Raw genomic sequence first — 112,715 nt, forward strand, 5'->3', positions numbered from 1 at the left:
GTTCATGCCCCAGGGCATCGGCAAACAGCGGCTTCACCTGTTCCGGATGGGCGTACACCATCAGATAATCCAGCGCTCGCTCGCCACCCGATTGCCCGTCGTGGACTTCTTCCGGGTTGAATAGAATCACGTTGCCCGGTGGGCTACGGTGATACTGGCCGCCGCTGAAAAAGTCCTGACGCCCGGCCAGCGTCACGCCAAAGGCATATTCCTCGTGGGCGTGGGGAGCGTAGCTAAAATCACCAATCGCCGCCTTGAGCACCGTCAGCGTCGGCACATGATGACTTTTGAAGAACTCAAACCGGCTGGCGTTGCTCATGCCTACCTCTCCTGATGAAACCCAACACCTCGAAACACAGCTTTAGCTTATGCCGGTAGCATTACGGATGCTTGTACATAATTGCTCATCGACTGTGCAATGATGGCCTAACGATAGCGAACACCACCAAGGGGGCGCCATGAAAAAGCTCTTTTCACTAATGATCGTGCTGGCGCTGGCCGGCTGCGCCGCCATGGAGCCGCATGCGGAGCGTGACGTCCAGCGCGACGCCGGTCTGGCCATCCAGGAAATCTACGAGCAGGCGCTGCCGACGCTGTCCGAGGACAAGCAGCGACACTTTGCCCAGCGGCTCTACCGTCTGACGGGTGAGCAGCGCTGGTGGGCCCTCAATCATGCCTACGGCGAGCGTCTACGGACACGACTCGAGGAGGACATAGTCGGCCTGACCAAGCCCGGGTACGCGGCTGCCAACAGCCGGGCGATCGTTGCCGACTACTCGCAGCGCACGGCCAAGCAGCGCGCCCGGCGCGCCATGCTGGGTAAATGGGGGGAGATCGCCTTCGCCCGAGGGCTGCTGTTCCGGCTGGTTCAGGCCGAGTACTACGGCATACTACCGGCCATTGAGGTCCACGAGCGGGCGCTGGGCTACCTGGCTGAGGTCGACTGGGCAGCCTTCCTGACCGACCCCGCGGTGATCGGGATATATGCCGCTCAGGTGGCCAACCAGGCGTACTTCCTGCACCAACTCGGCGTGATGGATCTGCGCCGGGAGGTGCAGGCGGCCTTCCGACGCCACTACCCGCCTGATCGAGTTGCCGGGCTCGACGCCGCCGAGTACCGTAACTGGCTATATGGCCTGACCCACTTCGTCATCGCTGACAGCCGCTACTACCAGCGGAAGGTGGATCCGGAGGTACACGCTTGGGTGCTAGAAGCGCTGGAGCGGGAGATGGCCGACATCCTGGCCCGGGCCACGGCCGACATCCAAGCCGAGGTGGCATTGGCCTTCCTGCTTGCCGACCGCGAGGAGCACCCGCTGGTGGGCCGGGTGCGTGAGGCGCTGGTGGCGGCGGTGGACCCAGCCAGCGGCATCATCCCCTCGTCCGCGGAGGGAGAGGGGCTGGCGGGTGGTGAGCACCGCAACGTTCTGGCAATCATGGTGTTGCGCTGGCCGGGCCGCCTGCATCCCGGCCCCGACCTCTCGGACGGGCTTGGCGGGCGCTCAGCCGAATTCACAGGCAGCCGCCATCCAAGTTCTGACAACTCGAGAAACGCGATGAAAAAGCTTTTATCACGTTAGTTGTGCTCGCGCTGGATTAAGCGGTGTAAGGGCACCCGGTGTTTTCAGACGAGGTAAGCGTCGAGTTCGACGGCCTCCAAGCGATGCGCCTGGACATCGGTTTGGGGCAGGATGATGATTAAAAAGCCAGGATCAAAAAGCACAACAAAACAAAGGAGCAGGGCATGAACCAGCATGAAAAGCTCAACTACGTCGAGCTCGCCGCCAAGGACTTGAACGCCACCAAAACCTTTTTCTCAGCGGTGTTTGGCTGGGAGTTCACCGACTACGGCCTGGAATACAGTGCGTTTTCCAACCAGGGCTTGGATGGCGGTTTCTACCAGGCGGACGCCTGCAGCCGTACCGACAACGGCGCCGCCTTGCTGGTGTTTTATAGTGCTCAGTTGGAAGAGACCTACACCAAGGTAGTGGGCAATGGCGGCGAGATCGTAAAGCCGATTTTTGAGTTTCCCGGCGGCTTCCGTTTTCACTTTACTGAACCCAGCGGCAACGAGTTTGCCGTGTGGTCAGAGGGGCGGGGCTAAGGCCAGTCGAGAGCCCCGATATTAGCGATATAAACTAGGCGATCTCAATTTCCTGCCACCCTCAAACAATAGGCATAGTACCACCATCAATCACGTACTCCGTGCCCGTAATAGTGGCTGCCTGCCAGAAACGCAATCAGGTTGGCCACTTCTGCAGGCTTCGAAGGGCGGCCAATCGGGATGTCGCCCAGCGAATTCATGATGATCTGCTTGCCATTAATGGATCTCCAATGACTGGATTTGCGACTCGGCAAGCTGGAAAGCGTGGTCAAGTTGAACCGGGCTGCCGGGGAAGTTGCCGGTCACGGTGGCGGTAACCACCATCGTGTTGCCTTGTTGGGAAACACTGACCGGCTCGACGCGATACTCAATCTTGTCGCGGGTGGCGCGCATCCAGGCTTGAATAGCGGGTCGCCCGCGGTGCGTCTCGCCTTCGTCGAACACACAGGCATCTTGAGTGAAGCAATCCGCAATGTGGGTGGCATCCGCACCGTTGCTGATGCTGAAGTAAGTAGTGATCGCGTCTGGCAGTGACAAACTCATGATGGTCATCTCTCGCAGGGGGTAATATGCGAGAATCTTCTGCCTAGACTGACGCGTTATCAAGAACGCACAAAAAGGTAAGTGGCTCACCCATGAGAAAGCTTTATACGCCCGCTACCGCCGCAAGCGATGTGGAAAATGTATTAAAAATGCTGGAAGGGCGCTGGAAGCTCATTATTCTCTTTCATCTCTTCGATGGAAAAGTGCAGCGCTACTCCGATTTAGGAAAACTCATCCCCGATATCTCCCAGAAAATGCTCGCCCAACAGCTGCGCCAGCTGGAAGCGGATGGCATCGTGGCGCGCAAAGTCTATCCCCAGGTGCCGCCGAAAGTGGAGTACCGCCTGACCGAATGGGGGCAAACGCTCTGCCCGGCGCTGGATGCCTTATTGAAATGGGCAGAGCAGAGGGATCACTTCAACAACCCTGACGAGCAGAACGAACAAAACGATGCCGCCACCCAATGAGAACCGCCTGATGCACTACCGCATCATGACCATCAACGACGATGACGCCGCCATTGCTCTGTAGAGCGAAAGTGAAGGCGTGCGGCTGCACGATGCCGAGTAACGCTCCAGTGAAGCTTGCGGGGGCGGGTCTCAATAGCACCTATTCTTAGCTGCCCATACGCCTTCCCTGGCTCTAAAGATGTCACTCGTTTTTCACTGACATATATGGCTGACGAAAGTGGAAACTGGCGGTTGCCGTGCAAGCGTCTCCGGGCAGATGACGCTCAGGTTCTTGGCCAGCCCGGCATCACTGACCGGGATAGCACACAAAGTGCCCGCTCGGATCTCCGCTTCGACGCAAGCCGCCAGCACCAGTGATACGCCCAGGCCTGCTTTGACAGCCTGTTTAACCGCTTCGGTACTGCCCAGTTGCATTGAAACCTTCGGGAACGGCCCTCTTTCGCCGAAGAAACTCGCCAGCAACCGGCCCGTACCTGTTCCGGGTTCACCGCCCAGCAGGCTCATTCCTGCGAGGGTTTTCCGGTCTATTTCATGCCATTCCGCACAGGGGTGATCGGGTGAAGTAATTAACACCACGGGCTCCTGTCGCCAATCCATTGCCTGGAAGCCAGATTTCGGGTGCCACCACTCCATCACCGCTATATCCAGCTCGCCGCTAGTCAGTTGTCTAGCAATGTTAGGATTGTTATCAATCACAAGATCCAGCTCAGGTACCGCCGGAATGTTCTTGAACGTGCTCACGTAGGGCTGGAGCATGTAAATACCGATGTTGGAACTTGCCCCTACGCGTAAACGCGTACCGCTAACGACTTCTCGAGCACGCTCGTCCAGTTGCAACATACTAAGCGCAAGCGGCATAAGCGCCAGGGCTGCTTTGGTGGGCTCGCAACCCGTTTTACTGCGGCGTATCAACAGGGCACCTAGCTGTTCTTCGAGCTTTTGAATGTGCTGTGAAAGCGTGGGTTGTGCGATACCGAGAGCTTGGGCGGCGGCCTGAAAACGTCGGTGCTGAACCAGTGTGGTAAAACTTTTCAGCCAGACCAAGTTCAGCATGGAGTTGTCTCAGTGATAGTGGGCGAATTAGCCGCATCCTGAGGGCATTCTCCTTGTAACGCTTGAAGAATGTTGTCGGCAGCACGCTGTTCAATCATCAGCCGCACATCCTGGACGGCAGAGCCAATGTGTGCCGTAAATAGCGTGTTGGGATGTGCTCGCAAGGTGGGGCAAATCTCTTGCGGGCGATCCTCTCGAGCCCAATCTTCCATTTCAAAAACATCCGCTGCGTAGCCGCCTAACTGCCCTGACTCCAATGCTTCCAAAACGGCAGCTTCCTGCACTACAGAACCCCGGCATGGGTTGATCAAAAAAGCGCCTGGTTGCATCAGGGCCAAGCGCGCAGTGTTCATGGTATGCAGGGTTTGTTTATTGAGCGGCAGGGCCAAAATGACAATGTCGGCTTGCCCGAGCAGCTCTTCAAGCGACTTGCGCGCCACGCCTAGCGCGGCCTCCTCAGCAGCGGGCAAGGCGTCTGGCTGAGAATACAGCAAGCTCGCGCCCCACCCCTGGAGCCGTGTTGCCACTGCCTGGCCGATGGGACCCATGCCGACGATACCCACGGTCGCGCCGGCAACCCCCAGCCCATAAAACGTGGGCTGCCATCCCTTGAACTGGCCGGAACGAACGTACTCATCGGCCGCTCGGACATGGCGGATTAGGCTAATGGTTAGCCCGATGGTTAGCTCAGCCGTTGGCACCGTCAGCAGATCCGGCACGAAGGTCAGCCAAACGCCATGACGCGTACAGGCCTCCACATCAAAATTATCGTATCCCTTCAGGGCGGCACCAATAACTTTCAGCTTGGGACAGCCCGCTAGAAATTCCTCGCTGACCTGGTCCGGCATAAACACCATCATGGCGTCTGCGGTTGCCGCGCGGGCCTTTACCTCGGCGGCGGTCAAGGTAGTGGCTGACTGGTTGGTGATCACTTCACAGTGTTGTTCCAGCCTTTCCAACACACTGTTGTGTACCCGGTGGGTAATGAAAACCCTTGGTTTCATTTGATTTCCTTACTTGAATTTCTTACGAAGATGGCCGCTAAGGCTATCCACCATCGTCACCATAACGAGTATGACAATCAGGATGGCGCTGACTTCCTGGTACTGCATGACGCGTAAAGAGCCCATTAGCTCGAAGCCGATCCCGCCAGCCCCCACCATGCCCATCACCGTAGAGGCGCGGAAATTGTATTCCCAGCGGTAGATAGAGACATCAGCAAACTGCGGAAGCACCTGCGGGAGCACCGCGTGCCAGTGAACCTGTAATCGCGTCGCGCCAGCGGCATTGGCGGCCTCCACAGGGGCTGGGTCGACATGCTCGATCGCTTCGGCAAAGAATTTACCTACCATGCCGATAGAGTGAAGGCCGAGCGCGAGCACGCCCGGCAAGGCGCCAAAACCCACGGCAGCAACGAAGATAATGCCCATAATCAACTCAGGCACCGAGCGCAGAGCGTTCAGCAGCGTGCGGGTTACGTGGAATACCATGGGGTGGGGCGAGGTGTTGCGAGCGGCCAAAAACGCCAGGGGCACGGAAGCGATGACCGCTATCGCCGTGCCGGCAATGCTCATGGCGAGGGTATCGACCAGCGGCGCTATCCAATCCATGGCGTTGGTGAAATCGGGCGGTAGTGACTCTCCCATTAGGGTGGCGATGGCCGGCACCCCGTTGGCCAGGGTGCGAAAATCCAGCAGGTCCACGTACCAACTCGCCAGGAGAACCACTGCCAGTACCAAACCCGCTTGGAAGAGCTTGCTCCGCCAACCGCGCGCGTGTTCAGCCAGCACGGTATCAGGAGAAAACGATGAAAGGGGCGGCGAATCTATTTTGGAATGATTCATCATGTCCCCTTACATCTTGGCGAAATCAAGATTGAGCAGACTACCCATTTCCCGGATTACATCGTAATCGGCATCAGTGATAGCGGCGAAGCCTTCGGCTTTTAGGTTGTCCAGAATTTCTTCATCATCGATGCTGATGAAGGCGTCCTGGATCTGCTGCTTGAGTGCTGGATCCAGGTTAGAACGCATCGCCCAAGGGTACTGAGGGTACTCCCCGCTGTGACCCAACACCCTAACCTGGTTGCGATCTATCAGGCCGCGGTCCATCACGTGCTCAAAGATCACTTCCGATAGCCCGCCTGCATCCGCATTACCATTGGCCACGTTCACCGCCACGGCATCATGGGTGCCAACGAAGTGGGCTTCATAGTCCTCGCCTGCTTCCAGCCCCGCCGATTCAAGCAGCACGGTTTTGGGAATCAGGTGGCTTGACGTGGAGGCACGGTCGCCATAGGCCATCTTCATACCTTCGATATCCGCATAGGACTCAATGCCGGAATCGACATTGGCAATGATGACGGAACGGTAGGTGGGCTTGCCATCTACAATCATGGCGGCAAAGGGTTCGATCTCGCTTTTGCTTCTTGCCATCACATAGGAGAGCGGGCCGAAGTAGGCGAGGTCGATGCGACCAAAGCGCATGGCTTCGATCATGGAGGAGTAATCCGTGGTGACGATCAGCTCAACTTCTTTTCCCAGGGTACTTTCAAGATACTCTTTTAATGGCTCGTTGCGTTTGATCAGTTCAGAGGCGTTTTCATCAGGAAGTAGCGCGACTTTTAACAGATCCGGGTTTGGATCAGGGTCTGCCGCCAAGGCCGGCATGGCGATTCCAAACATAAGACAGATGGCAAAGAAAAAGCTGAATAGCGGTTTCATTGGGCAATCTCCAGTTTTATCGGGGAGGGAGTGGTGGTTTGAGGGTTGGGTTCGGTGGTCTCAGCGGCGTCGGTCACAGCTCCGCGCGTGCCGTGGTAGATCTCGTTCAGGTGGCGTTGCTGTAACTGTGAGGGGGCCGCATCGAAAACGATTTGGGCATTCGCTAACCCGATAATGCGGTCAGCAAACCGCTGGGCATACTCCAGCTGGTGCAGTGAAATAATGGCGGTAATACCATCCTCACGGCATATATCTCGCAGTAGCGTTAGCACTCGCTCAGAGGTTGCCGGGTCAAGGCTGGCCACTGGCTCGTCCGCCAATATCATGGCGGGCTGCTGCGCCAAGGCACGCGCAATGCCCACCCGCTGTTGCTGCCCGCCGGAGAGTTGATCGACCCGGGTAAGCGCTTTCTCGGCCATGCCTACGCGGTCCAGGCAGTGCAGAGCAAGCGCCTGTTCCTGCCTGGGTAGCGGAAACAAACTGCGCCAGGTGCTGTGGTAAGCAAGCCGACCGGTCAGCACATTCTGGAGCGCCGTATGGCGTTCAATGAGCTGATGGTGCTGGAAAACCATGGCGGTTTTGCACCGATGGCGGCGTACCGTAGACCGGGTTTCGAGCGCACCTAGCTCGGCCGAGATCACTTTGCCAGTGCTGGGCCGCACCAAGTGGTTGAGAGAACGCAGTAACGTCGATTTACCCGCACCGGAAAGGCCGAGTAGTACCGTAAACTCCCCTTTGTGGAAATCGACGGTGGTGGGGCGGAGTGCGAGGACATTCCCAGGATATGTCACCCCCATTTTCTCGATGCGGAGCATTAAGTCAGAGGATTGAATAGGCTCCATTGGATCACCTTCTGCAATGTATAAGCTCACTTTATTGTGACTTACAATGCAACGGTAGCCCGCCTAAGTGACAAAGCTGTGTCGTTCAGGTGATAAGTTAATGACTATCCAAGGAGCGCAGGTAGCCAGTCAAACGGCTCAGATAACGCTTCTCTAGACCAATATCGTCACAAAACGAGGCCCACCAAGGCTGGGCGTACCGATCCGATATTCTGCTCTATTCGTTTGTTAATGGAGATAACCACAACGTTTAACCAAGCTGAGCCTCAATCGCGGCTTTATCAATGACCGACCAGACCTCCCTAATCTTGCCATCGCTAAACAGGTAGAACGCGTTTTCGCAAAACGTCACGTTTTTGCCATCCACCGCAAGGCCAAGGAAGCTACCTTTGGGTGTGACATCGAATCGCAACCTGCACGCGACATGGGGTGAATCAACGGCCAAAAGCTCAATGTTAAAGTGAAGATCCGGTATCTGCTCGTAATCGGCTTCCAGCATGGCGCGATAACCATCAAGCCCTAGGCGCCTGCCGTTGTGGTGGACATCGTCATGCACGAACTGGTCAAGGTTCGTCCAGTCTTGATTATTGAGGCAGGTGATGTAATCACGGTAGGTTGCTTCCAGGTCACGTTTGTTCATCCTGGTTCTCCTTTCTTGGGCAGGCGTGAAGGCATTCGCCAAGGGTATACAGGCTCAGTATCATAAGCAGCCTAAACCAAACCACAGAAGTCATCATTCATGTCGTGCCCACCTTGCCCCCATTGCCAATCCGAATTCGTCTATCAGGATCAAAGCCTGTTCATCTGCCCCGAATGCGCTCACGAATGGAACCCTTCTGAGGCTGAGGCAGAAGAGACCGTGACGGTAAAAGATGCCCACGGCACCCTGTTAGCGGAAGGCGACAAGGTAACGATGATCAAAGACCTCAAGGTCAAAGGCAGCTCATTGGTACTCAAGGTGGGCACCAAAGCGGTTATCAAGCGGCTCTTGGATAGCAAGAATCACCAACTGGACTGCAAGGTCGACGGCGTCGGCGACATGATGGTGACCGCCCACTTTGTGAAAAAAGCTTGAATAAGACCCCGGAATTCTTCGATTCACCACACGACGCAGTAAGCTGAGGCTCACCCACCATCACCACTTCACTCAGCGTTTAAGCGAAGCGTGTTTTCGGGTATCTCATTCTAGGGCAACAAAATCAGCTCTAAGGCCTTTGACAGCGGGTTGGAAAGTATTCAAAAGCGCTATTTCCTTTCGATTTATTTAGCTAAAGTAAGACTAAAGCTTATCTGCCGGAAGGCCTTCAATGACTGATTTGATAATCCTGAGAGATTTCCTGGCCCTTTGTGAAACCAAGAGTTTTAGCCGCACGGCTGAGCAGCGGTATGTTTCGGTGTCAGGCTTGAGTCGTCGTATTCAAGGTCTTGAAGAGTGGGCAGGCACCGCGCTGTTTGAGCGGCGGAAAGGTGAGCTAGTGCTGACGGAGGCAGGGCATAGCCTGCAAATGGTAGCTTCACAAGCGCTTAGCGCTTTTGATCGATTTCGGCTCTCCGTTGCTGATGATATTAACGATCAGAAAAGGCGGATACGATTTTGCTCACCACACATTATGGCTGCGATATTTTTTCCCCACTGGATGCCGCGCTTACAAGCGCAGTTCACACAGGCAACATTTAGCATTGATGCGAATACATTGCCGGAGTGCCTGGCCGCTCTGGATCAGGGAGAGGCCGACTATGTAACGGCACTATTCGATGGTGAACACCTTATTGCAAGGCGCTTGGGAATAGAGAGTGATAGTTACACTTCAATTGAGCTAGATACCGAGTCTCTCATCCCTGTTAGCGCGCCAAATGCTGCAGGTCAGCCACTGTTTAATTTACATGCTGCAGATGGCTCCCCACTCTCATTTTTGAATTATGCCCAAGAGTGCCATTTAGGCTGGTCGCTGAGTGCCATGCTTGTGAATCAAGGTTTGAATTTACAGCAACACCATGATGCAGGTCTTGCGGATAGTTTGCGTCATATGACGTTATCAAGATTGGGAGTTGCGTGGCTTCCCTATTCGCTAGTGCGGGAAGACCTTGGGGCTAAGCGGCTTGTTCGAGCAGGAGGTTCCGCTTTCGATGTGCCATTAAAAATTATCCTGCTGAGACGAACAGCGCCCCTAGCAGCAGAAGCCCAGCGGCTATGGGATGGGCTGCTGGAAATGAAGAATGTGAGAACCTTCTCTGACGTTGTTTGAACGGTATACCGATCTTGCGTTGCAACGTTGGCAACTTTTTCGTCTCTTTTATCCGGTAACGCAACCTAGCCAGAAAAGTCGCGGTGCTTGCTGATTTGGCAACAGGCATTGCGATATCGTCATGGTTTAACGCTACAAAATGGGTAATGCTAAGGAAAAGCTCAATGTTCTGAGAACCCCTATGACGATGCTACTGCCGATGACTTCTGCTCAAAACTACCGTTGGGTCATTCTGCTAATAGCCACCCTGGCTCAAGCAGCGGCATGCTTTTTCGTTCAAGGCATCGGCGCCATCAGCGTTTATATACAGGCAGATATGGCGCTCTCTGCATTTCAGATTGGGACGCTGGTCTCTGCTGCTCAACTGGTGCCTTTAGTTGGGCTGTTAGTTGCCGGGGAGTTGCTGGACAGGTTCAGTGAGCGTTTGGTGGTGGGAGTAGGCACCCTCGTTGTGGGCATTGCGCTTAGCGCTGCCGTGCTGGTGGAGAGTTACTGGGCCATGCTGCTATTTTTGGTCATCGTAGGGGCAGGCTACAGTACCGCTCAGCCTGGCGGTAGCAAATCGGTAGCCGCTTGGTTTGACAAATCCCAGCGTGGTTTTGCCATGGGGATTCGTCAGGCAGGTTTGCCGCTCGGCGGGGCGCTGGCGGCGATCATACTACCAACCGTTGCAATCACCTGGGGGTGGCGCGCCTCTTTTCTGGTGGGTGGGTTGATTGCGATCTTCGGGGCGTTGGTCTTTATGCTTTTTTACCGAGCCCCTGGTGGCGTAGTGCCGGTTGCAAGAGACTCTGAAGGTAGCGTAACAAAAGTCGTCTTATCGCGACTGGCGATGATTCGCGAACCGGCCATGAAACAGATCATGGCGTCCGGTATTAGTTTGATCTCGGTTCAGTACGGCATTTTGATTTTTACCGTGCTCTATCTGCATAGCCGTTTGCAGATGGAGGTACTGCAGGCGGCGACGTTGCTATTCGTAGCCCAAGGGGCCGGAGTTGCCGGGCGTATTTTTCTGGCGGCCTGGAGTGATCGCTGTCGCTCGCGCTATTTTCCAGTAATGGTGTGCATGGTGGCGGTGATAGTAGGGCTGCTGGTATTGGTTTGGCTGCCGCTACACTCAACGCTCATGCTGAGCGGTTTGATGGCCTGGTTGGGCTTTTTTGGTTTTGGTTGGTACGGCCCTTGGGTAGCTTATGTGGCTGAGTCTGCCCCTGCTGATAAAACCGGCTTTGTGCTGGGGCTGGCCATGGCGATTAACCAGCTGGCGATTGTATCGATACCACCACTCCTTGGGTGGCTGTTAGATATAAGTGGCAGCTTTATGCTCGGCTGGAGTCTGCTGATCGCCATGACGTTATTGGGGCTATTAATGACCATCCAGCGGCAAGGAGAAATTAATGAAAGCGATCGTGTTTGACGTATTTGGCACTATTGTTGATTGGCGCTCCAGTTTGATTCATCAGTTCAATGAGCTAGAGAAAGAGCTGGGGATTGAACTGCCTAGTGAAGTGCTGGCTGATCAATGGCGTCAGCTTTATGCGCCTTCCATGGACAGGGTACGCAGGGGGGAAATCCCATGGACGGTATTAGATGATCTGCATCGAGAAAGCTTAGTCAAACTACTCAATCAACATGGGATTGCGCTAGACGAAGCGACCATTGATCGCGTCAATTACTTTTGGCACCAATTAGAGCCCTGGCCCGATGTCCCACATGGCCTACAACGCCTGAAAGAGCACACCATCATCGCAACGTTGACCAACGGTAATCTCTCATTAATGGTCGATGTTGCCCGTCACGCCAAGTTACCGTGGGATATGATTTTTTGCGCCGAGTTATTCGAGCACTACAAGCCTGATTCGGAGGTTTATTTAGGCGCTTGCCGTCTGCTACGCCTACCGCCTGAAGAGGTAATGCTGTGTGCGGCGCATAATGCTGACCTGCGTGCTGCCCGTGAACTGGGAATGAAAACGGCGTTTATACCCCGGCGCACAGAGTATGGCCCCCAGCAGGATAAAGATTTAGAAGCAGAAGAAGCATGGGATTTTGTGGCTGAAGATCTCGTCGCGTTGAGCGAGCGGCTAATAGAGTGAGTCAACAATAAGTAGCGTAAGCGCAGGGCAGGGGTTAGTACCATTAAGGCCCTGCATCCACCACTGCATCACGAAACGTTTCAGCGAAGCTTGCCAGGGCGGGTGTCCAGGTTTCCGGTTCGGAGGCGGCAAATTTGGTATCGACCTTGGCGATGTATTTGCAGAAAATGGCATAAACCGCAACACTCTCGGTAATCCAGGGTATCCTCCAACAGCATTTTCTACGTACCTAACAAAGGTAGTCACCATGTCAGCTACGATGAGCAAAGACGACGCACACAAGCTAATTGAGCAACTTCCTGCGAATGCCACCTGGGAAGACCTTATGCATGAGATCTACATCCGAGAGACCATCGAAAAGGGCATGGCAGATAGCCAAGCGGGTAACATTACGAACGTGGCAGATATTCGCAAGAAATACGGCTTGCCTGAATGAATGTGTTCTGGACAGCAACAGCAGAAGCTCATTTGGAAGCGATTTATGCCTATATTGCGCAGGACTCAGAAGCTTATGCGTTGAGTACCGTTGATAAAATCACCCGAAGGTCACAACAGATCGGTGATTTCCCCGCTTCAGGACGCAAGGTGCCGGAGTACTATATCGCTCAAATAAGGGAAGTCTTGTGTGGCGCTTACCGCATTATTTACTACATCAAACCAGATAAAATTGACGTTCTCGCCGTTTTACACGCATCTATGAACCGACTGAAAAGCGAATAGGGCAACGCTATAGCGTAGTATCGGCGCCCACCTCACGACGCAGTCAGCTGAGGCTCATCCACCACCAACGCATCACGCAACGTGTCAGCGAAGCTTGCCAGGGCGGGTGTCCAGGACTCTGGTTCGGGGGCGACAAAATAGGTATCGACATTGGCGATGGACGTGGGCAGCTCCAGCGTATGAATACCGAACCGGTGCTGGTGGGCTTCAACCGTCCCTCTGGGCAGCACCGTGTAACCCATCCCGGCAGCAACGCAGCCAAGCATCGCGTCCAGTGAACCGAACTCAAAAATCCGGCCTGCATTGACGCCGTAGGAAGCCAGCAACAGCTCGATACGTTGGCGGTAGCTGCAACCTTGGCGAAATGCCAAAAAAGCGGACGTCAGCAGCGCTTGTGAAGAGGGCATCTTCGTCATCGGCGTTGAGCCGACTAAAATAAGCCGCTCGCTAAATGCTTTGAGCAAGTGATAGCGGCCATGCTCGAGTCGCCCGGCCACGAAGACACAATCCACCTGCCCATTAAGCAACAATTCGACCAGCTCAGCCGTGGGCCCGGTCTTTATCTGGATATCAACGTCAGGCTGCGCTGCGTGGTACGCCGCCAGTATCGGCGGAAGGCGCAACGCCGTCGTGGTCTCCATGGCGCCTATACGTAGCCGTCCACACGCCTTTTCCTGGCCTTTGAATAGCGATACCGCTTCATCGTGGGCCGTCAGTATGCGTTCGGCGTACTCCACCAGTGCCAAACCCGCACTCGTGGGACGAACGCGCCCCGCACGCTGAAGCAGTTGTACACCCAACTCCTCCTCAAGTTTCTTGATGTGAGCCGTCACATTGGATTGCACCGTGTGCAGCTGATTTGCCGCTGCCACGAAGCTGCCTGTTTCGGCCACTGCCATAAACAGTCGAAGCGATTTCAGTTGCATGGCCCACCTCTCCGTCGATACTCGTCAAACTAGGGCTATCTCAAAAAAAGATAGTAGCGATCATAACTAATCATTTCTAGTAAACACTCCTCCGCGCGTAGTCTTCCCTGTACAAACGAGCTGCCAATCCTGCTCGAGGCAGCACGAAAGGGGCACGACATGATTAACAGCAAAGACCTACCGGCCCTGATGACAGGGATAATGGCAACCTTGGCGGGGATTGGCATTGCGCGCTTCGCCTATACGCCGCTATTGCCCGCGATTATTCAAGAGGGGTGGTTCACCGCGAGCCAAGGCGCCTACCTTGGGGCCGCCAACCTGCTGGGGTATTTTATCGGCGCACTCGCCGCCCACTCGCTGAGTGAGCGCTTTTCTCCTCGCTTGGTGATGGCCGCAAGCTTCGCGGGTATCGCGCTTAGCTTTGTGCTCTGCGCCGGGGCGGGCGGTTTCCTCTGGTTCTTCTTCTGGCGGTTGGTGTCAGGTATTGCCGGGGCCATCTTAATGGTTGTCGGGCCTTCACTGGCGTTGGCGGCCACGCCACCTGAAAGGCGAACCCGTGTCGGCGCCATGGTATTTACCGGTATTGGCTTTGGAGCACTGCTTTCGGCCTTCATTGTGCCGTTGCTTCTTGGGTTAAGCCTGACAGTCACCTGGGGCACGCTGGGGCTACTGTGTATTGCCGCTGGCCTCTTGTGTGACTATTTTTTGCAACAACAGGGAATAGCGCACTTGACCTCACCAATAACGGCTAGCTCGGTGGGTAGTAGTTCCACAGGGTATGCGGGTGTAAAGGTCATTGTTCTGCTGGTGATTGGCGCTTACGCCCTGGATGCGATTGGCTTTGTGCCCCACACCGTGTTCTGGGTGGACTATCTTGCCAGGGAAAACGCCCTGGGCAATCAAGCGGCTTCATTGCAGTGGGGTATCTTCGGGTTGGGCGCCTTGTGTGGGCCGTTTATGGTAGGCGCACTGGCGCAGCGAGTGGGCTGGCAGGGGGGCTTGATGATCGCCTTTGCGGCGAAGGCCGCCGCTGTCTTGCTACCGGTGTTCTCGCTCGCACTGCTCAGCCAGTCGGTTTCCTCCTTCATGGTGGGGGCGATGATCCCCGGCATTGTTGCACTCACCTCTGGCCGCCTTGCTGAGTTGGTAGGGCCAACCGCCCACAAGAAGCTCTGGGGGCAAGCCACCGCTGCCTTTGCTGCCGCTCAGGCGGTGGCGGGCTATGCCATGTCCGCGCTTTATGGCGCCTGGGGCAGCTACGCGCCACTGTTTGCCATCAGCGGTCTTATCCTCTTCGCTGGCTTTTTGCTGGTGCTGCTTAGCCGTGGCGTACAGCAGAGGCACTCGTCTGGCCAACAATCTACACAGCAATCTTCAAAGCACTCTTCAAACCAAGGGAGGCAATAATGGAGCTCTACCTAAACGCAACCTCACCCTATGCGCGCCTGGTGCGCATCGTATTACTGGAAAAAGGCCTAACGGACACCGTGACGCTGAAGTGGTGCGACCCTTGGGCAGACGATGCCGATCTATTAAAAGCCAACCCCGCAGGGCGTATTCCGGCGTTGATAACGGAGAAGGGGATCTCGTTAAGCGAGTCACTGCTGATTGCCGTTTACCTGGATGGCGTTAGCCCCAACAAGCCGATGATTCCCACGGCTGGTTTAGGTGAGGTGCTGCACCTGGCCGGGTTGGGTCAAAACCTGATGGATGCCGCGTTCAATACCGTGATTGCCAGAAAGCATTACGGCAATGGAATTGATGATAGCGAGCTGGGGCAGAGGCGTTCGCGGGCCATTCAGCGGCTATTGAAGCAGCTGGAGGGTGAGCTTGGCGAAAAACAACAGACCTCAACTATCAATCTGGGTCACATCGCCACCGCAGTGGCGCTGGATTATCTAGCCTTCAGGCTGCCAGAGGTGAGCTGGAAGGAAGAGTATCCACAGTTACAGGAATGGCATGCTGGTGTGACAGCACGTGCAAGCTTTGAGCAAACTGCATTCAGTTAGTAGGGGGGATTAGCACCAGCCATTATCTAAATTGATACTCCCCGCGCTTATCACTCATATCAGGCTTGTATATTCAAAATAAGAATATTAAAAATATCTTTTATGCTTTTTAGTAAATTAAGGATGCACTAAAATGGTGCCCTTTTTGAGCCAGGCCGCTGGGCTCTTGCCGCAGTGTTAGGCCAAAGATAGGGATGTCACCATGAGTGAGCCAGCAAGTGATCAAGAGGGGGCGCACTTCAAGCGCAGTATGCAGACGCGCCATTTGGTGATGCTCTCCTTGGGGGGCGTGATTGGCACCGGGCTGTTTTTGAGTTCCGGTTATACCGTGCAGCAGGCCGGGCCTATTGGGGCAGTGCTGGCCTATCTGGTGGGTGGCATTGTTGCTTGGCTGGTGATGATGTGCCTGGGCGAGCTGGCGGTGCATATGCCGAATTCAGGCGCCTTCAGCGCGCATGCCAGCCGCTATATCGGCCCCGGCACCGGCTACATGGTGGCCTGGATGTACTGGCTCACCTGGACGGTGGCGCTAGGGTCAGAGTTCACCGCGGCGGCGGTCTTTATGGGGCGCTGGTTTCCCGATATCCCCGGCTGGTACTGGAGCGGCTTGTTTGCGGCGATTGTCTTTGGTGTGAATGCGTTTACCTCGCGCTTCTTCGCCGAGTCTGAGTTCTGGCTTTCACTGATCAAAGTGATCGCGGTGGTGGTGTTTGTGCTGGTGGGCGCCGTGGCGATTATTGGCTGGGTACCGCTGCATGATGCCACTGGCGCTGAGGTCGCCTCACCGGGACTATCGGCACTATGGGGAGAGGGCGCCATGCCGCCCAACCTGCTGGCCATTGGTACCGCCTTACTGGCAGTGATGTTTGCCTTTTCCGGTACCGAACTGATTGGGATTGCCGCTGGAGAAACGGTGGATCCGGCCCGCAATGTGCCCAAGGCGATCCGCGCGACCCTATGGCGATTAATCCTGTTTTTTGTCGGCACCATCGTCGTGATTGCGGCGCTGTTACCTCAAGACCAAGCCGGGCTCAGTCAAAGTCCCTTTGTGGCCGTATTCCAGCGCCTTGGCGTGCCGGGCGCAGCCGATATCATGAATTTTGTGATCATCACCGCGCTGCTTTCGGCGGCCAATTCCGGGCTTTATGCCTCGTCGCGCATGCTATGGACGCTCGCTGACCAAGGCACCTTGCCCAAGTCGCTTGGCCGCCTCAACAAGCGTGGCATTCCGATGAATGCCCTGCTACTCAGCATGGTCGGCGGCCTGGGCGCGCTGTTCTCCAGCGTTTATGCCCCTGAAACCGTCTACTTGGTGCTGGTCTCGATTTCCGGTTTGGCCGTGGTGGTGGTCTGGATGGCGATTGCGCTTAGCCAGTTTAACTTCCGGCGCCGCTACCTGCGTGAAGGCGGGCAACTGAAGGATCTGGTTTATCGCACCCCGTTCTACCCCTGGGTGCCGATTATTGCGTTTGCAGCCTGTCTGACCGCGTGCATTGGCATTGCTTTCGACCCGCATCAACGCGTGGCGCTCTATTTCGGTGTGCCTTTCATTGGCCTGTGCTACCTGGTGCACTTCGTGCGCCACCGTTCGGCCTCCCAACGTTCTGAACATTCGCCCAACGCCATTGAGGAAAAGACCGCATGAGTGAGTTAAATCCAATCAAAGCGCTGTTGGCCGACGTGCCCTTTATGGTTATCGACGGTGCCTTGGCCACCGAACTGGAAGCGCTCGGCTGCGACCTCAATGACGCCCTCTGGTCGGCGCGCTTGTTGGCGCAAGCCCCGGAGAAGATTCGTCAGGTGCATCAGGCCTACTTTGAAGCCGGGGCCGACTGTGCGATTACCGCCAGCTATCAAGCCACGGTGCCCGGTTTTATGCAGGCGGGGCTGACGGCAGAAGAGGCGCGGGCGTTAATTCAGTTATCGGTCACGCTGGCGCAGCAAGCGCGGGATGCGGTCTGGCAGCCGGGCCAAACCGACCGGCCCAAACCGCTGGTGGCCGCATCCGTCGGCCCTTATGGCGCGTATCTGGCGGATGGCAGTGAGTACCGGGGTGGCTATGACCTGGATCGCGCCGGGCTGGTTGAATTTCACCGCGAGCGTTTTGAACTCTTGCTGGCGGCGGGGGCTGATCTACTGGCCGCTGAAACCCTGCCTTCATTGGAGGAAGCGCTGGCGATCACCGATTTGCTGGCCGAGCACCCGGGCGCGCAGGCCTGGATCACTTTCTCGGCGAAGGATGGCCAACATATCAGCGATGGCACGCCGATCGAGCAGTGTGCGGCAGCCCTGGCCAACTGCCCAGGCGTGGCGGCGATTGGTGTGAACTGCACGGCCTTGGCCCACATTGAATCGCTGATTCAGGCGATCCGGCGTCAGTGCGATCTGCCTATATTGGTCTACCCCAACTCAGGGGAAGTGTACGACGCGGTAACCAAAACCTGGCACCCGGCCCAATGCGATCATACTGCTGCGGATATTTCCGGGCTGGCACAAGGGGTTGAGCAGTGGCTGGCAGCAGGCGCGTCAGGCATTGGCGGATGCTGCCGAACGACACCGGAGGATATTCAGGCGCTGGCTAAGTGGCGCCGGTCGCTCCAGATTGTTTAGGCCTTAATGCTGAGTCTCTGCCCATAACTTTTCTACCTCTTCGACGGGCATCTGTTCGATGTCCGCGATTGTCTGATCATCCATTTCTGTGCGAGCGAGCAGCTTCCGAGCCGCGTTGCGTTTGCTTTCCTGAGTACGTTGCCCACTTCACTGAAGCCTTTCTTGCTGTCCTTTCTTAAAACCCAAGCATTTATTACTCCAGCCAAAGACATTGGTAGGGGGTAGCAATGGCATCAACATGACCCAGGTCATGCTCGTAGCCTAAAGTTTGATGAGGAGAACATGGGATTCAACGAACTTTGCTGCTAGGCTCATTTTACTAGAGCTAAAAAAGCCGCAGGGAACAACCTAATGCCACATGCACCTCGCATCGAACTCCACCCCTTTAGCCAGCGCGTGCAGGTGCATGTTGATGGCAAACTGCTTGCTGACTCTACCCAAACTCTCGAACTCCGCGAAACCGGCTATCCGCCACGCCACTATTTCCCGCGCGAAGATGCGCGGATGGATTTGCTTACCACCTCAGAAACGACCACCCATTGCCCATTTAAAGGCGACATGGTGTATTGCTCGCTGGGCGAAAACCAAGACATTGCCTGGAGCTACGAGCAGCCGATTGAAGGGATGGAAACGCTAGCGGGTAGGGTGGCGTTTGGTGGGGAAGAGAACGAATTTTGGATATGCAGCCTAATGGAAATTAATTCTCCAAAAGAATCATGGGCTTGGAAGAATATGGCAGGCTGAATTTTCCGAAAAAAGTGCCAGCACGCTCATTCAATCATAGAACGCGCCGTCTAATACGCTGCTAGGGCAATGCGAGTAGAGCCAAAGGGAAAGTTATGGCAAACATAGGCTCAACGGAATTCTTCATAGACGTTCCCAGTTTGCCGCGTGATGAATTTGAGAGGTATTCAACGCAATTATTTGATGACTGGGAGAGTTACGTTGACGGTGTTTTAAAGCTGCCAGACTACTCTATCGCCCTGGAAACAGAAGAAGGGTCAGTCAAGGCTGTTGGCAGAGTTGCAGCTGCCCTTGGCATGTTATACATCGGTATTGGCCAATACGGGTCTTTCATCAGCGGCCTTGAGACGATAAATAGACAGGTACGTGATGTGGGGGATTACCTTTCGGATCGCGCAGCTGCTCCATTTGAGAAAAGTAGCAAAAAGCCAAGGGTTAAAAAGAGGGGAGAGTCGCTGGCACGGTTAAAGACTCTTTTCGCTAAAGTTCAACGTGGGGAAATGACCGTTGATCAAGCCATGAAAGAGGCTGAGTCCGTTTTTGGCGATGAACTCGAAGAAGCGCCAGAATTCGTAAACGCTCTTGAAGATTCATTAGCAAAGGCACCTTTGCTCCCCCGTCAAATTAAACTTCCTTTAGTTGACGCTTTAGGAAATGACTTAATTTCGGAGGGCAAAAAGCGAAGGGAATCATCACGTCCATCCCAACCACCCCAGCCAACTCCAGTTCCGGAACACTACCGAGTGGAGTTGTGGAGAGAGAGTAAAAAGTCGAAACGGAATGTAAGAGTGTCGAAATGGTAGTGGGGGCCGAATCCCTAACAAGGACATCAAATTCGTTCCGGCTTGCGGCCATCACCGGACGTCCCTGTTGGGTCGCCGTTTATTGCTGGCGTTATGCGAAAAAAACTGGGAGAGCGTGTGGAGCTATATACTGTTGATCGTTTGGGCACCTTGGCAGAGGGGAGCACCTGCCAATTACAGCATTACAATGACGTGAGCCCAGAAGTGTTAGCAGAGCACTCCAATTCGCTGTTTCCCGATGGGCTCTCTCGCCATGGTGAAATGTACTTTCTAAGAGCGGAGTCCCAAGTCCAAGCGATAAATCCAATGCTCGAGCTTTTTTTTGAGCAGGTGCGTAGAGCGTCATTCCCTGATAAACCTTCGAGAATGCAGAGTATGTTCGCGGTTGACTGTTTATCTAGTGTCCGAGATTTTAAAATCAGGTTTAAAGCGCTTGAACTGCCAGTCTATAAAGTGAAAGCTGAAACGGTTTTTAGGGCTGACATGGGGCTTCTATATGGCGGGAATTCAGCCTTAGTAACTTCGTGGTTTGCTTCGCAGTATTGGAAGGGCGAAGCTGGGCCTGAGCAACCCTTTTGGGAATGGGTGCTGAAGTGCCCAGTAGAGATTGGTGAGAGGATCGCATAACCACGGGCTGCCGAACCACTTTTCCGGCGCGTTGCGCCTCCAAATCGGCCGCTGAGCACAGGCGTTAAATCCCATTTAACCCACTAAACCTCCCTAGTCACCGCATCATTCCAATATCCCTCGTTTGGCCTTGATCAGAGTGAGTCATTCGCGGGCGCGGGTGATGCCGGTGTAGACCAACTCGCGGGAAAAGGAGGATGGGGTTGGGTGTAGGTGGTAGCAGCAGGGAGGTGTGCAGAAACTCTGAGCCCTGGGGTTTGTGTATCGTCATCGCGAATATGGTTTCTACCGCGTGCAGACGAGAAGGTAGCACCCAGTTGATGTGTTTTTCCGGGTCGCTGGTCGGGTATGCACCGCGTAGTAATGATTTATCCGGGATGCACGGAACCGGCATTGTGAGAGTAATGCCGATATTGCCAACTGAACAACTAGGCTGACAGAGGGGAATTACCCTCTGTCTGAGGTTCCAGATTAACGATATTCACTAACCTTTTGAGATTTCATTGCCGACGAAAGCGTAAGGAAGTCCGCCAGTTGCTGGGTGGCACGCTTCTGTGACGCCTGAACCATCAAGAGTTCCACCATCGGCAGCTCCGGAAATCCCTCCCGCTTGCCTAGAATAATGTGGTCTTCAGCAAGCGCACTGGCGGGAAGCACACCGATGCCGAGACCTGCTGATACAGCGGCACGAATATTGTCATAAGAGGCGCTAGTATAGGCACTGTAGCCGTACTTCTGGTGCTGATCCAATGCAGCGAGCGCCGCGCTTCGGTAGCAACAGCCGTCAGGAAAGATAACAAGTGGTATATCAGACATACGGTCAAAATCATGCCGTTGCGTGGACACCCAGTGGAGAGGCTCTCGCCGCAGCAGATGACACTGCCAGCGCGGGTCGCTTGGCGTGAAGTCTCCCACACACTTAAAGATGGCGAGATCAAGGCCGCTGTTATCGAGTTGGAGGAGCAGTTGCGAGGAAAGCGCAGAGACAACTTCCAGGCGCAGATTGCGGTTTAGCTCGGCGCACCGAGAAATAGCGCCATGTAGATCCACCACCTTGAAATCATCGGGAACGCCAATCAGCAAGCGTCCGGAAATTTCCGGTTGTTGCATGGCACTCACCGCCTCAGACGTACGGGCAAGTATCTCATTGACGGCGGGAAGAAACCGCTCTCCGTCTGCCGTCAAGCCAAGGATATGACCTTGGCGACGCTCAAGTAACTTACAGCCGAGTATTTCCTCCAGCCGCTTCAGACTTTGCGTGACCGCAGACTGGCTGCGGTACAACTGAAGACCTGCCTGCTGAAAACCATTGCCTTCGGCCAACAGTACGAAAGCGCGCAGGTGTTCCAGCGTGACTCGCCTATCGCCCAAGGGGGAAGGTTGGCAATCAAACACGCTTCATCTCCGCATTGAACATTAATTCATCTAATTATGACCGGTTAATAATTAATTTCCACTACATGTAACTCCCATGCACCATCAGTTTCATGGTGATGGTGCAAAAGCAGGATGGCGCTTTTAAGGGGACTGCATGAATAATTTCGTATTAACTGGTTTGGTGGTCATTTTCAGTATCGTTTGGAGTTCGGCATTTATAGCCGGTGCCATTGCACTGACTGATTTCGACCCCTTTACGCTGCTCACCATCCGGTTTTTATTGAGTGCGTTACTGATGCTGCCCATTTGCCTTAGCTGCGGAGGCTTCCGGTTATCAACTCATGGGGATCGCATCGCTATCAGGCGCGGATTGCTGCTTGGCGTGCTTAACAACGCCCTTTACCTGGGGCTGAGCTTTGCCGCATTGCAGACGGTTCGCCCCCAGGTCGTTATTGTTATTGTTAGCTGCGCACCGCTGGCCACCAGTTTGCTATCAGCATGGTGGGGCGTAGAACCACTTTCCCCAATGAAGTTACTCGGCGCGGCGCTGGGGTTAGTGGGAGTGGTAGTCATTTCTGGCGTTGCTAGCGGAATGCAGGTTGATGTTTGGGGAGTGCTTATGGCAATCGGCGGCATGCTTGCCTTTGCCAGTGGAACCGTGTTCTTCCGCGGCCAAGGCGCAGGCCTTCCCGTCTTGCAGGCCAATTTCTGGCAATCCATTGCTGGTGCTATCGCTCTTCTACCCATGGCAATGGTGTTCGGGCAGCCGCTTGCCGTGCCTTCAACCGCTACGATGATAGCGATGACACATCTGGTACTTGTCGTCACCATCGGTGGAATGAGCCTCTGGCTTGTGCTGATCCGCATCAGCGGCGCCTCGACGGCATCAAGCTATCACCTTCTTAATCCGTTCTTCGGCGTACTACTCGCTTATCTAATACTAGGGGAGCCGTTGCGCATGGCGGATTTCATTGGTGCAGCGCTGATTGTAATTGGCCTGCTCCTTACCACCCAGGCAAGCGGGAGGGTAAGACAGAGTTAACTATCAACGTCGAATCTTGCATAGAACTCCATTACGCCAGCCAAAGGCAGAGGAAGGGGGGACGTGTGAAATAGATGGGGGATAAGTATGACCCAGGCCATACGGTGTGCTGAAACTCTGAGCTTTGAGATTTGTGTATAGTCATCGCGAACACGGTTTCTCTCGCGTGCAGGCGGGAAGGCAGCACCCAGTGAATGGGGTTTTCTGCGTCACTGATCGGAAAGGCGACTCGTAAAAGTGATCTTCCAGGCGCTCCTGCTGAAGAGCGGGTGAAGGTGATGCCAATATCGTGCAAGGCGTGGTATATCTAGCACCCTCGGAATGCGCAGAAAGCGGCTGGATATTCCGTACCGCGAGTAGTTTCATGCCTCAGGGCGGTGGAACCCGCATCCGCGTGATCTGTGTGAAGTATGTGTCTCCTCCGCGGATGAGATTGCAGAGAGCTGGCCGCTGATGCTGATCCAAGGTTTGAAGCCTCGCTCATGAACAGAGTTTAGTGGTATTTTCAGGTCAAAAGCAGTATTGGTAGTTGCTAGTCAAAACAGGTGCGAGGATCAAATTTTTCTTTTATCTTATCTATATCAATGGATCCAAGTTTTATTTTTATTATTCTATCACTGTTGAAACCAAGTAAGTCTGTAATGGGATGGCCATCGTTATTATAACCGTTGATGTTACTCAAAAAATTAACGTTGCTCTTCTCCTTGTCAAGGCCTCTGTGTCTAAATACACTATGCTCCGAATAGAATGTAAGTCCGATAAGAGTCAAGTCCGTATTGTTATTGTGTTTTGAAACATACTCGAAATTAATCAAAGCTTGCTTGTCAACTAAAAATGCGCTGGAGAGGCTGGATTGAAGTTTATAGCAGCTTCGATTCAAGATCTCTGACATAGCGTGTCCTGCTAAAGTTTCAGACCATAGGTTCTGTAATTTGTTATTTGTATATCGTTTGTAATTGAAATCAATATTCTCAGTTGGTAATTCTAGTTTTTCTAAGAAATTAAGATGCTGGTATAAAGGATCGCAATAACCATAGTGTTTAGGCACAATGGATGCTGATAACTTACCTTTACTATCATTTAAATTATCAGTCAATGGTAGCCAAAGAGTGCATCCTTCATCAAATGCTCTTTGTTTTAAATATAAATCCTCATGAAAGCTCCAGTCTGATTTTGTGTTGTTTTTTAGTGTTAGAACCTTTGTGCCAACAAAGATTAAATTTTTGGAGTAAGTTAAATTAATTGCGTTTATAAATTTGTGAGAGAATAATAACTTTTGCACTTCTTTGCTGATGAGTATTTTTTCATTCAATGAATTTATCTTCTCATAATCTAAATTTTGTCCTTTTGTGTTTTCAAGTAATTCTATCATTAGGTCATTTCCTAAAATCCCATCAAGGAATATTACACCGGAGTTGTTGAAATGTTTTAATGAAAGCGTCTCGGTGCTAGATTTTTTTGTTAACATGGTTCCACCTTAAATGGCTTGTAACGTTTGGCTACAAGCCATTTTTTTGAGATTTATTTGATCCAAATTCGCATTAAGTGGCGTGATGGATCCATGAAGTCATCGCGATAATGTAAGACTTCATAGTTATTGATAAAAACTGCAGCATCTTCTTCCAAGCGCATTTTGAGCATATTGTCTGGGTTGTCTACGATATGCATAAGAGCATCTATAGCTTTTAAGAGCTCATTGTTTTGGCGACCATACTTAAGTTCATGCCCTTTATGAATAGAATCAAGCCTAAATCTTACTGGTACATCATCACCAAAAATAAATGCATCAATGCACTCATTTTCTTTATGATGAGTAAACGAGCTTGGGACTCTAAAAGTTGCGGGTATGCCAGTCAGAGTTTTAACAATCCAAGCGTGCTCTGGATCACGAATAAGTTTTTGACGTAATGCTGCTGCATTGCAAAAGCGATTTACGCCTCCACCGCATTCAGCAGGTTTAATACAGTGAAGAGCAAAATTTCTTACTGGCTTTTCATAGAATGCAGTATCTGTATGATAGTCTGCCTCTCCTTTGCCTTCTGAAAAGGTTTGGTAAGACGCTTTTTTTTCTTTACGATCCATTATATCCCAAACAACTTGACCTGTTGATTTGTCAGCTGCTAAAGGAAGGCCCAATGCAAGTGATATTGCAGCAAATCCTATGCATTGATCAGTATATGAAAATTGCTTTAATCCCATTTTCTTGATATGCATAAGATGATACTTGGAATGTGTAGCCTGACAAAAAATGGCTTCTATTAGTCTAAGAACAGGATTTTCATTTAATAGCTCTTGTCTAAACTGTTCGGTCAAAAGCTGTTCTGTAATAATTAGCTGTTGAGAGCAGTTAGCATAGTTGTACTCAGTAGCTAGCTTTCTGAAGCTACTTATGATGGCTTCCCATTCTATAAAGCTAAGATCATCAAGGTTAACGATGTTTAGCCTTTTTTCCTGATGAATGCTGAGTAGTTTTTGATATTTATCATTCGATATATTTAACATTTTGCCTAGCCTCCTTACGGCTATCTATAACTAAAAAAATAACGATCACCAAAATTACTGTTTGAAAAATGGCTACGAAAATGAGTGCTCCTAACCAACCCCAATGGTTGTAAGAAAAAGCTGAAAAAAATGCTCCTATAGTTCCTCCTCCGTAATAAAAGAAAAGATATATGCCGCTGGCAAAATTAGCTGGAACTTCCTGCGCTCTACTCACCATCTCAGTCGTCATAATCTGCATGCTATATGTGCTTATGGAAAAGCCTATTACGCCAATAATTATGAAGTTGAAATTACTTCCCATTAATGATAGTGAAGCCCATAACAGAGATATAAACGTAACATAGAAAAACTTTTCTCTTTTTAAACAAAATAACTTTGGTATTAATAGTGTTACAACAATTGCCGGTAAAGATGCTAAGTATATCAAGCCAATTTTGCTTGATGACTTGTTATATGGAAATTCAGCAAGCGAAAGGCCTAAGACAGTGAATATTGAGCTTTGAGATAGAAGTAGGCCAAAGCCTAAGACATATGCTATTAATAAGCGTTTTTCTAAAAATGCTACCTTCAAATAACTAATGTAGGGTGCTTTTTCCTGTTCTTTTTCAATCGATTTTATGTTAGCGCTTTGTGCTCTCTGTGCTATGAAGTAACATGCTAGTAAAAGAAATCCGGAACAAGATATAAATCCAATCTGCCAGCCTAGTAAGTCGATAGAGATAGCAGGGTAAAATCGGCTTAAAGTGCTACCAAATATCGTTCCTGCAACATAGTAGCCGACACATTTTTTTCGACTGTTTATGTCTTCAATTTTACTTAGTATTTGTATTCCTGAAGTTAAAATGCATGGCAAGGTTATACCTTGTAAGAATCGTACGATAAACAACAATTCTAATCCCTTGCTTATAGCTATAATAATATTTAGCAATGCTAGAGTTAACACTCCGGCTATGATTGCATGCTGGGGGAGTATTTTTCTTGTTATTTTGCTAGCGAAGGGCGCCGTTATCATCATGCCTAAAAGGGTAGCCATGTTTAGCCATCCAGCCTCAGTTAGACCTGCGCCGTATCTAATAGACAGCCAAGGATAGATCGCTTGCAATTGGTATAAATTAAAGAATGTGCTTGTAGATACTAAAAGTATTAAAAGGCGCATAAATTTACTCTCTTGTTGCTTCTTTTTCTAATATATATGGGCTATAATTTTATTGGAATGTCTTTTTTCCTATCACGGTGAGACTTTTTTGTTATGTTTGAAATTAAACAGCTGCGCTATTTCGTCGCTGTAGCTGAAGAGCTTAATTTCCGTCGTGCAGCTGAACGCTTGCACATAACCCAGCCACCACTAAGCCAAACAATTAAAAATTTGGAGGAAGAACTAAACGTTAAACTTTTTATACGAAATACACATAGTGTTCAGCTAACTCGAGCTGGAGAAGTTTTCTTTCAGGAGGCTCTTAATTTGCTAGCTGCAGCTCATCAAAGCTTAAGCCTTGTTCGCCAAGCCGATGCTGGCGAAGTTGGGGCTCTTAACATTGGTTACTCAGCTAGTGCTATTTTCTCTTCGGTACTTACCTCTGCACTAGCGGTATTACTTGAGAGGCGACCCCTTCTCGAACTTCAATTGCACGATGGAAATTCACTTGACCACCTTTCGTCATTGCGCTCAGGACAACTGGATGCAGCTATTTTAAGATCTGACATAGCGAATGAGTCTGCTAGAGGATTGCGTTTACATTTTTTAGGTGAGGAGCCCCTGTATGTGCTGATTAATCCTAGTCATGCATTAGCTAAAGCTGAGCATCTTTTCTTGAGTGATCTCAGTGACGAACGCTTGCTATTACAACCCACAGGAAAGCGTACATTCCTTCGGCACCAAGTCGAATATTTGTCAGAACGTGCAGGGCTGTCATTAGTAAATACGCTAGAAGTACCTGATATTTCAAGCATGCTATGCTTTGTTACGGCAGGTTTAGGCATAGCTGTGTTACCTAAAAGCGTGGCTAGTATTCCACATGGGCTAGTATCAATTCCTTTGGCAGATATAGGATCATCACGCCCTCTAACTCTTGTCAGTGCTTCTGAAACGCCTGTTGTGCTTGAGCTAGAAAAATTGGTTAACGAGAGAGTTAAAAGTTAGAATTATTAGCCGTGACTAAGTCGCTACGAAAAAGTATTTGATCAGCTTTAAAAGAAGCATGAGCGTGCTTTGCTATCACTTACCTCAGTCAAATAAAGCGTTCAGGACGATGCTGTAACTTCCCTCAGGCCTAGTTGAATCTAGATTCTTTATAGAGTTGGCATAGTGAAGCAGCTTGTAAGCCTTTGTATGGAAGTGCTAAAAAATGAGTACGATTGAAGCCTTTTTCAATGATTATATCTGGGAAAAAACTGCTGATATGTTCTGAAGTAGCCTAGCCTGCTTTCTTCTGCGGCCAAGGCCTTCCCATCTTACAGGCCAATTTCTGGCAATCCATCGCTGGCGCTGTCGCGCTTCTCCCTATTGCAATGGCGTTCGGGCAGCCGCTTACCGTGCCCTCTATCGCTACCTTGATAGCGATTACACATCTGGTACTTGTCGTCACCATCGGCGGAATGAGTCTCTGGCTAGTGCTGATTCGCATCAGCGGCGCCTCGGCGGCATCAAGCTATCACCTTCTTAATCCGTTTTTCGGTGTACTACTTGCTTACCTAATACTTGGGGAGCCATTGCGCATGGCGGATTTCATAGCGGCGGGGCTGATTGTAACCGGCTTAATTCTTACTACTCAGGCAAGGGCGAGAGCACGGCAGCGTTAGGGCAGTCGTAGTGAGTTAGAGAGCAGTGGCAAAAACATGATACAGGTCATGGCCGTAGCCTAAAGTGTGATGAGGAGAGCATGGGATTCAACGGACTTAGCTGCTAGGCTCATTTTACTAGAGCTATAAAAGCCGCAGGGAACAACCTAATGCCACAGGCACCTCGCATCGAGTTTCACCCCGTTAGCCAACGTGTGCAGGTGCATGTGGGTGGCAAGTTGCTTGCCGACTCCAGCCAAGCCTTCGAACTCCGCGAAACTGGCTACTCACCACGCCACTACTTCCCACGCGAAGACGTGCGGATGGATTTGCTTACCACCTCAGAAACGACGACCCACTGCCCGTTTAAAGGCGACACTGTGTATTTCTCGCTGGGCGCCCATAAAGATATTGCCTGGAGCTACGAGCATCCGATTGAAGGGATGATAGAAGTGATAGCGGGTAGGGTGGCGTTTGGTGAGGAAGAGAGCGAATGAGGCCTTTCGACCGAAAGCGGCCATTTGCAGAGATCGCACATTCACGGAGCCTTTTAGCTCACAAAGAGCATTCTCTGGTAGGGCCTGTGATATGCGTGCTCATATTTTTGGGCAAAAACCTTGTAAATATTGGTAAAACAATGGTTTATGAGAAGGCGCTGTATGTTTGTACGCAACTTTGAAAAGATGACGATAAAGTTAATGTACAATGCGCCTTTTCCTGGCAAAGTGTATCGCTCAGGCGAGAATTTTTTTAATGCTGAGAACATTAGAGCTAAATAGTTAGAGATTTGGTTGCCAGAAAAACGAGCATGTGCACTAATAAACTGTTAGGCAAAAATTATGTCAGAACTCCCGTTGTTCAAGGATGTATCTAAAAAAGAGGCTCAACACCCGGTCTATCAGATGATTCGAGATGGGGGCTATGAGGCCGAGCGAAAGGTCTTGCTTGAATGGTCGGATGGTTTCGAAGATCGAGACGGAAAGTTCTGTCACGAGTTCCAGACAAGCTTTGAGCCTTGTCTGTGGGAGCTGTATCTCCATGCTTTTCTGAGAGAACTCGGAGCTAACATTGATTTTAGCTATTCAGCACCAGATTTCGTAGTCGACGTAGAAGAGCCTTTTTGCATAGAGGCTACCATCTCGGCACCTCCAATGGGTGGACAGCCAGCGCATGGGTATTCAATGGATTCCTTGCCAAGTGACTTTAATCGATTTAACCAGGACGCAACCATAAGGCTATGCAATAGCTTCACTTCGAAAGTTAAAAGACTGAGGGAAAGGTACTCAAAGTTAAGTCAATGCGAAAACAAGCCGTTCGTTCTAGCTATCGCGTCATTTGATAGACCGTTCTCTCATATGTCTGCATTTCGGCCCATTATTAGCGCATTGTACGGTCTATATCATGACGAAGAACAAACGATAGCTTCAGGCTTGAATGAGATGGTCAGTTATAATGTAAGCGGCGTATTAAAAAATGAGAGCGCGACTATAGATCTAGGCTACTTTTGTTCTCCAGATTATTCTGACGTTAGTGCCGTAATTTTCAGTAGCCTTGCGACCTGGGGAAAAGTAAGGGCATTAGCCGATAACCCTTCTGCAAAGACCGTATATACGACCTATCACCCAAACCCTGGTTCACTTCATCCAATTATAATGCAGTCCCCAAAATCTGAGTATTTTGAGCACCTTTTGGACGGTTTATGCGTGTTACACAATCCGTTTGCTAAGCACCCGTTAAAGCCAAGTACGCTAAGTCATGAGAGGCTGGCACAAGGATTTGTGAAGGATGACGGAGAGCTAGGCTTTATCGCACCGGATGATTTTTTGCTCATGCGTTCGCTTATGTCAGTCAAAGAGGCAGAGAATGGCGGAAGTTAGAATGCCTAATAAAAAGCTGTTTTCGGACGCACCTACGCTGGCGCTTCGGTGCGCCGCAAAGCCAAAGCGTTAGTATTTTGAGTACGAGCTGAAAAATGGATGATAATCAAAAAAAAGAACTATTCAGCAAAGCCTTTGTGAAAGCATTGGCCGCTCAATCCGGTCTCAGAAGCGCTGAGCCTGATGTAGATGATGACAGTATTGACGTCATCATACGAGGTCGAGGTTATCGCACAGGTATTCGAAACCCACAGATCGATGTTCAACTAAAGTGTACGGCCAACAATGATGGAGATGATGATTTTTTTAAATTCAGACTTCCTTTGAAAAATTACAATGATTTGAGGGGAGACAATATTCTTTGCCCCAGATTTTTATTTGTCCTGGTGGTTCCGGAAAATTGTGAAGAGTGGTTAATACACCAGCCAACGTCTAGCATAATAAAACATTGTTGTTATTGGCACTCATTGCAAAGAATGCCTACTGTAACTAACAACTCAAAAGTAACACTGAATATACCAAGGTCACAAAGGCTTACCTCTCACAGTATTCTGAGTTTGATCGATATAGCTAATGCGAGGCAGGTCGCATGACATTCTTCGATATTAATTCGATTGTCAAAGATATCAATCCAACTCGTCTTGAGGCGTATCTGCTCTCAACCGGATGGATAGAGGCATGCTCCATCAGTGATAAAGCGAAAGTCTGGCACAGGCCAGAAGAAAAGTATTTTGATCTAGAAATTTTACAACCAATCAATCAAGACCTTAAAGATTATTCTCAAAGATTGTACGAGGCGATTCACTTTTTATCTGAATATGAGAATAGGACGGCTTCAAAAATCATTAATGATGTTGGTAACTTTGATTCTGATATAGTAAAAATTCGAGTTATAAGTCCTGATGTTGATGGTGGAGTTATACCAATTGATGATGGTGTTCTCTTATTTGAAAAAGCAAAAGAATTATTGGTTTCATCTACTTTGTCAACCTTTAAGAAAAAACGATTTTTTTCGGGCAGTTGGCCTGCGGCAGTAAGGGAGTTTATTGACACATTGCGGTTTGGCCAAACTGAGCGCGGTAGTTACATAGTCAACGTAATTGCACCTATCAGTCATTTTTCAGAAAAAGAAATCCCTGAAGCTGATTGTTCAATTACTAGGTCAATAAGCAATAATTTGGCGAGAAGCTTACAAGCTACAAGGGTTGCGGTTGAGAATTATGAGAAGACAAAAGATCTGATCTCATTTGAAAGTGCGGTGTCCAGCGGCGTGAGTGCAAATCTATGCGATGCAATAATTGGCATGAGTGGAACTTCAAATTCTAGGGACATAGAAATATCTATTGAGTTTGCAGCATCAGAAATGGACTCTCAAGGCATTCTTAGAAGCCATAGATTCGCCTCAAGTCACATCCCTATATTGAGCACCGCGTCAGACTATTATAAAGGTAATTTTGTTATTCAAAACTATGAGGCCCGTGGTTTAGTTATTAGGATGGATCATGAGCCTACCGAAGACTATGGAGTCATAAGAGTGAGCTCAATCGTCAACGGAGCTGCTAAAAATATATCCGTTCAGTTGAGCCTTGACGATTATTGGGAAGCTGTAAAGGCACATAAACCTGGATACCCAGTTGCATGTCAAGGAGACCTTCATGTTACTCCTAGGTCAGCATTTTTAGTTGACCCAAGAAAATTTAGAGTTATTAATAATGAGGACTTATTTGACGAACAATCCTAACAATCGCAGGCATCGCGACGGCTTTTCAGCTTCGGCTTTGCCTCCACTTCAAAATAGCGCGTGCTGCAGGCGTTATATAAAATCTATCTAAATTAACTTCTTGGCCTGGTAACGACGGCCCTATATCGACCGTCGTTTGTCTATATCAGACTTCTGTCTGTTCTGTCATTTCCAAAGCATTATCTACTTCAATCCCAAAATATCTGACGGTGCTTTCCAGCCTCATATGGTCCAGGGGCAGTTGCACCGCCCTTAAGTTTTTCGTGCGACGATATATCAACGAAGCTTTTGTACGACGCATCGTGTGCGTGCCATAAATTGACGCATCTAGGCCTATTTCGGTAACCCAGGCTTTCATAATACGGGCATATTGGCGCGTTGATAGATGCTATGCGCTATTGATTCGGCTGGGAAAAAAGAAGTCCTCGCGGAGCTGAGCAAGCTGTATCCAGTTGAGAATAGCGATGTGAGTTGCTCGGTTATTTCGAACTGGACAGGTCGATGCGTTTTTTGCTGCATCGCGATGGCTCGTGGGGATATGCACGCACCATGGGCTATATCCCGGACTCGTAAATTGACAAGGTCGCAGCCCCGTAATTTGCTATCAATGACTAAATTGAAGAGGGCAAGGTTTCTCGTCTTTTTGGCAAGCTGTAGGCGCACACGTATGGCCCAGATATCTCGAAGGCGCAGAGGCGCCTTCTGCCCAACCAACTTGCCTTTATTCCAAGGTGTAAATGAGATTTCAGTCGGAACGTTCATGGCATGATCCTCTAACAGGTGGAGGTCAAAGAATGGCTCAATTCACGCTCGTCATGTGCTAAGGTTAATTCATGGTCAGGGCTCGACTCTGAGCGTTCATTCTTGGAAATGCAGTAGGAGCGCGAATTTTGGCTATACGGCCTAATGGAAATTAATAGACCAAAGAATCACAGGCTTGGGAGAATCTGGCAGGCTGCATTTGCCGGGAAAAAGTGCCAGCGCGTTCATTCAATCATAATATAGGCAGTCTAATACCTGTTAGGTGTAAGGTGTATTATGCATATACCGAGTGAAAGAGTGAGTGATGAGATGCGCTCGGAACAAGCATCTCTTTGGATAGTGCCAGCTAATGAAGGGAAGGAAATTGCAGTACTAATCAAGGCGCCTACTCCTTCACTGAAAGCAATAATTTCAGGATGCAAGATAGAGATTCTTATAGGTCTGAAGGAAACAATATTATGCAGTGGTGTCCGTATATATGACGCACCTGGTTCTCCTCTATTAGTTTCCGGTGTTCAAAGATATAGAGAAGAACATATTGCTCTATCGCGATTATTAACTGAGAAAAGCTCCCCCATTTTCTTATTTAATGAAATGGATATTTGCATTGGGTGGTCAAGCCTTTTGATTGACTCAAAAGCGGCTAAAAATTTCGAATCACTAATTCTTGATGCAAATAGGTTGTATACAGGCCCATTTGATTCAAAAGCATCACATATATTGGATTGCTTCTGCTTCACTTTCGACAAAACCGTATCTTATGAAAATACTTCTGATATCCCTGTAGCATCTATGGAGCCAGAGGTAGAGGAATGGCACTCAACAGATAATCTTTTCATTGGCCTTAAGGAATCGCAGTCAATTCAATTGAACGACAAAGATGAGGGCGAGATATTTGAACGTGCAATTTGGGCAAGTCTGGAATCTGTATTTCCATTCACACTATACAAATCTCCAATCGTCGAAATCGGGGAAAGTCAGCGAGAACTGACTGATGTGCTAGCTTTCCATGAATATGGTAGCTTTCTTATTGAAGCCAAAGATTTGTCAATTTTGGATTCAGGTTTTAATAGAACGATAGAAAGAAGGGTGAAAGGTGTCCAGAAACAAGCAAGGAAGGCAATAAAGCAGCTTGTAGGATCATCAAAAGCCCTGAAGCGAGGAGAAAGAATCTTTGATGCTCAAGGTAAAGAGATAAAGCCTGAAAGGATGAACCCCGTACACTGTATTGTTCTTGTCACAGAACTTGGCCACAGTGGTGACTGGAGCGATGTTGAAAAAGATCTGATTAAGGCTGTTAAAGAAACAAATAATTTTTTCCATGTCTTCGATTTACGAGAGTTTATAATGATCCTCAAAGGAAGTTTTGGCAGGCCTGAGTTAGTTGATTACAATCTGATTGAGCGGTTTAAAGTTTTTCTTTCCAAACGTAGCGTCCACATTAGAAGTCAACATGCACCTAACAAATAAATCCAGGTGACGCCTACAGCGCACCTGATTTAGGCGTTATATCAGCTTTGCCTGAATGACAGCTCCTGGCCGAAAGCAGGCACCACCAACGGTAATGTCGGTTTTGATTACAACCTCCCGAACCCACTCACCCTCATAACCTCTCCCGTCACCGCCTCACTAATATCCCGTGTTTGGCTTCGATCAGAGTGAGCCAATCGCGGGCGCGGGTGATGTCATTACGTTCAAATGGCGCAACTCTTGGGCCGAAACTCCGAGCTGTTGGTGGTAAACCCTGCGGCGCGCATTTCCTTGCTGGCCATGGAGGAAGTCATCACACTCAGCGAATCGATACTGATTGCCGTTTATCTGGAACAGCCTATGATGCCCGCAGCTTGGGAGAAGTGGCACATTTGGCGGAGTTACGCCACAACCTGATCAATTTTTGATTATGTGATTTGTTTTTCTATTTATTTTGAGGGATTGGTTCGCCAGCCATTAACCGATTTCTACGTTTATTATCAATACTAAGAAGTTGATCATATATTTCAATAATTTTAGGACATGTAGCCAGTTCAATAACACAAATTGCTGTCGCGACGATAGCTCCATGCATTATTGCTTGATTTTCCCAGTTAAAAGCTTGAGAAATTAATCTAAATTCGTTTTGGCGTTTTTCATCCTTTGTATGATGAGACTTGTCAAAATGTACGCCGCCTAGCTTATTGGCGACGTAATCTATAATTCTTTCTCTTTTGATAGGAATATCTTTAAGGAATCCCATTTTTAAATGTTTCCAATTATCGATTGTGACATGTTTTCTGGTTATATGGCAGATTTGTGAAAACTGTGTGCCGTTGGCTAATGTTACGCCTGAATGATCTGAGTTCCTGTCTCTAGGTACCCAAACATCGAACCTATACTTCAAGGAGTCGGGAGCAAGATCTTCAGTAGAGAGAAAGAACTCTTCTTTAGTATCTATTGAAAATTTTTTCTGAAATTCTTCTAAAACAATAAATGATAGTAAAAAATGAGCTAAATGGCCGTGTTTCTCAGGTTTGTTCTGAGAATAAAATAGCATTGCAAAATCCCCTTCAAAGGAATTTATGATGAATTCGATATTATGTTTTTCAATAAAAGAAACTAGAAGGGGGGGTGCTGCACTATCGAAGATCAATGCTCTAAGCGATGCTGCGGCTAAAAGTAGTTGACCTGAGTCTATTTGAAGGGGCTGCTTGCCGACGAGCTCTTCACCAGAAAATGTGTATGCAGTTTTAAGAATAACGCCTAAATGGGTTCTAAGTGCTAATGCCTCTCCCCAGTCTTCTTGGCTTATATAAACTATTTCATTATCTTTGTTGTAATTATTCATAATTTCAAAAAAATCCTTGGTAATTTATTTCAGCTAAACTTATTAAATGATGAATTAGCTGTTGATGCCTTTTACCCCACTAACCCTCATAACCTCCCTAGTAACCGCATCATTCAATATCCCGCGTTTAGCTTCGATCAGCGTGAGCCAGTCGCGGGCACGGGTGATGCCGGTGTAGACCAACTCGCGGGTAAGAATCGGGTTGGGCGTTTGCGGTAGCAGTAGGGCGGTGTGCTGGAACTCCGAGCCTTGGGATTTGTGTACCGTCATCGCGAACACGGTTTCTACCGCGTGCAGGCGGGAAGGCAGTACCCAGTGGATGGGGTTTTCTGCGTCACTGGTCGGAAAGGCGACGCGCAGTAATGATTTACCCGGCGTGCGAGGATCAGGCACGGCGAGAGAGATGCCGATATCGCCGTTCATCAGTTTCAGGCCGTAGTCGTTTTGGGTGACTAGCACCGGGCGGCCTTCAAACCAGCCTTTCTCTAACGTGTGGTCGTTGCCGAACAGCAGCTTTTCGCGGCGCAATGTTTTGGCGATGCGCAGGTTTAAGCCTTCTACTCCCCAGGGGCCTTTGCGTAGTGCACACAGTAGCTGAAAGCGGCTGTAGGCGCTCAGCACTTGCTTCGCCCAGGCATCGTAAGCTTCCCCGTTCTCTTCAAACGCTAGCGATGTATCAGGCCGTTCACCCGCCAGGGTATTCAGGTAGTGCTGGTAGCCGGTGGGCGGTGCCATTGGCTCGCCCTTGAAATTGGTGCGGCCTTCGCCTGCGTTGGGAAAACGTTGCGGGCTGCCGGTGATCACCAGGCGCTCTAGGGCGCTATCTTCGTTTTGTGCGTCAGGCTTTAACACCAGGTGGTGCAGGTCGGCGTAGCCGTTATTCAGGACGCCATGCACGGCTTTGTGTTTATTCCGTTCCCGCAATGCCTCACTTAGCGGCTGGTTAATCGCCTGGGCGAGCTGGCCGATGCCGCTTGTTTCAGTAAAGCGGTGGCTTACCCGTAGCATGGTAATGGCTTGATCAAGCGGCTGGCCGTCCGGGTCGATTAATACCTCCGGTAGCGGGTGGTCGGTGAGTTCGGCTAGCCACTGCGCCGTGGCCGGGGTGTAGTGGGCGGCGTCGGCACGGCGGCATAGGTCACCCAGCACGGCACCTGCTTCTATGGATGCCAGCTGGTCTTTATCCCCCAGCAGCACCAGCTTGGCGCTGGCGGGCAGGGCGCTGAGCAGCGCCGTCATCATTTCGATATCTACCATCGAGGCTTCATCTACCACTAGCACATCCAGCGCCAGTGGGTTGGCGGCGTTGTGGCGGAAGTGGCGGGTGTCGGCTCTGGCACCTAAAAGCCTGTGAAGTGTGGTGACCTCAGTTGGTATGGCTGCTTGTAGTTGGTCAGTGCTTGAATCTTCGCGAGCTGAAGCTCCCTCCCACAAGGCGGCAAGCTTCTCTGTGGGTAGCAGTTCCACCTGCCCGGCGATGGATTCATTCAGCCGTGCGGCGGCTTTGCCGGTGGGGGCGGCCAGGCGAATGCGTAGCGGGTGGGCGTTGGGCTGGGCCAGTTGTAGGGTTTGCAGCAGGGCTAGCAGGCGCACGACTGTGGTGGTTTTGCCGGTGCCGGGGCCGCCGGTGATGATTGCGAACGGGCTTAGGGCGGCGAGGGCGCAGGCGGTTTTTTGCCAGTCTATGCTGTTGCTGGCGGGGAATAGGGTATCTAGGGCATCTTTGAATATTTGGGGGTGACTATCGTCACCCTTCGCGAGCTGAAGCTCCCTCCCACAAACATCTGCATGTTCTGGAGTGGCTTCATTACTGCCGCTTTGAAGCGACCTTCCACCAGTTTTATCCAGTTCTGCGGTGGCTAATCGGGCGGCGATTTCCTGGTGCAGGGTTTGCTCGAACTGCCAGTAGCGGCGCAGGTAGAGTTTGCTGGTGTTGCCGCTGTGGCTCACTACCAGGGGTGTATTACCGGGGCCGTTGCTGATCAGTGTGGGGTGGTTGAGCGCGGCCTGCCATTCACTCAGCGTTAGCGTGGCCAGCACATGGCTGGGTAGCGGCGGCGGGTCGTTCAGGTCGTCGCCTTCTGGGGGCAGCGAAAGCGCAAAATCTGGGGCTTCCAGCGTGGCGGCTAAATCCAGGCACACATGGCCACGGCCAAGCTGGTGGCTGGCAAGCGCCGCGCCCAGCAGTAGCAGCGGCGGGGCGTTCTGGGTTTCGCGGTCGAGAAAGCGTACCAGCGCCAGATCCAGATCCCGCAGCCAGCCACGGGAAACCCAGCGCTCACACAGTAGAAATAGCGCGGCGGTATCGCTTAGCGCGGGGTGCGGCTGGGCGGCTGATTCTGTCGGTGGTGCTGCCGATGCGGGTGAATCAGGTGCCGCGGGCGGAGCGTCATCGGCGAACAGGTCAAGGTTCATGGAGCCCCCGCTCTTGGAGGCTAAGTCACGCTTACTCATACTACCGCTTCCTGGTTTGTTACTGCGGTGTCTGCCGCTGTGCCTGTAAAGAGTGCATCCAGCGCTTCGATCAGCGCAACCGGCGCTGGCACGGCGTGTACGCCGCGGGCGGTGGTGCGGCTGCCACGCAGAAATACCGTCATCGAGCCGCCCAGGTGCTGGTGCGGGTCGTAGTCGGGCAGGCGCGCTTTCAGCAGCCGGTGGAGGGCGAGCATATACAGCGCTGCTTGCAGGTCGTAGCGTTTTTCGAGCATGGCATCACGCAAGGCGTCAGCGGTGTAGGCGCTGTCGTCGCTACCCAGATAGTTGGATTTCCAGTCGAGCACGTAGAAGCGGCCTTCATGCTCAAAGGCGAGGTCGATAAAGCCCTTGAGCATACCGTTGAGGGTGTCGGCATCCAATACGGGGCGTGATACCCCTGGCAGTAAGTGGTCACTGACCAGCTCATCCAGCTTGCGCGTTTGTACCTGGTGCGCGGCAAACCAGAACTCCAATTCCACTTGATAGCTTTCGAGTTCACATAGCGCCACCTGGCTGCCTTCGCTGGGCTGTGACGGCGCCAGTGATAGAGAGTGAGGCAGGGGAAGCGGTGTGGCGAGCAGTTCTTCAAGCCAGCCCGCCAGGGTGTCGTGCCATGCCTGCCAGCCGCGCAGCTGCACGCGCCGCCGCAGCATATCTTCCCGGGCGGCGGGGTCTTCCAAAGCGCTGTTAAAGCCTAGCTGGCCCGCCCACTCTAAAAGCCCGTGCAGAAAGGTGCCGGGGCCGGGGCCACGCGGAAATCTATGCAAATGAAAAGCTTCGGTGTTGATGGCGTTGTCGTGGGGCTCGTCCAACACTTCCAGGGTGGTGGCCTCCTGGGGCGTGGTGGGTTCTGGCGTGGGCGTTGGCTGCGCCGCGCCTGGCATCGTTTCAGAGACAGCCCCTGAGGTACGCAGCGCTGAGTAACTGGCGATCCACCACTGTTCTCGGGCGGGGCGTAACGGGGTGCGGGCGTGGCCCAGTGCCTGCTGTTCCGGCGCCGGGGTGAAGCGCAGCGCGGTGGGTTCCGGGGCGGCACTTAGCTCGATATCGCTGCCTCCTACTAGTTCGCCAAGCGCGTGGGTAAACGCGCTGGGGGCGATGGCTTTGCCGCCGTTGATCAGGTGGCCGATGGCGCTGTTCTCGCTGCCTTTTAGCGGTGCCAGCCCCAGCCAGGTGGCGTGGCGGGCGCGGGTGAGCGCCACGTAGAGCTTACGCAGGTCTTCGCCGAGGCGTTCGCGGTCGGCGGTGGCCAGCGTGGCTTCATCGGCGCTCAGGCTGAGTTGCAGCGTGCCGTCGCCATCGTGCCAGCGCAGCGGCAGGTCGGTGTCGCTGACCGGGCGGTGGTTGGCGATAAACGGCAGGAACACCAGCGGGTACTCCAGCCCCTTGGATTTGTGAATGGTCACTACCTTGACCAGATCGGCATCGCTCTCCAGGCGTAGCTTGTGGCTGTCGCCGTGGCTATCCGGGTCGGCAATAGCTTCCGCCAGAAAGCGAATCAGCGCGTGTTCACCATCCAGTTCCTGGCTGGCATGCTGCAGCATTTCACCCAGGTGGAGCAGGTCGGTTAGCAAACGCTCACCCTCGGCAAACTCGCCCAACAGCCGTGCGGCGATATCAAAATCGACCATCAAGCGGCGCACCAGCGGCAGCACGCCCTGGCGCTGCCACAGGCGATGGTAGTCGCTGAACTGCTCGACCCGCGCTTCCCAGGCCAGCTCGCTCTGGTTGAGGTGGTCGAGTTCTTCAAGGCTCAGCCCAAGTACTGATGTTGCCAGGGCGGCGCGCAGTTTGGCTTCCGCCTGTCGGGAGTTGGCCTGGGGCTCGGCGCAGGCGCGCAGCCAAATGGCGAGCTGCGGGGCAATAGGGGAGCTGAATACCTTGTCGTGATCGGAAAGGTAGACGCTCTTGATGCCGCGGCTGGCCAGCGCCAGTCGAATCGCTCGCGCTTCCTGTAGGCCGTTGACCAGCACCGCCATGTCCGAGGGGGCCAGCGGAGTGAGTGATTGCTCTCCTTTATCGTCATCGCCATCAGAGACCTTCGCAAAGCCCGCCTGTTGTTGACGGCCTGCTTCCAGTAGCGCGGCCATGTGCGAGGCGCAGCGCTCGGCCATCTCGGTTTGGTAGGCGGTTTTGGAGAGCGGCTCTTCGCTTTCCAGTGGCCACAGGGTCATCGCTGCTAGCGGTTGGCCGTTGAGTACCAGCGTCTCCTTGGTGCCTTTGGCGTTGACGGGGTTGAACGGCAGCGGGTTGTCGCCGCCATCGGCACGGAACAGAAAGGCGCCGGCATCATGCTGGTCGGCGTAGCTGAAGCAGTGGTTGACCGCTGCCACCATGGCACGGCTGGAACGGAAATTGGTGCCCAGCGTGACGTGGCGTCCATCGGTGTCGTGCCGGGCCTGTAAGTAGGTGAAGATATCCGCACCGCGGAAGGCGTAGATCGCCTGTTTGGGGTCGCCGATCAGCAGGATGGCGCTGTCGCGGCGGGGCGTTGCGACGTCATACACGGCGTTGAAGATGCGGTACTGGATCGGGTCGGTATCCTGGAACTCGTCGATCAGGGCCACGGGGAACTGGCGCTGGATCTGCGTGGCCAGGGCCTCTTTGTTGGGGCCTTTCAGGGCGCGATCCAGATGGGTGAGCAGGTCGTTGGGGCCCATCTCGGCGCGGCGTTCCTGTTCGCGCTCCAGCCGGGCACGGCACCACTGTACGGCGTGAATCAGCAGGTCGTTGCGCGGCTCGGGCAGGGCATCCAGCGCTTTCGGAAGCTGTGCCAGCGCTTCCCAGGCTTGCGGGCAGGGTGGTGCGCCCTCTTTCCAGATATCCGCCATACCGTCGGGGGTCATGCGTTTCCAGGCCGCGTCGGTGAGCGCCGGGCGGTCTGCGTCCGTTTCGCACCACTCGCGCAGTGCGCCTAGCCAGTTGGCGCGGCTTTTGGCGTTGAAGCTCTGGCCCTTGAAGGCTTTGCGCGTGGCGGCCTCTTCCAGGGCGGGCACCAGTTCGTCCAGCCAGGCGGCCCAGGGGGCTTTGAGTTCGTTGAGCTGGGCGGCGCGTTCGGCCTGGGTGGCGGCCAGGGTCTTGCTGGGTTCGGGCTTTGCGCCGCCAAGCGCTTCGCTTTCGGGCAGTAGCCTTTGCAGCGGGGCGTGCAGGTCGTCCGGTGATTTCCAGTAGCGGGTGACAATGCCGAGGGCGTCGCTGTCCAGCGGGTAGTAGAAGCTGCGCCAGTAGTCGCGCACCACTTCCTGTTCCAGTTCGCGCTGGTCGTTTTCCAGGTTGAGGGAGAACAGGCTGCCGCTGTCGAAGGCGTGTTCGCGCAGCATGCGGTAGCACCAGCTGTGGATGGTGGAAACCGCGGCTTCGTCCATCCATTCGGCGGCCAGCGCCAGGCGCCGGGAGCAGGCGGGCCAGGTGGCAGGGGCGTATTGGTCGCGGAGTTGGAGGAGTAGTGGATCTGCCCCTCCTTCTACGTCCTCAGCTCGAAACACTTCTGCTGCTTCTACCAACCGGTTGCGGATGCGTTCGCGTAGCTCTTGGGTGGCGGCGTTGGTGAAGGTGACGACCAGAATTTCCGGCGGCGTGAGCGGGCGGATAAATGCTGTGTCGTCATCAACGCTGTGGCCACCGAGCACCAACCGCACGTAGAGCAGGGCGATGGTGAAGGTTTTACCGGTGCCCGCGCTTGCCTCTATCAGTCGGCTGCCGTGGAGCGGGAGGCTCAGGGGGTCAAGAGATGTGATAGAAGGCATGGCGGTATCCCGAGCAGTATTCACTGGTCAGCACGGCAGGGCGCTGTAGGACGAGGCTTGTCCAATGCTTATTTGAACACGAGAAGGTAGCTGGGTAGAAGTCGGGCTTTTCTGGAAGTCGTTACTATCTCTGTTTCAGGCTGCCTGTATTCAATCAAGAAATACACATCATTGTTTACAGTTATTGAATAGGTTCTGGTTCTTAATTTAGAAAGTGCATTTTAACCAGTGTGCTTGAGCAGAGATATAAAGCTGGCGTGGCTTAGTCATTGAGACCGCCGTCTTTTATATATTTTATTTGTCGTTATAAAGGCGGCGTAATGGGGCGTTCCCGTAAGCTATTGATGATTGCCTCGGCTGCTTTAGTCAATATACGTCCCCTGCGAACACAGAGGATCGTCGTCGCAGAGGGGAGCTCGTTTTCTGCGATATCGACAATGGCCATGGTTTGGTGCTTTTCTTCATGGCTCACCGCGTAGTCGGGTAATATGGTGAGGTTACCGGTCTGCATGACGTGCACCTTGATCAACTCGATGTGGTCGAGTTCGAAGCCAATCCTGGCGGTAAGACCCAGCCTTAACAGGGAGGTATCAAGCGCTCGCCGAGTATGAAACGTTGGATCGAGCATTGTAAGTTCGTAAGAGGTTAAGTCTTTCAGGTTCAACGTACTATGCTTGGCCAATGGGTGTTGGTGAGGCATGGCCGCCTTGAATTGGGTCGTGAATTTTTCAACGATACCGATATCAGGATAGAAGTCATCTTGCATGGTAATTCCGAAATCCACCTGATCATTTTCAAGGGCCTGGTAGACGGCCTCTGCCCCTGAAATACGCCCTTTGAATTCGACGAGTGGATGGGCTTTTTGAAACTCTGCAATGGCAGGGAACAGCCAGGCCCTGGCAACGCCTTCGATAGTGGCATACCTCACAGTGCCTGCCGTCAATCCGTGTATATCGGCTATTTTGGCTCTTGCCAGCTCCATTTCACGCATGGTGCGCTGCATGTGGAGTGCCAGAACCCTGCCTTCTTCCGTAAGCAGCATCCCATCCGCGCAGCGATCGAACAGCGTTGTCTGGAAGCTGTGCTCAAGGTTCTGGATTTGGCGACTAATGGCCGAAGCGCTGACATGAAGGGAGAGTGACGCCTGGCGTATCGACCCCGTTTCCGCGACGGTCAAAAAGTACTTGAACATTGAAATTTGCATGTTGGTTCCCTGTTTTTTTAGTTAAAACAATAATGTAGATAGGTGTTCACTTTTCGGCAACGAGTCGTGCTAACAATAGCGTTTTTCTCATACTCTGACGCTCCCTATCCTCTACCTTACTGCAATGCAGTACTTGGGTATCTCTTGATAGCGACAATCGTGAGCTCAGTAAGCTATGTGAAGGCTTGTATAAATATGTGTCTGTAAACAGGTCTGTAAATATAGCTTAAGGAAATTCGAGACGCTTGCTCAACACGGTTTGTTATAAAACTAACAAGTAAAGCTAAAAAGAGATGTTGGCTTTGGCTCTACGCTTAAAGGTGACTTAAATGTTGACAGGAATGAATCGGAAGTTGTTCTGGTTAGTGCTTATATTGGCACTTATCGGAAGCTGGCTTCCCTACTTTAATATTCTCAATGAACTGGTGTGGGTAGGCCCACTATCTCTTCCTCTGGCCTGGGTATTGACTTGTAATATAGTGCTGACACTTTGTGCCATTGCACTTTATCCACTCTACTTCAAGCCACTCTCTGAACGTATTGATGCATTTGAACGTAAGGAGGGCGGGCATGAATAGCACCGCTGTCACTATCATCATACTGATCGCGTTCATCGCTATCTTTGTCGTGATATCGCTGCGTGCCCGGCAGCATAATGCGTCGACCATTGACGATTACGTCGTGGGTGGGCGATCCATGAATACCGCGCTGCTGCTGATGTCCATGGGGGCGACTTACTTTTCTACCTGGACGCTGCTGGGTTCATTCGGTGTCTATTATCGGGAAGGAATCTGGTTCGCGGGTTTTACCACCTGGGCGATCATTCAGGGCAGCGTGTTTATTTGGCTGTTTGGCACGCGCATTTGGTATATCGGTAAACGCTTTAACTTCATTACTCCTGGGCAAATGGTAGAGCACTACTACTCGAGCCCCACGCTTCGTTTGCTGTTTTCCATTGTCGGTATCATCGCTTTGGTTCCGGTGATGCTGATTCAGGTAACGGGCAGTGCCCGTGCCCTGGAAAGCCTGACCGGCGGTGCTATCCCCTATGCCGTTGGGGTTATCGTGACCTCGGTGGTGGTCGGCTTTATCGTGCTCTGGGCGGGTTTCAGGGGCACCGCATGGGCGGATGCCTTTATGGGGACATTCTTTGCCACGGTACTGGTGTTTACGGCGGTCTTCATCATCGGTAAAGCGGGCGGCTGGTCGTTCCTGCAGAACGTGGCCGAAGTCGAGCCACAGCTATTGACGAATAAAGGCAATCCGGTGGCCATGCTGGAGTTATGGGTCGGGCTGAGTTTTGGCGCCTGGGCATTACCCCATATGTGGCAGAAGTTCTACTCGGCGCATTCAGCGAAAGTGCTGGGCAAGGTGGCCATGTTCACCCCTTTCTGGAACTCCTGGATGATGGCCTGCATTCCGCTGGTGATAGGCCTTTCTGCCAACATTCCTGGGCTGGTGCCAGGGGCGGCAGACAATAGCGATGCGATTCTGCCCCTGATCTTTGCTGAATATGCCCCCATTCTCGGCTCCTTTGTGGTCGCTGGTATCCTTGCCGCTGCCATTTCTACCATCAACAGCCAATTGCTCTCTTCGGCAAGCCTGGTGGCTGAGGATGTATGGCGCAGGTTCTTCGATAAAGAGATGAGTGAAAAGCGTTTGCGGCTGGTCAATAAGGTGGTCATTGGGCTGATCACCAGCATTGTTCTGGTGCTTGCCCTTAGCCCTTCCGGGGCTGGCTACTTGGTGCCCGTCGCTTCCCTGGGCTTCAGCCTTGGCTTGCAGCTGGTACCCACCGCGCTGGGGATGCTCTATTTCCGCTGGATTACTCCCGCTGGGGCGTTAACCGGGATGGTGGCGGGCGTCATCACACTGTTCGTGAGTGCTGCTACCGATTTCACGCTGTTCTTTGGCCCGGGTATCAGCGCGATCATCGTCAATGCCCTGTTGGTGGCCGTTGTTAGTCGCTTTACCCAGGCTGCGCCAGTGAATGGCGACAATGACTACCATGCGCTGTTCGCTCAGCTCTATGGCAAGCAACCTACGCAAAAGGTAACTGCTCATGCAATCAACTAAAAAAGTCGCCGTCGTTCAGGCGGGATCCCATCCCTTTGACCCTATGTTGACCGCTGAAAAGGGGGCAAGGTTAATCAGTGAAGCTGCCGCCAAAAAGGCAACGGTGGTGGTTTTTCCAGAAGCTTTTTTGGGGGGCTACCCTAAGGGTGCAAGCTTCGGTAGTCCGGTAGGCAAACGAACCGAGGAGGGACGTGATGAGTTTCTGCGCTACTACCGAAGTGCCATCGACCTTGATGGGCCGGAGCTGACCCTGATTACCGATGCAGCTCAGGCACATAACGTCTTCGTGGTCATGGGGGTGATTGAGCGTACGGCCTATACCCTCTATTGCACGGTACTGTATATAGATCCTGAGCAGGGCTTGGTGGGCAAACATCGCAAACTGATGCCTACTGGCGGTGAGCGTATCATCTGGGGGTTCGGCGATGGCTCGACGCTGCCGGTTTTCAAGACCGGTGCAGGTACGGTGGGTGCGGTAATTTGCTGGGAAAACTATATGCCCATGATGCGCTCGGCCATGTATGGCAAGGGGGTCGATGTTTACTGTGCCCCAACCGCCGATGACCGTGATACGTGGCTGGCCAGCATGCAGCATATCGCTCTTGAAGGACGTTGCTACGTGTTGAGCGCCTGCCAGTATCTGACTAGGGGCGATTTTCCCGACGATTATGACTGCCTGCTGGCACCGGCGAGTGAGCCGGAAACGATACTGATGCGAGGCGCGAGCATGATCGTAAGCCCCATGGGGGAAGTTCTCGCTGGCCCTCTGTTTAACGAGGAGGGCATCCTCTATGCCGAGGTCTCCCAGGACGTCATCGTACGCAGCAAGCTCGATTTCGACCCGGTCGGACACTATGCCCGCCCGGATGTATTCAGCCTGCATGTGGATACAGAAGCGAAGTCGCCGGTAAGAAGTGACTGATCACGTTTAAGCTTGCTGTGAAATCAACTCATCCGATGGCTGTTTCATGCTCCACTGGATCAGCCATCGTTGAGATGGAGTATTGCCATGACTTTTCATATCGACTACCCCCGAGTGGTACCCGAGCGGCGGCCACCCGGTCATGAGCCGGCGGCCCCCCGCTATACATTGCGCTGGACACGGCCGGTCAATCGACTCTGCTGTGTTTATTTTGGCATTCAGGGGCGCGAGCTTGCCTGGGATGACCAGGCGGCGTTTTTCAGCCGTATCAGAGACTCCTTTGTTATCGACTCCGCGCCGGAAGCCCACGAAACGCTGCGCTTTACCGATGAAGCGGGCTACGCCAATGCGGTGCTGGTCGCTTACTGGACCGATCCTTCGGTCTATATGGAGTGGTTGCGGGATGCTGCGTTTATCCAGTGGCTGGCACAGCCACAGCGCACTGACGATACGTTCGGCTATTGGCGGGAGACCATCCACGTCCACTATGACCGTCATGAAACGATCTACTCAGAAGGTAATTATCGAATAGGGTTGGGGCGTTGTCCTGACACCAAGGCGGTTCCCATGACTACCAACGGCTATTTTGGCGCTGCCCGTGACCGCTTTCCGGTCTCTGCGGTGGATACACTCTCGAGCACCTTTAAGGTGAAGATGCCTGCTCCGGGTAGCAAAACGACACTTGGGCGACGTTTGTTTGCTCAAGTGCCTCATAACCTGACCTCGATTCGATCCGGTCAGTATTGGGGGGAGGCGAAGCAGGAGCAGTTTGACGACTACGAGGAGTCATTACGCCCCAAATTGATGGAAGGTATGCAGTACTTGCTCGACCATAAGGAGGAAACGGGCACGCTCTGCTTGAGGGTCATGTCAAACCTTGATGATAATGGTGACGAGCGTTACGAAACCTCGGTACATGCTTACTTTGCTTCTTTGGAGGAGATGGAAAGCTGGGCCAGTTCACATCCTACCCATAAAGCCATTTATGACCATGCCATCGCGAAGAATAGGGAATATGGCAAAAAGCGTGAAGTGGTGACCTGGCATGAAGTCTTCCTGTTAACCGAAGGCATGCCATTTGAGTATATTAATTGCCACCCTGAAACCGGTGTATTGCCGTTTTGCACGCTGTATGAGCGTTGTTAATATATGGTTAGTCGCTAAGAACGTCCTGACTCATGCCGCTTCCCCACTTTAACCAAGCGGGCGCGCTTCGGCTAAGACTCTCGCTTGGGTGGGGCTTGGCTCATCAGTCGATACATAGGTGACAATTTCCACCGGCAGTTTGAGGTATTCTTCGAGTATTTGTTTGAGTTCAGCACAAGGCTGTGGCGGTATCGCTGTCTGGGAGATCAACAGTAGATCAACGCCGCCGCCTCGCTTTGAATCATCTAGCCTTGAACCAAACACATGAGTTTCCACCGAATCACCAATAAACTCGCTCACACCAGAAAGAATGATTGCGCGATGTGTTTGGGTAATACGCATGAAGTCAGCTCCTTAACTGTATGACAGCCCCGCCACCTGATAATCTTATCGCCGAGCCACTTTAGGTGCATTTTAGTTTACGCTACCGGCGGCTTCGGTTCACTCTAACGATGGGATCTCATGCTGACATCGCTGCTGGATAATGACTTCTATAAGATCACGATGCAGAACGCCGTGATCAAACGCTTTCCTTATGCCCATGCGCGCTACGCCTTTATCAATCGTGGCGAGCATGCTTTTCCTGAAGGCTTTGGCGCCGAACTTCGCCGCGAAGTCGATAAGATGGCATCGCTGCGATTGAGCGATGGCGAGAAGCGCTATCTCGAAATCACGTGCCCTTATCTCGACCCGACGTATCTCGATTTCCTTGCCGGGTTTCATTACAACCCCAGCGAAGTGATCGTCGAGCAGCAGGGCAGTGAACTTTCGGTGATCATTGAAGGGCCCTGGTACCGCACTATTCTGTGGGAAGTGCCGCTGATGGCGTTGATCAGCGAGCTCTGGTATCGGCTGCGTGGCGTAACGATCACACCTGACGCCGATGCGAAGATTGAGCAGCGTGCCAAGGAGAAGATCGAACTCTATCGCCGCTTGGGGCTGAAAATTGCTGAGTTTGGCACCCGGCGGCGCTTCTCTTCTGACGTTCACGACCGGGTGGTCGGCGCGCTTAGCCACCACGGCGGCGAGGCGTTTAGTGGTACCAGCAATGTGCTGATGGCCATGCGCCACGGCGTCAAGCCGATCGGCACCCACGCCCACGAGTGGTTTATGTTCCACGGTGCCCGCTTCGGTTTCAAAATGGCCAATAGCTTGGCTTTGGAGCATTGGGTGGATGTGTACCGGGGGGATCTGGGGATCGCCTTAACAGATACCTTTACCTCTAAGGCGTTTTACGACAGCTTCGATAAGAAGTTCGCCAAACTGTTCGATGGCGTTCGTCATGATAGCGGCGACCCTATCGAGTTTGCCTCCCAGACCATAGAGCACTACGAGCGCCTGGGCATCAACCCGCTGAGCAAGACGATTATCTTCTCCGACGCGCTAACACCGGAGAAGGTCGAGCGGATACATACCTTCTGCAAAGGTCGCATCGGCATGGCGTTTGGTATTGGCACCAACTTCACTAATGATGTCGGTGTTGAGCCGATGAACATGGTGATCAAGATGGTCGAGGCGCGCCCGGAAGGGCAGGGCTGGCTGCCGGTGATCAAGCTTTCCGACGTGGCGGAAAAGAACACCGGCGACCCGGAGATGATCTCGCTGGCGAAGCGGATTTTGTCGCTGAATGGGAAGAATTCTTAGGTTCTAATCTGTTCGAAACGTGGAAACTGCTTGTGGCTGATACCTCCAAACCACCCCATAATCCCCATGATCGGTTCTTTCGTAGCGCGATGGAAAACCACGCCGTCGCGCAGGGGTTCATGCAACATTATTTACCCAAGAAAATTAGCGCCGCACTGGATTTAGGCAGTCTTAAGCTGGAGCATGATAGCCACCTCGATTCAGCCCTGCGAGAAACCGTCTCCGACCTGGTGTACCGTTGTCAATTAGCGGGGCAACCGGCGTATCTAGCTGTATTGGTCGAACATCAGTCAAGCCCCGACCCGCACATGCCCGTGCGTATCGGGCATTATCTGTTTGGGATGCTGACCAAGCAGTTGAAGCAGCGCCCCAAGGAACCCCTGGCACCGGTTCATGCACTGGTGTTCTACCACGGCCGTCAAACACCCTACCCCTACTCAATGGATCTTGCTGACTGCTTTGAAGATCCGCTGGGGCTAATGGAGACGCTGTTCCAGGGGCCAATACCATTAGTGGATGTAAATCAGCTTGATGACGAAGCGCTAAACAACAGCAGTGGATAGGCTTGGTTGCTCGGGTACTAAAGCACATTCGCGAACCGCACATCGATCCTTACCTGATGGAATGGCTGCGTGACTGCGCGAGCTTTGACGAGCACAGTCGCCAGCAGTTGGATTTCATCGCTACCTTGCTAAACTATGTGGTAGGAACAGGCAACGTGATTGACCTTGATCAGTTGATTGAAGAGAGCCATCGCTTGCCCCAGCCTATAGGAGATACCTTTATGACCATTGCCACCCAGTTGGAAGCGCGAGGTGAAGCCAAAGGCAAAATCGAGGGTAAAATCGAAACCGCTCGGAACCTCCTGCAAGAGGGGGCTGACCCCCAGTTTGTAGCCAAGGTGACGGGGTTGCCTATTGATGATGTTAAGCGCCTTCAGAACCACGCTGAATAAGGTAGGCTCTAATTTTTCACTGATCGGTGCAGTGGCGCGTAGAGCGCTTCGGTCAGCGTGGCGAAGCTGTGGCCAAGGGCACGCTCGTTGAATAGCTTTTCGAAGCTCGGCCATTGGTGGGCAAGGTAGGCGCTTTGGGCGACTTCGCCGGTTTGAAAGCGGCCGCCTTCGTAGGCGGTTTCGGCGGCGGCGTAGGCGTCGCTCTCCCTTGCGCTATCGGCTTCCAATTCAGGCGTGCCTTGTTTGGCCAGCCAGGCGAAAGCGGCTTGCGGAGCTAGCGGTAGCGGGGCCTGCATGCCATCGCACCAGGCACTTAGCAGGTTTTGTAGCTGGTAGCGGGCATTCTCGGCTTCTAACGGTTCCAAGCGCACATGGCCTGCTTTTGAGAGTAGCTGGGTGGTCATCGGGTGTTTGGCATTGCCCGCTAAGTGAGCGACCCAAGGGCGTAGCAGGTGCTGCCAGCGATATTGACCGCGGCCACGCCCCTGGCTGATTAAACTACTGCTGAGCAGTAGCAAGTGGCAGCGGTTGCCCGCTTCATCCTGGCGCAGCTCTCCCAGCCCATCTTCCAGCGTTACCTGTCCCTCAGCGCTTTCAACAACATGCACCGCCTGGGGCACCGCCACTACTTGAGGCCACTCTTGCAACGCTTCTTCGTAAGCGCCAAACAGGGCATCCATTGGTTCTGCCAACGCTTCGCGCATCCTCTCGCCAAAGGCACCCACGGCTAGCACGCCCTGGCCTTTAAAGCGTTCCAGTGCTGCGTGCAGTGCTTCCACTCGCGGCTGGCCGTTATCCACGGCGTGGCGCTGGGCGGCGATTAGCTGATCCTGCAACTGCCAGTTCTGTAGCCCGTCCAGGGTGAAGGGTTCAACGTCCAGCTGGGTAAGCTCCTCCTGCTCGAAGTAGACCCCCAGGCGAGTGTTGAAAAACGCCTTGGCGGGTTCGCGTAGAAAGCTGCCTAGCTGGTTCAGGGTTAACGTGCTCTGCTGCTCGTTGTCCGCCTTAAGCTCTGGTGACTTTGAGTCTTGGATGCTTGCGCCACTGGGGGTGTGTAGGGCGTGCCATTCGTGAGCATACGTAAACAGCCGTGCTTGGGCAGGGGAATCGCTGATTTGTTCGGTAAAATAGCGGCGGCTGAACGGCTGCAGCGGGTGTTCGGTGGTTAACGCTTCCAGCAGCGGCTCGCCGTTTTGCGTGTGCCAGCCCGCTTCCAGGTGGTCGCGCAACTGGCCGACCAACACCGAGGGCGGCATGGGGTTGTTGTCGATCTGGCTGCGGCCTACCCAGCTAATATAGAGCTGTTGGCGGGCAGAGAGCAGCGCTTCCAGAAACAGGTAGCGGTCATCTTCCCGCCGCGAGCGGTCGCCGGGGCGGTAGTCGCTGCCCATCAGGTCAAAATCCAGCGGCGGCTGGGAGCGTGGGTATTCGCCGTCGTTCATACCCAATAAACACACCCGCTTAAACGGGATGGCGCGCATAGGCATCAGCGTGGCGAAGTTGACCGCGCCCGCCAGGAAGCGCTGGGAAAGACTATGCTCGTCGATTTGCCCCAACCAGTGTTCACGCACCATGGAGAGCGGCAGCGGGTCAAAAAGTTCGGCCTCTTCGGTGCTGTCCAACAGCTGCTGTAGCGCGGTCTCCAACTTGGTGAGCATGACGCTTTCCTGGGCGTCATCGGTGAGGAAGTAGGTTTCTAGCAGTTCGCGTAGCCGGGCCACCCAGCTGGCGGCGTCGGTGGGCTGGCAGAAGGTTTCCCAGGTGTTTTCCAGCTTTTCCAACAGATTTGCCAGCGGGCCTGCCAGGGAAGCTTCCAGCCCGCCAATATCGTCGAATGGCTCGATACCTTGCCACGCCTCTGCACTGCCCACCGTATACCCCAGTAGCAGTCGGCGTAGGCCAAAGGCCCAGGTGTTCTGGGTTAGCCCTTCGGGTAGATCCAGCCGGGTGCGCTGTTCGGCATTGAGCCCCCAGCGGATGCCTGCACCCTCGATCCAGCGGCTGAGGGTGGGCAGGTCGTGTTCATCGATGCCAAAGCGTGCGCGCAGCGCGGGCACTTCCAGCAAATCGAGCAGATCGCTTACCGAGAGGCGCAGCTCCGGTAAGCGCAGCAGTTTTTCCAGCGCAATCATCATCGGCAGGCGGTGGCGGCTGGCCTGATCCGAAAGGGTATACGGAATGTAGCGCGGGTCGTCGGGTCTAGCGTTCGCGTTATAGCTACCGAAAGCGGAGCGGTACTGGCCGAACACGGCTTCAATATGCGGCGCGTAGCGGTCAATATCCGGCACCATGACGATGATATCCCGCGGGCGCAAATCCGGGGCGGCGCTGAAGGCCGCCAGCAGCTGGTCGTGGAGGATCTCCACTTCCCGCTGGGGGCCGTGGGCAATATGAAACACGATGGAGTCGTCGCTGGCCGGGTCTAGCGCGGGCCAGTGGGTTTGGGTTTCCGCTACCGGGCGCAGCTCGCGGATATCGTCCTGTAGCTGGCTGAGCAAGCAGTTGCGCTCTTCGCCGCTGAACGGCTCGAACATATCAATACGCAGTGCCTGCTGCTCGAATAGGGTTTGGTAGTTGCCCGCGTCGTCGTGTTCGTCTAGCAGGCGCAGGTAGTCGCGCCCCTGTTTACCCCAGGCGGCCAGCAGCGGTTGGGCGTGCAGGTGCAGGGCGTCGTCGGCATCGCCGGTGCCCAGCACATCCAGGGCGTCGGGCATGCCTGCCTTGCGTCGCTGGCGGTAGCGGCTGGCGCGGAGCAGGTCTTTGTGCTCGATGATATCCGCCCAGTAGTACTGGCAGGGGTTGTGCACGCAGAGCACGATCTGGCAGCAGCGCGACAGCGCCGCCAGGGCTTCTAACGTCTGTTGCGGCAGCGATGAGATGCCGAAAATAATCAATCGCCGGGGCAGGCCGGGTGGGCACTCTTGGCCTTCAAGCTGAACGGCGGCTTCCAGAAAGCGGCTGTGCACCTGGGCGCGGCTGCTGTTAAGGCCCGCCTCGCCTAGATTATTAGCCACATCGTCGCGCAGTGCGCGCCATAGCTCTGGCTGCCACAGCTGGTGTGCTTCCAGCGGGCGGGCTTCGCCCCGGGCGGTGATGAGTACATCGTTGCCCTTGGCCCAGGCGTCCAGCCAGTCGGCGCGATACACCTGGTACTGATCGAACAGATCCGCCAGCCGCTCGGCCAGTTGGTAGTGCTTGCGCTGGTCGCGATCCACTTCTAAAAAGCGTGCCAGCGGCGCAAAAGCTTCCTGCTCGGCAAGGCTGGGCAGCAGGCGCAATAAGCGCCATATCAACCGCGATTTATCAAACGGCGAGGTTTCGGGCACTGCGTGCTCGTCGTGCGTTAAGTGAGTCAGCACCGTGCGATAGGCCTGCCATAGAAAACGCGCAGGCAGCGTGACGTTCAGTGCTGCGGCTATGCCCGCACCGCCTTGGGCCGGGTCTGCCGCCAGCGCCAGTTTTAGCCACTGCCCAATGCCGTTGCTCTGCACCAGAATGGTCTCGTTCTCCAGCGGCGAGAGCGGGTGTCGGCGCATCCACTCCACCGCCAAGCCGCGCAAATCTTCCAGGCGATTGGCATGTACCACCATAAAGCCCGGCGTTAGCGGTGTTTGCGAGAGCAGCGAGTTTGCAGACATGCACGATTCCTTAATGGATGGTTCCTTCACGGCAGGGGCGGAGCGGCTAAGTGTATGGTGCCATAAGTTTAGTTCTGAAGCTTGAAACCCTAGCGTCCTGTTTGAGAACTGCTATGATGGAAATATGATGCATATAAGTTGGATATTAGCTGTATGAGCGTAGCAGGAGGTTGCCCATGGCAATTGACACTGTAAAAGAATCCCTTAATGAGTCATCCGGGTATTTGGTTCCTGATTCATTCGAGCGGTTTTTAGCTGATTTGAAGGGAGCTGCTCGTAAAGATCGCCACCCATTGATTAACCCGAAGTTGTTTGCCAGTGCATTGAGCATTGATATCCAAACGCTGGCCAACCAAGCACATGTTCATCGTACGACGATATCCCGTGCTCAGGGAGCGGAAAAACTTCAACGTTATCTTCGTGATGCACTTCGTGTGCTCGGCGCAGCGGCGGATATTAATGGTGACTTTCATGACGCTCTGTTTTGGTTTCGCAACGAGCCGCTTAGCGCATTTGACTATAAAACACCCGAGCAACTCGTAAGTGAAGGGCGCGCAGAAGACTTGTTGCGCTATGTTCAGGCGCTACAAGCAGGTGTAGTGGGATGATAGTGCTGCCGGAGCTGAAAACTCAGGCATACCGTGTACATGTTCCGCGCTGGGCATTTTCGCCTACTAGTGGGGCCGGAGCGAGAGAGCATGGAGGAAGGCTAAACCGAGTTGGTGTAGATGCATTATACCTGTCGCTTGAGGAGCAAACGGCGTTAGCGGAGTACAAGCAGCTTTCTGCATTAATGCCACCTGGACTGATTGTTAGCTATACGGTCAGCGTGACGACTATTGTCGATTTTCGATCAGGTTATAACTCGAAATGGGATAGCCTTTGGCAAGAGCTTAACTGTGACTGGCGTAAGTATTGGTTTAATCAGCGCATTGAGCCGCCTAGCTGGATATTAGGCGATATGGCGTTGGAGCAGGGGGCCAAGGGGATACTTTTTCCTTCGTTGGCAAGAGACTCAGGCACCAACCTCGTTCTCTATACCGAAACGTTAACAGAAAACGATATGCTCGAGGTTTATGATCCCAAAGGTGATTTGCCGCACAACGCGCGCTCTTGGCAGTAATTGTTTTTATTTTGATCTTCTTTTAAGACAGAGGTCATGTTGTAGAGCTAGGTATCATAAGTTAATCGTTTTCCGCGATGCTCGCTAGGCCGTCCTAGCTGCCCGCTTCTGGCCGCGATAGCGGTTTAATAGATAGGCGCAACCCCAAGGAGTTGGCTACTTTGCTAATGGTCGAAAAAGCCGGGTTTCCTTCCCCCGATAGGGCTTTGTAAAGCCCTTCTCGGCTCATTCCAACGTCTTTGGCGAGTTGGCTCATGTTGCGAGCACGAGCGATATCACCAAGTGCGGCGGCAAGAAGGGCTGTATCATTTTCCTCCATCACTGCATCAAGATAGGCCGCAATATCCTCCTCAGTTTGAAGGTAATCAGCAGTATCGTAGTGACTGAAAGTGACATTAGGAACGGTCATGGTGTTACTCCTTCCATTGCGCGGCAATGGCTTTGGCTAGTTCGATATCGTGGGATTGGGTGGCTTTATCACCACCGCACAGCAGAACCACGATTACTGGCCCTTTGGTAATATAATAGGCGCGGTAGCCTGGCCCATAAGGAATTCGCAGTTCAGAAACGCCTTTACCGACCGGCTTCACATCTCCAGGGTTGCCCAGACTCAAACGTCGGATGCGGGCTTCAACCTTGGCGCGGGCACGGATATCGCGAAGCTCGCGTAGCCATCTATCGAAGACATCGGTTTTAATCAACTCGATCATGGTGATAACTATAGTTGGCAGTTCTGAGAGTGTCAACTTTGGTTGACGTCTAATCAAAAGCAAAGAAACGATGGGGGGAACGCTATGGTGTCAGAAGTTAATCATCTTGCGGGATGCGATATATATCGCCAAGCTATGCGGATACCGTGAACAACGCTAAGAGAGATTTCTAATGTCTGATTCATCGCAAAACTCCCGCCGTCACTCTTCCCAAGTAGTCGATGGCCCAGGCAAAGCCGCTAGCCGTGCTATGCTGCGCGCCGTGGGCTTTACGGATGCCGATTTCAAGAAGCCTCAGGTGGGTATTGCCTCTACCTGGAGCATGGTCACGCCCTGCAATAGTCATATTAACGAGCTGGCTGAGTTTGCCCGTGATGGTGCCGATGCAGGCGGTGGTAAAGGTGTTATTTTCAATACCATCACCATTTCCGATGGTATTGCCAACGGCACCGAAGGGATGAAGTATTCACTGGTGTCGCGGGAGGTGATCGCCGACTCCATCGAAACCGTCGCCGGTTGTGAAGGCTTTGATGGCCTCGTGGCCATTGGCGGCTGTGATAAGAATATGCCCGGTTGCCTGATGGGGCTGGCGCGTTTGAATCGCCCCAGCGTGTTCGTCTATGGCGGCACCATTATGCCTGGCAAGGGGCATACCGATATTGTTTCGGTCTTCGAGGCCATGGGGGCGCACTCCCGTGGTGATATCGACCTGATCGAGCTTAAGAACATCGAAGAAACGGCGATCCCTGGCCCTGGCTCCTGTGGCGGCATGTACACCGCCAACACCATGGCGTCGGCGATTGAAGCCTTGGGCATGAGCCTGCCGGGTAGCTCGGCGCAAAATGCCATCTCCCAAGAGAAGCGTGACGACTGCAAAGCGGCGGGCGAGGCGGTGCTGGCGCTGCTGGCGGACGATATCAAACCCTCCGATATTATGACCCGCGAGGCGTTTGAGAACGCGATTACCGTGGTGATTGCCCTGGGCGGCTCCACCAACGCGGTACTGCACCTTATCGCCATGGCGCGCACCATAGGCGTTGAATTGTCGCTGTCCGATTTCACTGAAATAGGTAAGCGCGTACCGGTGCTCGCTGACCTGCGCCCCAGCGGCCACTACATGATGAGTGAGCTGGTGGCGATTGGCGGTATTCAGCCGCTGATGAGAATGCTGTTGGATGCGGGCTTGCTCAACGGCAACTGCTTGACCGTCACCGGCAAAACGTTGGAAGAGAACCTTGCTGAGGTTGAGCCTTACCCTGCTGAGCCGCCGATTATTGCATCGCTGGGAAATCCGATTAAAACGGAAAGCCATCTGCGCATGCTCTACGGCAACTTGGCACCGGAAGGCGCGGTAGCGAAGATTACCGGGAAGGAGGGCACTCGCTTCTCTGGTTCAGCGCGGGTATTTGGCTCGGAAGAAGAGGCCCAGGCGCGTATTAACGATGGCACCGTCGTTGCCGGCGATGTGGTGGTGATTCGCTATGAAGGGCCGAAAGGTGGCCCCGGCATGCGTGAAATGCTCACACCGACCTCGGCGATTATGGGCCGTGGTTTGGGTAACGACGTGGCGCTAATTACCGATGGGCGCTTCTCCGGTGGCAGCCACGGTTTTGTGGTCGGCCATGTGTCACCAGAAGCTTTTGACGGCGGCCCGTTGGCGCTGGTGAAAGATGGCGATACCATCACCATCGATGCTGAAGCGGATACCATCGACGTTGATCTCTCCGATGAAGAGCTGATGCGCCGCCGCGCCGCCTGGCAGCAGCCAGAACCCCGCTATACACGCGGTGTGCTGGCTAAGTATGCGCGTTTGGTTAGCTCGGCCAGCACCGGCGCGGTGACCGACCAGGAGTAATCCGTGTTGTCGTTATGAGCGTATCCTCATGAGCACGCTGTCATAAAGAATTAAAGCGTAAGGCTTAGTATAAAAGCCTTGCGCTTTTTTATTGGAATAACAGGTGGCCGAAATGGTGGAGCAAACGCAGGCACGTGGGCGCATAGGTGAGGTGTTTTGGGTATTTTTAGCACTCGGCTTAACGTCCTTTGGCGGCCCGGTAGCGCACCTGGGGTATTTTCGCACGGCCTTTGTGGAACGGCGCCAGTGGCTCTCTGAGCAGGCCTACGCTGATCTAGTGGCGCTGTGTCAGTTCTTACCGGGGCCCGCTAGCAGCCAGGTGGGCTTTGCTCTTGGCCTATTGCGCGCGGGGCCTTGGGGGGCTGCCATGGCGTGGCTGGCGTTTACACTGCCCTCGGCGATTATCCTGGTGCTATTTGCGTTTGGCGCGGCGGTGCTGGATGGCCCTATTGGCAGTGGCATTATCCATGGCTTAAAAGTGGTGGCGGTGGCGATTGTTGCCCACGCGGTGTGGGGCATGGCGCGTAATCTCTGCCCGGATAAAACCCGCACGGGAATCGCGCTTGCGGCGGTATTGACGGTGGTGCTGGTCAGTGGCCCACTGGGTCAGGTGTCGGCGATTGTGTTGGGGGGCTTAGCCGGGCTAACACTGTGTCGCGATAGCGCTGTCGCTACGGCAAGTGAGTCGCTGCATTTTCCGGTGACGCGTAAGGCAGGCATGGTGGCGCTGGGGGTATTCGCAGGGCTGTTGATTCTGCTGCCGTTATTGGCGGGGATGGCGGTTTGGCTGGATATCGCCGATGCGTTTTACCGTTCAGGCGCATTAGTGTTTGGTGGCGGGCACGTAGTGCTTCCGCTGTTGGAAGCGGAAGTGGTGCAGTCGGGTTGGCTTACGTCGGATGAGTTTTTGGCTGGTTACGGTGCCGCCCAGGCGGTACCGGGGCCGCTGTTTACGTTTGCGGCTTACTTAGGCGCGCTGCTGCCCGGTATCAATGGTTTAGTCGGTGCTTTGCTGGCGCTGCTGGCAATCTTTATCCCCGGCTTTTTGCTGTTAGTGGGCGTGCTGCCGTTTTGGAATCAATTTTGTCAGTGGGGCAGTGCCCAGGCGCTAATGCGCGGTGCCAATGCGGCGGTGGTAGGCATTTTAGGCGCGGCGCTTTATCAGCCGGTGTGGACGAGTGCGATCATTGGTGCAGAAGAGTTTTCGCTGGCGCTTACCGGTTTCTTGCTATTAACCGTATGGAAGCTGCCCGCTTGGGTCGTGGTGGTGGTTGTAGCGTTTGGGGGGATTGCGATTGCGCCATGAGCCGTCATTACGAACGAAGTGAAGTAATCTCGGGATTGGTGTAAGTGTGAAAAAAACTTTCTTGGCAGACCGCCGGGAGGCGGCCTGCGTGGAGTGGAGAAGTGGGAACAGCAGAAAAAGTGTCTGCTATGGCGCCTCCAGCTCTAAGGTGCGACGTAGGGCGTGAAGTTCATCCACTCCCAGATGCTCAAGCCTTCCGGCGAGCAGGTCGCTGATTTTCTGAACGGGAAGTCCTGCCCGGCGGGCAATTTCTCGGCTTCCTAGGTCTGATACGGCGATCAGACGCGTGATAATACGCATTAATCGCGTACGTTTTTCAAGTTCCCTGACGTCGAGGTCAGGGCTGCTTCGCGGAGGATCAAGCTGTTCCGCAGTGGCAGTTGCGCGTGCCGTGCTCATGTGGCTCCATCAGTCTGAAATGACAAACACACAATGCCGCCAACCGGTGCGCATTTCAATGCCTATTTTGATGAAAATTTCACGACCTCGGCAACGCCCGCAAACGGGCTAGCTCTGGTAGACTATTCGCCTTCCTATTTTGATGTGTGCCTGACCCGGCGCACGCTGTTTTTTAATTTAGTTTCGCTTTTTATAGGCCGTTGGGCCGAGGAGTTTTGCATGTCGTCGAACAGCGCACCCAAGGTGGGCGTGATCATGGGATCCAAGTCCGACTGGCCAGTCATGGAGCACGCTGTTTCCATGCTGGAGCGTTTGGGCGTGGCTTATGAAACTCGCGTGGTGTCAGCACACCGTACACCTGACCTGCTGTTTGACTATGCCAAGAGCGCTGCCGAGCGCGGTTTGCAGGTAATTGTGGCAGGCGCGGGCGGTGCTGCTCACTTGCCAGGTATGGTGGCCTCGCAAACGCCACTACCGGTACTGGGTGTGCCGGTGGAGTCGAAAGCGCTAAAAGGTTTGGATTCGCTGCTCTCCATTGCGCAGATGCCCGGCGGCATCGCAGTGGGCACCCTGGCGATTGGTAAAGCGGGCGCGACTAACGCTGGTTTGTTAGCAGCGCAGATCGTTGGCCTGCAAGATGCGACCGTACGCAGCGCGGTTGAAGCGTTTCGCGCCGAGCAGACTCAGAAAGTTCTCGACAACCCTGACCCGCGCCCCGAGCCGGAAGCGGAATAAGGAGTCTGGCTATGAACTCTGGTATTGCAAAAAACATTGGCGTACTGGGTGCAGGTCAATTAGGCCGCATGTTGGCGCTAGCGGGTTATCCGCTGGGTAATCGTTTCACTTTTTTAGATACTACGGGTAATCCCAGTGCTGGAATTGGCGATGTAATTGTCGATCCTAATAACCAGCACCTGGCTGAGTTTTTGGCCAAGGTTGATGTAGTGACCTACGAGTTCGAACACCTGCCCGTTCAACTGTTGCGCGAAATTGAGCAGCACAAGCCGGTTTATCCCAGCAGTCGTGCCATTGAAGTGTGCCAGAACCGGGTCGAAGAGAAGACACTGTTTGATCGTCTAGGCATTCCGACCCCTGCTTACCGGGTAGTGCAGAGCGCCGAGCAGCTTGAAGCCGCCGCCCGTGAGTTGGGTTGCCCGGTGGTGGCAAAATCGGTCACTGAAGGCTACGACGGTAAAGGCCAGGCCGTCTTGAAACAGCCTGAGCAGGCTGGCGAGGCGTGGAGCGCAATTGGCCATTCGCAGTTGGTCGTTGAGGCCTTCGTCGACTTCGTGCGTGAAGTCTCGATGATTGCCGTGCGCGGTCGTGATGGTGAGGTGGTGTTCTACCCCATGGCCGAGAACCAGCATGTGGATGGCATCCTGCGCTACTCCGTGGCGCCGCTGCCGGATCTGGACGCCAGCGTTCAGCAAACCGCTGATGGCTATATTCGTGCGTTGTTGGATGAGCTGGATTACGTGGGCGTGCTGGCGCTAGAGCTGTTTCAAACCCGCGATGGCAGCCTGCTCGCCAACGAAATGGCGCCCCGGGTGCATAACTCCGGCCACTGGACGATGGATGGCGCGGTGACCAGCCAGTTCGAAAACCACCTGCGCGCGATACAGGGCTTGCCCTTAGGCGATACCCAGGCGATTGCCCCCACCTGCATGATTAACGTGATTGGCCGTGAAGGCGATAACGCGGCGATTCTAGCGCTTGCTAATACGCACCTGCATCGCTACGACAAAGCTGAGCGCGCTGGTCGTAAGCTCGCCCACGTCAATATTCTCGCGCCCAACCATGCCGAACTGTTGGAAAAAGTTAACGCCTGTAGTGCGTTACTGCCGGAGGCGCCGCCGCCACAGCTAAGCTTTACCATCAAACAGTAGTTTCTACAGCCGCCTGCTTAGCTCAGGCGGCTTTTTTCTACCAATGTTGTCCAATCATGCAACTTTTATCGCTAAAAGTGACTAAATGCGCTAAAAAGGAGCCACAACAAAAAATCAGCTAATTATGCTGATCTTAATAGCGACTTTTAGGCGGATAGTTAGTATGCCTCACTCTTCAACTACTGGGTCTGCCCCTGGGCTGCGCAGTGGTTTCCATCGCGACCACCATGTCACTGTAAAGCGCCTGCATAGCGAAAAAGTACGTCTGCTGTACGACAACCTTTGGCAACCGGTGCTAAGCAGTGTGTTGGCAGGCATGCTGCTAGTCGCAGCCATGTGGCCAGTGGTCGCAAGCTGGGTACTGCTTACCTGGCTCGCAGTATTGACCTTTGTTTCGTTCGCTCGCCTTGCCTTGGCCTACTATTTTCGCCGCTTACCGGCACAGCAACAGCAGCGCCGCCGCTGGCTATACCGGTTTAGCGCCGGGGCAGTTTTAGCTGGCTGTGTCTGGGGAGTCGGCGGGGTCGTTCTGTTTACTGGCGAAAATCACGGTCAGGTGGCTGCGCTTTCGATTGTATTGGCGGGCATTGCTGCCGGTGGTGTCACAACGCTTTCGGCCGTTTGGTGGGTGGCACTCGGTTTTGTGCTGCCGATTTTGCTTCCCCTGCTAGTGCAGTTTTTACTATTAGGTTCACCGCTGGCAGTTTTAATTGGTGCCATGCTTAGCCTGTTTCTTGGCCTGATTGTTACCACTAGTCGACGTTTAAGCAGAATTATTCACGATAACATTGCCCTGCGGGTGAATATGTCGGCCCGGGAGGCGCAGTTGCAAGAGAGCGAAAATCGCTACCGCTCTATCTTTCAACGCTCGCCGTTGGGAGTGCTGCATTTTGATAGCCAGGGTTTCATCACTGATTGTAATAGTAAGCTGTTGGAGATACTGGACGTTAACCGCGCTCAGTTGCTCGGCTATAAGATGCTATCCAGCTCGGCGAATCCAGAGGTTGCCAAGGCCGTGCGCAATGCCCTCGCTAAAGGAACTGGCTATTATGAGGGAACTTACTATTTGCCCAAAGCGAGCGCAGGCACCCCGCTACGGGCATTCTTCAACGGTGTGCATAGTGCCAGTAATGAGATGGTCGGCGGCGTAGCCATTATTGAAGATTTCACCGAGCGTAAGCGTGCTGAGGCGATCATTTACCGTCAGGCTTTTTATGACTCTCTCACCGATCTACCCAATCGGCGGCTGTTTATCGAGCGTTTGGCAACTCTTTGCGATGAGAAACAAACAGAGCCTCAGAGCGGGTTACTGATGTTTTTGGATATGGATCGCTTTAAGTTGATTAATGACACTTTGGGACATGCAGCGGGCGATAATCTACTAGTGCAAGTGGCTCGCCGCCTTGAAAGCTGCTTGAACGGGGAGGATATGGCTGCTCGTCTCAGCGGGGATGAGTTTGTGCTAATGGCCCTGCTTGGCGAGGGGGCAGATGAGACCCTGGAGGCGCGTGCTGAGACTTATATGCTTAAGGTTCAGCAGGCTCTCTCTCAGCCTTACCGACTGGCAAGTAACGATACCAACGTAACGCCCAGCATAGGCTATACCTGCTTCACAACCGTCGCTTGCGATTACGAAGAAGTACTTAAACAAGCGGATATTGCGATGTATCGTGCAAAAACAGAAGGCCGGGCGCAGCTTTGCCGCTACCAGCCCTGGATGCGCGATAAAATGCAGTGATCCGAACGCTTAAGCCAATTGACCGATTAGCAGCACCCATAAAGCGATTAACGCAAAGTGGCCGGGGTACCACGCTAACCATAAACGTCGCGGCATCACTAAGTAGACGGGGGGGATTCGTTGCGCTGCACCTGCAGCAAGTACCAGCACGATGAGGCACGTACCTACAGTAAACGATTTGGCCATGTCAGAGGCATTCATTTGCCCGGCAATCCAGAGTGCTGGAAATGCCGCTAGGCCTGCCCATAGGCGCGCTTGGAAATGGCTCTCAGTTTGGCTCAAGGCGTGCATCGCGAACATTAATAGCGGAATCAGCAGCAGCCCGTTGTGCCCGTACTCCACCCAAAAACCGAGCAGATACCACACGGTCACACCTACCGCTGCACCGGCTAACAACCAGGGCAAACCTAACGTTTGCTGCTGGTAGTGCTGCCAGCCTTGGCGCACTAGCGCACCTAAGGTTAAACCACTGGCCAGGGTAAAGCAGACGTTGAGGATAAATGCGTCTGATGCGCGTGGCATCATCATGTAGGGGAGTTGGGCAACCAAGCCGATAATTAGAATTCGGCGCGAGTAGCGCAGTGGGTTGCGGGTATTAAACAGGCCGTGCCAGGCCACCATGGCGGCAAACAGCGGGAAGGCGATACGGCCAATGGAAGACCCGGCCCAGCTTAGATCCCAATCGCCGGGCAGCACATAGCGAGTGAGGTGATCCACGGTCATGGTGATCAGGGCCAGCCACTGCCCCCAGCCGGTCCAGTGAGAAGAGAGGCGAGGTAGCGTGCCTGCATGTGGGCTAGTCGGGTGAGCCATAAAACCTCCGTGTTGAACATGCGCGATGATACAGAGACAGAGGTAGCTTTACCTAGTTCACTGAATTTTCAGCGTTAGGTAGAAACGCATCACCCCGGCGGTTGCCGGGGTGATGGACACTAGGGCCTGTTGACGTTTCATCGCGAACCGCTTTGCGGGGCAACCCGAAGGGCTGGGCCCGTTTTTATCCGCGGCGGCGTTAGTCGTCGTTCATTTGGAACCACCAAACTTCTCTCCTCCTGCCTTGCCGCGAATAAAAACGGGCTCCAGCGCGGCCGCGAGTGAAACGTCAACAGGCCCTAGGGCTTGCTGTGATGCTTACTCTTGCCCACCGAAATAACGGTTGTAGATCTCGTCGTAAGTGCCGTCTTCTTTCACTTCAGCCAGGGCTTCGTTGAACTGCTCAGCGAGTGCTTCGTCGCGTTGACGGAACGCGATACCAAAGCCATCACCAAAATACTCTTTAGGTTCGGTGAGCATCTCGCCGACAACAACGTAGTTGCCTTCTTCGCTATCCAGTAACGTGGACTTACCGACCGGGTAATCGAGGAACAAGATGTCCAAACGCTCGGACTCCATGTCCAGCACCATGTCATCGGCGGTAGAATAGCGGTTGATGTCGGCGACATCGCCATACATGTCGGTGACGTAATTGTCCTGCAGAGTGCCGCGCTGAACGCCGATGGTCATGCCGGCGAGCGACTCTTCATTGGTTGCATCAAGGTCGGTGCCTTCAGGAGCAAACCAGGCGGACGGTGGGGTGATGTAGGGGTCAGAGAACAGCACTTGCTCGCGACGGTCATCATTGATCGTCATGGAGGACATAATAGCGTCGTATTTACGTGCCATGAGACCCGGGATAATGCCGTCCCAGCCCTGTACAACCCATTCACATTCAACACCGATACGCTCACAGAGGGCGTTGCCCAGGTCGATATCAAAGCCGGTCAGCTCGCCATCCGGCGTGCGATATTCCATCGGCTCGTAAGGCACATCAACCCCGATACGTAGTTGGTCTTCTTGCGCCTGGGCGGCGCTTGCTGCAACGGCTAAGCCTAGCAGTGAGACAGACAGCAGTTTTTTCATTATGTATCTCCTTGGAAGCAGAGTTCATCTAAGCAACCACTGCCTAATGATGGCGTTGCCTATAGGGCGTTGACCACGTTAGTCACAGGTTGCGTTGTGATGATCATTGATAACTTATCCTAACTCGGCGTTGACGAAAAGCGCTTGATGATTCGTAAACCAACGTTTGTTTCACACTAGGAGTTCTGTGGCTGTAGATGTGCGAGCAGCTTTTTCTCTAGATAACGAAAGAGATACAGGATGGTGAAGGTTAAACACAGGTATATCGCTGCCACAAACAAGAATGCGTCAAAAGGTGCATAAAAACGCGCATAGACAAAGCGCGCCGCGCCGGTCAGATCCATAATCGTCACTACGCTGGCAATAGCGCTGGCATGTAGCATGAAAATGACTTCGTTGCCGTAGGCCGGCAGTGCGCGACGAAAAGCGCTGGGGATAATAATGCGCCGCATGGTCTGCTGAGGTGACATGCCATAGGCACGAGCCGCTTCAATTTCACCTTTCGAGGTAGACTTAATCGCGCCGCGAAAAATCTCGGTCGTATAGGCGGCGGTGTTGAGGGTAAATGCAATGAGTGCGGGGACGAACGGTTCTTCAAGTATCACCCATAGCCAACTTTCTTGGATTCCGTCCACGAACACCACGCCGTAATAAATCAGGTAGAGTTGGATGAGTAGCGGTGTGCCACGAAAAACATAGGTGTAAGCAAAAATAGGCCACTTAATCCAGGCGTGTTTTGAACCACGCCCAATGGCAAGGGGTACCGCAGCGATTAAGCCAATGACCAGCGATAAAAAGACCAGTTGCACCGTGGTGGTCAACCCATCGCCATAGTAGGAAAGCGTTTGCAGCGTGAAAATACTGTTCTCGGCAAGCTGATTTTCGAGCCATGTCATGAAAGCGGTCATTAGTCTGCCTCCCCATAGCCAATGTTGTAGCGTTTTTGCAGACGAGCAAAGATCCATTCCGAAACGCTGGCGATGAGCAGATAGATAAGCGCGACAATAATCATGAAAGTGAAAGGTTCGCGCGTCGCTTTAGAGGCTTCTGAGGCGACACGCACCATATCAGAAAGCCCGATTACCGAGACCAGTGCTGTGGTTTTGAGCAATACCATCCAGTTGTTGGAAAGGCCAGGCAGTGCATGGCGCATCATCTGCGGAAAACGGACGCGACGAAAAACCAGCCCATCGCTCATGCCATAGGCTTTACCTGCTTCGATTTGCCCATTATCGACCGCCATAAAAGCGCCGCGAAAGGTTTCTCCCATATAGGCCCCGAAGATTAGCCCAATGGTGACAACGCCCGCGACGAAGGCATTAATATTGATAAAAATATCGATATCGAACGAGTAGTAAATCCAGTCGGTGATCATGTTGACGCCAATTTGGCCGCCGAAAAAAAACAGCATCATCAACACGAGGTCGGGCACACCGCGAATAAGTGTGGTGTAAAGCGTGGCAAGACGATGAGCTAACCAGTTGCGCGACATCTTCGCGCTGGCGGTCAGGAGCCCTAAAATAATCGCTAAAATCAGCGACAACACCGCTAATTGGATGGTGACGCCAGCCCCTTCGATCAGCCGGGGGCCATACCCTTGTAAATCAATCATGGTCAGCCTCGCGGATCAGTAATTAGGTGCCAGGAATTGCTGCAGGCGCGGTGATTGCGGGTTGCCTAACACTTGATCGGGCGGGCCAGCCTCTTCCACCAGGCCCTGGTGAAGGTAAATCACTTGGCTAGAGACATCACGGGCAAACCCCATCTCGTGAGTCACCACGACCATGGTGCGCCCCTCTTCAGCGAGGTCGTGCATGACTTTCAATACGTCACCGACCAATTCCGGGTCAAGGGCGGAGGTGGGTTCGTCAAACAGCATCACTTCTGGATCCATTGCCAGCGCGCGGGCAATCGCACCGCGTTGCTGCTGGCCGCCGGACATTTGAGCGGGGTAGGCATTGGCGCGGGCGGTTAAGCCAACCCGATCGAGCAGTGCATGGGCGTGCTCCAAGGCCTCTTTTTTAGGTTTTTTTAGCACATGAATCGGCGCTTCGATGATGTTTTCCAATAGCGTCATATGTGCCCACAGGTTGAAGCTCTGGAACACCATGGAGAGCTTGGCACGCATTTGTACCACCTGCTTCCAATCTTCAGGTTCGCGGCCGTGCTTCGTGGTCTTAAAGCGAATGGGTTCGCCATGGACAATGAGGTCGCCATCGTCGGGCTGTTCAAGCAAGTTCATGCAGCGCAAAAAAGTACTTTTACCCGATCCAGAGGCACCAATCAGGGTAATCACATCGCCCTTTTGGGCTTGTAATGAAAGACCTTTCAGAACTTCCGTATCGCCAAAGCGTTTTTTAATATTACGCACTTCAAGGGGAGTAGGCGTAGCGGCCATATCATTGGCTCCAGTACAGAGTTGCCGCAGCAACAAGTGGGTTTGTTTGATGCGGCTGGCGCGAAAAAGGGGCGATTCTATCAGGCTGGGCGCATTATGCGCGCTTTCCTTCTAACATTATGCACTCGACGATAGTCGTATCGACGTCGAGGGTCCCGTTGTCGCCTCACCATTGTTATTGTCTTGGCTAAAGTAGATCCTGCTTGGGGGGTTAAACGATAGGCGCCACCAACAGCGCGGCACGGGCGCCCACCTCTACTTGTGCGTTAGGAAACACCACATGAAGGGGCGTATCGCCTACCCGAAACTCACCCGACTTACCGTCTTGGGCCAGCAGAGTGCCGGGCTCAAAGCGGCTGAAGTTGGCTGTGTCCTCGGCAAAACAGAGTGTAAAGTCCTGCGAGTGACGCATTAATTCGTGTTGAACCTGGAAAAACTGCATTTGCGTGGCGGGCTGATTGGGTGGCGTATGTCCTTCACTAAGCGCGGTGAGTAGTGTACGCATCGGTTGTAATGATGCCATATCGTTTTGGCCAAAAGGCGCTACCCGCCCTAGCTCAAAGGTAAATGCCTGAGCGGCGTGATAGTGCTTGCTGTAGTGGGAGAATGTCCAGCTGTGCTGATGTTGGTGTAGCACCGCCTGCATACTCGCCGCTGCCAGCCAGCCCCACTGCTCAGCATCGGTGGAGGATTCGGCAAAAGGCTCCACTACAAAACGGGGGTAGCGGCTATCCCGAATTGCGGTATGTAGGTCGTAGTGCAGTTTGGGGCGCCCGGCATGGCGGGCATAAAAACTATCCACCGCGGCCATTAATTGCCTGGCGCGATCTGGCTCCTCGCCCTTGGCGGCTAGTTCGCGGCTAAACAGCCGGTTTAAATTGGTGGTAAGGAAACGCTGCTGCGCCTTAAGCGCGGGCAGGTTGCCTAAAATCACCAGCACAGGAGCGCCGAGCGATATGCTGCCCGCTTCTACGCCGCTTAACCATTCACCCACCAGTTCAACCGGTGCGGTTTCATTGCCATGGATCGCCGCTGAAAAAATGCACGTGTAGGCGCTTTGGCTTACCGTGTTAGGGGTGAGCTCCAAAATACCAGGCGCATGCAAATGATAAGTGCCACTGGCGAAGACGCCTTGGCTGGCGGTGGGGAGTTGCCCATCAAGCGACCAGTCGAGCCATTGGCCTAGCATTGTCGCTCCTCAGTTAACTGTTTTGAGTATCGTTGTCAGTATAAAAGCGAGCCTAGGTTTACCACGCTGGGCGTATGTCACAAGCCCGCAGGTCGTTCGCGTGTAAAAGCCTAGCGTATTCGTGAAAAAGCGTCTTCATGAAACACGCGGAAGCTGAAAAGTGGCTTTATTTAATCGCTAACGGCAAAAAACGCCCATGGGGTGCATGAGCGTTTTTCAATTTGTTCATCACGTTACGCTGAACGCTGGCGCTGCATTTCTTCCTGGTACTCGCTAGCAAGCGATGTCTTTTGTTTATCTTGCAGGCCACGGCCCGCCAGCTGGAAAACCTCTTGCTCTTCTTCATCCAGGTGGTGAGTGACTAAATCCTGGAGCTGTTTGGCGTGGGTCAACCAGTGGGTTGCACTGTAGTCAGTTTCATCAAGCAGTTCTAAAAGCTCATCAATTTCATGATGTTCGGCAACGCTATGGCGGGCTTTTTCCTGAGTCAGGTCGATTGACATCATTGGGATATAGAGCGCCCGCTCTTCGGCAGCGGCGTGATAATGTAGCTCTTCCCGTACCTGCTGATACAGTTTATCTCGCTCATCGCTGTCTCCATGTGTTTCAACTAAGCGGGCGAGCAGGTCGCGCTGAATATCGTGATCCTTGCGCAGGGCTTCAAAAATCGTCATTCCAGACTCCTTGGATACGTTTGATGTAGGCAAGTCAAAAGCTAGTGGTGGTTGGCGTAAAGTGCAAGATGGCGTTCGTCGATGAAATCGACGCCCACGGACGAAAACATTCGCTTTTTTCTATGCTTGAGTGCGCTATGTTGTGTTTACTACTTATTAGGCGACGCCCACTTTAGGCGACGCCCACTTTAGGCGACGCTCACTGCACTACTCATAACTGCACTATTCATAAGTGAAGGAGATAGTAATGACAAAGGTACTGGTGCTTTATTATTCCATGTATGGTCATATCGATACGCTGGCTCAAGCCGTGGCAGAAGGCGCAAAGGGTGTGAGCGGCGTTGAGGTGACGGTGAAACGCGTTCCTGAAACCATGCCTGAAGAGGCGTTCAAGAATGCAGGCGGTAAGCAGGATTACGACACGCCGGAAGCGACGCCTCAAGAGCTTGCCGATTACGATGCGATCATTTTCGGTACGCCCACCCGCTTTGGGAATATGGCCGGTCAAATGCGTACCTTCCTGGATCAGACCGGTGGCCTGTGGGCGAACGGTGCTCTTCGTGGCAAAGTCGCTAGCGTGTTCACTTCTACCGGTACTGGCGGCGGTGATGAGATGACCATCACCTCTACTTGGACCACGCTGGCCCACCACGGCATGATCATCGTGCCGATTGGTTACGGTCTCGAAGAGCAATTTGATATTTCCAAAGTCAGCGGCGGTACGCCTTACGGCGCCGCAACCATTGCTGGTGGTGATGGCTCACGCCAACCTGACGAGCGTGAGCTGAAAATCGCCCGTTTCCAGGGCGAGTTGGTCGCGAAAACGGCGGCTAAACTGGCCAGTTAATTAGTTCACTAGCCAAGACATATACGAGTCAGCCATGTAAAAGCCTCGCTGGATATATCCGGCGAGGCTTTTTTGGGCTGGGATATTGGCTGGGATTATAGTCTTACTACGCTCCACGTGCCGCCGTGTAAATTGTGTAGACGGATTGGCTGGCCGTCATAAATAGTCGATTGCGGCTCTTGCACGCAAAACACACGTTCGAGCAGACTTCAGGTAGCAATACTCGGCCCAGCAAGGTGCCTTCCGGTGAGAAAACCACTACTCCGTCGATACCTTCACCACCATTGGCACTTGACCAGATATTGCCATCCACGTCGCAGGTCATGCCGTCGAAAATCGTGTCTTCGCTGGTCACGATAACTTGCCGGTTACTGACACTGCGACCATCTTCACCCAGCGACCAGCGAATAATTCGCGCGGGTTCGTCGAAATGGGTGGGGGCACTGTCACTGGCGTAGAACCCTTCGCCATCCGGCGTTAATACAATACCGTTTGGCTTATAAATATCGTCGGTCAGCATGATGGGCTCATCCAGGCTGTCATCGACGTAATAGATGGCCGTTTCTAGCTCCAGGTCTCGTTTTTTGCCCTCGTAGTCGAAGTGAGCACCATAGCCTGGATCAGTGAAGATCACTCCACCCGAGGGCAGTGCCACCACGTCATTAGGGGCATTGAGCGGTTTGCCCTGATAGCGCTCTGCGAGCACCGTTGTGCTGCCGTCCCACTCGTAGCGTAAAACGCGTGAGGGATAGTGCTCGCAAGCAATTAGCCGCCCCTGATGATCGAAGGTATTACCGTTAGAGTGGCCGACATTGTCTCTCAATACGCTGACTTGACCAGTGGATTCGTCCCAGCGCATCTGCTTGGCACGAGGTATGTCGCTGAAAACAACATAACGACCTACGGCGTTCCATGCTGGCCCCTCTGTCCACAGACCTCCACTCCAGTGGCGTTCTAGAGGACTGTTAAAAATCATGTAATCACTAAAGCGGGAATCTTCGACTTTCCAGGCATCGATTGGGTATCGTTCCGGGGTGGAACCTTGTGAGCTCTGCAAAGCAAAAAGCTGGGGCGATGTGCCAACAGCGGCCAGGGCGGCCGATGCCGAAAGGAACTGACGGCGTCCAAGTTTCATAGCATTGTCCTGATGGTTGTTTGTTGATGTTGTTATGAGCGAAGTGAAACTGATGTTTCTTCCACCCTCAGGACAAATGTAGAACATAAGCGATTAAAAAACATACATTGGCTGCCCGGTTGGATTCAACCAGACAGCCAATCTTTATGCCATATGTGTGTCAGTGCGAAATAGCGTTGGCAATCGCCTTGCCTAGGCTTGCAGTGGTGCCTTCTCCACCCACATCGCGGGTAAGTACGGTGGCATCCCCTTCGCTCAATACTTCCTCAATGGCCGTGACTATTGCGTCACCGGCTTCTTTGTAACCGAGGTGCTCCAGCATCATGGCGCCTGACCAAATTTGACCGATAGGGTTGGCAATACCCTTACCGGCGATATCCGGCGCGCTGCCGTGTACTGGCTCGAACAAGCTCGGAAAGTTGCCTTCTGGGTTGATGTTGGCTGAAGGGGCAATGCCTATCGTGCCGGTGCAGGCGGGGCCGAGATCAGAAAGAATATCGCCAAACAGATTGCTGCCCACGACGACATCAAACCAATCCGGGTGGAGAACGAAGTTGGCGGTAAGAATATCGATATGAAATTTATCCACCGCGATTTCAGGGTAGCCCTTCGCCATTTCGACCACACGTTCATCCCAATACGGCATAGTGATTGAGATGCCGTTGGACTTGGTCGCGGAGGTGAGCTTTTTACGCGGGCGAGTTTGGGCCAGTTCAAAGGCGTATTTCAATACGCGGTCTACGCCGGTGCGGGTCATGACCGTGTCTTGAATGACCACTTCACGGTCGGTGCCTTCAAACATTTTGCCACCAACGCTTGAGTACTCGCCTTCAGTGTTCTCACGCACCACGTAAAAGTCGATATCCCCGGGTTTACGGCCTGCTAGCGGGCTTTTAATGCCGGGCATGAGCTTGCAGGGGCGCAGGTTGATGTACTGATCAAAGCGGCGCCGGAATTGCAGCAGTGAGCCCCACAGGGAAATATGGTCGGGGACTTTGTCGGGCCAGCCCACCGCGCCATAAAACAGCGCATCGAAGCCTTTTAACTGCTCAAACCAATCATCCGGCAGCATTTTGCCGTGTTCCAGGTAGTAGTCGCAGCTGCCAAACTCAAAGGTGGTGAACTCAAGATCAAGATTAAAGCGCTTGGCGGTCGCTTCAAGGGCGCGGATGCCTTCAGGCATGACTTCGGTGCCGATGCCGTCACCGGCGATAATGGCAATACGGTGGGTCATAGTGGTTCCTTACCTTGTTAGTTACTTTTTATGCTTGTGAGTCGTGAGTCGTGAGTCGTGAGTCGTGAGTCATGAATAGTAAATAGAGTGTAGCGGCTATTTTGGTGGAGATAATCAGGCTACCATTCAAGTTATTGTTGCGTGAAAGTGCAGAATGACTGAGGAGCGATATGGCGCACCTGGATGATTTGGCGTTTTTTCAGCACTTGGCGCGGGCGGGAAGCCTGACGGGGACTGCTCGCGAGCTGGGGCTATCGCTCTCGGCGGTAAGCAAGCGGCTAAAACAATTGGAGGCGCGCCTGGGGGTAGAGCTAGCTGCTCGCACTACGCGGCGGTTGACGCTGACCGCAGAGGGTGAGCGCTACTTGGCCCGTGGCGCGCTGATTTTAGATGAGTTGGATGAGCTGGAAAATTCACTGGGTGAGGGAGTCGATCAGGCGCTTAGCGGACGTTTGCGGGTAAATGCCACTTTTGGCTTTGGGCGCCGCCATATTGCGCCGCTGCTGTCACGCTTTTGTGCCGATCACCCCGAGGTAGAAGGGTGGTTGGAGTTAACCAATTTTCCGCTCAATTTGAGCGATCACGGCTTTGATATTGGTATTCGCGTGGGCGAGCCACCGGAGTCGCGCTTGGTCGCTCGGCGTATTCTGGCCAATCGGCGGGTGCTCTGCGCGTCGCCTGCTTACATTGCCCAGGCGCCGTCTTTGCAAGTACCGGCAGATTTACAGCAGCACGCTTGTTTGGTGATTCGCGAGAACGACAGTGATTTCCCCCTCTGGCGCTTTGAACAAGTCGCTCAGTCTGCCAAAGGACTGCCTGGGCAGACACAGTCGATAAAGGTCAGCGGTCGATTAGCCAGCAACGATGGAGAGGTCATTACCCGCCTGGCCTTGGACGGCCACGGTGTCATGCTGCGCTCCTGGTGGGACGTTAACGAGCACCTTGCCAATGGCGCATTGGTAGCGCTGTTGCCAGGCTGGAAGGGGGTGCGGGCAGATTTTTATGCGGTGTTTGAACAACGTCGCCATGTGCCCGCCCGGCTGCGCGCTTTTATTGACTATGTTCAGCGAGAGATAGCGGGGCGAGTGCCGAGATTGCCGGAAGGGAACTAATCAGAAGCTACTTATCGGCTAGGGCAAGCCTCGCCTTGGATAACATCAATCAGCTCTTCAGTAGGGAACTCCAGCTCGGCTGCTCGCTGACGCAGGCGTCCTTCTGTCGCGCTATCTATTTCCGCTGTACGTGAAAGTATCCACAGGTAGTCGCGGTTAGGGCCTGCCACCAACGCCCATTGGTACTCCTCATCCAGCTCAAGGACGTTATAGCCGCCGTAAAAGGGGCCAAAGAAGCTTACCTTTAAGCGCCCAACGCTTTCATCGTCAATAAAGTAGGCGCGGCCTTCAGCCTCATCCCACTCTTGCTCTTCAAGGTTGTAACCACGGTTGATTACTCGAACACCGCCATCATCGCGCAGGCTGTAAGTAGCGGTCACGCAATCAAGACCGCGTTCAAAGGAGTGATCCAGGCGGGCAATTTCGAACCACTGGCCCAGGTAGCGGTCTAGCTCAAAGTCTGTTACTGGCTGCGTGCCATCCGGAATGCCAGTGCAGCCGGTGAGTAGGGTCATACTAACGATGCTGCTTCCTAGCAGGGTTTTCATTAACGCGCTCCTTGGCGATGATTCGAGGGTGATCGACTATGGTTAGTGCTATCTGTTGCTATTTTGCCATACAGCAGGAGAAGGCGGTGATGGAGTGTTTTCGTTTACATAACAAATAAAGGAGTGTGTATGTGGTGCCAACAAGAGATTCATTTGCCCGAAATGGCGCGCGGCTTTCATTTGATTACGGATGATGTGGCCCGCGCACTGCCTTGTTTAAGTGACTGCCAGGCTGGCATGCTGCATTTACAGCTGATGCACACTTCTGCCTCGTTAACGCTCAATGAGAACACTGATCCGGATGTGCGCCACGATTTAGATGCTTTTCTGCGTCGACTGGTGCCCGAAGATTTACCCTATTTCCACCACACTCTGGAAGGGCCTGATGATATGCCCGCCCATGTAGCCGCCAGCCTGCTGGGTACACAGCTAACGCTGGCGGTGCGCGATGGACGCCTGGCCTTAGGTACCTGGCAGGGCATATGGCTGGGAGAACACCGCAATCAGGCTGGGCCACGTCGATTACTGGCCACCCTAAACGGGTGTGAAGCGCGCTAGCTTGGCGCGCCACCTCGACTCAGCGTTGCTGTATAGTGGTTAATAACCTCATATTATCTTTGAAAAAGCGCTTTTAAATGCCACGACGCTCCTTTCTTCGCCTTTCCCGACAGCGCTGGTTGCGGCTGTTCTTTTTTCTTAATCTTGCTCTGGTGGCTGGGCTAATTGCTCACCAAATTTGGTTGTATGTAGCAGAACCCAAATTTGAGTCGGTGCATACCCTTGAAGTGGCGAATATTCGCGAGGTGTTGAAGGAGCGAACCGACTATCGCTTTGCGGTGGTGGGCAATATCAATAACTCGGTGAGCGTGTTTCAAAAGGAGATTGTGCCGCTCATCAATCAGAGCGGCATCGATTTCCTGATTTCCGCTGGGAATGCCGTCAATAGTGGGCAGCAGGAGAGCTACCAGGCGATTTATCAGAGTCTGGAGCAGCTCAATGTCCCTTACTTACTCACCTACGGTGAAAATGAAGATAGCGATTTCGGTAGCTATCTGTTTTACGAATATTTTGGGCCGCACTTTTACTCGTTTGTAGCGGGCAATAGCCACTTTATCTTTCTTGACGGTACCGGCAAGTCCTCTACCTCCTGGCAGCTTGATTGGTTGGAGCGTGAGCTTACGGCCTCAGAAACACAGCATCGGTTTCTATTTGTTGGTTTGCCGCTGCACAACGTAGTGAGCGACGCGCCGCTGTTTGAAGCGGACAATTATCTCAATGATTCTCGCTTAGCCGATGGCATTATGGCGCTGGCAGAGGAGCATGACGTTGACACCGTATTTTCCGCCAACTTAACGCTCTTTTCCCAGCAGACGATTAATGGCGTGGATTACGTGACCACCGGAGGCGCGGGAGGCATCCTCATCGATGCCGATAGTAGCTTTCACCACTACGTCATCGTCAATGTAGAGGGTGAGAATGTCGCTATTGCGCCGGTGCGATTAAATGTGGATAGCCCTGGCTGGTGGCGGATGGTGAGTAGTGTGGCTTCCACGGTGTATGCGTTTTTCTACGTTAGCTATACGCGGTTTTTGCTGATTGTGGGTATGTTGACGCTGCTCGCACTGCGCTTATATCGGCTAATTTTCGAAGATCGCGACTACTATCCTGATTTTGATATCGACCCAACGCCTTTCCTGGGTAAAACTCTGCGCGTAGCGATGATCTCTAATAACTACTTTCCTTTTGTATCGGGGGTATCGGTCTCGGTGGATCGCCTGCGCAATGGCTTATGTGATCTAGGCCACACCATCCAACTGTTAGTGCCGCGCTACCGAGAAACGTGGCAGGACGACAGCTCAATAAAACGCATCCCCACGCTAATGGCATTTGGGCAGAAGGGCGAGTTCCGGTTAACCAATCCGTTCAGTGCGCGTTTTCGTCGTTGCCTGCGTGGGTTTAAGCCGGATGTTATTCATGTTCATCATCCCTTTTGGCTCGGTTCCATGGGCCTGTTTATGGGGCGTCGGCTCAAGGTGCCAGTGATCTACACCTATCACACCCGCCTGGAGCACTATGCCCACTTCGTGCCGTTGCCCGGTGCGCTGTTCCGTAATTTGATTTCCCATACCCTGATCAAGCGCTTCTCTAATCGCTGCCAAGGAGTGATTGTGCCGACTTACTCCGCCGAGGAGTATCTGCGCATGATTGGAGTGAAGACTCCCTCGCTGGTGCAGCCCACAGGCATAGATGTGGCACGCTTTTCTCACGTTGAGGAGAGTGAGTTGGAAGCGCTGCGCGAGCAATTAACTATCGACCCTGCAAGTAAAATATTGATCAGCGTCTCGCGGATTAGTAAGGAGAAAAACATTGGCTTTATGCTGGAAGCCCTCGCCGAGCTTCAGTCACAGGGGCATGATGATCTTCATCTGCTACTGATTGGTGATGGGCCAGACCGGGAGGCGATTCAAAACCAAATCGATACTTTGAAACTGACCTCGCAGGTCACCCTGGTAGGTGCGGTGCCGCCGGAGCGCATGGCGCTTTATTACCATCTAGGCGATATATTTGTGTTTGCTTCGACCTCAGAAACCCAGGGTATGGTGATTCTTGAAGCAATGTCGGCGGGGTTGCCCGTCGTGGCGGTGCGCTCCAGCGGTATCGATGATGTGGTGCGGCAAGGGGTCAATGGGTTCAAAACACCGCAAAATCGTCAGGCCTGGGGGCAAAGGGTGGTTGAGTTAAAAGATAACGCTGAGCGACGCCGGGAGTTGGGTAAGCAGGCCAGCCACTTTGCTGAGGAGTTTGATATTGCCAACTTTGCCTCAGCGGTGGCGGGCTTTTACGCCGAAGTGCTGGCCAAATATCACTCGCCTTCGCGGTGAGGCTGTTTTTTTGCCGCTTGGCGGCGGTTAGCATAGCGTTTAAGGCCTATTAACAAGCTAACGCCAGCCGCTAGCCCGACAGCCGCTAAGATGATTTCTTTGGTCGAGGCAGCGGTGAACAGTGCGCCTAGCTGGCTGCCCAATAAGATCACCGCTGCCAGCCCCGGTACGATGCCCAGGGTGGAGCCGATCATATAGTCGCGAAACTTAAGGTGAAAAGCGCCCGCCAGCATATTGGTGAGCGTGAACGGGGCGAGTGGCAGCAGGTTAATCACCGTCATGGTGCGAATGCCGCGCTTGGATAAGTAACCCGATAGGCCACGCAGATGACGCCCGCCATAACGCATAAGCGCCTCACGGCCTAACCAGTGGCCTACCCAGTAAGACACAATCGAGGAGGTCAATGTGCCTAGCGTGGCGTACACCAGCCCCCATATCGGGCCAAACAGTAAGCCAGTCACCACCACCAGTAGGCTAAGTGGAAACATCACCAGCAAGGCACTGGCATAAGTGGCCATTACCGCAGCAAACATCCAGGGCGCGGTACGCCACTGGCGAATGTAAGCGATAAACTCGCTAAGGCGCGCCTGGGTGAGTAGGTCGTAGCGCTGCAGTACCTGCCACATGACGCCCAGCAGCACGACGATTACCAGCAGGCCTACGCCCTTACCCAATGTCCGCGACATGCCCACTCCCATCGGCTAAAAAAGCGCTAGCATACGCTAGCCGTCCAATGGGATGAAGGCGCTTTTCCATTAAGTGCAGTTGTTAATCAGCGGTTTATTAGTTGTTGAGCTGGGCTTCAATGACCGGCCAAGCGGGGTCGCCGTCAGTGGTGGTGACGTCTGCCAACATTGCTTCAATGCGTTCTGGGTGGTCGTTGATCCACTGTTCGGCGACGTCGGCAAGGTCTTGCTCTTCCTGGCCAAACGCCTGGATCATCCAGCTCTGCTCTTCAGCCGAAAAGGTAAACTGCTCAAAGAACGTCACTACGTTGGGGGTGGCTTCAGCGTAGTCACTGCGCAGCAGCGTCAACACATCGCTTTCACCGTTGTTCTCACCGAACAGGTCTTCAGGATCTTCCAGGTAGCGCATGGGCAGCTCAAGGTTCATCCAGTGGGGCGTCCAGCCTACCCAGACAATCGGTTCCTCACGGGAGATGGCGTCACGTGCAGCGGAAAGCATGCCCACTTCACTGGTATCGACTACCTGCCAGTCACCTAGACCCCAGGTGTCGTTGTCAATGGCGTTGTGAAGAATCTCACTGGCAGCAGAGCCTGCGCCGAAGCCATAGATTTCACCCTCGAACTGCTCGCGATTTTCGTCTAGATCAGCAAAGCTCTGAATGCCACTCTCATACAGATATTCCGGCACCGCCAGGGTCATTTGCGCACCATCGACGTTATTCGCCACGTCAATCAGTACACCCGACTCCTTGCGGGGATTGAACATCTCACGCTGGGCGGGCAGCCAAGCCCCTAGAAAGGCGTCGATATCGCCGCTTTCGATACCCTGGTAAATCACCTGTAGGCCGATTTCCTGGGTGCTGGTTTCGTAGCCGAGTGGGTTTAATAGCTGTTCGGCGATAGCCGTTTTTACTGTAATGCCGGGCCAGGCGGGCACACCGAAATCGAGGGTTTGGTCGTCGGCGTGAGCCGCCGAGGCAAATAGCGCGGTAGTGGCGAGGGCAATGCCTGAGGCGAGAGGCTTGAGGTGTGTCATAGGATCTCCTTGCTAGGTTTTTGTCTGATAGGTGTTGTTGTTAAACAGTGATTATTGAATACCGCTAAACGTTACGGGCCAGCACGCGGAGGCGTGAAGCCAGCATGTCGCGGTCTAAATAGGTGCCCTGTAAATGGCGTGCGCCGCTGTTGGGATCGAACTCGCGCCGTCCGTGGAGTACGCGACGATTATCAAAAGCGACCATTTGACCAGGGCGAAGGGTGAACTCTAGCTGGTGCGCTTCGCTGTGGAACAGCTTCCACAATAGAGCGTAGGCGCTGTACCAGGCGTCCATCTGCTCTACTGGTAGGTGAAGGGCATCGCGAATCCAGTTATTCAGGCGCATCTCAACCAGATTGCCTGCGCTATCCAGAGTGATCACCGGTGCCCGCATTGAAATATCGTGGGTTTCATCCTGAAAGCGAAAATCAATCGGTGTTTCGCTAAGAATCGTCAGCGCTTCTGGAGACTCCTGGCGCAGAGCTTCTACGACCCGAGCGCCATCAGCAAATAACGATTCGCCGCCGCTGGCACCGTTTTGCAGGCAGTAGAGCAACTGAATGTCTGGCGGTTGGCGCCAGTTGGGTAAATCGATATGCAATGGCAACCCTACCGCGGTATAAGCCGCGTTGTTGGGATTGGGTTTGGAGCGCACATCAAAGCGGGCGCCAAAGTTGGTGGCGCGCAGGGGGCCAATACGTTCAGCTAAGCGGCTTACTTCCTCTTCTACCAATGGGCCGTCGGTAATCAGTGCCAGCCCGTCGCGTAGCATGGCGGTTAGCCAGGCTTTCTCGCCTAGAGGGGTTAAAAAATCGCTATGGCTGATGTGCTCGGGAGTGAAGTTATCGACCCAAGGCTTAGCGTTGGGTACCGCAGAAGTCAGCTCGGCTTCCGGGCGGCGCTGGTAAAGCCAGCCGCTATGAAAGGCACTGACATGACCATCTTGCCATTGCAGGTGTAAGTGCCCATCTAGCAGAGCAACGCTGGGTGGCTCAGTGATGGGTTCAAGCGGCAGGTAGAGCCTTTCCCGGGTCTGCGGATGCCGGCAGGCCGGGCAGGCGCAGTGGTCGCGCAGCCAGAGCAGGGGCAGAGTGGTTTTTTGACCATCTAGCCACTCAAGGGCAATGCCATTGTGGGCAAGCGTCGCTTGAGTGAGTACCGGGCCCGCTTGATAAGGACTTAATTCGCCCATCTCAGGGGTGTTTGCATGGGGGGGCGTTAAGGTGGTCTCTGCTGTGCTGTTCATTAAAACTCCGATTCGCTCCCTCTGTGGCATTACGTAGGGGTGTGCGTTTGTGCCAACCAGGATGCGGAGTAGCCGCAGCAGTGACAAACGATTAATCTGACCCCTAAGACATCATTTAATTTATAGGTCTCTTTTTCATGAGCCAATTACCGCCATTGTTATGGCTACAAGCCTTTGAATCTGCGGCGCGTACCTTAAGCTTTACCGCTGCAGGCAATGAGCTTGGGGTTACCCAAGCGGCCATCAGCCAGCGCGTCAGGCTGCTGGAAGACCGGGTGGGGCAAAAGCTCTTTGTTCGTCATGCACGCAGCTTAACGCTTACCCCCGCTGGGCAGGCGTGGCTGCCGAGCATTCACGATGCGTTTGTGCGTATTAGTGAGGGCACCCTGGAGGTCTTTGGCAGCACCTCTGAGCAGCCAGTGACGCTGCGTGCCACGCCGGTTATTCAGCAGTCGTGGCTGGCGCCGCGTTTAATTGCCTTCCACCGGGCTCATCCCCAGGTGTCGATTCGTGTAGTAAGTGCTATCTGGCCCGATGACTTTGGCCCCGAAGGGGCGGATATCGAGATTCGCTATGGCAAAGGGGAGTGGACGGGCGTTGAAATGCAGCCGCTAGGCGAAGAGCAACTGCTGCCCGTTTGCTCGCAGGCGTTAGCGAACACGCTTACTGCGCCGAGCGATCTGGCTGGGCATACGCTGCTGCACGCTGTCGGTTTTGGCGTGGGGTGGCCGGGGTGGCTGCAGGAAGCGGGGGTTGCTCACCTGGAAGCGCAGTGCTGGTCGCTCACTTGCGATAACCAGGTGATGACACTGGCGCTTGCTAGCCAGGGCGGTGGCGTTGCGTTAACTCACCGACGCTTAATGGAGCAGCGTAGCGATTTGGTGGCGCCTTTTGAGCTCAGTGTGCCCAGCGATGAGCGCTTCTGGTTGGTTCGCCCTAGCCGGCGCCACGTTAGCGACGAATCCGAGCTGGTATGGCGGGGGCTTTGCGATTCAATGTGATAAGTGGTTATTGCTGTTTTAAAGTCTTTTCACCAATTTCCTTGCCATTTTGGTGCAGCCGTGAAAAATGATGCGCTTTCATTGTTTAAAAAGGCGTGATCTTCATGGACTTTACTCTCCCTCCGTTGCTGACATCGCTGGTGGATCGCGGCAACGGCTTGCTCTGGGGCAGCGTGCTGATTTATCTGCTGATTGGCGCGGGTCTCTATTTTACTGTGATGACACGCGGTATTCAGCTGCGCTATTTCGGCCATATGTTTAAGCTGCTGGGCAGCTCCCGACAATCAAACGGCGGTATCTCTTCGTTTCAAGCGCTCTCAACCAGTCTGGCGGCCCGAGTCGGTACCGGTAACCTGGCGGGTGTCGCGGTGGCTATTTATTTTGGTGGCCCTGGGGCCATTTTCTGGATGTGGATGACCGCAATGGTTGGGATGGCGACCAGTTTTGTGGAGTCCACCCTGGCTCAGGCGTACAAAACAGACCACGGCGACAACACCTTCCGCGGCGGCCCTGCGCGTTATATTGAGCGTGGTTTGGGCTTGCGCTGGCTGGCTGTGCTGTTCTCTATCTGTTTGATCATTGCCTTTGGGTTAGCGTTCAACAGCGTTCAGGCCAACTCTATCGCCCAGGCCATGGAACAGGCGTTCGCCATTCCCACCTGGGCCATGGGGTTAGTTTTGATGGCTGTTGTGGCGCCGATCATCTTCGGCGGTTTGAAGTCGATTGCCAAGGTGGCTGAACTGGTGGTTCCGCTCATGGCGCTGCTCTACTTAATTCTGGCGCTGGTGGTAGTCGGGTTGAATATCAGTGACTTGCCCGCAGCGATCATGACCATTGTGCGCAGTGCATTTGGCTTTGAGCAGGCGGCCGGTGGGGCAGTAGGCTACGCGGTATCCCAGGCGATTATGAACGGCATTCAGCGCGGGCTGTTTTCCAATGAAGCGGGGATGGGCTCAGCGCCCAATGCCGCGGCCACGGCCTCTACGCGGCCAGATCATCCTGCTGCCCAGGGCTTTATTCAGATGCTCGGGGTGTTTCTGGATACCCTAGTGATCTGTACGGCCACGGCGGCCATCATCATTATGGCGGGGCCGGAGCTGATGGCGGGCGATGAGAACAACGGCATTCAGTTGACCCAAATGGCGCTTTCCAGCCATGTGGGCGATTGGGGCGGTATGTTTATCGCGGTGGCGATTCTGCTGTTTGCGTTTACCTCGGTGATTGCCAACTACTCCTACGGCGAGTCCAACATTGAGTATCTGGCCGGGCGCCGCGCCCCGGTTGCCGTGTTTATTTACCGCTTAGCGGTGCTGGCGATGATTATGATTGGCTCGGTGGCAAGCCTGGGGGCGATTTGGAACTTCGCCGACCTCTCTATGGGTATGATGGCTATTATTAACCTGGTCGCTATTCTGCTTCTCTCGCCAGTAGCTTTCGCACTCTTCCGCGACTACGAAGCGCAGTTGAAAGCGGGCAAAGAGCCTGTGTTTGATCCCAGCCTTTTTCCCAAGCTGGTTAATAAAGTCGATCCCAAGGCCTGGCCCAAGAAGTAATCAAGCTTAAGTAAACGAGCTATAGCCATTTAAACCACTAGCTGCGCCCCGCCTCGCATTTTGCGTCGCGGGGCTTTTTATTGGCCGTCACATGATTCGATTTAATCGAATACAAGTCGTAAAACGTTGCGCTTTTGCTTCTTGGAAAGCGCCGTAGAATAGCTTCCAATCCTTCCCTGTACATTTTGGAGCTTTCAATGACGACTCGTGCCCTGGTAATTACCTCTTCGATTCTGGCTGAAAACGGCCAATCCATTGCGTTGGCTAATCGCTTTATTGAGCAGGCGAGCACCCGCAACGATGTAAACGTTACTCAGCGTGACGTGGTGAAAACCTCGCTCCCTCACCTGGATATTAGCGAACTGGGGGCTTGGCAGGTGGCGGCCGCAGAGCGTACCGCTGAGCAGCAGGCGTTAGCCGCGCGCTCGGACGAACTGCTGGCTGAGCTACGCGCCAATGATGTGCTGGTCATTGCGGTACCGATGTATAACCTGGGTATTCCTTCACAGCTGAAGGCGTGGTTTGACCGTGTTCTGCGTGCCGGTGAAACGTTCCGCTATACCGAAAACGGCCCGCAAGGGTTGGTAGAAGGCAAGCGAGCGATTATTCTGGCCGCGCGGGGTGGTCAGTACGCGGGTACGGAATTTGACAGCCAAACACCACACCTGAAAGCCATGCTGGGGCTGATGGGAATTAAAGAGGTTGACGTGGTCTATGCTGAAGGGCTGAATTTGGGTGAGCAGCAGCGCGAAGCTGCAATAAAAGAAGCTTTCCAAGCGATCGATCAACTGGTTGAGGGGCTTTAAGCACATTCAGAAGCGCCCTCAAGAAATAAAAGGATAGTCACATGGCTCGGCCGGAATTACTCGAACAGATTTACACTATTGTCGATCAAATTCCGCCGGGCCGGGTGACGACCTATGGCCGCATTGCCGCCATGACCGAAGGTGCTACCCCACGCATGGTAGGTTCGGCAATGCGCCACCTGCCGGATGGCCACCAGTTGCCTTGGCATCGCGTGATCGCATCGTCTTTGAAGCTTGCCGATCACGGCGGCGCCGAACGCCAGCACCGCAAATTACGCGATGAGGGGGTGTTGTTCGATGCCAAAGGACGAGTGCCCGCGCACCTTGTTTGGCCTGATTAACCGTTTAAGGCACTTTTAGAAACGATAATGTCGCCCAACTTGGGCGGCATTATCGTATTTACGAATGCTTTTGATGAATGCGTATCTGTGACGGGCGTTGGTGATGCGCTTTACACCTCACTCCTCACATTTAACGCCTCACTTTTCCCCACATTTAACCCCTCAATCCTCCAGATTGGCACCTGATTTCCACGACCAGTCGCGCCAGCGTAGGTCAAACAGATCCTTGCGGCGGTCTTTAAGGTTGGTCACCGAACCTTCGGCACGTACTACCGTTAGGCGAGTGAGGTCCAAGTCCGAGAAGAAGATCATCTCGGTATTGGGAGTAGTTTCCGCCAGTACCGCATCGTGGGGGAACGCGAAGTCAGACGGCGAGAACACCGCTGATTGGGCGTACTGGATATCCAAGTTTTCAATCGAAGGCAGGTTGCCGACGCTGCCGCAGAGCACCACGTAGCACTCATTTTCGATCGCCCGCGCTTGACTGCAATGGCGCACGCGCAGGTAACCGTTTTTGGTGTCGGTCCAGAAGGGCACAAACAGAATGTCCATATCCTGGTCGGCCAGCAGTCGGCCCAGTTCCGGAAACTCCACGTCGTAGCAGATCAGTATGCCCACGCGGCCAGCGTCGGTATCGAACACCTGTAGCTCATCGCCGCCCTCGATCACCCAGTCGCGACGCTCTTGAGGTGTAATATGCAGCTTGGCCTGGCGCTCAACGGTGCCGTCACGGTGGAAGAGGTAGGCGATATTGTAGAGTCGGTCATCGTCACCTACTTCAATCATCGAGCCGCCGACAATATTGATATTGTAGGAGACCGCCATACGTGACAGTTCAGACTTAAAACGCTCGGTGAAGCCGGCCAAAAAGCGAATCGCGCCCATTTGATCCTGCTGGGCGGCGCGGTCTTGGAGGCCCATCAACGGCGCGTTGAACAACTCTGGGAAAACGGCAAAGTCACTTTGATAGTCGGAGAGCGCGTCTACGAAGTACTCGATCTGCTGAAGCGCGGCTTCCACCGATGAAAACTCACGCATCTGCCACTGCACCGCACCCACCCGTACTTGGGTCGGTTTGTTGTCGAGCACACTGGCAGCGGGCTCAAACAAAATGTTGTTCCACTCCAATAGGGTGGCGTAACCGCGCGACTGCTCATCTTCAGGCAGGTATTTGCGCAGTAGGCGCTTTACCTGAAAATCGTTGGCCTGCTGGAAAGACAGAATCGGGTCGTAGATCTCTTTGCGCGAGACTTTATCAATGTATTGGGCAGGCGTGAGTTCATCGGCGTGCTGGTGATACTCAGGAATACGCCCACCGGCTAAAATCGCCCGTAGGTTCATTGAGCGACATAGCTCTTTACGCGCTTCATAAAGGCGGCGGCCCAGGCGATAACCGCGGTAATCTGGGTGAATCAGCACATCCAGCCCGTACATGGCGTCGCCATTCTCGTCATTGAGGATGATCTCGCGATGGCCAATCAGGTCATCGTACTTATGCGGGTTGGAAAATTCGTCGTAATCCACCTGAACGGTGAGTGCTACGCCCACCAGAAGGCCATCGTCTTCAATCGCGATTTGGCCGTCGGGGAATTCCTGAATTAATTTGTCAATGGTGCGCTTTGGCCATGCTCCGCCGATATCGTGATAGACGGCGTCCATCAATGCCTTGAGCTGATCGTAGTCATCGCTCATTAGGTTGCGCAGATTAAGATGCAGTTCTTCCAGGGACATATCAGGGCTTCCCAGCGTTAGAAATCGACGGCCATTCTAGCATTATCGGGCGCTGCTCGGCTTATCCGAGGTTAAACCACGTGCTAACGGGCGTGTCAGCGTTTGCGCCATAATGACACCCGCCAGTATCAGCAGCCCACCGGTAAAGTGGAACCCTGCCACTTGTTCACCCAAGAAGGCCATCGCAATCAGTGCGCTAAACAGTGGCATTAGGTTGATGAAAATACTCGATTGATTGGCACCGATCTGGCGAACCGCGCGCATCCACAAAAAGGTGGTGATGATCGAGGCAGGAATGCCCGCGTAGACAATCAGGCCGATATTCTGACTATCAATAGGTGTCATTGGCCCCATCAAATAAGGCGGTAACAAGAACAGCACCGCAAAACAGACCTGGGCGTAAAGCATGACCCAGGGCGGTAAATTCATCGACCAGCGTTTGAGCATCACCCCATATAGCGCGTAGCAAGTGGCTGCTACCACCATCAGCGCATCACCAAGGGCAACCTCTAGCTGTAGCAGCGAGAGCGGATTACCACGCCCTAGCAGAACGGTAACCCCCACGAAGGCCAGCACGCCGCCCACAATGCCGCCCAGGGTCGGCGGCTCGCGAAGAATCAGCGCGCTCAGCAGTACCGTTAACAACGGCACCATGGCGGCGAGAATCCCCATGTTGGTAGCGGTCGTCGTTTCTGCCGCCACATAGGCCAGCCCTTGCCATAGGCCCATGCCGAGTAGTCCAAGCAGCGCTAGCTTAGGCCACTGGCGGCGAATTTCGTCGCGGTGGCGTAACGCTGCAGGGAGTACAAACGGGGTCATCACCGCAAGGGCAAGCAGCCAGCGTAAAAAAGCGATACTGCTTGGCGCGATGGCGCCTACGCTAAGCTGATTAATGGTCATATTGCCCGACCAGATAAGCACGGTGGCGAGTGGCGGCAAAAAATACATCAAGGGCATAGCAACGGTTCCTTATCGTTAGCCGGGTAATGTGACGCGAATTTGCACACTGGGCAAGGGGGAGAACGGCAAACCTGGCAATATTCAGATAGGTAAAGGTCTGTACGTTGCGGCGAGTATGTCATACGCTTGTTTGAATGCGTTTTAACACTGTTACTAATAATACCAAGGAGTACCGTGATGACCCGTGCGCCCGCCTATCCGCACCTTTTCCGCCCGCTGACCATTGGCCATTTGACGCTGCCCAACCGCGTTTTGATGGGCTCTATGCATACCAATTTGGAAGAGGCGCCCAATGGCTTTGAACGCTTAGCGGCATTTTATGCCGAGCGTGCGCGGGAGGGGGTTAGCCTGATCGTCACCGGCGGTATTGCCCCTAATGCGGAAGGCGCCGTATTCCAGGGCGCCCACGCGCTCGTTGATGAGGCGCAGTTGCCAGAACACCGCCAGGTGGCAGACGCGGTGCATGCTGAGGGCGGTCATCTGTGCATGCAGATTCTTCATGCCGGGCGCTACGCCTACTCGCCGGATTTGGTAGCACCTTCGGCTATCCAGGCGCCGATCAATCCCTTTATGCCTAGAGCACTTTCTAGCGATGAGGTTGAGCAACAAATTGCTGACTACGTTCGCTGCGCAAGCTTAGCCAAACAGGCGGGCTACGATGGCGTTGAGATCATGGGGTCAGAAGGTTATCTGATCAATCAGTTTATCTGTCAGCGTACCAACCAGCGTGACGATGAGTGGGGCGGGGCGTTTGAAAACCGGATGCATTTTGCCGTTGAGATCGTGCGCCGTGTTCGCGAAGCGGTGGGTGAACGATTTGTGATTATCTTCCGCCTCTCGATGATTGATTTGGTCGAAGAGGGCAGCACCTGGGAAGAGGTCGTCACGCTGGGCCAGGCGATCGAAGCCGCCGGGGCGAACGTGATCAACACCGGTATCGGTTGGCACGAAGCGCGGGTGCCCACCATTGTGACCAGCGTGCCCCGCGCTGCCTTTACCGAGGTGACCCGGCGGATCAAATCAGCACTATCGATTCCGTTGATTACCACCAACCGTATCAATATGCCTGAGGTAGCCGAGCGCGTACTGGCGGCGGGCCACGCGGATATGGTCTCCATGGCGCGGCCTTTCCTGGCAGATCCCGCCTGGATACGCAAAGCCGAAGAGGGCTTGGCTGAAGAGATCAATACCTGTATCGCCTGTAACCAGGCCTGCCTGGATCACACCTTTGCCGGAAAGCTGACCTCCTGTTTGGTCAACCCCCGTGCCTGTCATGAAACCGAACTGGTGATAGAGCCCGCGCAAACCCCTAAACGCGTCGCCGTGGTGGGCGGTGGGCCCGCGGGTCTGGCAACGGCCGTGACAGCCGCTAGCCGCGGACACAGCGTGGTGCTGTTCGAACAGCGCAGTGAGCTAGGCGGGCAGTTTAACTACGCGCGTAAGATCCCCGGCAAAGAGGAGTTTAATGAAACCCTGCGCTACTACCGGGTGATGCTGGAGAAATATGCGGTAGAAGTACGTCTAAACACTACGGCAAGCGCAGAAACCCTCGCCGCTTTCGATGAGGTGGTCATGGCCACCGGCGTTAAGCCCCGGGAACTCAATCTTCCAGGTCACGACCACGGCAAGGTGTTGAGCTACGCCGAAGCGATTGAATCTCCCGAGCGTGTTGGGCGTAAAGTAGCGGTGATTGGCGCGGGAGGTATTGGTTTTGATGTGTCCGAACTGCTGGCCCACCAAGGCCACCCAGCCTTGGACATTGCCGACTGGTGCGACGAGTGGGGCGTTGATTTGGCAGTCGGCGAGCGGGGCGGTTTAAAAGCGCCGACGGCTCCAGTGGTTCCCCGCGAAATTGTCATGCTCCAGCGTAAAACTTCCAAGCCTGGCAAGTATCTGGGGAAAACCACCGGTTGGGTTCACCGCGCATCGCTTAAGCAGCGGGGAGTGAAAACTCTCACCGGCTGCGAATACCTCAAAATCGACGACGAGGGGCTGCATATTCGCCGCGATGGCGTTGACCAAGTACTTGCCGTGGATAGCATTGTGGTGTGCGCCGGGCAGGAGTCAGTGCGCGATCTACTGGCGCCGTTGGAACGCGCACGGGCGGTGGTACATATAATCGGCGGCGCGGATGAAGCTAGCGAACTGGATGCCAAGCGGGCAATTGAGCAGGGCACTCGATTGGCCGCTAGCCTATAGGCTGGATAGAGTAAATTTCATAAATCCCCATTCACCATGTTCGAGGGTAGGTTGAAGCGAGGGTCTTTCGCCATGGCCGGAATAATGTTCCCGACAATGCCGGCATTTCCGCCATCCATGGCGGTCAGATGGCGAAAGTAGCGTCCATGGACGGATTCACAGCGCCCTCGCGGAAACCTGCCCTCGGCCACCGACGTGTCCCGAGATAGTTCTGTGTAGGTGAGTTGAGCGGGTGACGTTAGCCCATAAATGGCGATAGACTAAATGACTAATCTAGTTATTAAGAATAGCTAGATATTAAAGGCGCGAGTGGCACCCAGCTCGCGCCGTTCGATCGCCAGATAAAAGGACTGTCGTCATGACCTCGGAGTGTAGCCCGCGTTTTTTAGCCAGTGATAACACCTCCGGTATCTGCCCGGAGGCGATGGAATATCTACTAGAAGCCAATCGTTGCGATGACTTGGCCTACGGTAACGATCTCTGGACAGCCCGTGCCGCGGATCGCTTTCGCGAGATGTTTGACTACGACTGCGATGTCTTCTTCGTTTTCAACGGCACCGCCGCTAACTCCCTGGCACTCTCTGCAATGGGACGCAGCTACCACAGCGTTATTTGCCACGAGCTGGCGCATATCGAAACCGACGAGTGCGGCGGTCCAGAGTTCTTCTCTAACGGAGCGAAGCTGCTGACCTCTCCGGGTGCCAATGGCAAGCTAACGCCGGAAGGCATTGAGGCGCTGGTCACCAAGCGCAGCGATATTCACTACCCAAAACCTAAAGTGGTATCGCTCACGCAAGCCACCGAAGTGGGCACGCTCTACTCCCGGGAAGAGCTCATGGCGATTCGTGCCATTGCCGATAAACATGACTTGCGCTTGCACATGGACGGCGCCCGCTTTGCCAACGCTTGCGCCAGTCTAAATGCCACTCCCGCAGAAATTACCTGGCAGGTGGGAGTGGATGCGCTGTGTTTTTCGGGTACCAAAAACGGCTTAGCGTTTGGCGAAGCGATTCTGTTCTTTAACCGTGAATTAGCCGAAGATTTTTCCTACCGCTGCAAGCAGGCAGGGCAGTTGGCTTCCAAGATGCGCTTTGTCTCAGCGCCGTGGTTAGGGCTACTAGAAAGTGGTGCCTGGTTAACCAACGCACAGCACGCCAACGAGATGGCGCGCTACCTATCGGAAGGGCTGCAAGCGCTACCCGGCGTATCGCTCATGTTCCCTACCCAAGCCAATAGCGTGTTCGTTGAATTGCCGCCCCACGCTATTGAAGCGTTGAAAGCTAAAGGCTGGACCTTCTATACCTTTATTGGCGCAGGTGGCGCGCGTTTTGTATGTGCGTGGAACACCACCGTTGAATTGCTGGATGGTCTATTGGCCGATATTCGCGCGGTACTTGAGCGTTAAAGCCGTCAGTTACTCTCTTTTTTGCCGCTGTTGGGCGCTTTTGACCTAGTGATGTCGCTGCCTAAAGCAGCGACATCACTGCTTTAGCGCTTTGCGTTTATTTGAGATGCTTGGACTAACGCAACTATTCGTCTGAATAATTCTCTTATCTATATCGCTGCTGCGTTGAAGGTTTTAGTCATCACTTTTTGCTAATGCTGACTACGCTAAAAAAGCGACACCTCGTTTGGCACGCCGTTGCGAAACATTTGGCTTGACGGTGACTGCCTGGGGATGGGCCACAGGAGAGTTTCATGAGCATCTTTGATCACGTTCAAGACCGTTTTTCCCGCGTTCAGCAAGAGGACATGAGCCTGGAGGAGTATCTGGCGCTTTGTCGCCGTGATCCGAAGGTTTATGCCAGCGCCGCCGAGCGCATGCTGGAAGCCGTAGGCGAGCCTGAAGTGATCGACACGGCGAAAGACCCGCGTCTATCACGTATTTTTTCCAATAAAGTGATTCGTCGCTATCCAGCCTTTGCCGAGTTTCACGGTATGGAGGAGGCCATTGAGCAAATCGTCTCCTACTTCCGCCATGCGGCTCAAGGGCTTGAAGAGCGCAAACAGATTCTCTATCTGCTTGGCCCTGTGGGCGGCGGTAAGTCGTCGCTGGCAGAGCGTCTTAAGCTGCTGATGGAGCGGATTCCGTTCTATGCCATTAAAGGCTCGCCGGTCTACGAGTCGCCGCTTGGCTTGTTCTCACCCGAAGAGGACGGAGAACTGCTCGAGAAAGAGTACGGTATCCCACAGCGCTATTTGCGCAGCGTAATGTCGCCCTGGGCGGCAAAACGGCTAAATGAGTACGGCGGCGATATCTCCCAGTTCCGGGTAGTGCGTTTGTACCCATCACGGCTTAACCAGATCGCTATTTCCAAAACCGAGCCGGGGGATGAGAACAACCAGGATATCTCGTCGCTGGTGGGTAAAGTCGATATTCGCCAATTGGAGCTTTACTCCCAGGATGATCCGGATGCCTACAGCTTCTCTGGCGGTTTATGCCGTGCTAACCAGGGGCTGATGGAGTTTGTGGAGATGTTCAAAGCGCCGATCAAGGTGCTGCATCCACTGCTTACCGCGACGCAAGAGGGTAACTACAACCCCACCGAAGGCATGGGGGCGATACCTTTTGATGGTGTAATTCTGGCCCACTCCAACGAGTCGGAGTGGCAGGCGTTTCGCAATAATCGCAATAACGAAGCGTTCCTTGATCGGGTTTATATCGTCAAGGTGCCTTATTGTTTGCGGGTTACCGAAGAGATCAAGATCTATCAAAAACTACTCGAAGACTCTTCGCTTAACGCCGCGCCCTGCGCACCGGACACGCTGCGCATGTTGGCCCAGTTCTCGGTACTGTCACGGCTAAAAGCGCCGGAAAACTCCAATATTTACTCGAAAATGCGCGTTTACGACGGTGAAAATCTGAAAGACACCGACCCTCGCGCCAAGTCGATTCAGGAGTACCGCGACGCCGCAGGCGTTGACGAGGGTATGCAGGGTCTCTCCACTCGCTTTGCGTTCAAGATTCTCTCTAAGGTATTTAACTTCGACAGCACCGAGGTGGCTGCTAACCCAGTCCATTTACTTTATGTGCTTGAGCAGGCGTTGGAGCGCGAGCAACTGCCATCGGAAGTGTTTGAGCGCTACTTGGGCTTTATCAAAGAGTATATGGCGCCTCGTTACGTGGACTTTATTGGTAAGGAGATCCAGACCGCTTACCTCGAATCCTACAGCGAGTATGGCCAGAATATCTTTGACCGCTATGTGACCTACGCAGATTTCTGGATTCAGGATCAGGAATACCGCGACCACGAAACCGGCGAGTTACTAGACCGCCAGGCGCTCAACGAAGAGCTGGAGAAAATCGAAAAACCCGCGGGTATCTCGAATCCTAAAGACTTCCGCCACGAGGTGGTCAATTTTGTGCTGCGGGCGCGGGCGCAAAACAACGGTATGAACCCGAGCTGGCAGTCCTATGAAAAGCTCAAGGGCGTTATCGAGCACAAAATGTTCGCCAATACCGAAGAGCTGTTGCCGGTGATTTCGTTCAATGCCAAGGCTTCTCGCTCGGATCAGAAAAAGCACGAAGACTTTGTGGCGCGGATGGTCGATCGCGGCTACACCGAAAAACAGGTGCGGTTGCTATCCGAGTGGTATCTGCGCGTGCGCAAGTCCCAGTAATGGATGGTGTGCTTAAGATGAGCGTTTAAGGAGGTCGTATGACCTACTTTATTGATCGAAGGCCGAACGCGAAACATAAAAGCGCGGTGAACCGGCAGCGCTTTTTGGAGCGCTACCGTAAGCATATCAAGCGCTCGGTTGAAGAGGCCGTTAACCGCCGCTCGATTACGGATATGGAGCGTGGTGAGAACGTTTCGATACCGGCAAAGGATATCTCCGAGCCGGTCTTCCAGCATGGTCCGGGTGGGGCGCGTAATATCGTTTCACCCGGTAATAAAGAGTTTGTCGCCGGTGATAAAATCCGCCGCCCCAGTGGGCAGGGGGGCGGTGGTGGCGCAGGCGAGGGCGGCCCCTCTAATCAGGGTGAAGGCGTCGATGAGTTCGCTTTTACGCTGAGCCGCGAAGAGTTTTTGGAGTTTGTTTTTGACGGTTTAGAGCTGCCCCATTTGCAGCGCAAACCGTTGAAATCGCTTGAAGAGGTCAAAATGGTGCGGGCGGGGCTCTCCCGGGACGGTGTGCCGTCGCGGATTAGCATTACCCGCTCTATGCGCGAAGCCTATGCTCGGCGCATTGCTATGCGCGCGCCGATTAAACGGGCGTTAAGAGAGGCGATTGATGCCCTGGAGGCCGAAGAACGCAAGGACACGGTGCTGCGTAATCCCACCCGCATTGCCGAGCTGAAAGCCGAAATTGAGCGCCTGGAGAAGCGCATCGCGGGCGTACCGTTTATTGACACCTACGACCTGCGCTACCACCAACTAAGCGCACAGCCTCAGCCTTCCAATCAAGCGGTGATGTTTTGCGTTATGGATGTCTCCGGCTCGATGACCCAAAACCACAAAGACATCGCCAAGCGGTTTTTCCTGCTGCTCTATCTGTTCTTGGAGAAGCACTACGAGAAGGTCGAGTTGGTTTTTGTGCGCCACCATACGGCTGCTCGGGAAGTCAGTGAAGAGGAGTTTTTCTACTCGCGGGAAACCGGCGGTACGATTGTTTCCAGTGCGCTGAACCTGGTGAATAAAATCATCGAAAAGCGCTATCCCGTTGGCCAATGGAATCTGTATGTGGCCCAGGCGTCCGATGGTGATAACTGGGATGATGACTCGAATATTTGCCGCGACTTACTGGTCAAACAGTTGATGCCGCAGCTGCAATACTACGCCTACGTTGAGATCACGCCCCATGACCATCAGTCACTGTGGCATGAGTACGAAAGTGTGGTGAAAGAGTTCCCCGAGCGCTTTGCCATGCGCCAAATTGTGGAGGCGGGCGATATTTATCCGGTCTTTCGTGAACTGTTTAAGCGCCGCTTAAGCCAGTCCTAGTGACCTTGTATACAGGTTAGTGACCGCGTGTAGAGGAGGGGGCTATGAGTGCGACCCGCAAGCGTAAGCCGATTGCCACCGGCTCCGATTGGAACTTCAGTGTACTGGAGCGTTTTGATGCGGAGCTGGCCAGGCTCGCTGATGAGTATCGGCTAGATACCTATCCTAATCAGATAGAAGTCATCACTACCGAGCAGATGATGGATGCCTATGCGAGTGTAGGCATGCCGGTGGGCTATCACCACTGGTCGTTCGGCAAGCAGTTTCTAGCCGTCGAGCAGGCGTACAAGCGTGGCCAGATGGGCTTAGCCTATGAACTGGTGATCAATTCCGACCCCTGCATCGCTTATTTAATGGAGGAGAATACGCTGATGATGCAGGTGTTGGTGATGGCTCACGCCTGCTACGGCCACAACTCCTTTTTTAAGGGGAACTACCTGTTTCGCACCTGGACCGATGCCTCTTCAATTGTTGATTACCTGGTGTTTGCGCGTAAATATATCGCCAAGTGTGAAGAACGCCACGGCGTGCAGGCCGTTGAGCAGTTACTGGATGCTTGCCATGCGCTACAAAACTATGGGGTCGACCGTTACAAGCGGCCCTCGCCGATCTCTGCCGAGGAAGAAGCGAAGCGCCAGGAGGAGCGTGAAAGCTACCTGCAAACCCAGGTGAATATGCTCTGGCGTACCATTCCTGAGGCACCTATCAGCGATTCACCGCTGTCAACGGGGGGCCTGCATGCTGACGATGACCCATTGGGCTTGCACAGCGGCGGCCACTATCCTCCGGAACCTCAAGAGAACCTGCTCTACTTTATTGAAAAAAATGCGCCGCTGCTGGCGCCCTGGCAGCGTGAAATCGTGCGGATTGTGCGCAAGTTGGCGCAGTATTTTTATCCTCAGCGGCAGACCCAGGTAATGAATGAGGGCTGGGCGTGCTTTTGGCACTACACGCTGATGAACCGGCTCTACGACGATGGCAATGTCGATGAGGGATTAATGCTGGAGTTTCTGCAGTCTCACGCGGCGGTCATTAACCAGCCAGCGTTTGATAATCCTCACTTCAGTGGGATTAACCCCTATGCTCTTGGCTTCGCAATCTTTATGGATATTAAGCGGATCTGCGACGCACCCACCGATGAGGATCGCGAGTGGTTCCCTGATATTGCAGGCACTCCGTGGCGGGAAACGCTGGAGTTTGCGATGCGCAACTTCAAGGATGAGTCGTTTATTCAGCAGTTTTTATCACCGAAGGTGATGCGTGACCATAAACTGTTTTTGGTGGTGGATGACGATCAGGTGGAGACCCTTGAAGTCGCAGCGATTCATAACGAACAGGGCTACCGCCAGGTTCGGGAAGCGCTTGCCACTCAGTACGCGCTCTCTGTCCGCGAACCCAATATTCAAGTGGTTGAAGCGGCTATTCGTGGGGATCGCTCGCTAACACTCCATCACGTGCAGGATAGTCGCCGCCCATTAGGCCGCAGTGTTTATCCGGTGATTCGCCATCTACAGCAGCTATGGGGCTTCCCTGTTCATCTTGTCTCTTTGGAAGAGGGACGGGTAACGCGGCGTTTTCATTGGCCGGTAGAGGATGAAAGCCCGGCTTCTTAGGGTTTGTACGAAAAGTCGGCGAGCGAAGACTAGACAAGGCAAAAATCAACGAGAAAGCAGAGTTTACGGGGTGTAAATGAGCATTTCGAGGCGATTTTTAACGCAGTATTGTTGAGCGCAGGCAGTTTTCGTACAAAGCCTAGCTGCTAGTGTGTCTTAAACAAAACTACCCCGCTCAAATGGCGGGGTAGAGGTGCTTATACGGCTATCAATTTTTAAACGCTTAAGCTTGGGCAGTCCAGGATTGGCACCAGCCAGCGGGTGCTACGCTATTCTCCGGAAATAGCTGGCAACCCTCAGTGTCTGCATTAAAGAACATGCAGTTATCGCAGCGTTCGCCCTCTTCATAAGCGGGATGATCGCTGGCTTCACTGGCGTCTTCTACATAGTTAAGCGCTTGGGCGTTGCTTGCGGAAGGATCAAGGCGCGGCAGCTCTTGGGCGAAAGCAGTTTTAGAAAGAATGCCAGCTCCCAGTGGAAGGGCTGCAAGACCCAACATGCTGTTGCGCATAAAGTCACGACGGCTCTTATTAGCCATGATTTCTCCTTATCGTCACGGTCTGACGTTTGGTCACGTTGTTGGGTGGTTATCCACCTCTTTGTGCTCCGCGTAGTCTTATAAGCCGGAGCTCTCTGCTACATCTTTCAATCAGTTGTATTTTCGACCTACTATTTTTTTCAACCTACTACAATTTAGGCCAGCCGTTTTCAACCCTATTCTTAAACTACATGCTAGCGGATGTATAAGGGTTGTGCGAATAGTGCTGCTGGAATAGCGACAATTGGTCACGCTGTCGCCGGGTGCTGCGCTCGCTTCCTCGTCGCTGCTATACTCTGCCCAGCTTTGACACTACTTTTATGACCATTTTCTCTTAAGGGGCGCGCCATGCAAAACGCAGTCATTTTAATCAATACCGATAAAGGCCAGGTCAAGGCCGTGGCCGAGCGCTTGGCCGATGTAGAGGGCATTAGCGAGGTGTACTCCACCTGCGGCCGCTACGACTTAGTGGCCATTGCTCGCACCCGTGATTTTGAAAGCTTGGCTGAATTGGTGACTGAGCGCCTGAACGCCGTAGAAGGTATCAGCGATACAGAAACCCTGAATGCCATGCAGGTTCACTCCCGCCACGATCTTGAAACCATGTTCTCTTTGGGTTGGTAGCCCTTTATTATTTGGTTACACGCAAAGCGTTCACGAACGCAGTGAAAATGAAAAATCGCTAATGTAAGCATTTAACAAGGGGAAAGTCTGTTGGGAACATCGCTTTTGAGCTGGCGTCGACAGGGGCGACGCCTGGGCATTGCTGTGCTTTTTGTGGTAGTTGGCACAGGGCTGTGGGAGTTTCAGGAGCGCCAGCATAAAGATGCTTACACCTGGATGGGGGTGCCAACGTGGGAGGAGTTTCGCCCCACTACGATGCACCGAGTGCTGCGCAATGATGGCTACTTGGTAGGCTGGTCCGATGTGCGGGTCAATCCGCTATGGGTAAGTTATCAGGTTGAAGCAGTAGACGACTCGAGCATCGGCCCAAGGCCAAATTTTCAAGCCGATTGGCGCACGCTATGGCCGATAGGCACCGACAGCTACGCCGGTAGCGGTTACGACCGAGGCCATTTAGCACCAAACTACGCCATTGCAGCGGTGCATGGGCGCAGCGCTCAGGTCGATACCTTCCTAATGAGCAATATGTCTCCGCAACGGCCCAATCTGAACCGACAGCTCTGGCAGCGGTTAGAAGAAACGGTGATGGATCACTTTGCGCCACGCTTTGAAAGGTTGCAGGTGATTACCGGCCCCATTTACCCAGAACACTTTATGGATAACGTGTTCAACCGGGTGGGGCTGGTCGAAGTGCCTTCGGCTTTTTACAAGATCATAGTGGCGCCCCACAGCGAGGCACCATTGGCGTTGGCGTTCATCATGCCACAAGACGTTCGGGGCAATGAGCCGCTAGATGACTATTTGGTGACCATCGATGAGATTGAGGCACGCACAGGGCTTAACTTCTTCCCCGACCTGACACCACAGCTTGAGGCTGTACTGGAAGGTGAGCTGCGTATACAAGGGTGGGCGCTGGAAGATGTAGCAAAGCGGCCGGGGCGGTATCAATAGTTGTCGAATGCCTTTTGTATCCAAGCCATATTGTTCCGCTTTTCTATTTCTCACCCTAAATTAATGACATCTAATTTAGACTTAATTAAAATTAATTTTTATTGAATTTTGCTTTAATTATCATGATAATGGCTTAAAGGATGATTTCAAAAAAACCTCTTGGGTGTGCGATCAGGAAGGTCAAGCACATCTAATTGTAAGGCTATCCTTTATGAGTGGGAGACGGTTTTCAACATCGTTAAATGAACTAATTGAACAGTCTAATCTCACCAAAACCCAGTTGGCCGAGCGGGCAGGTATTTCTCGTGCAAGCCTGTATAACTTGCTCAGTGGGGACGTGGCAGAGAGCAAGCTTTCAACGTTAATTCGTCTCTCTTCGGCACTCGGTGTTCACCCGCTCGACATTATTCATCCCTACTTTCATAAAAGCATGCGCGGTAGGCTGGCGACTACTCACCAAGCGGGCACCGCCTTTATCGAGGATGTTACTTACCCGGATTACTCGTCTGTGATGCCGCATCAAACCTTTGTAAAAACATGGGCGGTCATGAATACAGGCAAAGTCCCTTGGGAAAACTTATTTTTAGTTTGTCAGGATGCACCTGTCGAAGTAGGTGGCATGGCCATGGGGCTCCAACCTGATCAACCCCGGATAGCCATTCCTAAAACGGTACCAGGCGAGAAAATTTTGCTGTCCGTTACATTAACCGCACCTGGGTTGCCTTGTACTGTTAAATCGGAATGGAAAGCCACTGATGCCAACGGCAAGCTATGTTTTCCAGGCAAACTGCCGCTCTATTGCATTGTTAAGGTGTGCTCATTGTGACATTAAATAAACCCACCATGGTCAAGCCTAGGCAAGCGCTATTAACCATTGGAAATACTCTCGTTGTATTCGCCGTGTCCGCAAATGACAACCAGCAGCCCGTCGAGCTAGCGACCCAAATTGTTTATGCCCCAGTGTTAGTGAATCAAGAGGTTGGTTTCACTACAGCTCAAACTCCATTCCATCAAACGCAAAATACCCTAAGCATTGATTTTTTAGACCGTTTCAATGCAAATTCTGTGGCAAGCTTGAGCGACTACGTGCCAGGCGTTCAAGCCAGCCGCAATGGTGCAGGGATGGGGGAAGACTACTCGATACGGGGGTTCCCGCTAGGTGGACGTTTGTTATTGGATGGAGTACTGGATAACCAGAGCTATTATGTTCGCGATCCGGCCACCTACGAGCAGGTAGACTTTATCAAGGGCCATAACAGCGCCTGGTATGGCGCTGGTGTGCCAGGGGGCTCGATCAACTTTATTGCCAAAAGACCCCAATATCAGCCAAGCACCAGCGTTTCTGCTGGTCTGGGTAGCGACGATTATCAGGCGCTGGTGGTGGATTCCACCGGCCCGTTGGCACCACACAGTGCTTGGGCCTACCGCACGGTGCTGGCGGCTCGTCATCTTAATAGCGATAAGCAAAACGTAGACTCAAGCCCGGTAACGTTGCTCAATAGCGTAGCGTGGCAGGGAGAGAGCACCGAGCTTACTGGTAGCTGGGAATATAGTCGCCAGAACTATCCCTACGATTTTGACAATGTCTATGCTCAGGGCTCGCCGGTTTATGATGTCTCCTATGTGCATCCCGCCTCATTCGCGAAAAGTGAATACCACCGCTTTGAGCTGCAAAGTGACACTCAACTTGCATCTAACCTTCGTTTAGAAGGTATTTACCGGCGCATTACCGGTCAACGTGAAGAGAAGCGGATTGGCTTTTGGTTTATGGCCGATGAAGACAGTCCCTTGCCAGGCTACTACCGGGAAGTGGATGAAAACTTTACCCAAAACACCGGTCAGCTTAGCTTGCATTACGACTACGCACTGGGCGGGCTGCGCCATGAAACCGCCGTGGGGCTGGCATACCATGAAACTCAGTCGACTTATGATGACGCCGTTTCATCATACGATTTTAGCCTGAATATTTATCAGCCGGATTTTGACGTCTCACTACCCAGCCAAGACCAACTAACCCCATTGAGTGGCGATATCGACTGGCAGGAATCTGCGCTATTAATGAGCCAGAAAAGCCAACTAACCGATACGCTTGACCTCTCTTTAGGCGCACGTTACACGGATTATCGTTTAACCAATGTGAGCGGAAACTCCAGCACAAGCGAAGCGGATAACCGCGCGTTGAGTTATTCCGCTGGCTTGGCCTGGGCGCTTGATGACCAGCTAACTTTACGCGCCAGCTATAGTCAGTCGTGGCTGGCTAATCAAGGTCAGGATAAAAACGCTAATTACTTTGACCCCAGCCGTGGTGTTCAGCACGAGCTGGGGCTTAACTGGCAGCCGACTCCCTCCGCCACGCTGGATATGGCGCTGTTTAACATTCGCCAGAACAACCTGCTGGTACGCGACCTGGAAATAGCTGAACGCTATGTGCTGGCGGGCGAGAAAACGGTGAAAGGCGCTGAAGCCAATCTAAGCATTGAATTGAATGATCAATGGCAAGCCACTGCCGCCACGACGTATATGGAAGCTAGGCTGGAGAAAACCAATGATGCCAATGAAGGCAACCGCTTTCCCAGCGTTCCCACCCACCAGCACTCCTTGCTGCTGCATTACCAGCCGATCAGTCAGCTAACCCTCACACCGGGTGTGGTTTACCAAGGCAGCCGCCCCGGCGACCGGGCTAATAGCTTTTATGTAGATAGCTACACCCGCTACGACCTAAGCGCCCACTGGCAGGCGATGCCCGACCTCTCAATACAAGCCAGCATTCAAAACCTCACCGATATTGACTACGTCACCAGCAGCGCTGCCGACGATTTCTTGCGCTTTGGTGATCCTCGCACGCTGCGCATTAGTGCCACCAAGCAGTTTTAGGCCTGCACTGCCGCTTGTTTTAACTTTTTAGCGGCAGTGTCCAACTGGTTAGACACTCTTCTTGGTAGTTTTTCTTAACCGTCAACGAATTCACGTAGCTGGTGTGAAGGCACAGGCTATACCAGGCGATAGAAAAGTGGCGAAGGTGCTTTGGGCAGTGGCGTTATGCCGCTCAACATACTGACAAACCTTTCGTCACATCCAACAAGCCTGCCATTTAGCAGGCGATGATCAAATAGCAAGGGACACATGATGATGAAAAGAACTGCAAGCGTTATTGCAACCGTAGCGCTGGTCGCTACGACTCATGCTCACGCCTTTGAGCCTCGGGTATCTGTGGGGGCTGTGGCGGGTATGACTGGCTTGGGGCCGATGTTTCCTGGCGCTTTAATGAAAATCTCGCGGTGACCGGGCGTTATACCGATGGCCTAAGCTATGACACCGATTTTAATCAGGATGGCGTCAATTACGATACCGACTTTGACCTAAAAGCCTCTAGCGTTAAATTGGATTACTTTCCCTTCGCTGGCAGGTTCTTTCTCTCAGCAGGTATTATGATGCCGGATATTGAAGCCAGCGTAACAGGTAACCCGCAAGATGGCTCGGTGTATGAACTTAACAACCGAAGCTACAACGCTAGCGAGATTGGCTCGGTGATTGGTAATGCTACCCTTACTGACGGTGTTCAACCGTATGTGGGCGTTGGCTGGCGTAGCTCCCATAAAGTGGGTCTGGCGCTGTTTTCTGAGCTTGGGCTAGTGGCTACCGATACGGATGTATCGCTAAGGACGAGCAGTAATCAGGAGTCCGTAGACCCTGTTCTTCAGCAAGATATCCGCGCAGAAGAACAAAAACTCAAAGACGACATTGAGAAGTTGCCTGTGTTCCCAGTGGCTGTGCTTGGCATTACTTATACGTTTTAACTGCAAGAGTAAGTCCTAAGGTGAAGGGGGGGATGTCACCCCCTTTCGTGGTCAATGGGGTCAGAGTCATTGAACCTTATCCGATCCAGGCTCATCTCTGCTTCAAGCCGCCGCAGATGATGCCTGTTCCAGCATATCATAACGTTATCGATGGCATAGGGCAGCAACGCGTGGCAAATGAGGCTATTTGATTACCCCCTGCGCAGGCCCCATCAAAGACGATGAAGCTGTTCAGGTGTGGTCGACCTGGGCAAACTCCCCGGCGATAGAGCCAGCTGTATTAATGTAGATAAAGGCGCTGCACTTACTGCACAGGCGCCCATTGGCAAACCATATACAACCCGTCTATCCATATCCAGGTAAGCATTCAACGCCTCACCGGTCTCGCCTACGTTGCCAGCAGCACCGCCAATGATTTCCTACGCTTTGGCGATCCCAGTACGCTGTGCATTAGTGCCACCAAGCAGTGCTAACGCTAGTGCATTTTTTTATTTTTTGCGGCAGTGTCCAGCCGGTTAGACAATCTAGTTGGTAAGTTTGTCTTAACCGCCAACTGATTACTTCTCTTGGTGGGAAAGCAAGTGAATACTGAATGTTTTGCGCCATATTTAGCACTGGTTATTATTCTCGGGTGAGGAGAAATCGATATGAAGAAAGTATTTGCTTTAGCTCTGGCTGTAGGTTTTGTGTCGACTTCTGCATTTGCTGGGGTGTCTAGCATCAGCAGTAATGGCAATGTCAGCGGAGTCCAATCTTGGAGAGTTGCATGCTCCTCAGGTAGTAGCTATATCATCTACAAGAAAAATGGCACTTGGTATCGGGGGGACATTGGCCACATGGGCAATCGCTATGATTCTTGGTCGCGTGATGATATTGCATCATTTGTATGTGGTTAACGAAAATGAGAGATGGTCGGTTATGCATATTGAATAGGAAAATTAATTGAATGTTTATTTTGTGAGACTCCTTGCCTTTCAAATTGTGTGAGTGGGGACTTTATGGAGTGAAATGTATGCTTTTTTTTAAAAATAATTTGGTGATGTTTTTGATTCTTTATCCAGCCGTTTTGTATGCCGCTGAGATAGATATTGAAGGTGTCGATATAGAAAAAGAAAGGCAGGTGCTAAGAGGTATGGATGTGCCCAAAAGTGGTCTCGACCAGATGATTGAAAGAGCGGCATCAAGTTTTTCAGAGAGTATTTCAGGAACAACGGATGAACAGCTGCAGTGCATGATGCGATGCGACTCACAATATCAAAATAATATTTCTACATGTAGCAGCCTAAGTCGCGATGGGTTCCCAGGGTATCTGGGGTCACCCCATGATAAGTGCACGTCTGAAGCTTACAATGTTAATAGTTCCTGTCAAACAAGATGTCCATAAGAAAGATTTGTGACAGTTCGTATAAAGCGGGCAACGTTAATTATATACTAGCATTGGCTAAATATCATAATTGTATGAAGGGGGTAAGATGAATAAGTTATATAAAATGCTGCCTGTTAGCTTGTTAAGTACTGTTATTCTATGTGGGTGTGTAAGCGGCTACTCTAATAATGAGTATCAAGGTAGTACTGCTCCACATGTATTTGATATGTTTGGTAAAGGAAAGAGAATAATTTTTTCCTGGGATGGTAATGATGTGCAAGCTATTAGGGCTGTTGATACCCTTGATATTTCACAGGCAGCATCTCTTAAGAGGTCAAGTTCGGATAGTATGAGCTATGCCTGTCTTCATGTTACAAGGGGGCGAGCAGGTTTATGCGATGGCGTTAGCTTTGATCTCTTTGAGGAAAGACAATTTAGTGGCGTGGCAGACTCTATTGTTGGGACTGCGCTACTGCCTTTGACTCTTTCTTTGGATATTCTTGAGCCGCACAAAAAAGGGGGTAATACCGCAAATAGTTTTACTAATGTAGGTGTTAGTCGAGAAGCAATTAGTTATTTCTCTAGGCTGTTGAATGAAGCTGTTTATAAGGATTATGTTTCGGCAAAGTCTCAGCAGTCAATTGAACAGTTTGAGAGCTTTATGGAGAAGTATAATGTTGAGTATGATGATGAGAAGTTTTCTTCTGTTTTAGATGAAATTAAGAGGGGTAGTATTGTTAGGTATCGTAATATGGGCACTGTAGATGGGTATTTGTCAGCTTTTGGGCTTTCCTTAAGTTCTTATGATTCAGATAATGCTAAAAATCTAGCAGTGACTCAAGGAGAAAAGGAAAAAGTAGCTGAATATTTGCGTGACGTAGAAGAGGGAGAAATTATTCGCCTGGGAGAGGAGGTGCTAACTTATGAGGTGGAGAGCAACCATTCAGAAGGTATTGGTCAAAGCTCGGCTGGTCTTGTTTCACGCACTCAGGCAACAGCAAGGGATGTGAATACTAGGGTAAGGGTGACAATGAATGTTAGGCCGTTAAACAATGATTATACAGTTCGTTTGAGAATTATTCAGCATGCTGAGCATCAATGCATTTCATCGATGGAAAAAACATCTTATCCAATCCAAGAATGCGATATTTTAAATGACGATAGAGATATTGGAGAAGTTGAACTAACTCTTTCTAAAAGTAATAACTGGACTGGTGTGCAAGAGATTAATAGCAAAGTGGCGTATTTTACTGTCATTGAAAGCCCAGTGGCTAAGCATGAGGCTGTACTCTCAAAGCTCGCTGTGGAACCTGAATTAGTTAGTATTGAGGCTGTTCGGTAGTTGATGTTGGGGAGTTATAAAGAGCCCTTTTAGATATGAAGCGATATTTTTCTGAAGGCTCTATTCAAGGTTTTCTTGGGGATGTATTGCTTCCAAAGGTTTGCAAATTTATGTCATTGGAGCTTAACAACTTTCTCCAGCGCGCCACTTTTTCTCGGTTTTTTTGCAGCAGTGTCCAACCGGTTAGACACATCGATTGTTAAGTTAACAAATAAATCTGCTTGGGTAGCAGCCCCCCGCGATGGCATGGCTTGAGGAAATGGATATGACGGCACCTGACACAAATTTGCGTAATTGGTTCGATGACGGCACAGACCCGGATGGCAATCCCATTCTTGATATAACCGGCTGGGATACAGGCAGTGTCACTGATATGGGGCTTATGTTCGCCAGAGCAGAAGCATTTAATCAGGATATTGGTGGCTGGGATACCGCCAACGTTACCTATATGGATGGCATGTTCCAAGGTGATGACTATGACACCACCTCGTTCAATCAGGATATAGGTGGTTGGAGCACCTCTAGTGTCACTGATATGAGCAGCATGTTCGCATGGAACAGGGCTTTCAATCAGGATATCGGCGATTGGGATACCGCCAGCGTTACCGATATGAATAGGATGTTTTACGAGGCTAGAGTCTTTAATCAGGATATCAGCGGCTGGGATACCGCCAGTGTAACGGATATGGCGCGGATGTTCGCCTGGACCAACGTGTTTAATCAGGATATCGGTGACTGGGACACCTCAAGCGTTACTGATATGAGTGGCATGTTCGAAGTTGCTAGAGAGTTTAATCAGGATATCGGTGGCTGGAACACCGCCAGTGTTACCGATATGAGTGAAATGCTCTCGGATGCTTATGAATTTGATCAAGATATTGGCGGCTGGGACACTTCCAGCGTTACCAATATGAGTGAAATGTTCTTTAATGCAGTGGAGTTTGACCAGAATATTAGTGACTGGGATACCTCCAGTGTTACTGATATGAGTTACATGTTCGCATGGGCTAGAGTGTTCGATCAGGATATTGGCGGTTGGGACACCTCCAGCGTTACCAATATGAGTGGCATGTTCCTCAATGCTATAAACTATCCTAATTATTCATTTAATCAGGATGTTGGTGGCTGGGATACCTCCAGTGTTACTGATATGAGTGATATGTTTAATGGTGCTGATGTGTTCAACCAGTATATCGGTGGCTGGGATACCTCCAGCGTTACCGATATGAGTGGCATGTTTAATGATACTGATGCGTTCGATCAGGATATAGGCGGCTGGGATACCTCCAGCGTTACTAATATGGATTTAATGTTCGGAAATGCTGATGCGTTCAACCAGGATATCGGCGGCTGGGATACCTCGAGTGTCACCACTATGCATGGCATGTTCAGTGAGGCCGATGCGTTCGATCAAGATATCGGCGGCTGGGATACCTCCAGCGTCACTAAAATGAGGGGGATGTTTTCTTACACCGATGTATTTAATCAAGACATTGGCGGCTGGGATACCTCGAGTGTCACCACTATGTATGGCATGTTCAGTGAGGCCGATGCGTTTGATCAAGATATCGGCGGCTGGGATACCTCGAGTGTCACCTATATGCATGAAATGTTCGTAGATGCCGATGCATTCGATCAGGATATCGGCGACTGGAATACCTCGAGTGTCACCTATATGCATGAAATGTTCGTAGATGCCGATACGTTCGATCAGGATATCGGCAGCTGGGATACCTCGAGTGTCACCACTATGTATGGCATGTTCGAAAATGCCGATGCGTTCAATCAAGATCTGTCGGGGCTTGAGATTCAGAATGTGACCAATATGGAGGGAATGCTAAACGACTCCGGTCTTTCCGTTAGCAACTACGACGCTACGCTGAATGGTTGGTATCTGCAGGCTCAGGCAAGCAGTGCGCTAAGGGCTACCTCAAGTGATATCACCCAGGGCGAAAAGGGGCTGAGTTATTCAAGCCAGCAGCAAGCTCTGATAAGCGGTGTGCAACGTGATGTAACCCTGGGGGCGGAAGGGTTGCTTTATTCAAGCGATGCCCAGGAAGCCCGCGATGCGCTGATTAACGACTTTGGTTGGGATATTCAGGGCGATGCGCTCTGGACGCCAGGCACCAACCGTAATCCCAATGCGATTATCGATTTTGTGGAAATAGCGGGCACGGCAAGCGCAGTGACTTTTGACCCATTGGCCAATGATCGAGATGAAGATGGGGATGAACTGAGCATTGACTCCTGGAGTGGCCCGGCTAATGGCACCGTGACTGATAATGATGATGGTACCCTGACCTACACGCCTACCGATGATTTCAGCGGCAAGGATGGCTTCACTTACACCATCGCCGATGGTAATGGCGGGACAGATACCGCTACTGTGAATATTGGTTTGGCGTCTAATCCAGAGCCACAGCCTGAACCCGAACCACAGCCTGAACCAGAGCCAGAACCAGAACCACAGCCTGAACCGGAACCACAGCCCGCACCGCAGCCAGAGCCTGTTCCTGATATAGAGCAAAACACGGCACCTGTGGCGAACAACGACGACCTGGTAGGGCGGTTCGGTTGGTTGGTGAGCGGTAACCTGTTTGCGGATAACGGTAACGGTGCTGATCAGGATGCTGATGGTGACGAGATTGTCATTACCGCCATTGATGGGCTAGACGTGGTTTTTGACACTGCCATTGAGCTGGAGTCTGGCGCAACAGTCATCGTGCAGGAAAACGGTGATTTCGTTTACGACCAGGGTTCTGCGTTTGAAGCCTCGGACGGTGAGGCTGCTGTGGATACCTTCGAGTATGCCATTGAAGATAGCGAGGGCGCTGAATCAGCAGCAGTGGTATCTGTCGAGTTAGGTGAAGTGACGGATAGCGTTGAGGTGTCGGTGATTGAGGCGCTTTACCAAGTAGCATTTGACCGCGAGGCGGATACTGGCGGGCTGGATTACTGGGCCAGTATTCGTGAAGGGGGCAGTAGCGTGTTGGATATTGCTGATTTCTTCTTCGCGTCTGACGAATTTGTCAGCGAGCACGATGATAGCTTGGGCGATGATGACTTCTTGACCTTGTTATATCAAAACGCCTTTGATCGTACACCCGATGCTGAAGGCCTGGAGTACTGGTCTGAAGCGCTGGAAGCTGAACAAGTGGATCAGGGTGATGTAATGGCCTACATTGCTTCGTCCGATGAAATGCAGACTAAATATCTGGCGGAAGGTTTTATTTTCGCCTGATAGCACAGCTCTGACAGTGACATAAGCGGCTACTCTTTCTCGGATTTTATCTTGAGAAGGGTAGCTGCTTTTTTGTGAGAAAAATACCAGCTCTATTTCATAGAGGCGTCTTTTGCGGTTTTTTTGCGCTGTGTCCAGCCGGTTAGACAATGTTCTTGCTAACTTTGACTTAATCACCAACTGAAAAGCTCATTTGGTGAGATTTCAAGTTAAGGCCGGATGCTTTGCATCACATTAGCGTTAGTTATTTTTCGTATGAGGAGAAGCTGATATGAAGAAAGTGTTTGCTTTAGTGCTGGTTGCAGGTTTTGTGTCAACCACTGCATTTGCTGGGGTCTCTAACATTAGTAATAATGGCAATGTCAGCGGAGTCCAATCTTGGAGAGTAGAATGCTCCTCTGGGAGCAGCTACATCATTTACAAGAAAAGTGGCACTTGGTATCGGGGTGATATCGGTCATCTGGGCAATCGCTATGATTCCTGGTCGCGTGATGATGTTGCATCATTTGTATGTGGTTAAGTAAATAACGGGTTGGGTGAGATTTCCTCGCCCGGCCTTTCAATGAGGAGCTACCATATTGATCGAAGGATGATATTGCATCTTTCATCTATGGTTAACCCTTCATAATTCGTCTAATGTCCGACGCAAATACGCTCGGCGTATGAATTCAGGAAAGAAGCAGAGGGTAGAGAAGGTCAAATGAAAAAAATATCATTAATTGCGGTAAGTGTTTTTTTGGCATGCAATTTAGCCTATTCTGATATGCCGAACTCTATTGCTGGTATAGAAGTGGGTGATACTGTTTCTAAAGCAAGGGATCAGTTAAGGCATTTGGAAGGTTATACTCTTAAACCATTTGGATATGGCCATTTAGATTGTGGAGTGGAAATTGAAGCAAAGTATAATGATGGGGAGATTGAGCTGTATGCTTTTGATGATAAAGTATCCTATATTAATTTTACCAGTGAGATCCCTGGTACTCAGCAGGAAATATCACGAGCTATACAGAATAAATATGGTAGAGCAAATGATGTAATAAATCATGGAGATAGGATAGAGCTTTATTACTCTAGTGGTAGCTTATACAAGCGTGTACATATTCAGATCTTCAAGCTACCTGATATAAATGGTATTTATATGACTCTGTCTCACGAAAATTTACAAAGAATAATGAGAGAAAACCAACAGTGCAACGAGAATTTGAAAATTGAAGGTGCAGACTCTAGTGTAATACCAAATGTTTAAAGCTTTCATAAGGCGTCCTGTCATTCACTGATTTTATACGATGTGTGAAAGTTTTTTTCACGAGTTAACGCTTCTCGACTTCACTATACCAATTGACTGTTAAGCCATCACCTGGGTCGACATCGCGCTCTTTTTGATACATCCGCTCAAGGTGCTTTCGTGCGCTGACATTCCCCCACAGTCAAGCTAGTTGGAGTATCAGCAGCTGTTAAACTCTGAACCATGTGGAACGTGACGAGGTTGCGATGAAGTGCTCCAAGCTATCCTTAAAAAGCTGCTCCCACTGCACAATCGCACGGCGCCGTGAAGTCGACACTTTCCCTATAGCTGCCTGCGAGCAATTTTTGATCACACGCGCTTCTGAAGTGTTTGAATAGATGTGACCACCCAAATTAAGGAAGACAGAGATCGTGCTGGACTTTGATGGCGCTGAGATTCACGTGTACGGAGAACAATCCGGCAAGTTCTTTAACCGCTATTACGATCACTACTACTTCCCGCTGTATGTCTTCTGTGGGCGTCATAGCTATCTGCGAACCACTGACCGCAGCGACAGCTGTCATAGCTGAGCCATTCTATCATTATTAGTGTGGTTTATCTGCCAGTGCTGGCCCGTCTAGAAAAAATCGGACTGGGCTCTAACCCCCAGTTTATCATTAGTCCCGTTACAACGACGGCTTCAAGCTTTACCACGAGCATTACTGCGTGCGGGGCAATATGGAGAACCGGATTAAGGATCAAAAACTGAGCCTGTTTGCTGATCGCATCTCCAACATGCACTGGTGGGCCAATCAGTGGCGGCTGATCTTGGAGGGCTTTGCCTATACGCTGTTCGAGCGATTACGCACTTACCTGAAGAAGACCCCTTTTGAGCGTATGAGACCAAGCAATATGAGTCTCAGGCTCATCAAAATGGGTGTGGTCATCATCCGCAATACGCGCCGAATCCGATCGCTGATGAGTAACAACTACCCATATAAAACAGAGCTATCCGGTCTCGTCAGACGATTGGTGCCGAGCTGAATGCTCGGGAGCTCCCTGTCCGGCACAATGGAGAAGGATAAAATGTCTGAATGACGTGAAGTTGTTAAAAAATAGTCCATTTAAGCTGCGCCAATAGGTGTTTAGAGGTATTACAGCCTGCGTGCGGTATTGGCTGAGGTACTAGGAGAATGAGAAATCCAGGCCACTGGTCATAACGAATGGCAGAGTGTTGTGAACATGATTAACAAATGCAGCTTACAGGAAAGAGCTGGCCCCTTCAGGAGAGTGGCAGTGTGTGCGAATACACTACTTACCGAATGTTAATTAGTATCAGGGGGTGAAAAGGGGCAAGTTAAACAACGATGCGGACTGGCCCATGTAAGTCATGGTGCCCAGGAGAGGACTTGAACCTCCACGTCCATACGGACACTAGCACCTGAAGCTAGCGCGTCTACCAATTCCGCCACCTGGGCGCATCATCTAACGCTTGGATTAACTACTTACTGTTTGTGTTCGTATGGTGCCCAGGAGAGGACTTGAACCTCCACGTCCATACAGACACTAGCACCTGAAGCTAGCGCGTCTACCAATTCCGCCACCTGGGCGAACACAAACCTTGCCTTGCTTAACACCGTACTGCTCATACCAATAGATAGCATAAAAGCAGTTTGGTGCCCAGAAGAGGACTTGAACCTCCACGTCCATACGGACACTAGCACCTGAAGCTAGCGCGTCTACCAATTCCGCCATCTGGGCAAGTGGCGCGTATAATACCGGGGTGATGGTTAAATGCAAGACCCCTAACGTGCTTTTTATAACGCAAATTGTATAAACAACGTCTAAGACGGTTGGGTGATTGAACGTGCAGCGCTATACTGCGCCTATGACTAAACAAAACCCTATTCATTTCAGCCTATCAAGCGTTGAAATATCCAGCCCGCAACGCAACGCGTTTGCGCCTTTTTTATGCCTCTCGCAAATGACGCCATCAAGGATGTTGATCGCATGAAGTATTGGACGTTAAGTGATGATCCGCACGCCGAGCGCGAGGCGCATAAATATGGCAACCCAGCGCCAAGCCGGGAGTATTTGCTTGCAGCCTTAGAAAGCTATGGCAAGCCGATCACTCACGAAAATATGAGCCGCATGCTGGGGCTGGAAGACGAAGAACTTATAGAAGCCGTCAGGCGCCGCTTGGCGGCGATGGAGCGCGACGGTCAGGTGCTGCGTGACCGTCGTGGCGCCTATGCGCTGATCGACAAGCTCGATCTAGTCAAAGGTAAAGTCCTTGGTCATCGAGACGGATTTGGCTTTTTACTTCGCGATGATGGCAAAAAGCCAGACCTGGTATTGCCCCCGCGCCAAATGCGCCGTGTTTTTCACGGTGACCACGTGCTGGCGCGCATTAGCGGCCGCGATCGCCGTGGTCGTGATGAGGCGACCATTGCCGATGTGATTGCACGCAACACGCAAACTATCGTCGGCGTTTACCGTAGTAATACGCCTGAGTTTGGCATTCTAATACCGGAAAATCCGCGTATCACTCAGGAAGTGATTATTCCTCATAGCGCCTGCGGTGGCGCGAAAGATGGCCAGGTGATCTCGGCCAAAATCGTTCAGCAGCCGGCCACCCGTGTTCAGCCGGTAGGTGAGGTAATCGAAGTGCTGGGTGAGCGTATGGATCCCGGTATGGAAATTGATATTGCGATTCGCAGTTACGATATTCCTGCAGAATTCCCGCCTGAAGTGCTCGACCAGATCGCCGGCATTTCAGCTGAAGTGTTGGAAGAGGATAAGCAGCACCGAGTTGACCTGCGTGACGTGCCGCTGGTTACCATTGACGATGAGTCTGCCAAAGACTTCGATGATGCTGTGTGTGCTTGGAAAACCAAATCCGGTAGTTGGAAACTGCTCGTCGCCATCGCGGACGTTTCCCACTATGTACGCCCAGGCACGCCGTTGGACGACGAAGGCCGCACACGGGGCAACTCGGTCTACTTCCCTGGTCAAGTGGTTCCCATGCTACCGGAACTGCTGTCCAACGGACTCTGTTCGCTGAACCCACACGTGGATCGGCTGGTGCTGGTGTGCGAGATGAATATTTCGCAAACCGGTGCGATTAGCCGCTACCGCTTCTACGAAGCCGTCATGAACTCCCACGCTCGCCTGACCTATAACAAGGTGGCCGCGATTCTCGACGATAAGAGCGAAGACGGTGAGGCGCTAAGGGCAGAGCACAGCGAGCTAGTTAAGCCGCTGAAAAATCTGGAAGAGCTTTACTACTTGTTGCGCGAAGCGCGTGCCGAGCGTGGTGCGATCGATTTTGACACCACTGAAACAGCAATCATCTTTAACGATGAGCGCAAAATCGAAAAAATCGTTCCACGTAGCCGTAACAATGCTCACAAGTTAATTGAAGAGTGCATGCTGGCGGCCAACGTGGCGACTGCGCGCTTCCTGGATAAGCATGATTTGCCAGCGCTTTACCGTATCCATGAGCGCCCGACGCCGGAGCGGCTTGATAAGCTGCGTCTGTTCTTGAATGAGTTAGGTCTTGCTGTCGGCGGCGGTGATATGCCCACTCCGCAGGACTACCAGGCACTACGTGAAACGATTGCCGACCGCCCTGACTTCGATATCATTCAGACGGTCATGCTGCGCTCAATGAATCAGGCGGTCTACTCACCGCAAAACGAAGGCCACTTTGGCTTGGCCTACCAAGCCTACGCCCACTTTACCTCGCCGATTCGCCGCTATCCCGACCTGCTGGTACACCGCGCTATTCGTTCGGTGATCCGCGGTCCGCGCCAGACCAACACGGTGCTGCGCGTAGAAGGTGCGCCGGTTGAGCCGCCCAGCAAGTGGTGTCCGTATACCTTCGAGCAGATGCTTGAACTGGGTGAACACTGCTCAATGACTGAGCGCCGTGCCGACGAGGCCACTCGTGATGTAGAGAGCTGGCTGAAGTGCGAGTTTATGTCCGACAAGCTCGGCGAGATGTTCGAAGGTACCATCGCCTCCGTCACTCAGTTCGGTCTGTTTGTGCGTCTGGATGAGTTCTACGTGGAAGGCTTGGTTCACGTGACGTCGCTGCCTTCGGATTATTACCACTACGAAGCTGAGAAGCACCGTCTTAAAGGTGAGCGCACCGGCACGACCTACCGTTTGGGTGATGGTCTTACCGTCCAAGTGGCGCGTGTCGATATGGACGATCGTAAGATTGACTTTGGGCTGGGTGATGAAAAGCCGCGCCCACGCCGCCAGCCGCGTAAGAGCCGCGGTGGGGAAGGGGGCGCTGGTGCTAAAGGTGGTGGTGCTAAGGCATCTGGTAACAAACCATCCAATAGCGAGAAGCCTGCTACGCGTCGCGGCCCACGCCGTACGCGAAATGGCCCACGCAAACCATCACCGAATAAGGGCTGAGTATGAAGTCGGCGTCTTCACGGCGGGGCCCCAAGACCCCTGATGGTTTGGATCAGGTATATGGCGTTCATGCATTGCAAAGCCTGTTAGACAGAGGCGAAGCGCCCCGAGAGCTTTGGGTGCAGCAGGGGGCAGGGAGCCGCTTAAAAGAGCTGATTACCCAGGCCCAGGCGCATGGTGCTCGAGTAAAAGAGCAGCCCCGGGATTTGCTTGATCAGCTAACCCAGGGGGCGGCTCATCAGGGAGTGGTGGCGTTTTGTCCGCCGTTAACTCCTGAAGGTGAAGAGTCGCTCTGGCTTAAGCTACGCGCCTGGCCCTCGAATACACCACCGCTGTTGCTGATTTTGGATGGCGTGACGGATGTGCATAACTTTGGTGCCTGCCTGCGTAGCGCGGATGCCGCCGGTGCCCACGGCGTGATTGTGGCGAAAGATAAAGCCGCACCGCTCAATGCAACGGTGCGTAAAGTCGCTTGTGGCGCCGCCGAAGTGGTGCCGGTTTATCAAGTGACTAACTTGGCTCGCACCCTGGCCAAGCTAAAAGATGCCGGTGTCTGGATAACCGGTACGGCTGGTGAAGCTGAGGCCAGCGTTTTTGACATTGATATGACCGGCCCCACCGCGCTGGTGATGGGGGCGGAAGGCAAGGGCATGCGGCGCTTGACTCGCGAAGCCTGCGATAATCTTGCCAAGCTTCCCATGGCGGGGGAGGTCTCTAGCCTTAATGTCTCGGTGGCTACTGGTATTTGCCTGTTCGAGGCTGTCCGTCAGCGCCAGCTTGCAAGTTAACCGCCGTGCTACTAAGATACACGCGCCCGTTTGTCTGCAAGCGGGTGTTAGCTGTCGTTGAAGTATTAGCTTTTGCTGAAATGAAAAGTTCTGTTTGATGCCCCTGTGGCCGCCTAGCGCGGTGGCGGAGCACTTCAGTTAAC

108 protein-coding genes, 3 tRNA genes and 4 pseudogenes (1 of these 115 cut by a window edge) are annotated in these 112,715 nt (G+C 52.8%); 68 read left to right on the forward strand and 47 right to left on the reverse strand.

The genetic code is table 11. From position 1 onward, the window contains the following. A protein-coding gene (locus tag HALTITAN_RS14920; RefSeq protein ID WP_039859636.1) for an AraC family transcriptional regulator crosses the window boundary here: on the reverse strand, positions 1–319 show its 5' end (the start). Its footprint begins 512 nt before the window's first position; 319 of the gene's 831 nt are visible here — the first part of the coding sequence; the start codon lies at positions 317–319; its stop codon lies off the left edge, out of view. A gap of 139 nt (positions 320–458) precedes the next feature. Here HALTITAN_RS14920 and HALTITAN_RS14925 point away from each other — a divergent pair, with 139 nt between their 5' ends. Then, complete coding sequence (locus tag HALTITAN_RS14925) at positions 459–1,580, forward strand: DUF3541 domain-containing protein (RefSeq protein WP_009287602.1); 1,122 nt, start codon at positions 459–461, stop codon at positions 1,578–1,580. A gap of 44 nt (positions 1,581–1,624) precedes the next feature. Here HALTITAN_RS14925 and HALTITAN_RS26230 read toward each other — a convergent pair whose 3' ends face one another. Beyond that, positions 1,625–1,756, reverse strand: a complete 132-nt coding sequence (locus HALTITAN_RS26230; protein ID WP_255200360.1) for a hypothetical protein — start codon at positions 1,754–1,756, stop codon at positions 1,625–1,627. Here HALTITAN_RS26230 and HALTITAN_RS14930 point away from each other — a divergent pair. Then, a complete protein-coding gene (locus HALTITAN_RS14930; RefSeq protein WP_039859638.1) occupies positions 1,745–2,104 on the forward strand; it encodes a VOC family protein in 360 nt (119 codons plus the stop codon). The two genes, HALTITAN_RS26230 and HALTITAN_RS14930, sit on opposite strands and share 12 nt — an antisense overlap. 216 nt (positions 2,105–2,320) lie before the next feature. Here HALTITAN_RS14930 and HALTITAN_RS14935 read toward each other — a convergent pair whose 3' ends face one another. Next, a complete protein-coding gene (locus HALTITAN_RS14935) occupies positions 2,321–2,647 on the reverse strand; it encodes a nuclear transport factor 2 family protein (protein WP_022522620.1) in 327 nt (108 codons plus the stop codon). Positions 2,648–2,739: 92 nt separating this feature from the next. Here HALTITAN_RS14935 and HALTITAN_RS14940 point away from each other — a divergent pair, with 92 nt between their 5' ends. After that, on the forward strand, positions 2,740–3,114 hold the full coding sequence (locus HALTITAN_RS14940) for a winged helix-turn-helix transcriptional regulator (protein ID WP_022522621.1): 375 nt from the start codon (positions 2,740–2,742) through the stop codon (positions 3,112–3,114). 195 nt (positions 3,115–3,309) lie between these two features. Here the strand turns inward: HALTITAN_RS14940 and HALTITAN_RS14945 are convergent, their stop codons facing one another. The 6 genes from HALTITAN_RS14945 to HALTITAN_RS14970 all read right to left on the reverse strand — a co-directional run bounded on the left by HALTITAN_RS14945 (position 3,310) and on the right by HALTITAN_RS14970 (position 8,375). After that, positions 3,310–4,170 carry a LysR family transcriptional regulator gene (locus tag HALTITAN_RS14945; protein ID WP_009287603.1) on the reverse strand — a complete coding sequence of 287 codons (861 nt, stop codon included), beginning with the start codon at positions 4,168–4,170 and terminating at the stop codon, positions 3,310–3,312. Next, positions 4,164–5,174: a phosphonate dehydrogenase gene (locus HALTITAN_RS14950; RefSeq protein WP_022522623.1), complete on the reverse strand. Its 1,011-nt coding sequence runs from the start codon at positions 5,172–5,174 to the stop codon at positions 4,164–4,166. Before HALTITAN_RS14950 ends, HALTITAN_RS14945 begins: the two co-directional genes overlap by 7 nt. Before the next feature lie 9 nt (positions 5,175–5,183). Further along, entirely contained in the window at positions 5,184–6,014 is an 831-nt protein-coding gene (gene phnE, locus HALTITAN_RS14955; protein WP_039859641.1) for a phosphonate ABC transporter, permease protein PhnE, read from the reverse strand. Between the two features lie 9 nt (positions 6,015–6,023). Next, the gene (phnD, locus tag HALTITAN_RS14960; protein WP_009287605.1) at positions 6,024–6,893 is read right to left on the reverse strand and encodes a phosphate/phosphite/phosphonate ABC transporter substrate-binding protein; all 870 of its coding nucleotides are present in this window, start codon (positions 6,891–6,893) and stop codon (positions 6,024–6,026) included. After that, positions 6,890–7,735, reverse strand: a complete 846-nt coding sequence (gene phnC / locus HALTITAN_RS14965; protein ID WP_022522626.1) for a phosphonate ABC transporter ATP-binding protein — start codon at positions 7,733–7,735, stop codon at positions 6,890–6,892. Before phnC ends, phnD begins: the two co-directional genes overlap by 4 nt. A 250-nt stretch (positions 7,736–7,985) precedes the next feature. Continuing rightward, positions 7,986–8,375, reverse strand: a complete 390-nt coding sequence (locus tag HALTITAN_RS14970) for an ester cyclase (RefSeq protein WP_022522627.1) — start codon at positions 8,373–8,375, stop codon at positions 7,986–7,988. Positions 8,376–8,474: 99 nt separating this feature from the next. Between HALTITAN_RS14970 and HALTITAN_RS14975 the strand changes: the two genes are divergently transcribed. The 6 genes from HALTITAN_RS14975 to HALTITAN_RS15000 all read left to right on the forward strand — a co-directional run bounded on the left by HALTITAN_RS14975 (position 8,475) and on the right by HALTITAN_RS15000 (position 12,794). Further along, positions 8,475–8,810 (forward strand): zinc ribbon domain-containing protein YjdM, encoded by a 336-nt coding sequence (locus HALTITAN_RS14975; protein ID WP_022522628.1) that lies wholly within the window; start codon positions 8,475–8,477, stop codon positions 8,808–8,810. A 232-nt stretch (positions 8,811–9,042) separates the two neighbouring features. Beyond that, positions 9,043–9,981, forward strand: coding sequence for a LysR family transcriptional regulator (locus tag HALTITAN_RS14980; protein WP_009287607.1), 939 nt, complete (start codon positions 9,043–9,045; stop codon positions 9,979–9,981). A 181-nt stretch (positions 9,982–10,162) separates the two neighbouring features. After that, positions 10,163–11,398 (forward strand): MFS transporter, encoded by a 1,236-nt coding sequence (locus tag HALTITAN_RS14985; protein ID WP_039859643.1) that lies wholly within the window; start codon positions 10,163–10,165, stop codon positions 11,396–11,398. Next, positions 11,379–12,074 carry a haloacid dehalogenase type II gene (locus HALTITAN_RS14990; protein WP_009287609.1) on the forward strand — a complete coding sequence of 232 codons (696 nt, stop codon included), beginning with the start codon at positions 11,379–11,381 and terminating at the stop codon, positions 12,072–12,074. The genes HALTITAN_RS14985 and HALTITAN_RS14990 overlap by 20 nt, the downstream gene beginning before the upstream one ends. Positions 12,075–12,321: 247 nt before the next feature. Further along, a complete protein-coding gene (locus HALTITAN_RS14995; protein WP_039859644.1) occupies positions 12,322–12,510 on the forward strand; it encodes a hypothetical protein in 189 nt (62 codons plus the stop codon). Then, positions 12,507–12,794, forward strand: coding sequence for a type II toxin-antitoxin system RelE/ParE family toxin (locus HALTITAN_RS15000; protein ID WP_039859645.1), 288 nt, complete (start codon positions 12,507–12,509; stop codon positions 12,792–12,794). Before HALTITAN_RS14995 ends, HALTITAN_RS15000 begins: the two co-directional genes overlap by 4 nt. A 32-nt stretch (positions 12,795–12,826) precedes the next feature. On the opposite strand, the gene HALTITAN_RS15005 is transcribed toward HALTITAN_RS15000, so the two are convergent. Further along, positions 12,827–13,720, reverse strand: a complete 894-nt coding sequence (locus HALTITAN_RS15005; RefSeq protein WP_009287610.1) for a LysR family transcriptional regulator — start codon at positions 13,718–13,720, stop codon at positions 12,827–12,829. A 159-nt stretch (positions 13,721–13,879) separates the two neighbouring features. On the opposite strand from HALTITAN_RS15005, the gene HALTITAN_RS15010 reads away from it, so the two are divergent. From HALTITAN_RS15010 to HALTITAN_RS15040, 7 genes are all read left to right on the forward strand, one after another. After that, a complete protein-coding gene (locus HALTITAN_RS15010; protein ID WP_009287611.1) occupies positions 13,880–15,127 on the forward strand; it encodes a YbfB/YjiJ family MFS transporter in 1,248 nt (415 codons plus the stop codon). Beyond that, complete coding sequence (locus HALTITAN_RS15015) at positions 15,127–15,729, forward strand: glutathione S-transferase family protein (protein WP_039859647.1); 603 nt, start codon at positions 15,127–15,129, stop codon at positions 15,727–15,729. Before HALTITAN_RS15010 ends, HALTITAN_RS15015 begins: the two co-directional genes overlap by 1 nt. Before the next feature lie 202 nt (positions 15,730–15,931). Then, positions 15,932–17,374 (forward strand): amino acid permease, encoded by a 1,443-nt coding sequence (locus HALTITAN_RS15020; RefSeq protein WP_009287612.1) that lies wholly within the window; start codon positions 15,932–15,934, stop codon positions 17,372–17,374. Beyond that, on the forward strand, positions 17,371–18,339 hold the full coding sequence (mmuM, locus tag HALTITAN_RS15025; protein WP_009287613.1) for a homocysteine S-methyltransferase: 969 nt from the start codon (positions 17,371–17,373) through the stop codon (positions 18,337–18,339). The genes HALTITAN_RS15020 and mmuM overlap by 4 nt, the downstream gene beginning before the upstream one ends. A gap of 351 nt (positions 18,340–18,690) precedes the next feature. Then, positions 18,691–19,083: a DUF427 domain-containing protein gene (locus HALTITAN_RS15030; protein WP_083868812.1), complete on the forward strand. Its 393-nt coding sequence runs from the start codon at positions 18,691–18,693 to the stop codon at positions 19,081–19,083. A 95-nt stretch (positions 19,084–19,178) separates the two neighbouring features. Continuing rightward, positions 19,179–19,886 (forward strand): hypothetical protein, encoded by a 708-nt coding sequence (locus HALTITAN_RS15035; RefSeq protein ID WP_009287614.1) that lies wholly within the window; start codon positions 19,179–19,181, stop codon positions 19,884–19,886. A gap of 117 nt (positions 19,887–20,003) precedes the next feature. After that, positions 20,004–20,513 (forward strand): DUF2441 domain-containing protein, encoded by a 510-nt coding sequence (locus tag HALTITAN_RS15040; protein ID WP_152419275.1) that lies wholly within the window; start codon positions 20,004–20,006, stop codon positions 20,511–20,513. Positions 20,514–20,596: 83 nt separating this feature from the next. Here the strand turns inward: HALTITAN_RS15040 and HALTITAN_RS26065 are convergent. Further along, positions 20,597–20,931 (reverse strand): annotated as a pseudogene (locus HALTITAN_RS26065) (ATP-binding domain-containing protein); the annotation flags it as partial. Positions 20,932–20,984: 53 nt separating this feature from the next. Then, a complete protein-coding gene (locus HALTITAN_RS15045; protein WP_009287616.1) occupies positions 20,985–21,908 on the reverse strand; it encodes a LysR substrate-binding domain-containing protein in 924 nt (307 codons plus the stop codon). 136 nt (positions 21,909–22,044) lie between these two features. On the opposite strand from HALTITAN_RS15045, the gene HALTITAN_RS15050 reads away from it, so the two are divergent. Then, on the forward strand, positions 22,045–22,932 hold the full coding sequence (locus HALTITAN_RS15050) for a DMT family transporter (protein WP_009287617.1): 888 nt from the start codon (positions 22,045–22,047) through the stop codon (positions 22,930–22,932). A 103-nt stretch (positions 22,933–23,035) separates the two neighbouring features. Here HALTITAN_RS15050 and HALTITAN_RS26380 read toward each other — a convergent pair. The 4 genes and pseudogenes from HALTITAN_RS26380 to HALTITAN_RS15065 all read right to left on the reverse strand — a co-directional run. Continuing rightward, positions 23,036–23,221 (reverse strand): annotated as a pseudogene (locus HALTITAN_RS26380) (hypothetical protein); the annotation flags it as partial. 243 nt (positions 23,222–23,464) lie between these two features. Further along, a complete protein-coding gene (locus HALTITAN_RS15055; RefSeq protein ID WP_009287618.1) occupies positions 23,465–24,400 on the reverse strand; it encodes a hypothetical protein in 936 nt (311 codons plus the stop codon). 53 nt (positions 24,401–24,453) lie between these two features. After that, complete coding sequence (locus HALTITAN_RS15060) at positions 24,454–25,434, reverse strand: TauD/TfdA family dioxygenase (protein ID WP_009287619.1); 981 nt, start codon at positions 25,432–25,434, stop codon at positions 24,454–24,456. Beyond that, on the reverse strand, positions 25,415–26,590 hold the full coding sequence (locus HALTITAN_RS15065) for an MFS transporter (protein WP_009287620.1): 1,176 nt from the start codon (positions 26,588–26,590) through the stop codon (positions 25,415–25,417). Before HALTITAN_RS15065 ends, HALTITAN_RS15060 begins: the two co-directional genes overlap by 20 nt. 93 nt (positions 26,591–26,683) lie before the next feature. Between HALTITAN_RS15065 and HALTITAN_RS24915 the strand changes: the two genes are divergently transcribed. The 7 genes from HALTITAN_RS24915 to HALTITAN_RS26450 all read left to right on the forward strand — a co-directional run bounded on the left by HALTITAN_RS24915 (position 26,684) and on the right by HALTITAN_RS26450 (position 32,086). Then, positions 26,684–27,574, forward strand: a complete 891-nt coding sequence (locus HALTITAN_RS24915; RefSeq protein ID WP_009287621.1) for a LysR family transcriptional regulator — start codon at positions 26,684–26,686, stop codon at positions 27,572–27,574. Between the two features lie 308 nt (positions 27,575–27,882). Continuing rightward, the gene (locus tag HALTITAN_RS15070) at positions 27,883–28,233 is read left to right on the forward strand and encodes a DMT family transporter (protein ID WP_268871429.1); all 351 of its coding nucleotides are present in this window, start codon (positions 27,883–27,885) and stop codon (positions 28,231–28,233) included. 149 nt (positions 28,234–28,382) lie between these two features. Then, entirely contained in the window at positions 28,383–28,709 is a 327-nt protein-coding gene (locus tag HALTITAN_RS15075) for a DUF427 domain-containing protein (protein WP_039859650.1), read from the forward strand. A gap of 342 nt (positions 28,710–29,051) precedes the next feature. Then, positions 29,052–30,089, forward strand: coding sequence for a hypothetical protein (locus HALTITAN_RS15085; protein WP_009287622.1), 1,038 nt, complete (start codon positions 29,052–29,054; stop codon positions 30,087–30,089). A gap of 95 nt (positions 30,090–30,184) precedes the next feature. Next, on the forward strand, positions 30,185–30,682 hold the full coding sequence (locus HALTITAN_RS15090; protein ID WP_039859653.1) for a DUF4365 domain-containing protein: 498 nt from the start codon (positions 30,185–30,187) through the stop codon (positions 30,680–30,682). Continuing rightward, on the forward strand, positions 30,679–31,830 hold the full coding sequence (locus HALTITAN_RS15095; protein ID WP_009287623.1) for a hypothetical protein: 1,152 nt from the start codon (positions 30,679–30,681) through the stop codon (positions 31,828–31,830). Before HALTITAN_RS15090 ends, HALTITAN_RS15095 begins: the two co-directional genes overlap by 4 nt. Positions 31,831–31,966: 136 nt before the next feature. After that, entirely contained in the window at positions 31,967–32,086 is a 120-nt protein-coding gene (locus HALTITAN_RS26450) for a hypothetical protein (RefSeq protein WP_459170891.1), read from the forward strand. Here the strand turns inward: HALTITAN_RS26450 and HALTITAN_RS26455 are convergent. Together HALTITAN_RS26455 and HALTITAN_RS15100 are read right to left on the reverse strand one after the other, a co-directional pair. Further along, positions 32,087–32,188 (reverse strand): annotated as a pseudogene (locus HALTITAN_RS26455) (integrase); the annotation flags it as partial. Then, positions 32,185–32,592, reverse strand: a complete 408-nt coding sequence (locus HALTITAN_RS15100) for a site-specific integrase (protein ID WP_425543010.1) — start codon at positions 32,590–32,592, stop codon at positions 32,185–32,187. The pseudogene HALTITAN_RS26455 and the gene HALTITAN_RS15100, both read right to left, overlap by 4 nt. 297 nt (positions 32,593–32,889) lie before the next feature. Between HALTITAN_RS15100 and HALTITAN_RS15105 the strand changes: the two genes are divergently transcribed. Together HALTITAN_RS15105 and HALTITAN_RS25590 are read left to right on the forward strand one after the other, a co-directional pair. Continuing rightward, a complete protein-coding gene (locus tag HALTITAN_RS15105) occupies positions 32,890–34,062 on the forward strand; it encodes a nuclease-related domain-containing protein (RefSeq protein WP_152419276.1) in 1,173 nt (390 codons plus the stop codon). 240 nt (positions 34,063–34,302) lie between these two features. Further along, positions 34,303–34,479: a hypothetical protein gene (locus HALTITAN_RS25590; protein ID WP_161609184.1), complete on the forward strand. Its 177-nt coding sequence runs from the start codon at positions 34,303–34,305 to the stop codon at positions 34,477–34,479. Between the two features lie 28 nt (positions 34,480–34,507). On the opposite strand, the gene HALTITAN_RS15115 is transcribed toward HALTITAN_RS25590, so the two are convergent. The 4 genes from HALTITAN_RS15115 to HALTITAN_RS15130 form a co-directional block, all read right to left on the reverse strand. Beyond that, positions 34,508–35,413, reverse strand: coding sequence for a hypothetical protein (locus tag HALTITAN_RS15115; protein ID WP_009287625.1), 906 nt, complete (start codon positions 35,411–35,413; stop codon positions 34,508–34,510). A gap of 54 nt (positions 35,414–35,467) precedes the next feature. Next, positions 35,468–37,828, reverse strand: a complete 2,361-nt coding sequence (gene recD / locus HALTITAN_RS15120; RefSeq protein ID WP_039859711.1) for an exodeoxyribonuclease V subunit alpha — start codon at positions 37,826–37,828, stop codon at positions 35,468–35,470. 35 nt (positions 37,829–37,863) lie between these two features. After that, positions 37,864–41,634 carry an exodeoxyribonuclease V subunit beta gene (gene recB, locus HALTITAN_RS15125; RefSeq protein WP_039859657.1) on the reverse strand — a complete coding sequence of 1,257 codons (3,771 nt, stop codon included), beginning with the start codon at positions 41,632–41,634 and terminating at the stop codon, positions 37,864–37,866. 304 nt (positions 41,635–41,938) lie between these two features. After that, complete coding sequence (locus HALTITAN_RS15130) at positions 41,939–42,838, reverse strand: LysR family transcriptional regulator (RefSeq protein ID WP_009287626.1); 900 nt, start codon at positions 42,836–42,838, stop codon at positions 41,939–41,941. Positions 42,839–43,179: 341 nt separating this feature from the next. On the opposite strand from HALTITAN_RS15130, the gene HALTITAN_RS25405 reads away from it, so the two are divergent. From HALTITAN_RS25405 to HALTITAN_RS15150, 4 genes are all read left to right on the forward strand, one after another. After that, a complete protein-coding gene (locus HALTITAN_RS25405; protein ID WP_152419277.1) occupies positions 43,180–43,416 on the forward strand; it encodes a hypothetical protein in 237 nt (78 codons plus the stop codon). Continuing rightward, a complete protein-coding gene (locus HALTITAN_RS15140) occupies positions 43,409–44,914 on the forward strand; it encodes a sodium:solute symporter family protein (RefSeq protein WP_039859660.1) in 1,506 nt (501 codons plus the stop codon). Before HALTITAN_RS25405 ends, HALTITAN_RS15140 begins: the two co-directional genes overlap by 8 nt. Continuing rightward, positions 44,901–45,836 (forward strand): carbon-nitrogen hydrolase family protein, encoded by a 936-nt coding sequence (locus HALTITAN_RS15145; protein ID WP_009287628.1) that lies wholly within the window; start codon positions 44,901–44,903, stop codon positions 45,834–45,836. The genes HALTITAN_RS15140 and HALTITAN_RS15145 overlap by 14 nt, the downstream gene beginning before the upstream one ends. A gap of 87 nt (positions 45,837–45,923) precedes the next feature. Beyond that, positions 45,924–46,982, forward strand: coding sequence for a phenylacetaldoxime dehydratase family protein (locus HALTITAN_RS15150; RefSeq protein ID WP_039859662.1), 1,059 nt, complete (start codon positions 45,924–45,926; stop codon positions 46,980–46,982). Positions 46,983–47,030: 48 nt separating this feature from the next. On the opposite strand, the gene HALTITAN_RS15155 is transcribed toward HALTITAN_RS15150, so the two are convergent. Further along, positions 47,031–47,324, reverse strand: coding sequence for a nucleotidyltransferase domain-containing protein (locus HALTITAN_RS15155; RefSeq protein WP_027960116.1), 294 nt, complete (start codon positions 47,322–47,324; stop codon positions 47,031–47,033). A gap of 120 nt (positions 47,325–47,444) precedes the next feature. Here HALTITAN_RS15155 and pncB point away from each other — a divergent pair, with 120 nt between their 5' ends. Genes pncB through HALTITAN_RS15170 form a run of 3 tightly spaced genes read left to right on the forward strand, consistent with a single transcriptional unit; the run spans position 47,445 to position 49,581 of the window. Further along, the gene (pncB, locus tag HALTITAN_RS15160; protein ID WP_009287630.1) at positions 47,445–48,626 is read left to right on the forward strand and encodes a nicotinate phosphoribosyltransferase; all 1,182 of its coding nucleotides are present in this window, start codon (positions 47,445–47,447) and stop codon (positions 48,624–48,626) included. Between the two features lie 32 nt (positions 48,627–48,658). Beyond that, entirely contained in the window at positions 48,659–49,189 is a 531-nt protein-coding gene (locus HALTITAN_RS15165; protein ID WP_051052077.1) for an Rpn family recombination-promoting nuclease/putative transposase, read from the forward strand. A 2-nt stretch (positions 49,190–49,191) separates the two neighbouring features. Continuing rightward, on the forward strand, positions 49,192–49,581 hold the full coding sequence (locus tag HALTITAN_RS15170) for an RpnC/YadD family protein (RefSeq protein ID WP_039859663.1): 390 nt from the start codon (positions 49,192–49,194) through the stop codon (positions 49,579–49,581). Between the two features lie 8 nt (positions 49,582–49,589). Here the strand turns inward: HALTITAN_RS15170 and recC are convergent, their stop codons facing one another. After that, positions 49,590–53,219 (reverse strand): exodeoxyribonuclease V subunit gamma, encoded by a 3,630-nt coding sequence (gene recC / locus HALTITAN_RS15175; protein ID WP_039859666.1) that lies wholly within the window; start codon positions 53,217–53,219, stop codon positions 49,590–49,592. A gap of 176 nt (positions 53,220–53,395) precedes the next feature. Between recC and HALTITAN_RS15180 the strand changes: the two genes are divergently transcribed. After that, entirely contained in the window at positions 53,396–53,827 is a 432-nt protein-coding gene (locus tag HALTITAN_RS15180; RefSeq protein ID WP_022522688.1) for a DUF2384 domain-containing protein, read from the forward strand. Beyond that, a complete protein-coding gene (locus HALTITAN_RS15185) occupies positions 53,824–54,342 on the forward strand; it encodes an RES family NAD+ phosphorylase (protein ID WP_009287632.1) in 519 nt (172 codons plus the stop codon). The genes HALTITAN_RS15180 and HALTITAN_RS15185 overlap by 4 nt, the downstream gene beginning before the upstream one ends. A gap of 94 nt (positions 54,343–54,436) precedes the next feature. On the opposite strand, the gene HALTITAN_RS15190 is transcribed toward HALTITAN_RS15185, so the two are convergent. Together HALTITAN_RS15190 and HALTITAN_RS15195 are read right to left on the reverse strand one after the other, a co-directional pair. Continuing rightward, the gene (locus tag HALTITAN_RS15190; protein WP_039859668.1) at positions 54,437–54,751 is read right to left on the reverse strand and encodes an addiction module antidote protein; all 315 of its coding nucleotides are present in this window, start codon (positions 54,749–54,751) and stop codon (positions 54,437–54,439) included. Between the two features lie 4 nt (positions 54,752–54,755). Next, positions 54,756–55,052 carry a type II toxin-antitoxin system RelE/ParE family toxin gene (locus tag HALTITAN_RS15195; protein ID WP_039859671.1) on the reverse strand — a complete coding sequence of 99 codons (297 nt, stop codon included), beginning with the start codon at positions 55,050–55,052 and terminating at the stop codon, positions 54,756–54,758. A 172-nt stretch (positions 55,053–55,224) separates the two neighbouring features. Here HALTITAN_RS15195 and ilvD point away from each other — a divergent pair, with 172 nt between their 5' ends. Then, positions 55,225–56,907, forward strand: coding sequence for a dihydroxy-acid dehydratase (gene ilvD, locus HALTITAN_RS15200; protein WP_009287633.1), 1,683 nt, complete (start codon positions 55,225–55,227; stop codon positions 56,905–56,907). A 112-nt stretch (positions 56,908–57,019) separates the two neighbouring features. After that, complete coding sequence (gene chrA, locus HALTITAN_RS15205; RefSeq protein WP_176316249.1) at positions 57,020–58,213, forward strand: chromate efflux transporter; 1,194 nt, start codon at positions 57,020–57,022, stop codon at positions 58,211–58,213. 126 nt (positions 58,214–58,339) lie between these two features. On the opposite strand, the gene HALTITAN_RS15210 is transcribed toward chrA, so the two are convergent. After that, the gene (locus tag HALTITAN_RS15210; protein WP_008958942.1) at positions 58,340–58,612 is read right to left on the reverse strand and encodes an XRE family transcriptional regulator; all 273 of its coding nucleotides are present in this window, start codon (positions 58,610–58,612) and stop codon (positions 58,340–58,342) included. A gap of 219 nt (positions 58,613–58,831) precedes the next feature. Between HALTITAN_RS15210 and purE the strand changes: the two genes are divergently transcribed. The 3 genes from purE (at position 58,832) to HALTITAN_RS15225 (ending at position 62,236) form a co-directional block, all read left to right on the forward strand. After that, complete coding sequence (gene purE, locus HALTITAN_RS15215) at positions 58,832–59,347, forward strand: 5-(carboxyamino)imidazole ribonucleotide mutase (RefSeq protein WP_022522693.1); 516 nt, start codon at positions 58,832–58,834, stop codon at positions 59,345–59,347. 11 nt (positions 59,348–59,358) lie between these two features. After that, on the forward strand, positions 59,359–60,498 hold the full coding sequence (locus HALTITAN_RS15220) for a 5-(carboxyamino)imidazole ribonucleotide synthase (RefSeq protein WP_009287636.1): 1,140 nt from the start codon (positions 59,359–59,361) through the stop codon (positions 60,496–60,498). Positions 60,499–60,661: 163 nt separating this feature from the next. Next, positions 60,662–62,236 carry a diguanylate cyclase domain-containing protein gene (locus HALTITAN_RS15225; protein WP_035538864.1) on the forward strand — a complete coding sequence of 525 codons (1,575 nt, stop codon included), beginning with the start codon at positions 60,662–60,664 and terminating at the stop codon, positions 62,234–62,236. Positions 62,237–62,245: 9 nt separating this feature from the next. Here the strand turns inward: HALTITAN_RS15225 and HALTITAN_RS15230 are convergent, their stop codons facing one another. The 7 genes from HALTITAN_RS15230 to HALTITAN_RS15260 all read right to left on the reverse strand — a co-directional run bounded on the left by HALTITAN_RS15230 (position 62,246) and on the right by HALTITAN_RS15260 (position 68,396). Then, positions 62,246–63,049: a TraX family protein gene (locus HALTITAN_RS15230; protein ID WP_009287638.1), complete on the reverse strand. Its 804-nt coding sequence runs from the start codon at positions 63,047–63,049 to the stop codon at positions 62,246–62,248. A gap of 318 nt (positions 63,050–63,367) precedes the next feature. Then, positions 63,368–64,135 (reverse strand): transporter substrate-binding domain-containing protein, encoded by a 768-nt coding sequence (locus HALTITAN_RS15235; RefSeq protein ID WP_009287639.1) that lies wholly within the window; start codon positions 64,133–64,135, stop codon positions 63,368–63,370. Positions 64,136–64,311: 176 nt separating this feature from the next. Continuing rightward, positions 64,312–65,043, reverse strand: a complete 732-nt coding sequence (locus tag HALTITAN_RS15240) for an ABC transporter permease (protein WP_022522697.1) — start codon at positions 65,041–65,043, stop codon at positions 64,312–64,314. Next, the gene (locus HALTITAN_RS15245; RefSeq protein WP_027960125.1) at positions 65,043–65,747 is read right to left on the reverse strand and encodes an ABC transporter permease; all 705 of its coding nucleotides are present in this window, start codon (positions 65,745–65,747) and stop codon (positions 65,043–65,045) included. The genes HALTITAN_RS15240 and HALTITAN_RS15245 overlap by 1 nt, the downstream gene beginning before the upstream one ends. 15 nt (positions 65,748–65,762) lie before the next feature. Continuing rightward, the gene (locus HALTITAN_RS15250; protein WP_022522698.1) at positions 65,763–66,533 is read right to left on the reverse strand and encodes an ABC transporter ATP-binding protein; all 771 of its coding nucleotides are present in this window, start codon (positions 66,531–66,533) and stop codon (positions 65,763–65,765) included. A gap of 211 nt (positions 66,534–66,744) precedes the next feature. Then, positions 66,745–67,722, reverse strand: coding sequence for a succinylglutamate desuccinylase (locus HALTITAN_RS15255; protein ID WP_009287640.1), 978 nt, complete (start codon positions 67,720–67,722; stop codon positions 66,745–66,747). 233 nt (positions 67,723–67,955) lie between these two features. Further along, positions 67,956–68,396 (reverse strand): hemerythrin domain-containing protein, encoded by a 441-nt coding sequence (locus HALTITAN_RS15260; protein ID WP_039859672.1) that lies wholly within the window; start codon positions 68,394–68,396, stop codon positions 67,956–67,958. Between the two features lie 247 nt (positions 68,397–68,643). On the opposite strand from HALTITAN_RS15260, the gene wrbA reads away from it, so the two are divergent. Then, the gene (gene wrbA / locus HALTITAN_RS15265) at positions 68,644–69,243 is read left to right on the forward strand and encodes an NAD(P)H:quinone oxidoreductase (protein ID WP_039859673.1); all 600 of its coding nucleotides are present in this window, start codon (positions 68,644–68,646) and stop codon (positions 69,241–69,243) included. A 106-nt stretch (positions 69,244–69,349) separates the two neighbouring features. Here the strand turns inward: wrbA and HALTITAN_RS15270 are convergent, their stop codons facing one another. Continuing rightward, positions 69,350–70,378: an SMP-30/gluconolactonase/LRE family protein gene (locus HALTITAN_RS15270; RefSeq protein WP_039859675.1), complete on the reverse strand. Its 1,029-nt coding sequence runs from the start codon at positions 70,376–70,378 to the stop codon at positions 69,350–69,352. A 160-nt stretch (positions 70,379–70,538) separates the two neighbouring features. Next, on the reverse strand, positions 70,539–71,612 hold the full coding sequence (locus tag HALTITAN_RS15275) for a tartrate dehydrogenase (protein ID WP_009287642.1): 1,074 nt from the start codon (positions 71,610–71,612) through the stop codon (positions 70,539–70,541). A 170-nt stretch (positions 71,613–71,782) separates the two neighbouring features. On the opposite strand from HALTITAN_RS15275, the gene HALTITAN_RS15280 reads away from it, so the two are divergent. Beyond that, the gene (locus HALTITAN_RS15280) at positions 71,783–72,724 is read left to right on the forward strand and encodes a LysR family transcriptional regulator (RefSeq protein WP_009287643.1); all 942 of its coding nucleotides are present in this window, start codon (positions 71,783–71,785) and stop codon (positions 72,722–72,724) included. Positions 72,725–72,735: 11 nt separating this feature from the next. Here HALTITAN_RS15280 and HALTITAN_RS15285 read toward each other — a convergent pair whose 3' ends face one another. Continuing rightward, positions 72,736–73,272 carry a lipocalin family protein gene (locus HALTITAN_RS15285; protein ID WP_009287644.1) on the reverse strand — a complete coding sequence of 179 codons (537 nt, stop codon included), beginning with the start codon at positions 73,270–73,272 and terminating at the stop codon, positions 72,736–72,738. A 129-nt stretch (positions 73,273–73,401) separates the two neighbouring features. Between HALTITAN_RS15285 and HALTITAN_RS15290 the strand changes: the two genes are divergently transcribed. Continuing rightward, positions 73,402–73,830: a secondary thiamine-phosphate synthase enzyme YjbQ gene (locus HALTITAN_RS15290; RefSeq protein ID WP_039859676.1), complete on the forward strand. Its 429-nt coding sequence runs from the start codon at positions 73,402–73,404 to the stop codon at positions 73,828–73,830. A gap of 77 nt (positions 73,831–73,907) precedes the next feature. Next, positions 73,908–76,154, forward strand: a complete 2,247-nt coding sequence (locus HALTITAN_RS15295) for a glycosyltransferase (protein WP_009287645.1) — start codon at positions 73,908–73,910, stop codon at positions 76,152–76,154. Here the strand turns inward: HALTITAN_RS15295 and HALTITAN_RS15300 are convergent. The 3 genes from HALTITAN_RS15300 to HALTITAN_RS15310 all read right to left on the reverse strand — a co-directional run bounded on the left by HALTITAN_RS15300 (position 76,136) and on the right by HALTITAN_RS15310 (position 79,122). Continuing rightward, the gene (locus HALTITAN_RS15300) at positions 76,136–76,840 is read right to left on the reverse strand and encodes a TVP38/TMEM64 family protein (RefSeq protein ID WP_022522707.1); all 705 of its coding nucleotides are present in this window, start codon (positions 76,838–76,840) and stop codon (positions 76,136–76,138) included. The genes HALTITAN_RS15295 and HALTITAN_RS15300 overlap by 19 nt on opposite strands. 97 nt (positions 76,841–76,937) lie before the next feature. Further along, entirely contained in the window at positions 76,938–77,876 is a 939-nt protein-coding gene (locus HALTITAN_RS15305) for an ABC transporter substrate-binding protein (protein ID WP_009287646.1), read from the reverse strand. A gap of 64 nt (positions 77,877–77,940) precedes the next feature. After that, positions 77,941–79,122 (reverse strand): TauD/TfdA family dioxygenase, encoded by a 1,182-nt coding sequence (locus HALTITAN_RS15310; protein ID WP_022522708.1) that lies wholly within the window; start codon positions 79,120–79,122, stop codon positions 77,941–77,943. A gap of 137 nt (positions 79,123–79,259) precedes the next feature. On the opposite strand from HALTITAN_RS15310, the gene HALTITAN_RS15315 reads away from it, so the two are divergent. From HALTITAN_RS15315 to HALTITAN_RS15330, 4 genes are all read left to right on the forward strand, one after another. After that, the gene (locus HALTITAN_RS15315; protein ID WP_009287648.1) at positions 79,260–80,123 is read left to right on the forward strand and encodes a LysR substrate-binding domain-containing protein; all 864 of its coding nucleotides are present in this window, start codon (positions 79,260–79,262) and stop codon (positions 80,121–80,123) included. 104 nt (positions 80,124–80,227) lie between these two features. Further along, complete coding sequence (locus HALTITAN_RS15320; protein ID WP_022522710.1) at positions 80,228–81,676, forward strand: alanine/glycine:cation symporter family protein; 1,449 nt, start codon at positions 80,228–80,230, stop codon at positions 81,674–81,676. Between the two features lie 197 nt (positions 81,677–81,873). Continuing rightward, complete coding sequence (locus HALTITAN_RS15325; RefSeq protein WP_039859677.1) at positions 81,874–82,482, forward strand: FMN-dependent NADH-azoreductase; 609 nt, start codon at positions 81,874–81,876, stop codon at positions 82,480–82,482. 41 nt (positions 82,483–82,523) lie between these two features. Beyond that, positions 82,524–82,823, forward strand: a complete 300-nt coding sequence (locus HALTITAN_RS15330; RefSeq protein ID WP_022522712.1) for an MGMT family protein — start codon at positions 82,524–82,526, stop codon at positions 82,821–82,823. A gap of 162 nt (positions 82,824–82,985) precedes the next feature. Here HALTITAN_RS15330 and HALTITAN_RS15335 read toward each other — a convergent pair whose 3' ends face one another. Both HALTITAN_RS15335 and HALTITAN_RS15340 read right to left on the reverse strand, forming a co-directional pair. Beyond that, positions 82,986–84,554, reverse strand: coding sequence for a bifunctional GNAT family N-acetyltransferase/carbon-nitrogen hydrolase family protein (locus HALTITAN_RS15335; RefSeq protein WP_009287650.1), 1,569 nt, complete (start codon positions 84,552–84,554; stop codon positions 82,986–82,988). 42 nt (positions 84,555–84,596) lie between these two features. Further along, complete coding sequence (locus HALTITAN_RS15340) at positions 84,597–85,511, reverse strand: DMT family transporter (RefSeq protein WP_009287651.1); 915 nt, start codon at positions 85,509–85,511, stop codon at positions 84,597–84,599. Between the two features lie 180 nt (positions 85,512–85,691). On the opposite strand from HALTITAN_RS15340, the gene HALTITAN_RS15345 reads away from it, so the two are divergent. Next, positions 85,692–87,713 (forward strand): NADPH-dependent 2,4-dienoyl-CoA reductase, encoded by a 2,022-nt coding sequence (locus HALTITAN_RS15345; RefSeq protein ID WP_039859679.1) that lies wholly within the window; start codon positions 85,692–85,694, stop codon positions 87,711–87,713. Between the two features lie 17 nt (positions 87,714–87,730). Here HALTITAN_RS15345 and HALTITAN_RS25595 read toward each other — a convergent pair whose 3' ends face one another. Then, entirely contained in the window at positions 87,731–87,904 is a 174-nt protein-coding gene (locus HALTITAN_RS25595; protein ID WP_161609185.1) for a hypothetical protein, read from the reverse strand. Between the two features lie 167 nt (positions 87,905–88,071). Between HALTITAN_RS25595 and HALTITAN_RS15350 the strand changes: the two genes are divergently transcribed. The 4 genes from HALTITAN_RS15350 to HALTITAN_RS15365 all read left to right on the forward strand — a co-directional run bounded on the left by HALTITAN_RS15350 (position 88,072) and on the right by HALTITAN_RS15365 (position 94,272). Further along, positions 88,072–89,118, forward strand: coding sequence for a threonine aldolase family protein (locus HALTITAN_RS15350; RefSeq protein WP_009287653.1), 1,047 nt, complete (start codon positions 88,072–88,074; stop codon positions 89,116–89,118). A gap of 293 nt (positions 89,119–89,411) precedes the next feature. After that, a complete protein-coding gene (locus HALTITAN_RS15355; RefSeq protein ID WP_009287654.1) occupies positions 89,412–91,334 on the forward strand; it encodes a PrkA family serine protein kinase in 1,923 nt (640 codons plus the stop codon). Positions 91,335–91,372: 38 nt separating this feature from the next. After that, positions 91,373–92,659, forward strand: a complete 1,287-nt coding sequence (locus tag HALTITAN_RS15360; RefSeq protein WP_009287655.1) for a YeaH/YhbH family protein — start codon at positions 91,373–91,375, stop codon at positions 92,657–92,659. A 44-nt stretch (positions 92,660–92,703) separates the two neighbouring features. Beyond that, the gene (locus tag HALTITAN_RS15365; RefSeq protein WP_009287656.1) at positions 92,704–94,272 is read left to right on the forward strand and encodes a SpoVR family protein; all 1,569 of its coding nucleotides are present in this window, start codon (positions 92,704–92,706) and stop codon (positions 94,270–94,272) included. Positions 94,273–94,495: 223 nt separating this feature from the next. Here the strand turns inward: HALTITAN_RS15365 and HALTITAN_RS15370 are convergent, their stop codons facing one another. Continuing rightward, the gene (locus tag HALTITAN_RS15370) at positions 94,496–94,810 is read right to left on the reverse strand and encodes a high-potential iron-sulfur protein (RefSeq protein ID WP_022522716.1); all 315 of its coding nucleotides are present in this window, start codon (positions 94,808–94,810) and stop codon (positions 94,496–94,498) included. A gap of 348 nt (positions 94,811–95,158) precedes the next feature. Between HALTITAN_RS15370 and HALTITAN_RS15375 the strand changes: the two genes are divergently transcribed. The 13 genes and pseudogenes from HALTITAN_RS15375 to HALTITAN_RS15425 all read left to right on the forward strand — a co-directional run. Beyond that, positions 95,159–95,434 (forward strand): Lrp/AsnC family transcriptional regulator, encoded by a 276-nt coding sequence (locus tag HALTITAN_RS15375; protein WP_008958975.1) that lies wholly within the window; start codon positions 95,159–95,161, stop codon positions 95,432–95,434. Between the two features lie 105 nt (positions 95,435–95,539). Continuing rightward, positions 95,540–96,385 carry a DNA/RNA non-specific endonuclease gene (locus HALTITAN_RS15380; RefSeq protein WP_039859681.1) on the forward strand — a complete coding sequence of 282 codons (846 nt, stop codon included), beginning with the start codon at positions 95,540–95,542 and terminating at the stop codon, positions 96,383–96,385. A gap of 211 nt (positions 96,386–96,596) precedes the next feature. Then, positions 96,597–97,211, forward strand: a complete 615-nt coding sequence (locus HALTITAN_RS15385; protein WP_022522718.1) for an NBR1-Ig-like domain-containing protein — start codon at positions 96,597–96,599, stop codon at positions 97,209–97,211. Next, complete coding sequence (locus HALTITAN_RS15390) at positions 97,208–99,259, forward strand: TonB-dependent siderophore receptor (protein ID WP_039859683.1); 2,052 nt, start codon at positions 97,208–97,210, stop codon at positions 99,257–99,259. The genes HALTITAN_RS15385 and HALTITAN_RS15390 overlap by 4 nt, the downstream gene beginning before the upstream one ends. Positions 99,260–99,514: 255 nt before the next feature. After that, entirely contained in the window at positions 99,515–99,667 is a 153-nt protein-coding gene (locus tag HALTITAN_RS25600) for a hypothetical protein (protein WP_161609186.1), read from the forward strand. Continuing rightward, positions 99,664–100,182, forward strand: a complete 519-nt coding sequence (locus HALTITAN_RS15395; RefSeq protein WP_009287660.1) for a hypothetical protein — start codon at positions 99,664–99,666, stop codon at positions 100,180–100,182. The genes HALTITAN_RS25600 and HALTITAN_RS15395 overlap by 4 nt, the downstream gene beginning before the upstream one ends. 647 nt (positions 100,183–100,829) lie before the next feature. Continuing rightward, a complete protein-coding gene (locus tag HALTITAN_RS25410; RefSeq protein WP_152419278.1) occupies positions 100,830–101,078 on the forward strand; it encodes a hypothetical protein in 249 nt (82 codons plus the stop codon). Between the two features lie 116 nt (positions 101,079–101,194). After that, entirely contained in the window at positions 101,195–101,566 is a 372-nt protein-coding gene (locus tag HALTITAN_RS15400) for a hypothetical protein (protein ID WP_039859684.1), read from the forward strand. Positions 101,567–101,654: 88 nt separating this feature from the next. Continuing rightward, entirely contained in the window at positions 101,655–102,890 is a 1,236-nt protein-coding gene (locus HALTITAN_RS15405) for a hypothetical protein (RefSeq protein ID WP_152419279.1), read from the forward strand. Positions 102,891–103,155: 265 nt separating this feature from the next. After that, positions 103,156–106,131: a BspA family leucine-rich repeat surface protein gene (locus tag HALTITAN_RS24545; RefSeq protein ID WP_161609187.1), complete on the forward strand. Its 2,976-nt coding sequence runs from the start codon at positions 103,156–103,158 to the stop codon at positions 106,129–106,131. A gap of 271 nt (positions 106,132–106,402) precedes the next feature. Next, positions 106,403–106,651 (forward strand): hypothetical protein, encoded by a 249-nt coding sequence (locus HALTITAN_RS15415; RefSeq protein ID WP_039859686.1) that lies wholly within the window; start codon positions 106,403–106,405, stop codon positions 106,649–106,651. A 180-nt stretch (positions 106,652–106,831) separates the two neighbouring features. Beyond that, positions 106,832–107,377 carry a ubiquitin family protein gene (locus HALTITAN_RS15420; protein ID WP_009287663.1) on the forward strand — a complete coding sequence of 182 codons (546 nt, stop codon included), beginning with the start codon at positions 106,832–106,834 and terminating at the stop codon, positions 107,375–107,377. A gap of 383 nt (positions 107,378–107,760) precedes the next feature. Continuing rightward, positions 107,761–108,400: pseudogene (locus HALTITAN_RS15425) on the forward strand (transposase); the annotation flags it as partial. 347 nt (positions 108,401–108,747) lie between these two features. On the opposite strand, the gene HALTITAN_RS15430 reads toward HALTITAN_RS15425, so the two are convergent. The 3 genes from HALTITAN_RS15430 to HALTITAN_RS15440 all read right to left on the reverse strand — a co-directional run bounded on the left by HALTITAN_RS15430 (position 108,748) and on the right by HALTITAN_RS15440 (position 109,117). Next, positions 108,748–108,834, reverse strand: a tRNA-Leu gene (locus HALTITAN_RS15430). A gap of 45 nt (positions 108,835–108,879) precedes the next feature. Then, positions 108,880–108,966, reverse strand: a tRNA-Leu gene (locus tag HALTITAN_RS15435). A gap of 64 nt (positions 108,967–109,030) precedes the next feature. After that, positions 109,031–109,117: transfer RNA gene (locus HALTITAN_RS15440), tRNA-Leu, on the reverse strand. A gap of 249 nt (positions 109,118–109,366) precedes the next feature. Between HALTITAN_RS15440 and rnr the strand changes: the two genes are divergently transcribed. Together rnr and rlmB are read left to right on the forward strand one after the other, a co-directional pair. Beyond that, positions 109,367–111,784 (forward strand): ribonuclease R, encoded by a 2,418-nt coding sequence (rnr, locus tag HALTITAN_RS15445; RefSeq protein WP_027960143.1) that lies wholly within the window; start codon positions 109,367–109,369, stop codon positions 111,782–111,784. 2 nt (positions 111,785–111,786) lie between these two features. Next, a complete protein-coding gene (rlmB, locus tag HALTITAN_RS15450; RefSeq protein WP_009287665.1) occupies positions 111,787–112,572 on the forward strand; it encodes a 23S rRNA (guanosine(2251)-2'-O)-methyltransferase RlmB in 786 nt (261 codons plus the stop codon). Positions 112,573–112,715 lie beyond the last annotated feature (143 nt).

It is taken from the genome of Vreelandella titanicae BH1 (genome assembly GCF_000336575.1).
Classification (GTDB): domain Bacteria; phylum Pseudomonadota; class Gammaproteobacteria; order Pseudomonadales; family Halomonadaceae; genus Vreelandella; species Vreelandella titanicae.

Excerpts from the sequence above, each read along its gene's own strand:
- HALTITAN_RS14925 (WP_009287602.1), top strand. The coding sequence starts at position 459 with ATGAAAAAGCTCTTTTCACTAATGATCGTGCTGGCGCTGGCCGGCTGC.
- HALTITAN_RS14930 (WP_039859638.1), top strand. The coding sequence starts at position 1,745 with ATGAACCAGCATGAAAAGCTCAACTACGTCGAGCTCGCCGCCAAGGAC.
- HALTITAN_RS26230 (WP_255200360.1), bottom strand. The coding sequence starts at position 1,756 with ATGCTGGTTCATGCCCTGCTCCTTTGTTTTGTTGTGCTTTTTGATCCT.
- HALTITAN_RS14935 (WP_022522620.1), bottom strand. The coding sequence starts at position 2,647 with ATGAGTTTGTCACTGCCAGACGCGATCACTACTTACTTCAGCATCAGC.
- HALTITAN_RS14940 (WP_022522621.1), top strand. The coding sequence starts at position 2,740 with ATGAGAAAGCTTTATACGCCCGCTACCGCCGCAAGCGATGTGGAAAAT.
- HALTITAN_RS14945 (WP_009287603.1), bottom strand. The coding sequence starts at position 4,170 with ATGCTGAACTTGGTCTGGCTGAAAAGTTTTACCACACTGGTTCAGCAC.
- HALTITAN_RS14950 (WP_022522623.1), bottom strand. The coding sequence starts at position 5,174 with ATGAAACCAAGGGTTTTCATTACCCACCGGGTACACAACAGTGTGTTG.
- phnE (WP_039859641.1), bottom strand. The coding sequence starts at position 6,014 with ATGAATCATTCCAAAATAGATTCGCCGCCCCTTTCATCGTTTTCTCCT.
- phnD (WP_009287605.1), bottom strand. The coding sequence starts at position 6,893 with ATGAAACCGCTATTCAGCTTTTTCTTTGCCATCTGTCTTATGTTTGGA.
- phnC (WP_022522626.1), bottom strand. The coding sequence starts at position 7,735 with ATGGAGCCTATTCAATCCTCTGACTTAATGCTCCGCATCGAGAAAATG.
- HALTITAN_RS14970 (WP_022522627.1), bottom strand. The coding sequence starts at position 8,375 with ATGAACAAACGTGACCTGGAAGCAACCTACCGTGATTACATCACCTGC.
- HALTITAN_RS14975 (WP_022522628.1), top strand. The coding sequence starts at position 8,475 with ATGTCGTGCCCACCTTGCCCCCATTGCCAATCCGAATTCGTCTATCAG.
- HALTITAN_RS14980 (WP_009287607.1), top strand. The coding sequence starts at position 9,043 with ATGACTGATTTGATAATCCTGAGAGATTTCCTGGCCCTTTGTGAAACC.
- HALTITAN_RS14985 (WP_039859643.1), top strand. The coding sequence starts at position 10,163 with ATGACGATGCTACTGCCGATGACTTCTGCTCAAAACTACCGTTGGGTC.
- HALTITAN_RS14990 (WP_009287609.1), top strand. The coding sequence starts at position 11,379 with ATGAAAGCGATCGTGTTTGACGTATTTGGCACTATTGTTGATTGGCGC.
- HALTITAN_RS14995 (WP_039859644.1), top strand. The coding sequence starts at position 12,322 with ATGTCAGCTACGATGAGCAAAGACGACGCACACAAGCTAATTGAGCAA.
- HALTITAN_RS15000 (WP_039859645.1), top strand. The coding sequence starts at position 12,507 with ATGAATGTGTTCTGGACAGCAACAGCAGAAGCTCATTTGGAAGCGATT.
- HALTITAN_RS15005 (WP_009287610.1), bottom strand. The coding sequence starts at position 13,720 with ATGCAACTGAAATCGCTTCGACTGTTTATGGCAGTGGCCGAAACAGGC.
- HALTITAN_RS15010 (WP_009287611.1), top strand. The coding sequence starts at position 13,880 with ATGATTAACAGCAAAGACCTACCGGCCCTGATGACAGGGATAATGGCA.
- HALTITAN_RS15015 (WP_039859647.1), top strand. The coding sequence starts at position 15,127 with ATGGAGCTCTACCTAAACGCAACCTCACCCTATGCGCGCCTGGTGCGC.
- HALTITAN_RS15020 (WP_009287612.1), top strand. The coding sequence starts at position 15,932 with ATGAGTGAGCCAGCAAGTGATCAAGAGGGGGCGCACTTCAAGCGCAGT.
- mmuM (WP_009287613.1), top strand. The coding sequence starts at position 17,371 with ATGAGTGAGTTAAATCCAATCAAAGCGCTGTTGGCCGACGTGCCCTTT.
- HALTITAN_RS15030 (WP_083868812.1), top strand. The coding sequence starts at position 18,691 with ATGCCACATGCACCTCGCATCGAACTCCACCCCTTTAGCCAGCGCGTG.
- HALTITAN_RS15035 (WP_009287614.1), top strand. The coding sequence starts at position 19,179 with ATGGCAAACATAGGCTCAACGGAATTCTTCATAGACGTTCCCAGTTTG.
- HALTITAN_RS15050 (WP_009287617.1), top strand. The coding sequence starts at position 22,045 with ATGAATAATTTCGTATTAACTGGTTTGGTGGTCATTTTCAGTATCGTT.
- HALTITAN_RS15055 (WP_009287618.1), bottom strand. The coding sequence starts at position 24,400 with ATGTTAACAAAAAAATCTAGCACCGAGACGCTTTCATTAAAACATTTC.
- HALTITAN_RS15060 (WP_009287619.1), bottom strand. The coding sequence starts at position 25,434 with ATGTTAAATATATCGAATGATAAATATCAAAAACTACTCAGCATTCAT.
- HALTITAN_RS15065 (WP_009287620.1), bottom strand. The coding sequence starts at position 26,590 with ATGCGCCTTTTAATACTTTTAGTATCTACAAGCACATTCTTTAATTTA.
- HALTITAN_RS24915 (WP_009287621.1), top strand. The coding sequence starts at position 26,684 with ATGTTTGAAATTAAACAGCTGCGCTATTTCGTCGCTGTAGCTGAAGAG.
- HALTITAN_RS15075 (WP_039859650.1), top strand. The coding sequence starts at position 28,383 with ATGCCACAGGCACCTCGCATCGAGTTTCACCCCGTTAGCCAACGTGTG.
- HALTITAN_RS15085 (WP_009287622.1), top strand. The coding sequence starts at position 29,052 with ATGTCAGAACTCCCGTTGTTCAAGGATGTATCTAAAAAAGAGGCTCAA.
- HALTITAN_RS15090 (WP_039859653.1), top strand. The coding sequence starts at position 30,185 with ATGGATGATAATCAAAAAAAAGAACTATTCAGCAAAGCCTTTGTGAAA.
- HALTITAN_RS15095 (WP_009287623.1), top strand. The coding sequence starts at position 30,679 with ATGACATTCTTCGATATTAATTCGATTGTCAAAGATATCAATCCAACT.
- HALTITAN_RS15100 (WP_425543010.1), bottom strand. The coding sequence starts at position 32,592 with ATGAACGTTCCGACTGAAATCTCATTTACACCTTGGAATAAAGGCAAG.
- HALTITAN_RS15115 (WP_009287625.1), bottom strand. The coding sequence starts at position 35,413 with ATGAATAATTACAACAAAGATAATGAAATAGTTTATATAAGCCAAGAA.
- recD (WP_039859711.1), bottom strand. The coding sequence starts at position 37,828 with ATGAACCTTGACCTGTTCGCCGATGACGCTCCGCCCGCGGCACCTGAT.
- recB (WP_039859657.1), bottom strand. The coding sequence starts at position 41,634 with ATGCCTTCTATCACATCTCTTGACCCCCTGAGCCTCCCGCTCCACGGC.
- HALTITAN_RS15130 (WP_009287626.1), bottom strand. The coding sequence starts at position 42,838 with ATGCAAATTTCAATGTTCAAGTACTTTTTGACCGTCGCGGAAACGGGG.
- HALTITAN_RS25405 (WP_152419277.1), top strand. The coding sequence starts at position 43,180 with ATGAATCGGAAGTTGTTCTGGTTAGTGCTTATATTGGCACTTATCGGA.
- HALTITAN_RS15140 (WP_039859660.1), top strand. The coding sequence starts at position 43,409 with ATGAATAGCACCGCTGTCACTATCATCATACTGATCGCGTTCATCGCT.
- HALTITAN_RS15145 (WP_009287628.1), top strand. The coding sequence starts at position 44,901 with ATGCAATCAACTAAAAAAGTCGCCGTCGTTCAGGCGGGATCCCATCCC.
- HALTITAN_RS15150 (WP_039859662.1), top strand. The coding sequence starts at position 45,924 with ATGACTTTTCATATCGACTACCCCCGAGTGGTACCCGAGCGGCGGCCA.
- HALTITAN_RS15155 (WP_027960116.1), bottom strand. The coding sequence starts at position 47,324 with ATGCGTATTACCCAAACACATCGCGCAATCATTCTTTCTGGTGTGAGC.
- pncB (WP_009287630.1), top strand. The coding sequence starts at position 47,445 with ATGCTGACATCGCTGCTGGATAATGACTTCTATAAGATCACGATGCAG.
- recC (WP_039859666.1), bottom strand. The coding sequence starts at position 53,219 with ATGTCTGCAAACTCGCTGCTCTCGCAAACACCGCTAACGCCGGGCTTT.
- HALTITAN_RS15180 (WP_022522688.1), top strand. The coding sequence starts at position 53,396 with ATGGCAATTGACACTGTAAAAGAATCCCTTAATGAGTCATCCGGGTAT.
- HALTITAN_RS15185 (WP_009287632.1), top strand. The coding sequence starts at position 53,824 with ATGATAGTGCTGCCGGAGCTGAAAACTCAGGCATACCGTGTACATGTT.
- HALTITAN_RS15190 (WP_039859668.1), bottom strand. The coding sequence starts at position 54,751 with ATGACCGTTCCTAATGTCACTTTCAGTCACTACGATACTGCTGATTAC.
- HALTITAN_RS15195 (WP_039859671.1), bottom strand. The coding sequence starts at position 55,052 with ATGATCGAGTTGATTAAAACCGATGTCTTCGATAGATGGCTACGCGAG.
- ilvD (WP_009287633.1), top strand. The coding sequence starts at position 55,225 with ATGTCTGATTCATCGCAAAACTCCCGCCGTCACTCTTCCCAAGTAGTC.
- chrA (WP_176316249.1), top strand. The coding sequence starts at position 57,020 with ATGGTGGAGCAAACGCAGGCACGTGGGCGCATAGGTGAGGTGTTTTGG.
- HALTITAN_RS15210 (WP_008958942.1), bottom strand. The coding sequence starts at position 58,612 with ATGAGCACGGCACGCGCAACTGCCACTGCGGAACAGCTTGATCCTCCG.
- purE (WP_022522693.1), top strand. The coding sequence starts at position 58,832 with ATGTCGTCGAACAGCGCACCCAAGGTGGGCGTGATCATGGGATCCAAG.
- HALTITAN_RS15220 (WP_009287636.1), top strand. The coding sequence starts at position 59,359 with ATGAACTCTGGTATTGCAAAAAACATTGGCGTACTGGGTGCAGGTCAA.
- HALTITAN_RS15225 (WP_035538864.1), top strand. The coding sequence starts at position 60,662 with ATGCCTCACTCTTCAACTACTGGGTCTGCCCCTGGGCTGCGCAGTGGT.
- HALTITAN_RS15230 (WP_009287638.1), bottom strand. The coding sequence starts at position 63,049 with ATGGCTCACCCGACTAGCCCACATGCAGGCACGCTACCTCGCCTCTCT.
- HALTITAN_RS15235 (WP_009287639.1), bottom strand. The coding sequence starts at position 64,135 with ATGAAAAAACTGCTGTCTGTCTCACTGCTAGGCTTAGCCGTTGCAGCA.
- HALTITAN_RS15240 (WP_022522697.1), bottom strand. The coding sequence starts at position 65,043 with ATGACCGCTTTCATGACATGGCTCGAAAATCAGCTTGCCGAGAACAGT.
- HALTITAN_RS15245 (WP_027960125.1), bottom strand. The coding sequence starts at position 65,747 with ATGATTGATTTACAAGGGTATGGCCCCCGGCTGATCGAAGGGGCTGGC.
- HALTITAN_RS15250 (WP_022522698.1), bottom strand. The coding sequence starts at position 66,533 with ATGGCCGCTACGCCTACTCCCCTTGAAGTGCGTAATATTAAAAAACGC.
- HALTITAN_RS15255 (WP_009287640.1), bottom strand. The coding sequence starts at position 67,722 with ATGCTAGGCCAATGGCTCGACTGGTCGCTTGATGGGCAACTCCCCACC.
- HALTITAN_RS15260 (WP_039859672.1), bottom strand. The coding sequence starts at position 68,396 with ATGACGATTTTTGAAGCCCTGCGCAAGGATCACGATATTCAGCGCGAC.
- wrbA (WP_039859673.1), top strand. The coding sequence starts at position 68,644 with ATGACAAAGGTACTGGTGCTTTATTATTCCATGTATGGTCATATCGAT.
- HALTITAN_RS15270 (WP_039859675.1), bottom strand. The coding sequence starts at position 70,378 with ATGAAACTTGGACGCCGTCAGTTCCTTTCGGCATCGGCCGCCCTGGCC.
- HALTITAN_RS15275 (WP_009287642.1), bottom strand. The coding sequence starts at position 71,612 with ATGACCCACCGTATTGCCATTATCGCCGGTGACGGCATCGGCACCGAA.
- HALTITAN_RS15280 (WP_009287643.1), top strand. The coding sequence starts at position 71,783 with ATGGCGCACCTGGATGATTTGGCGTTTTTTCAGCACTTGGCGCGGGCG.
- HALTITAN_RS15285 (WP_009287644.1), bottom strand. The coding sequence starts at position 73,272 with ATGAAAACCCTGCTAGGAAGCAGCATCGTTAGTATGACCCTACTCACC.
- HALTITAN_RS15290 (WP_039859676.1), top strand. The coding sequence starts at position 73,402 with ATGTGGTGCCAACAAGAGATTCATTTGCCCGAAATGGCGCGCGGCTTT.
- HALTITAN_RS15295 (WP_009287645.1), top strand. The coding sequence starts at position 73,908 with ATGCCACGACGCTCCTTTCTTCGCCTTTCCCGACAGCGCTGGTTGCGG.
- HALTITAN_RS15300 (WP_022522707.1), bottom strand. The coding sequence starts at position 76,840 with ATGTCGCGGACATTGGGTAAGGGCGTAGGCCTGCTGGTAATCGTCGTG.
- HALTITAN_RS15305 (WP_009287646.1), bottom strand. The coding sequence starts at position 77,876 with ATGACACACCTCAAGCCTCTCGCCTCAGGCATTGCCCTCGCCACTACC.
- HALTITAN_RS15310 (WP_022522708.1), bottom strand. The coding sequence starts at position 79,122 with ATGAACAGCACAGCAGAGACCACCTTAACGCCCCCCCATGCAAACACC.
- HALTITAN_RS15315 (WP_009287648.1), top strand. The coding sequence starts at position 79,260 with ATGAGCCAATTACCGCCATTGTTATGGCTACAAGCCTTTGAATCTGCG.
- HALTITAN_RS15320 (WP_022522710.1), top strand. The coding sequence starts at position 80,228 with ATGGACTTTACTCTCCCTCCGTTGCTGACATCGCTGGTGGATCGCGGC.
- HALTITAN_RS15325 (WP_039859677.1), top strand. The coding sequence starts at position 81,874 with ATGACGACTCGTGCCCTGGTAATTACCTCTTCGATTCTGGCTGAAAAC.
- HALTITAN_RS15330 (WP_022522712.1), top strand. The coding sequence starts at position 82,524 with ATGGCTCGGCCGGAATTACTCGAACAGATTTACACTATTGTCGATCAA.
- HALTITAN_RS15335 (WP_009287650.1), bottom strand. The coding sequence starts at position 84,554 with ATGTCCCTGGAAGAACTGCATCTTAATCTGCGCAACCTAATGAGCGAT.
- HALTITAN_RS15340 (WP_009287651.1), bottom strand. The coding sequence starts at position 85,511 with ATGCCCTTGATGTATTTTTTGCCGCCACTCGCCACCGTGCTTATCTGG.
- HALTITAN_RS15345 (WP_039859679.1), top strand. The coding sequence starts at position 85,692 with ATGACCCGTGCGCCCGCCTATCCGCACCTTTTCCGCCCGCTGACCATT.
- HALTITAN_RS15350 (WP_009287653.1), top strand. The coding sequence starts at position 88,072 with ATGACCTCGGAGTGTAGCCCGCGTTTTTTAGCCAGTGATAACACCTCC.
- HALTITAN_RS15355 (WP_009287654.1), top strand. The coding sequence starts at position 89,412 with ATGAGCATCTTTGATCACGTTCAAGACCGTTTTTCCCGCGTTCAGCAA.
- HALTITAN_RS15360 (WP_009287655.1), top strand. The coding sequence starts at position 91,373 with ATGACCTACTTTATTGATCGAAGGCCGAACGCGAAACATAAAAGCGCG.
- HALTITAN_RS15365 (WP_009287656.1), top strand. The coding sequence starts at position 92,704 with ATGAGTGCGACCCGCAAGCGTAAGCCGATTGCCACCGGCTCCGATTGG.
- HALTITAN_RS15370 (WP_022522716.1), bottom strand. The coding sequence starts at position 94,810 with ATGGCTAATAAGAGCCGTCGTGACTTTATGCGCAACAGCATGTTGGGT.
- HALTITAN_RS15375 (WP_008958975.1), top strand. The coding sequence starts at position 95,159 with ATGCAAAACGCAGTCATTTTAATCAATACCGATAAAGGCCAGGTCAAG.
- HALTITAN_RS15385 (WP_022522718.1), top strand. The coding sequence starts at position 96,597 with ATGAGTGGGAGACGGTTTTCAACATCGTTAAATGAACTAATTGAACAG.
- HALTITAN_RS25600 (WP_161609186.1), top strand. The coding sequence starts at position 99,515 with ATGAAAAGAACTGCAAGCGTTATTGCAACCGTAGCGCTGGTCGCTACG.
- HALTITAN_RS25410 (WP_152419278.1), top strand. The coding sequence starts at position 100,830 with ATGAAGAAAGTATTTGCTTTAGCTCTGGCTGTAGGTTTTGTGTCGACT.
- HALTITAN_RS15400 (WP_039859684.1), top strand. The coding sequence starts at position 101,195 with ATGCTTTTTTTTAAAAATAATTTGGTGATGTTTTTGATTCTTTATCCA.
- HALTITAN_RS15405 (WP_152419279.1), top strand. The coding sequence starts at position 101,655 with ATGAATAAGTTATATAAAATGCTGCCTGTTAGCTTGTTAAGTACTGTT.
- HALTITAN_RS24545 (WP_161609187.1), top strand. The coding sequence starts at position 103,156 with ATGACGGCACCTGACACAAATTTGCGTAATTGGTTCGATGACGGCACA.
- HALTITAN_RS15415 (WP_039859686.1), top strand. The coding sequence starts at position 106,403 with ATGAAGAAAGTGTTTGCTTTAGTGCTGGTTGCAGGTTTTGTGTCAACC.
- HALTITAN_RS15420 (WP_009287663.1), top strand. The coding sequence starts at position 106,832 with ATGAAAAAAATATCATTAATTGCGGTAAGTGTTTTTTTGGCATGCAAT.
- rnr (WP_027960143.1), top strand. The coding sequence starts at position 109,367 with ATGAAGTATTGGACGTTAAGTGATGATCCGCACGCCGAGCGCGAGGCG.
- rlmB (WP_009287665.1), top strand. The coding sequence starts at position 111,787 with ATGAAGTCGGCGTCTTCACGGCGGGGCCCCAAGACCCCTGATGGTTTG.